Raw genomic sequence first — 115,343 nt, forward strand, 5'->3', positions numbered from 1 at the left:
AGACGGTATTTTGGAGACAAACTCTTTGACAGACTAGTAATTGCGAATATAACAGGTGCATAAACGGATAATCAGATAAGAAAACAATTAGCGAATTACTTTTTTCTTTAAAGTTACATTTTGATACTGATGAAGTGGAAAATTATTACATGGATTATTGTGAACTCATAATCCGAAAATTAAAAAAACTGGTTTACTTAAAAGCAATACTAATTATCAATTAGTGACTGAATATGGAAAATAACGAACTTCTAAATTTATTTATGAAATATCTCAAAAAGATTGATATTTCACTTGACCAAGCCGAATTTAAATTTCAAATTGAGAGCCATCCCGATTATCCATCCTTATTGTCGTATCATGATGCACTAACATTCTTTAAGATTGAGAATCTAGTAGCAAAAATAGAAGTTGATGACATTGATACACTCCCAGACATTTATATTTCTGAGTTTATGAATGAACATCCTTCTGAAAAGCTACTCGCAATCGTGAGCAAAGATGACAGATCATATTCTCTAGAATTTGAAAACGGCTCAAAAGAGACCTTAAACAGGGAAAAATTTATCAGCCGATGGTGTGGATTAGTCTTAATAGCTGAAAAAGAGCAGGGTTACAAAGCTTCAACTCCAAAAAAAAAATTCAGAAGCTTGATAAATATTACAATTTTGATTTTGATTTTGATAATTATAAGTCGATTCTCTTATACAGCTACAGCCCTTTTATTGTTGTGTGCATTGGGAGTTTTTCTATCAATAGAAGCTTTAAAAGAGAGTTTTGATATAAAGTCAAATTTTACTGGGATTTGCAACATGTCAGCTAGCCTTAGTTGCGAATCAGTAATTAAAAAAGGAAATGTATCCATATTAAACGGATTAAAAATGACTGATTTAAGCATAATTTTCTTTACAGGGCAACTCATAATGACCTTTATACTTACAATAGCTGGACTACAAAAATTCATGTTTTCAGCTAACTTAATTATTCTTATCGTCTCCTTCCCTGTCACTATTTTCTCCATGTACTATCAATATAAAATACAAAAGCAATGGTGCCCTATATGCATAAGTATCATAATAACCTTATACCTGCAATTCGCCCTAATTTTAATATGCGAAAGAAATTTAATCCATTCTCACATTGATAATTATTCGATAAGCCTTTTTGTACTATGCTTTATCTTACCATTGTTTTATTGGCCAGATCTCAAAAATGGAATAAAAGGATTCTTTGCAAACAAATTTGAGAATCTCGATCTTATAAAATTTAAACGTAATTATGAACTTTTTCGCTTGGCTATTGAAAATTCTGAGCAGTATAATTATAAAAACTTAAGGTCCCCGATTTTTTTAGGAACCACTGATACAGCATTAAAGATAACATTAAATACAAATTTATTTTGCGGCTATTGTGCGAAAGCCCATCAAGATATAGAAGAAATCATTAATAAGTATCAGTCACAAATCTATATAAATGTGCGTTTTAACTACAATCCGGCACAGTTTGACACTAAAGCAAAAAATTTGTATGGCAGGATGTTGGAGATTTATAATACTGATGGCCAACAAAAGTTTCTTGAATCTCTTGGATATTGGTTCAATCATAAGGATTACGACTTATGGATAAAAAAATACTTTGAACCCAATGATCCTGAAAGTTTTACTCCCGTACTTTCTAGAATGTTTCAACAAAACATGGAAAGTAACTTACTGTTCACTCCAGCAATACTTATTGGTAATTCTATTTTACCAAAGATGTATATGACTGGTGACCTTAAGTATTATATTGCAGATTTGCTGGAAGACAATAAATTTACAAATAAAGAAGATGCTTTAGCAATTTCATAGTCTTTATGGCGGATACCGAAAAGCCATTAAAAGAGTAGGTACAATTAAATGAATTATTATGAAAAAATTTATTAACATTAAAAGTTTACTAAGTAGAGAAGAATTAAGACAGATCAAGGGTGGCAGCGGTTCTTGCTTGATTCAATGCACATACGCATACCAATCGTATGAGTGTCCTAATGGCGGAATGTGTACGCCTTACGTTTGTCCAACCCAACTCGGAAGGAATTTTTGTAAGTATCCAAATACTTAAGAATAATTTTTAATTTATATGGCTATATTTTATGAATATAGCCATATTTTTAATTTCACTACATAACCAATTATATGCGCAAATTTCCAAATTTTTTGCAAACTGAAGAAAAAGATTGTGGTCCGACATGTTTACGAATAATTGCGAAACACTATGGTAGAAGTATAGATATTGGATTATTACGAAATCTAACTGAAACAACCCGTGAAGGCAGTAGTTTGTTAGGCTTGCTTGAAGCTTCTCGAAAAATAGGTTTTGAGGCTGAAGGCATCAAGATTAGCTATTTGCAGCTTATAGAAGATTTTAGCCCATGTATTGTATACTGGAACAAAAACCATTATGTAGTAGTATATAAGATTACTAGTAAACGTGTTTACATATCCGATCCTGCCATTGGATTGATATCATACAAAACCAATGACTTTATACGGAGGTGGGTAGGCGATAATGCTACTGAAACCACACAAGATGGCATTGTCCTAATACTTGAGCCTGATGAAACTTCTAGCTTTAAATTTGAAAATTCAAATTTTAAAGGATTTACCTTTCTACTCAAATATATAAAAAAATATAGAAAATTTGTATTTCAGCTTGTTATCGGGTTAATAATAAGTAATATTTTCCAACTAATCTTACCCTTCCTAACGCAAGGAATTGTAGATGTGGGTATTAAGCAACATAATTTAAATTTTATTTATCTCATTTTAATTGGACAATTGTCTTTAAATATTGGAAGTGCAATATTGGAGATTATTAGAAACTATGTTCTAATTCATTTAGGCGCACGTATCAACATTTCTTTAGTTTCAGATTTCTTTGTCAAATTAATGAATTTACCAATTTCATATTTTGATGTTAAAATGTCTGGCGACCTGCTTCAACGTATAAGTGACCATAAAAGACTGGAACAAATCCTTACCACAACTTCACTAACGACAATTTTTTCTTTTTTTAACCTCATTATCTTCAGTTTTATTTTATATTATTACAATGTTTCTGTTTTTTTAGTTTATCTCATTGGGAGCATAACATATTTCTGTTGGATATTTTTTTTTCTTAGAAAAAGAAAAGAAATTGATTACAAAAGGTTTAATGGGTTAAGTCAAGAGCAAACTAATGTAATAGAGATGATAAATGGCATGCAGGAAATAAAATTAAATAATGCTGAAAAAAAAATGATGTGGAGTTGGGAACAAGTTCAGGTCAGGCTTTTTAAGATTTCAATTGAAAGCTTTACATTGGATCAAACACAGTCAGCTGGCACAAATCTTATAAATCAGATAAAGAACATTCTCATCACTGTGCTTTGTGCAAAATTAGTTATTACAGGTGAAATAACATTTGGTATGATGCTATCGATAACCTATATTGTAGGTCAATTAAGTGCTCCTATAAGCCAAATGATTACGTTCTTTCGGGAACTTCAAGACGCAAGAATTTCTCTGGAAAGATTATCGGAAATCCATGACAAACCAGATGAAGAAATTGAAAAAAAGCAATATATTACAAATATACCGACGAATAGTTCAATTAATTTCAAAAATGTATCATATCAATATATTGGAGCTTACCAATATGTATTAAAAGATATTTCAATTACTATACCCGCAAATCAGACGACAGCCATAGTTGGAACGAGTGGATCAGGAAAAACAACACTTCTCAAATTAATGCTTGGATTTTATGAAATTCAAGAGGGTGAAATCTTCATTGAAAATAACAGCTTTAGTAATATTTCAAAAAAAAATTGGAGGAATCATTGTGGTGTTGTTATGCAGGAAGGATTCATTTTTAATATGACTATCGCAGAAAATATAGCAATTAGCGAGGATGAAATAGATTTTATCAGACTAGATCAAGCAATCAAAATTGCAAATATTTTAGATTACATCGATTCCCTACCATCAAGATATCACACCAAAATAGGACCTGAAGGTATAGGTCTTAGCACAGGTCAAAAACAGCGTATACTACTCGCAAGAGCTGTTTATAAAAACCCGCAATTCCTGTTTCTTGATGAAGCCACATCCGCACTGGACTCGAAAAATGAAAATATAATTAAAGAAAATCTTGAAAACTATCTAAAAGGCAGAACAGCTGTAATCATAGCTCATAGATTAAGTACGGTAAAAAATGCGGATCAGATTATAGTCCTAGAAGCAGGTAAAGTTGTTGAAACAGGAACACATAATGAATTATTGAACAATAAAAAAGCATATTACAGTTTGGTAAAAAACCAGCTTGAATACCAAAATGAAAGTTTATGAAATTAACTAAACAAGATAACAATATTAAAAAAAGCAAAGAGATTCAAGAACTTTTAAATGATGTCCCAGATAAATTTATTAGATATGGCAACACATTTGTTATAGCAATTATGACGGTAATAATATTAGTACTTTATTTACACCTAAAAGATTCCATAATCACCACACATCCTCAAAACATTTGGGAAATTTTGCAAAATTCTACTAAAAAATAAATCTATAATAAAAAGGTGAATTATAAATCAAAAAACTCTAAATACAATAACCAATCAAAATATTATTTCTGAGCCATTCTTTCTTTGATCACATCATAGACTCTATTGGAATCAAATTCATTTGCATTTACCGATGTTTTCTCCAAAATACTATTTACCTCTTCGACACCGGGGAATTCACATGTGATTTTACCAACCTTAAAATAGTCCACAATTTGCTCTATTTCATTTTTGCTACATTCATTCTTTATAAACTTATTAAATATCTCTCTATCCATTTTTCAGTTTTTTATAAACAAATATAACACTCAAATTTAATATATTCATTGAATTAGAGTATTTAATTTAATTTTTCAAAGTGCTAAAAAAGAGGCCTTATAGTATCAATTAAAAAAACTGTAATAGTCAACTAATTTTAATTACGATTCCTTGTATTAAAACATTTATTCATGCCTTCACCAATAAAATTTGTTCTTACTATAATAGCTTCCCAAAGTCCAATATACCTTTACTCGCAACAACAATTAATAGGGCAATGTGTTTTTATCAGTTTTCTCACCACTTGAAGTTTTTTATAAAAGAATCGGTTTAATATCTCTTCATTCATACTGCAAAAGCAAAAATTCTTTAATATATATTAAATTCCTACGCACGGCCTTTTAATGCCTAAAAGCGACCCAAAGCGCCACTTTTAAGCAACGAAAAAGATTATACCATAGCTTAGCTCACAACTTAACAACTAAAAATGAGAGGTGCGATGATGAACAACAATATAAATAAAGATGATTTAAGGCAATTTGGTCTATTGCTTGTAGACCAATTCAAACAAATTATAAAGAACAACCAGAATAAAGACGATGACGACCTAAATCCAGAATGGATTAAAAGCCGTGTTGTCAAGAAACTGATGGATATGTCTGCCGCATCGTTACAGAATCTCCGGATTACTGGAAAAGTGCGCTTCAAAAAAGTTTTAGGATCTTACTATTACAACAAATCAGATTTAATGAATCTGTTCAACGATAAAAAATAATATGAGACTTAAAAAGCTTTTAAAGTACCTTTCCATTTTAGAGGAAGATCACAGACTTAATGTTTGGCACTTTGCACTCTTAAGTGCAATTCTTTGTCTCGCTTATAAGCAAGGACAGACTAGGATCATTAAAGTGAGTCGTAGCAAGATAATGTCACTATCACATATTAGCACAATCCCAACCTATCATAAATACTTTAAGGAGTTGCAGCAAATGGGCTATATCAATTACAGACCATCCTATCATCCAGGATATCGAAGCGAAGTGTCAATAACAATAAAGCCTCACGATTTATCTTAAGTCTTTCTTGCTAATATTAAAATGCTTTTATCATACATTAAAAACCTTACGTAACTTTACCATTTGCAAATCTATATCCAGAAGTTCTTCAGCATTATGTACAATACTGTGCGCACTATCAGCAGTAGCAAATTGCTGCTTCAATTCTTGAATTTCCCTTTCCATTCTTTCGAGAACATAAAGCCCCTCACCTCGGGTAATAATTTTTTCCCTATCCAATCTATTCTTTAATACTTGCATCTCCCTGCCAATTGTCACTTGTTCTGTTAATGCGTATTCCTCAGTCTGCTTAACAGATTGATGACCAAGCATTTCTTTAACTACATGAATCGGCACACCATTGTTCAGCGTAACTGTACTGCCAAAAGTACGTCTCGCTTTATGTGTGTTCAATGTGAAATTGAAACCGCATAAATCACCGATTTCCTTCAAATAGGCATTCATCTTCTGATTTGACAAAACAGGCAAGACAGTACCACGTTTCAGGCATAAAGGATGTTTTTTGTATTTCTCCATAATTTCAACAGCTTTTGGAAGCAATGGAATATTAGTTTCGGAATCCGTTTTCTGCCTCGCGGACATAATCCATTGTCCCCCATCAATACCGATTTTAATATTTGCCAGCTTCAGTTGGAAAACATCTATATAAGCTAATCCCGTATAACATTGGAAAATAAAAACATCTCTAACTACTTCAAGTCTCTCTATGGCAAAATCGCGATCCTCCAATATAAAAAGCTCTTCTGCAGTCATGGGTTTTTTATTCGTTTTGGTCTTTTTACCCTTGAACAGCTTAAAAGGATCAGTTGTAATAATCTCTTTAGCGATGGCTCTGAGCACAATTTTCTTAAAATTAGATATATACTTTAAAGAAGTGTTATTGCTGCATCCTTGTACTGTTTTAAGATAAAACTCGTAATCTTTTATAAATTCATAATTCAGCTCCCTGAATTCAAGATCATCTACGTTATATTTAAACCTTATAAAATCACTAACATGAGATTTGGCTGTTGCATAACGCTCAAGCGTGCCTGGAGCATACTCTTTCGGCACCAACGCTTTGACTTCATCATTATGGTTTTGAAACTCTTCTAAAACTTTTGCTTTTGAAGCAACCTTCCCTTTAACATAATCAATGAGTTTCTGCGCAGTGATTGTCTGATCGTTGTAAAGTAAATCGGTTTTTCTTTTTTTTACTTTTAATTCAAGAGAATTCAAAAATTCATTTAATACCCTTGAATCTTCTTTACTTCCGGTAGCGCGTTCCAGTTTCTGATCCCATCGGGTCACATTCCATGTGTACTTCGTAGATGTTTCTTTAGGAATCCCATCAACCGTAATTCTTAAATAAATAGATCTGACATTAGTTTTTTTTCGCGGACTCTTCAAAAAGAAGGTTAATCCAAAACTGTTCTCTAACATAATTCAACATTTTAAGTTAATAAAGGTCGAACTATAGTACTTTAAAATCAAGTCGTTAACGTTATTTACATGTTGTAAATCAATTAGTTACAACGATTTTATGGCACACTTTTTTTTCAAGTCCCTTGTGCCACGAATGTGCCACAAAAAATAGGAGCATTTTTGAAAATTATGAAGGTACAGGGCATAAAAAAAGAAAACCTGCAAATTCATAACTTGCAGGTTTTTAGCGCTTTAAGGCGTTTTAAGTGAAAAATATCACTTGTTTTCGCAGAGAGAAAGGGATTCGAACCCTCGATACAGTTACCCATATACTAGCTTTCCAGGCTAGCTCCTTCAACCACTCGGACACCTCTCTATTTATTTCGGAGTGCAAATAACATTAAAAAAAACGAATTTCGAAAGTAAAAAAACAATATTATTGCATTTCTCCTCTTAGTGAGGTCTCAAACACGCTCTTAAATTCGCTTCGCGCAACATTCTGCCCCAAAAGATACATTAATTTAGTAATGGCAGCTTCTGTGGTTATATCTTTCCCTGAAATGATTCCTAATTTTTTCATAGTAGTACTGGTTTCATAATGTCCCATGCTTACACTTCCTACAGCACACTGTGTTACATTAACAATATGCAAGCCTTTTGCAATTGCATTCTCCAACAATTCCAGAAACCAATCTTCGGTTGGAGCATTTCCTGCTCCATAGGTTTCTAAAACGACTCCTTTTAAATCGTTTATATTGAAAATTGCCGAAAGCACAGTCTTATTAATCCCTGGAAACATTTTGATTATGGCAACATTATGATCCAAATGAGTTCTTACTTGTAAGACTGCATTTTCATCAGTTTGCAGAAACAGATCGGAATTGATATTTAAATGTACTCCCGACTCGACCAAAAAAGAATAATTTGGAGAAATAAATGCCCTAAAATGTTCTGCATTAATCTTAGTAGTTCTATTGCCTCGATACAATTTATATTCAAAATACAAACAAACTTCTTTAATTAGCGGTTTGCCATTTTCTTGCAAAGAAGCGATCTGAATAGCCGTTATTAAATTTTCTTTGGCATCGGTTCTTAAATCCCCAATGGGTAATTGCGATCCAGTAAAAATTACAGGTTTAGCAAGATTTTCGAACATAAAACTCAATGCCGAAGCCGAATATGACATGGTATCGGAACCGTGCAAAATTACGAATCCATCAAATTGAGTATAATTACTCTCAACCGTTCGAGCCATTTCGGCCCAATGATCGGGATTCATATTGGATGAATCTATCGGGTTTTCGAACGAAAAAGTGGCTATCTCACAATCTAACAATTGTAATTCAGGAATATTTTGAAGGAGTTGGCTAAAATTAAAAGCTTTGAGTGCTCCTGTTTCAAAATCTTTGCTCATACCAATGGTTCCACCAGTATAAATCAAAAGAATTTTGGATCTAGAGTGAGAGTGCGTCAACATATTTTAACTTATTAACCACAGGATTCGCATACATATCCAAAAATCCTTGTTTAGCGATTGGATGTTCGTGGTCTATTCTCATTTCTAACCTTCTTTCAAAAAGTAACTTCTCGTTTTCGGTATATAAATGAGCAAAACTATTTGATTTATTCACAATATCATAAGCAATAAAGTTAGTTGTCCACAATTTATAATGTAGCAAAATAGAATCATCAATTGTTTGTGCCAAAGCCTGAACTTGCTTATTTGAAGAATCGATGTTTTTGACAATTTCATCAATTTCGGTATCGATAACGTCTCCAATATGAATATGAATTCTTTTCTTTTGTCCCAAAATACCACTTAACAATGTTTTAAAATCTTCATCCTTCTCCTTAACATAAATTTCATTATTGGCTTGGGCTAACAATTGAGGCATTTTTAAAGCATCTGTAGGATCATATTCATACGAAATTGAAACAGGAACAATTTTAATTTTCTTAAAATAGTCCATAATATTTGGTTCATCAGAACCCATAGCAATCATTTTCAAAACTCCTGGATTGGTTTCGTCGTTTCCGTCTTTGGTTCTTCCTTCACGTTGTGCTATCCAAACCGAACGGTTTTCATGCAACATTAACTGAGCCATGTATTCGGACAACAATTTAGAACTTCCCAATAACTCTCGTGGAGACAATCCGCGTTGTACCAAAAAATTTCGATTTAGTTTTGCCAGTGTTTTCAAGAAAGACTTTTTTACCAAATTATCACCAATAGCCGATGAAGTCATAGCCAATCCGTGTTCAAACAAAGATACATTCAACAAAGAAGTATCCAAAACAATGTCACGATGATTGGAGATAAACAAATAAGCAGTGTTTTTTTCTAGTTTTTCAAACCCTGATGTTGTCAATCCGTCTGAACTTTTCTCTAGAACTTGTTGTACACCATGGTAAATAAAATTACATTGAAAATCACGAATAGAATGAGTTTTACGAAGTTGCTCTTTCCAAATTTCGTCTTCGACTTTTGGAAAACAAAAATTCATCAAAGCTTTCATCATCGGATGATCTATTACTTTTACAATCGCTTCATTAACTTCGGGATCATAAAAGGATCGGATTGCATCAAATCTATTCATTATAATTTTTATTTTAGTTCGACAAAAGAACAAAAAAAATATTAAAGTTAAAGGATATCGGCATTAAATCCCGAATATTTCAACCGAATTATTAGTGGTTATTTTGGCAATTTCGGCTACTGAAACATTATAAATTTGTGCCAATTTATCTGCTACATTTACCAAATAGCTACTTTCATTTCGTTTACCTCGGTAAGGAATTGGAGCCAAATAAGGAGAATCGGTTTCAAGAACGATATGCTTTAAATCTATTTGATTCAGAAATTGATCTATCTTTCCGTTTTTGAAAGTTACCACTCCCCCAATTCCTAATTTCATATTATAGGATATTGCTTGTAATGCTTGTTCATAAGTACCCGTAAAACAATGGAAAATACCAAATAAGTCTGCTGATTTTTCTTCTTCCAAAATTTCGAAAATTTCATCAAAAGCATCACGGCAATGAATAACAATAGGTAGCTTGTATTGTTTGGCTAATTGAATTTGTTTTCTAAAAGCGTATTGCTGCTCTTTCAAATGGGTTTTGTCCCAATACAGATCAATACCGATTTCGCCAATAGCAACAAATTTTCTTTTGGTCAATTCTTCTTCAACATGCTGCAGTTCTCCGAGATAATTATCTTTCACATAAGTAGGATGCAAGCCCATCATTAAAAATACATTATCAGGATAATCGCGCTCCAAATCGTACATACTTTGTGTTGAAGCCGAATCTATAGCTGGAATAAAAAAACGAGAAACACCATTGTCAATGGCACGTTGCATCATTTCGTTTCGATCCAAATCAAATTCTTCTGAATATAAATGAGTGTGGGTATCGGTAAGAATTACTGTTGTTTCCAAGTGTAAAATTTAATGCAACAAAAATACTCTAAAAACAGTGGGTTACAAAACAAAGAACGTCCTCAAAAAGGAAATTAAACGAAAGATTCATTCTTTATACTAAATTAATAGCAACAGAATCTACTGCATTTTAGGTTTTGTAACTGTAAATGATTTACTTTGAGTTTATATCCAATCCTGAAATGAAAAAATTACAAGAAATTCTGAAGAAAGAAAAATACAAGAAAATAAATTTCAAAGTAACCAAAACCCAACATCTTTTGATTAAAGTTAGAATCAATGGTCTGAAAGGTAATTTTATTTTAGACACAGGAGCTTCTAATAGTTGCATTGGTTTTGAGGGTGTTGATTTCTTTCAGGTCGATGCCCAAGACTCTGCCACCAAAGCTTCAGGAGCAGGAGCTACTGGAATGACAACACAAAAGACATCTGGAAATCTACTCGAAATAGGCCGATGGAAAACCAAAAAACTCGAGCTCGTCATCTTTGATATGTCACATGTAAACGAAGCGCTTACAACTTACAAAGTAAAACCCGTTGACGGCATTATTGGTGCCGATGTTTTATTAAAAGGAAAAGGCATTATTGACTATTACAATCATTGTTTGTATCTCAAATAAAAAAATCCCGTTCCGAAAACCGAAACGAGATTTTAGATATATCAAATTTGGAATATTACAATTCCAATGCTTTTTTAGCATTTCCTCCCATCAATAATTCTAATGGATTTTCTAAAGCTTCTTTCACAGCAACCAAGAAACCTACAGACTCACGTCCGTCGATGATTCTGTGATCATAAGAAAGTGCTACATACATCATTGGGTGAATTTCAACTTTACCGTTTACAGCAATCGGGCGCTCGATGATGTTGTGCATTCCCAATATTCCAGATTGAGGAGGATTGATAATTGGTGTTGACAACATAGATCCGAATACGCCACCATTAGTAATTGTAAAAGTACCTCCTGTCATATCATCAACCGTGATTTGTCCGTCACGAGCTCTAAGAGCCAATCTTTTGATTTCAGCTTCAACTCCACGGAAAGTTAAGTTTTCAGCATTACGAACCACAGGAACCATCAATCCTTTTGGACCAGAAACTGCAATTGAAATATCGCAGAAATCGAAAGCCAATTTGTGATCTCCATCCATCATAGAGTTTACATCTGGATACAATTCAAGAGCTCTAGTAACCGCTTTTGTAAAAAATGACATATATCCTAAACCAAGTCCTCCGTGTTTCGCTTTAAATGCATCTTTAAACTCATTACGAATGTTATTGATCGGCGTCATGTTTACTTCGTTGAAAGTAGTCAACATTGCCGTTTCGTTTTTGGCAGAAACTAATCTTTCCGCTACTTTACGACGCAACATTGATAATTTCACACGCTCAATTCCGCGGCTTCCACCAGTTGGAGTTCCCATTGATGGTACTGCATTTACAGCATCATCTTTAGTGATTCTTCCACCTTTACCCGTTCCAGTAACAGTTGCTGGAGCAATATTTTTTTCGTCTAATATTTTTTTAGCTGCTGGAGATGGAGTCCCTGCTGCATAAGATGCTGCTGGTGCTGGTGTTGGTGTTGCTTTTGGAGCTTCAGCAACTGGCGCAGGTGCTGCTTTAGGTGCTTCGGCTTTTGGAGCCTCAGCAACTGGTGCTGACCCTGATGGTTTAGCTGCTGCTGTATCAATATGGCAAACTACAGCTCCTACAGCTACAGTATCACCTTCTTCTGCTTTTAGCGTGATAACCCCGCTCATTTCAGCTGGTAACTCAAGAGTTGCTTTATCAGAATCAACCTCAGCGATCGCTTGATCTTTTTCTACATAATCTCCATCTTTTACTAACCAAGTTGCAATTTCAACTTCTTTTATTGACTCCCCAGGTGATGGGACTTTCATTTCTAAAATCATCTTTGTTTTGTTTAAGGTTTGGATTGTCTAAGGTTTAATGAGCTCCCTCTTTAAACCTTAAACTTTAAACTAATTTTTATCTAAATAAATCTTTATCAAATACCATTCTGATTGCATCAGCATGACGACGTTTTGCTCTAGTATAACTTCCTGAAGCTGGTGCTGAATACGCTTTTAACGAAGCCAATCTCCATTTCACAAGATCAAAATTCATCAACATAAAGCTATAAGCTCCCATATTTTTTGGTTCTTCTTGTGCCCAAACATAATCATCTGCATTTGGATATTTCGCAATGATTTCTTTGACTTGATCTACTGGGAATGGGAATAATTGCTCGATTCTAACAACCGCAACGTCTTTTCTTCCATTATTTTCTCTTTCAGCAACAATATCGTAATAGAATTTTCCTGTACAGAAAACCAAAGTTTTTACATCTTTCTTATTTACTGTAGTATCATCGATAGTTTCTTGGAAACTTCCTTTTGCTAATTCCTCAACCGTAGAAACACATCTTGGATCACGTAGTAAACTTTTTGGAGAGAAAACCACCAATGGTTTACGGTAATTGGTTTTCATTTGTCTTCTTAACAAGTGGAAGAAGTTTGCAGGTGTTGTACAATCGGCAACATACATATTATGACGCGCACAAAGTTGTAAGTAACGTTCCATTCTTGCAGAAGAGTGTTCTGCTCCTTGTCCTTCATAACCGTGTGGCAACAATAGAACGATACCGTTTTGATTGTTCCATTTGTCTTCTCCACATGAAATATATTGGTCAATCATAATTTGAGCCCCGTTAGAGAAATCCCCAAATTGTGCTTCCCAAATGGTTAATGAATTTGGATTTGCCAATGCATAACCATAATCAAAACCAAGAACACCATACTCTGACAATAATGAGTTGAACACTCCAAAGTTTCCTTTTTTGTTTTCGATAGCATTCAATAAGATTACTTCTTCTTCAGAATCTTCAACTTTAACAACTGCGTGACGGTGAGAGAAAGTACCACGCTCTACGTCTTGTCCTGAAATACGAACATCAAATCCTTCTGTCAAAAGTGAACCGTAAGCCAAAGCCTCTGCAGTTCCCCAATCGATTGTATTGTTATCGTAACCTACTTTTCGATCCGTAACGATTTTATTGATTTTGTTAATGAATTTTTTATCAGTTGGTAATGTCGAAATTGTTTTCAAGATAGAATCCAATTCTTTTTTAGGGAAAGCAGTATTCACTTTCTTCAACATTACATCAGTAGAAACTTGTTCGAAACCTTTCCATTCGTTTTGCATAAATGGAGTAATGATTGTTAAATCTTTTTTACGAGAAGCTTCTAAATTTTGTTCAAGATCAGCTTTATATTCTTTCTCAATAGTGTTTACATAATTTGCATCGATTACCCCTTGAGACAATAATTTTTCAGCATAAATATCTCTTGGATTTTGGTGCTTTGCAATGATTTTGTACAAAACTGGTTGTGTAAAACGAGGCTCATCTCCTTCGTTATGACCGTATTTTCTATATCCTAACAAGTCGATAAACACATCACGACCAAACTCCATTCTGTAGTCTAAAGCAAAAGATACTGCGTGAACTACCGCTTCAGCATCATCAGCATTTACGTGCAATACTGGCGAAAGAGTCACTTTGGCAACATCTGTACAATATGTTGAAGAACGAGCATCTAAATAGTTCGTAGTAAAACCAACTTGGTTGTTGATTACAATGTGAATGGTTCCACCCGTTTTATAACCGTCTAATAATGACATTTGGATAATTTCATAAAGTAATCCCTGACCTGCAATTGCAGCATCACCGTGAACGGCAATTGGTAAAACTTTAGAGAAATCATTTGGAAAGTATTTATCTTGTTTTGCTCTTGTAATTCCTTCGATAACCGCACCCACCGTTTCTAAGTGCGAAGGGTTTGGAGCTAAATTGATATTGATTTTTTTACCCGTTCTGGTAACTTTGTCCGAAGTAAGTCCTAAATGGTATTTTACGTCACCATCAAAATACTCTTGATCGTAATCTTTACCGTCAAATTCTCCGAAGATGTCCTGAGTCGATTTTCCGAATATGTTAGCTAAAACGTTCAAACGACCACGGTGAGCCATACCCATTACAAATTGTTCAACTCCTTTTTCGGCAGCTTGTTCAATCAAAGCATCAAGAGCTGGAATTACAGACTCTCCTCCTTCCAGTGAAAAACGTTTTTGTCCCACATATTTGGTATGAAGGAAATTTTCAAAAGAAACGGCTTGATTTAATTTATTTAAGATGGTTTTCTTTTCTTCAACAGTAAAATTTGGCTGATTATTGTTTACACCTAATTTGTCTTGTACCCATTTTACAACGCCAGGATTACGGATGTACATATACTCTACCCCGATATGTTGGCAATAAATCGCTTTAAGACGTGTAATGATATCTTGCAAAGAAGAAGGTGCAAGTCCGATTGCTTGAGCAGCATCAAAAGTAGTAGATAAATCTGCTGTTGATAAGCCAAAGTTTTCGATATCTAAGGTTGGCGATGATGTTCTGCGTTCACGAACTGGATTTGTTTTGGTAAACAAATGCCCGCGAGTACGATATCCATCAATTAATTTTAAAACTTTAAATTCTTTCTGTAGTTTATCTGAAACCAAACTACAATCAGCACCAGTTTCGACATATTCAACAATTCGTTGAACAGGGTTTTCCTCATTATAACTTGTCATTCCAAAATCGAAACCTTGAAAAAAACTTCTCCAACTAGGTTCTACGCTATCTGGATTTTGTAAATATTGATCATATAATTGAGCAAAAAATTCGGTATGTGCTGCGTTTAAAAATGAAAACCTATCCATAATATTTTATTGAATATACTTTTTGTTAAATAGTTCGGCAAAAATACAATAAAGCAATTTATTTAAATCTATTTTTTTACGTACTTTTACGTAAAAATTTGTTAAAAAAAGGCTATCCTATGAAAAAATCTACATTTTCTTCACTAACTAGAACAAGTTTTATTCTTTTCGGATTGCTATTTTACGAAAACGTAATAGCTCAATACACCCAAATGCCTCAATCGAGAAGTCCTTTTTGGGAAAAAGTACAATTTGGAGGAGGATTAGGATTAAGTTTTGGGAGTGGCTATACCGACATTATGGTTTCGCCAAGTGCAGTTTATAACTTCAATCCGGTGGTAGCTGTAGGAACAAGTTTATTATTCGGTTATGTAAACACTGATACGTATGAATCTATTTACTACGGAGGAAGTTTAATAGGATTGGTAAACCCCATTCCTCAAATACAACTTTCGGCCGAATTGGAACAAACTCGTTTCAATACCGATTATGAATATCTTGGAGGTCATTTTTCTGATGATTATTGGAACACAGCTCTTTACCTAGGTGCAGGATTTAGAACTAGAAATGTCACAATTGGTATTCGTTATGATGTTTTGTATGACGAAAACAAAAGTATCTACTCTGAACCTTATATGCCTTTTGTGAGAGTTTATTTTTAACAACAAATGAATTAGGAATTGTCTTTAATCATTCATTTTCATAGTCATGTTTTGGACAATACCCTAATATCTATTCCTAAACCAGACTTTTTGCCATTCTCTTTTTAGGATTAAAAAAGAAACTTCTTCGGCTAGTATGACCAAATCGGTTCCGTCTAGTTTTTTTATTTCTGTTTCTGGAACATCAATGATGTATAATAAATTAAGATATTCGGCAAATTTGAATTGAATGAGTCGGAAGATTTTTTCGTGCAATTGTATTTTCAATTCATTCGGGCTAAGGCTCAAAGGAAAATCAACCCCTTCATTGGCCAAATTAAAGTCTTTATTTAATTGCTCAATTAATTTGACATATAAAAACTCTTTTTGAGCTTCTTCGAACAACAAATCAGTATTTAACGGCGAAACATACATGGTCTTAAATTTCAAAATTCAATTTCAATAACAATCTCTTAAATTTAACAAGAAAACAATTTAATATGAGTTGGCAATGGATTTTGATTTCCAGTAATCTACAATTTTAGACAAAAGAACATCTCCTCCAGCGTAGAAAAAAACAGCACCCATTGGCGGGTTGGCAGCGTCTATCAAACCAAAAGTTTTGGGCGCCCATTTCCAGCATTGAAAATAAGTTCCCACCAATTCGATAAAAATCACACAAACTGCAATGAAATAATATAGGTTTTGCCATTTCTTTCTTTTGAGAACCCAAAAAAACAAAACGCCAAAAATCAACGAAAAAATATCTTTCAAAAAAATGGCAACCGACAAAAACAACACCAAAAAACCTATTGCAAAATATTTTTTTAAAACAGCATCATTTTTTACAGCCCATTCTGTATGCGCAAAAACATAACCCGAAGCATACACTATTGCATGACCAAACGGCACATAAAGTGGAATAATCGGAGTTCGATAATCATACATTTTAAGCAAATTGCAAAAAATAAGTTCGCCAATGTAGGACAAAAAAACCATTACAAACATTAACTTCCTGAGATTCGTATCAGCAACCCAAAAGAATAAAGTAAAATACAGAATGGCTAAAATATTCGTGATTTGCCTGGCATCAAAATAATAGGTTGCAAACAAAACGCTATCAATTCCTAAAGCTATAATCGTAAAAAAAGGAAAGAAAATCGCAAAATACAGTGGCATTTTGCTATTGATACTTTTGTCACAAAAAAAGACTGAATTGAATATTGTTTCCATCAAAGAATCAAAAAAATTAGACTTGTCTTCCCATCAAATTCTCACCAAACTCCTTTAAGATATTTTTTTTATCATCAGCAATATTCATTTTATCCAAAGTAGCAAAAGCTTTATAGGTATAATCTGCTATGGCTTGTTGAGTTGCATTTGAAGCTCCTGTTTCATCAAAAATAGCCTTAACAGTTTCTATTTTTTGGGTATTATCTTCTAATTTTAAAGCAAATAACTTTTCTAATTCCAAAGTTTTCCTCTCTGAGGAAAACTCTAATGCTTTCAAATACAAATAGGTTTTTTTGTTTTCGATGATATCACCGCCAACTTGTTTCCCAAAAGTTTCAGGATCACCAAACGCGTCTAAATAATCATCTTGCAACTGAAAAGCCAATCCCAAATTTAACCCAAACTCGTAAATTAAATCTGCATCTGCCTCTGAAGTTTCTGCAATTATAGCTCCCATTTTCATTGCTGCTGCAACCAAAACTGCCGTTTTGTATTCAATCATTTTAAGATATTCGGGAATCGTAACATCTTTTCTGGATTCAAAATCAACATCCCATTGTTGTCCTTCGCAAACTTCGAGAGCCGTTTTGCTGAATAATTTGGCTAAATCCCTAAAGATAGCTGGTTCGTATTGTTCGAAATATTGATAAGCCAAGATCAGCATTGCATCGCCTGAAAGAATTCCGGTATTGAGATTCCACTTTTCGTGAACCGTTTGTTTACCTCTGCGCAAAGGAGCATCATCCATAATATCGTCGTGAACCAACGAAAAATTATGAAAAACCTCGACTGCCATTGCCGCTGGAAGTGCCTTTTTATAATCAGCTCCAAAAACTTCAGCTGCCATCAAGGTCAAAACCGGACGCATTCTTTTTCCGCCCAAGCTCAAAATATAATCTATTGGTTCATATAAATTTTGGGGTTCTTTATTGATAACTTGACTTTCTAAATAGGTAATAAAAAATTCTTGATACTGATAAATGGCATGCATAGACTAAGATCTGATTTACTTTTTTCTAAGTGTTCACTTTTGATTTTACGGGTTCAAAGATACAATTCAAATATGAATTTAGACAAGGTAAACCCCCTCAAAAATGGCCTCCTTTTGGGTTTTATTATTTTTATTAAAAAAAACACTGGAAACTTTGTTGGTTTTTAAAGTTTCCTTCATACATTTGCAGCATTGTTGGAAACTTTATTAGTGTTTAAAGTTTCCAGTTGAAATCAAAACATAAAAAAATAATAAAACCAATCCTAATCGCTATGACAACAAAATGGGCTATTGATTCTAATCAATCGGACGTGTTGATTAAGATGAAAAATTCTACTATAACTTACTTGGGTGGAGAAACAAATCATTTTGATGGTTTTGTTTCTATTGACGAAGATCAAATTGAAGATGCCTCTGTCGAATTTTCTTTAGACAGTATTACTTTTCCTGCATTGGCTAAGGAGACAAATAGTACTCTTGAAACCAATAAAAAACCAATTATCCGTTTCAAATCGACTTCTTTTCAGAAAATCAAAAACAACATCAACTTTTTAAAAGGACATCTAACCATAAAGGATGTCACTAAAGTGGTGGAACTCGATGCCGAATTCATAGGCATAAACAACTATAATGGAACTCAAAAAGCAGCATTTGAAATTAAGGGTGATATCAACCGAAAAGATTTTGGATTGGACAACTACTCCAATTATCCTAAAGAATCTTTTGGTTTTGGAAAAGACTTAAAACTAGTTGCCAATTTGGAGTTTTCCATCTGATATTTAGACAAATAGAGACTACTCATAATTAAGGTAAAGATGAAAGATAAAATCATAGAAAAGGCTAGTGAACTCTTCTTGAAAATAGGCTTCAAGAGTGTCACCATGGACGATATTGCCAATGAAATGTGTATTTCGAAAAAAACGATTTATAAATATTTCTGTAATAAGGAACTACTCATAGAGGAGAGTACTGCATTGGTTCACGAAAAGATACATTACGTAATAAACACGATAGTGGCTCAAAATCATAACGCCATCAAAGAGAACTTTGAAATTAGGAAAATGTTCAAAGAGATGTTTAAATCTTCTGATGACTCTCCCGTTTATCAGCTAAAAAAACATTATCCGGATATCTATCATAATGTACTTAAAATAGAAGTTAAAGAATGTAAAACCTGCTTTACAGAGAATATTAACAAAGGAATAAACGAAGGTTTGTATCGAAAAGACATTGACGTAGACTATTACGTTGAGTTCTATTACATCTTAGTTTTTCATATTAACGAAAATACAAGTTCAGAAATTGAGTCCCGTAAAAAAGAATTACAAGCATTAGAATATCATACCCGAGCTATGGCTACTCCGGAGGGTATAGCAGAATTAGAAAAACAATTAGAAAATCATACAATTTAAAGATGAAAAAATTAATCATGCTCCTTTTATGCACATCGGCATTTACTACCCATGCACAAGTGCAAGTTTTAACTTTGAAAGATGCAATCAACTATGCATTGGAAAATAAAGCTGAGGCAAAGAAAGCAAAATTAGAAATTGAAAAAAGTAACTATAAAATTCAAGAAGTACGTTCGCTTGCATTACCTCAAATTTCAGCAAATGGAAGTTTAACTTATAATCCTGTTTTACAAACCAATGTTCTCGATGGTGCTATGTTTGGACAACCAGGTCAATCTGTACAAGTAGCTTTTGGTCAAAAATGGACCTCTACTGCAGGTGTTACTTTAGATCAAGCTATTTTTGATTTGACTGTTTTTACGGGTTTAAAAGCAGCCAAATCTACACGTGAGTTTTACCAAATCAATAACGAATTGACCGAAGAACAAGTAATTGAAAGAGTTGCTAACAATTATTATTCGGTTTATGTACAACGCGAAAGATTAGCTTTATTAGACAGTAACTATGTAAATACGGTAAAAGTTAGAGACATTGTAAAAGGACAATTTGATAATGGACTAGCCAAAAAAACCGACTTAGATCGTATCGTAGTAAAAATGTCTAATATAGACACCGAGCGTCAGCAGGTTAAAAACCAAATTGAATTGCAAGAAAACGCATTGAAATTCTATATCGGAATGCCTATCGAGCAACAATTCTTCATTCCGAAAGAAGAATACGAAATAAACCCTGAACTGTTTACCGAAGTGCCAAACACAGAAAACAGAACGGAGTATTTACTTTTGAAAAAACAAGAAGAGTTGTTAGAATTCAACAAAACAGCTATTCAAGCTCAATTGTATCCAACATTATCATTGGTAGCAGGATACAACTACTTAGGACAAGGTCCAGAAATGCCTTGGTTTGCTAAACCAGATAAAGGGGTATATTGGTCTGATTATTCAGCAATTGGTCTAAATATGAGAGTTCCTATTTTTACAGGATTTGGAACACGTGCCAAAGTGAGACAAGCCGAATCGGATATCAAATTGCTACAAGAGGATATTAAAGACACGAAACTTTCTCTTGATTTGGAATATCGAAATGCAAAAGCACAAATTGAGAACAACTATGTAACCATTACCAACCAAAAGGAAAATATGAAGTTGGCACAAGAAATAATGGCAAACACTAAAAATAATTACCTTCAAGGATTGGCTTCATTAACCGATTTATTAGATGCTCAAAATGCATCGCTTGAAGCCCAAAACAATTATACAAGAGCCATTTTAAATTATAAAATAGCCGAAGTATCATTATTAAAATCAAGAGCTCAACTTAAAACACTTATAAAATAAATAACTATCCAACATGAAAAAGAATATAATATATGGTATTATAGCTGTCGTACTAATTGCTTTGGCAGCTTACAAAATAGGCGGAAACAAAGAAAAACAACTCCAAGAAGTTGCCGAGGTTGCCAAGCAAGTCGATAAGATCAATGTCAATGTAATTACCGTAAACAGACAAGACATTAATACTGACTATGTTGCCAACGGAACCTTCATCCCAAAACAGGAAATGAACCAATCGTCTGAAATTTCAGGACGTATTGTAAGTGTTTTGGTCAAAGAAGGCTCAAGAGTTTCGGCTGGACAAACATTAGCTACCATCAAAAGAGATGCAATTGATGTAGATGTTACCCAAGCACAAAATAATTTACAAAACGCTATTGCAGACAACCAACGTTATGAAAATGCATTCAAAACTGGCGGTGTTACCAAACAACAATTGGACAATTCGAGATTACAATTGAAAAATGCTGAAGCTGCTGTAAAATCGCAAAGCGTAAAAGTAAATGACACCAGAATCAAAGCGGGAATCAGCGGTACAATCAACAAAAGAATGGTAGAACCTGGAGTAGTTGTATCACCAGGAACAGCATTATTCGAAATTGTAAACATCAACACACTTAAACTTTCTGTTTTAGTAGATGAAAGTCAAGTAGGAAAAATTGCTTTAGGACAACATGTTGACATCAAGGTAAATGTTTTACCGAACGATTCTTTTAGCGGTAAAATTACTTTCATTGCCCCAAAAAGTGATGCTTCGTTAAACTTCCCTGTAGAAATCGAAGTGCAAAACAGAGGCAATCTAAAAGCAGGTATGTATGCAACTGCAACCTTTAAAACCAATAGTGGTACTGAAACCAAAAACATGATGACGGTTCCTGCAACCGCATTCGTAAACGGTGTAAGTTCAGGACAATTGTTTGTGGTAAACAATGGTACTGCTAAATTAATTAAAGTACAAACCGGAAAAGTTTACGGCGATAAAGTTCAAATTTTAAGCGGATTGAACGAAGGAGAACAAGTAGTTACTTCTGGACAAATTAACCTTGACAACGGTTCTAAAATCAACATCATAAAGTAATAGCAAAATGAAGTTAGCAGAAATATCGATTAAAAGGCCTTCTCTTGTTATCGTATTGTTTACGATCCTAACATTAGGCGGTTTATTAAGTTACTCCTTAATGGGGTATGAGTTGATTCCAAAGTTTGAAACCAACATGGTAACCATCTCTACGGTGTATCCGGGAGCTTCGCCAAGTGAGGTAGAAACTTCGGTAACCCGAAAAATAGAAGATGCCGTTGGAGCCTTAGAAAACGTAAAAAAAGTAGAAGCATCCTCATACGAAAGTTTGTCGGTTGTAATGGTTCAGTTGAATACTGGTGCCGATGTCAACTACGCCATGAATGATGCCCAAAGAAAAGTGAATGCCATTTTGGGAGATCTTCCAGAAGATGTAGATGCCCCTTCACTTCAAAAATTCTCTATGGATGATCTTCCGATTATGACCATGAGTGTTTCCAGTGATAAACTGAACAATAAAGAATTGTACGACCTTTTAGATAAAAAAATAGAACCTATTTTCTCTCGTGTAAACGGTGTGGCTCAGGTAGATCTTATTGGTGGTCAGGAAAGAGAAATTCAGGTAAGTTTAGACGAGAAAAAAATGCAAGGTTATGGTATTGCTATTAGCGATGTACAACAAGCTATTTTGACCTCAAATCTTGATTTCCCAACGGGAGCTGTAAAAACAAGAACTTCCAGAGCAACGATTCGTTTGTCTGGTAAATATAGAGATGTAGCCGAATTAAATAATTTGGTAGTTTCAAATAAAAATGGCGCTCAAGTTCGTCTTTCGGATATTGCAACCGTATTTGACTCTCAAAAAGATGTTGAAAAAGTAGCACGATTCAATCAGTTGCCCACTATTTTATTACAAGTAAAAAAACAATCTGATGCCAATGCTGTTACAGTTTCGGATTTAGTTAAAAAAACAATTGCTCAGGTTGAAGGTAATTTTAAAACACAAGCCGTAAAAGTTAAAATTGTAGATGATACAACCGACTTTACACTTGCTGCTGCCGATCACGTAATCTTCGATTTATTCTTGGCGATTATTTTGGTGGCTATCGTAATGCTTTTATTCCTTCATAACATTCGAAATGCATTTATCGTAATGGTTTCGATTCCAGTTTCGTTAATTGCAACCGTAATCGGAATGTATTTGATGGGTTACACCTTAAACTTGATGAGTTTATTAGGACTTTCATTAGTGGTAGGTATCTTGGTGGATGATGCGATTGTGGTATTAGAAAACGTATATCGCCATATGGAAATGGGTAAAAGCCGAATCCGTGCTGCTTATGATGGTGCGTCAGAAATTGGATTTACCGTAACAGCGATTACCCTGGTAATTGTGGTGGTGTTCTTGCCAATTGCCATGAGTTCAGGTTTGGTTTCAGACATCTTGGCACAATTCTGTGTGACTGTAGTTATTGCAACGATGTTCTCATTATTGGCTTCGTTTACTATTATTCCGTGGTTATCTTCAAGATACGGTAAATTGGTTCATTTGACAGGTAAAAATGTTTTCGAGCGTTTTATATTAGGTTTCGAAGCACAATTAGACCGTTTTACACACTGGATTTCTGATATTTTAGAATGGTGTTTAAAAACAACAACCCGAAGAATCATGACGGTTATAGTAACTTTTATTACTTTAATAGCTTCGTTTCAATTTGTAGCTTTGGGTTACATTGGAGGTGAATTTTTCCCAAAAATGGATCGTGGTCAATTCTTAGTTCAAATGGAATTACCAAAAGATGCTTCGGTTGAAAAAACCAATCAATTGACATTGGAAGTTGAAAAATACTTACGAAATGACAAAGAAGTTGTGGATTTGATTACAACCGTTGGTCAGCAATCAACTGGTTTTGGTGCTGCTCAGGCAACCTTGTATCAATCGGAAATTCAAGTAATTTTAATAGATAAAGCATTGCGTGATGAAAGTACCGATATCAAATCGGCTAAAATAAAACGTGCCTTAGAAGAAAAATTCACAGGAGTAGAATTTAAAACAGCTCCAATCGGATTAATGGGAGCTGATAATGCTCCAATTGAAATGGTTGTAACTGGTCCAGATAATGCTACGGCCAACAAAGAGGCTAATAGAATTCTAGAATTGTTGAAAAAAGTACCAGGATCTGTAGATGCTGAGTTATCATCAGATTCAGGTAGCCCTGAAGTTCAGGTAAATATTGACAGAGATAAAATGGCTTCGTTGGGATTAAATTTGGCTAGTGTAGGTCAAACCATGCAAACTGCCTTCAGCGGAAATACCGATGGTAAATTTAGAGCTGGTGAATACGAGTACGACATCAACATCCGTTTTGGTGATGCCAACAGACAATCTATTGAAGATGTACGTAACTTAATGTTTACCAATCCACAAGGACAAAAAATACGTTTGAGCCAATTTGCCGAAGTTAAAATGGGTTCAGGACCAAGTTTATTGGAGCGTAGAGACAAGTCGCCTTCTGTAAAAGTAAAAGCAAAAGTAGTGGGGCGTCCTGTAGGAGATGTGGCTAATGAATGGGCTGCACAATTTATGGATAATGAAAAAACAAAACCAGCAGGAGTAGATTACATCTGGAGTGGTGATATGGAAAACCAAACTGAAGGTTTTGGTACATTAGGAATTGCTTTATTAGCGGCAATTATCTTAGTGTACTTAGTAATGGTTTCTTTGTACGACTCGTTTGTGTATCCATTTGTGGTATTGTTCTCCATTCCACTGGCATTAATTGGGGTGATGGTAATTCTTGCACTAACAGGAAATTCATTAAATATCTTTACGATGCTCGGTATGATTATGTTGATTGGTTTGGTGGCGAAAAATGCGATTATGATTGTCGATTTTACCAACATGCGAAAAGCGGAAGGTGAAAATACACATGATGCCTTAATTCAGGCCAACCATGCACGTTTGCGTCCGATCTTGATGACTACCATTGCGATGATCTTCGGTATGATTCCGATTGCAATTGCAAAAGGAGCTGGAGCCGAAATGAACAACGGATTGGCTTGGGTAATTATTGGAGGTTTGACATCGTCATTATTCTTGACTTTGATTATCGTTCCTGTTGTATATTCATTGTTTGATTCTATCTTACGAAGAATGGGGAAAGATGAAAAAGTAGATTACGACGCCGAAATGAAAGCCGATTACGAGCATCTTGAAATAAGTGAAGATGGTTTCACCCCGAAACACAATCATTAATCCTAGATTAGTTTAATAAATTTAGAAGCCTGTTCATTACCGAACAGGCTTTTTTATTAAATATTCATCAAAAAAAACATCTGAATTAACCAAAAAAGCAATTTATTTTTAAAAATAACAGTATAAAATAAACTGCTCTTGTTTTGTATAAAACTTTATATATATTTACACAACCGATTGTTTTGTTTTTTGCAATTCATAATCGGGCTTATTAACCCAATTATAAAAACCAAAGACCTATAAATAAAACCAACAAAATATGAGTATAAATTCGCAGAAACTATCTATAAAAGAAAAAATTGGCTACAGTTTAGGTGACCTAGCTGCAAATCTAGTTTTTCAAACCTTAATGACCTACTTAGCTTATTTTTATACCGACATATATGGATTGTCTGCAAAAGATTCCTCAATAATCATGTTGATTGTAGGTTTGGTGGCAGCTTTTATATTTAATCCAATTATCGGTGCAATCGCCGACAGAACGCAAACCAAATGGGGAAAATTTAGACCTTGGATCTTGTTTACCTCTATACCACTAGGCATCATTTCGTTATTAGCCTTTACCACTCCAAATTTTTCATATCAAGGAAAAGTCCTTTACGCTGTAGTCACTTACACGTTGCTGTTATTCTTTTATGCTAGTAATAATCTACCCTACTCAGCTCTAAGTGGTGTAATTACGGGAGACATGAAAGAGCGAAACAGTTTATCCTCTTATCGATTTGTAGCGGTGATGTTTGCCCAATTTTTTGTGCAAGTTTTCATGCTTGGAATTATAAAAAGTGCAGGCGATGGCGATAAAGCAGTGGGAATCGAAAAAGTGATGACGGCATTATCTATTATTGGAACCGTTATGCTTGTAATTACTTTTTTGACCACTAAAGAAAGAATTATACCAAAACCAGAACAAAAATCAAGTTTAAAAGAAGACTTAAGTGACTTAACTAAAAACCGTCCTTGGATTATTATGCTAAGTTTGACAACATTGGTATTCATCTCATTGGCATTAAAAGGAGGCTCTTATGTTTATTATTTTGAAAATTATGTAAACAAAGAAGAATTGACCAATTTTGTGCAACCGATTTTAGCTTTTTTTAGTTCTATAGGATTTAGCTATTTCGGAAGCGATCCAATTGCAGCAGGCTTTGGTTTATTCAATGCTGGAGGAATCATTTTTATGATTGTTGGGATTACATTTTCTAAGCCATTGGCCGACAAATATGGCAAAAGAGATGTGTTTCGTCTTTTCTTATTTGTAGCCACCCTATTCGTGATAGCATTCAACTTTTTCCCGCCAGAATCTGTTGGACTAATGTTTATATCACAAATTCTTCATGGATTCTTTTATGGTATCACCATCCCTTTATTGTGGGCCATGATTGCAGACGTTGCAGACTACTCAGAATGGAAAAACAACCGTCGTGCCACCGCCATTATTTTCTCAGCTATGATGGTAGGATTAAAGGCTGGTTTAAGCATTGGTGGCTCACTCACAACATTATTTCTAAGTTCCTATAATTATATTCCAAATTCGATACTACAACCCGAAACCGCCATAAAAGGCATCAAACTATTAGTTAGTGTTTTTCCAGCGATTCCTTTCTTAATTGGAGTAGCCTTATTATTCTTTTATCGAATTGATAAAAAAATGGAATTAGAAATTGAAAACGATTTAAAACAAAGAAGAAATTAATTAATAAATATAGCAAACAAAAAGATTATGCCAGAAGATAGCATCGAACATATTGATTTTATCGAGTTGAATAAAAAAGCAATATCGCAACCCTTAGTAACACATATATATACAGCAGACCCATCGGCACATGTTTTTAATGGGAAAATTTATATTTATCCCTCACATGATGTAGAGGCAGGAATTCCTTTTAATGACAATGGTGACCATTTTGGAATGGAAGATTATCATATAATTTCTATGGACAGTCCCGATTCTGAAGCAATAGACAACGGAGTTGCCCTGCACGTTGATAATGTAGCTTGGGCCGAAAAACAAATGTGGGCTCCAGATGCCGCTCATAAAGACGGAAAATATTATTTGTTTTTTCCAGCCAAAGGATATGATGGGATTTTTAAATTAGGAGTTGCCATTAGTGACTCTCCTACTGGGCCATTTACACCAGAACCTCTTCCTATTGAAGGCAGTTACTCTATCGATCCAGCAGTTTTTGAGGATGAAGATGGTAGCTATTATATTTATTTTGGTGGAATTTGGGGCGGCCAATTGCAAAAATTCCGTAACAACATCTACGATTCTAACCATGAAGAGCCAACTGCTGGCGAAGATGCTCTGTGCCCTATTGTAGCCAAATTAAGTCCAGATATGAAACAATTTGCCGAAGACCCAAAAGAAATTCTTATTCTTGATGAGAACGGCAAAAAACTTTTGGCTGGCGACAATGAAAGACGTTTTTTTGAGGCCTCATGGTTGCATAAATACAAAGGAAAATATTATTTCTCCTATTCTACAGGAGATACCCACTATATTTGTTACGCAACTGGCGATAGTCCTTACGGGCCTTTTACCTATCAAGGTCGCATATTGCAACCCGTAATTGGTTGGACATCGCATCACTCAATTTGTGAAATAAACGGAAAATCGTATTTATTTTACCATGATTCGAGTTTGTCAAAAGGAGTTACTCACTTACGCTCGATAAAAGTAACCGAATTGCATTATAACGAAGATGGCACAATTATTCCGATAGAACCCTATTCAAAATAAAACAAAACCGCATAAACTAGAGGCCAAAACAATGAAAACAATTTTAATAAAAACTAAGCTAGGTTTCTTACTAACATTATACATTGTCGGTAATGCTAGTTTATACGGTCAAAAACAAGCTTACAAAAGAGAGCGCATCAGCATCAATAAATCATGGCAATTTATGCGTTACAATGCTAATGCAGATAATTTAATTTATGATGTTCGGCCGAAAATTGAAGATACAAATGATAATAAAGTTGCCGATTCTAAACCAACCGAAGCGGTAAAAACGGAAGCCAAAGTTCCCGTCTTAAAAGATTGGATTTTGCCTACGGCCAATGATTTCATACAAGATCCTAAACAAAAACATATCCGCCCTGAAGGTAATCCGGGTGCGGATTTTGCTTTTGTTCAAGAAAATTTTAAAGATAATGATTGGCAAAAAATAAACCTTCCACATGATTGGGCTATCACACAGCCATTTTATATGGGAGAGCAACCAGAAGTAGGCGGCGGAATGGGAAGACTTCCCAGTCAAGGTGTGGCTTGGTATCGCAAAAAAATAGCAATCGACTCGAATGACAAAGGCAAAGAAATTTACCTTGACATAGATGGCGCCATGTCTTATGCAATGGTTTGGCTCAATGGAAATCTTGTTGGTGGATGGCCTTATGGCTATAATTCATTTCGATTGAACTTGACTCCTTTTGTAAATTTCGGAGGCAATAACCAAATCGCAATTCGAATTGACAATCCAAATCATTCTGCTAGATGGTATCCTGGAGGTGGAATTTATCGCAATGTTTGGTTGGTTAAAACTGGGACTGTACATGTATCACAATGGGGGACCTTTATCAAAACGCCTACTGTTTCTCAAAAAAATGCCACCATCAAATTGGCTTTGCAATTGCAAAACAATTCAAAAACACAACAAATTGTCGAAGCCAAAACACAACTTTTTGAAGCAGATGCTTTAGGCAAAGCCAAAAACAAAATAGTAGCACATTTCCCAACCGAAACCTATCAATTAAAAGCTACTGAAAAACAAAGCAAAGAAATCGAACTTAAATTACAAAACCCAAAACTTTGGGGGGTGTTTCCGTTGCAGAAACAAAACTTGTACATAGCAAGAACACAACTTTTTGTCAATAACATTCAAGTAGATGAATACGACACCCCATTTGGAATTCGAGAAATCGAATGTCATCCGACCAAAGGAGTTTTTGTAAATGGCGAAAAAATAAAAATTCAAGGTGTAAATCAGCATCATGATTTAGGTGCCTTGGGTGCTGCCTTCAATATTCGTGCGGCACAACGTCAGCTAGAAATGCTACGTGAATTGGGTTGCAATGCTATTCGTTTGTCCCATAATCCACCAGCTCCAGAACTATTAGACCTTACAGACCAAATGGGCTTTTTGGTTATAGATGAAGTTTTTGATAGTTGGGAACGCAAAAAAACACCACACGATTTCCATTTAATTTTTCCAGACTGGTATGAAGCAGACACTCGCTCCTTTATTCGTCGAGATCGTAATCATCCATCTGTTTTTGCATGGAGTTTTGGTAATGAAGTAGGAGAACAATATACTGATGTTGATGGTGCAAAAATTGCCAAAAAACTCCATGATATAGTGCATCAAGAAGACCCAACAAGACCAGCATCAGCATCACAAAATTATGCCAAACCCGATATGCCATTCTCAAATGAAATGGATTTTATGAGTCTGAATTACCAAGGCGAAGGAATTAGAGATGCACCCGCTTATGCTCATCTTAATGGGATCAGAACCTCTCCTTTGTACCCTGCCTTTCAAAAGAAATTCCCTGAAAAAATGATTGTGAGTAGCGAAACAGCCTCAGCATTAAGCACTAGAGGATCGTATATTTTTCCGATTACCAAAGAGAATTCCGCTCCTGTAAGCGATACAACTGGTGGTAATCCAAAAACTCAAGAAGTAAGCGCCTATGAATTATATACAGCCCAATTTGGGGCGTCGCCAGATAAAGTTTTTGCTACTCAAGACAAACATCCTTTTGTGGCAGGTGAGTTTGTTTGGAGTGGTTGGGATTATATAGGAGAACCAACCCCCTATTATTCGGCACGCAGTTCTTATTGCGGAATTATCGATTTGGCTGGATTTAAAAAAGATCGATATTATTTGTACCAATCCCGTTGGCGTCCTGAGTTGCCAATAGCACATATTTTGCCACACTGGAATTGGCCAGAAAGAGCAGGACAAATTACCCCAGTACATGTATTTACCTCGGGTGATGAAGCCGAATTATTCTTGAACGGAAAATCTCTTGGTCGAAAGAAAAAAGAACAATTCGAATACAGATTACGCTGGGACGATGTAACATACCAACCAGGAGAATTAAAAGTTATCGTTTATAAAAATGGAAAAAAATGGGCTGAAGACTTGGTAAAGACGACCGAAGAAGCTTCAAAACTTACGGCTATTGTAGATCGTGCAACTATTAAAGCAGATGGCGAAGATTTAGCTTTTGTAACTATAAAAATTACAGATAAGAATGGTTTAATGGTCCCAAATGCGGATAATTTAATTCATTTCAAACTCGAAGGCGAAGGTGAAATTGTAGCCACCGATAATGGAAACCCAGCCGATTTAACTTCATTTGCATCATTAGACAGAAAAGCCTTTAACGGAATGGCACTAGCAATTATTAGAGCCAATAAAGACACTAATGGGACATTAAACCTTATTATTACTTCAGAAGGTTTAGAAACTTATATCCTAAAGATTAATCACAAGAGCTTTTAGTTTTTATCGTTAATCTTTTAAAAATCCTCTTTTAAAAATCTTTCGTTTTTTTTTGATTTAACACTGTTTTTTAGCAATTATAAACAATCGGTTGTTAATTTTAATCAAACCATTGAATCCAAAATAAAAATAAAATATACCCTATTTAACTGAACATATACTAAAAACAGAGTCCAAAAAAAGACAAAAAAACAATTAAGAAAGAAATTATTTGTTAAAATAAACATTACTTGTATAAGTAAACAGTTTAAAAAGTATTTTTTATTGTTTTTTAAACAAAAAAGCAAAAATTATAAATAAACATCAATAATAAATTCAAAAAATATATTTTAAAATATAATTCATAATAAATTACAACTATAAATTTATTATGTATTATTATAAATACCTTTTTTTGCATTATTTTAAAAAAAATAAAAACAACCGATTGTGTGATTTGATTTTATTAATATCTTTGACCAATCACTTTAATTAAGCTGCCAAAAACATCTTAATTAAAGAACTAACAATTAACCATTTTAATTTAAATCAAAAACTATGACTAACTTTTATGTTACAAGTAAAGCAATGCATTGGAAGTGCCTTGCCTTTCTGATTTTAATGTTTGGAATTACACTCAACTCGAGTGCATAAACAACAATAACCGGAATCATATCAGATGCAAATGGGCCAATTCCTGGTGCCAATGTGAATGTAAAGGGAACAAACAATGGGACAACGTCCGATTTTGATGGTAAATATTCCATAAAAGATGTTCCCGCAAATGCTGTTCTACTTTTTACTTTTGTTGGTTACAAAGACAAAGAGGCTACTGTAAACGGAAGAAGTACAATTAATATAACCCTTGAAGAAACTTCAAATACTTTGAACGAAGTAGTAGTAATTGGTTATGGTACGCTACGCAAAGAAGCAGTAACAGGATCTGTATCAACAATTGGAGGTAGAGAATTAAACGAAGTCCCAGCGGCCAACGTAACACAAGCACTTCAAGGAAGATTACCTGGTCTGGAATTAACTCAAACCTCAACCAAACCTGGTGCTAGTATGCAAATTCGTATTCGCGGAACGAGATCACTTACAGGAGACAACAACCCTTTAATTGTACTTGATGGAGTTCCATTTGCTGGATCTATAGGAGATATTAGTCCAACTGACATCAAATCGATTGACGTATTAAAAGATGCTTCAGCTACAGCTATCTATGGTTCGCGTGGAGCTAATGGAGTTATTATGATTACAACCAATAAAGGGCGAAAAGGACAAAAAGCCACTTTTAGTTATAATGGATTTACAGGTCTTAAACAAGTATTTGGTGATTACCCAATGATGGACGGAGCAAAATTAGATGCTCTTAGATCTTATGCAGGATTCTACGTTAAAGATGGCGTTTCTCAATACGGAACAGATGAAGTAGCAGGAAATAATACTGATTGGCAAAAATTATTATACGGTTCCGGAAAAATGATTAACCATGACGTTAATGTAACAGGAGGAACCGAAAGAGGCGCATACAATGCAGGACTTGGTTACTACAAAGAAGAGTCTGTTTTGCCTGGTCAGTCATACGAACGTTTTACCCTTAGAGCAGGTGTAGATCAAGAAATAGGAAAATTATTTCGTATAGGATTTAACACAAATAGTAATTACGCTATTACTAACGGAAACAACATTAGTACAGGAACACCTCTAGGTTCTTCGCCACTTGCTAATCCTTACAATGAGGATGGTACATTAAAAAGAACCGTTAACATGCCTGCTGACGATCAATGGGTTTATACAAGAGAATCAATAAACAATCTTGGAGATAGCTTTGTAAATTTAAATAAAGCTTTTAGTACCTATAATAATGTTTTTGCAGAAATAAAAATCCCAGGAATTGACGGATTAAAGTACAGACTTAATAGTGGGTTAAATTTACGTTTATCTAACAGCGGTTATTATGAAGGATTTGGCGTTTTTGATGTTAACCCTTCAACTATTTCAAACGCAAATATTAGCAATAGTTTAGCAACACAGTGGTTGGTAGAAAATTTGTTGACTTATGATAAAACTTTTGCAGAAAAGCACACTATTAATTTTGTTGGATTATATTCAAACGAGCAATTAACAAGCAACACTTCGCAAATTGCAAGAAACGGTATAACTTCAGATGCTTTCCAATTTTACAATTTAGGACAAAGTGAAGAAGCAGCTGTTATAGATCCTGCTAATCAGGATTATACACAATGGGGATTACGCTCTTATATGGCAAGGTTAATGTATTCTTATGATAATCGTTATTTTATTACTGGTACATTACGTTCAGACGGATCTTCTCGTCTATCTGATGGAAACAAATGGGTAACTTATCCTGCTGTTTCTGGAGGTTGGAACATCTCAAACGAATCATTCATGAAAAACGTTTCATGGGTTAACTCCTTAAAATTACGTGCTGGTTACGGACAAACTTCAAATCAAGCCATTGACCCGTATGCAACATTAGGAGCTATGAGCACAAGACCTTATAACTTTGGATCAACCAATGCTACTGGAGTTTATGTTACCGAATTACCAAATCCAAATTTAGGATGGGAATATTCGACTACTATGAATTACGGAATTGACTTTGGTTTCTTAAACAATCGAATCAGCGGTACAGTTGAATACTACGATACTCAAACCAAAGATTTATTACAAAGAGTTAATTTACCTTCAACATCTGGGGTAAACAGTTATGTTGGTAATGTAGGATCAAGTGAGAACAAAGGATATGAAATCTCTTTAAATGGTGTCATTATAGACAATCCTAATGGAGTAACATGGAGTGTTGGCTTTAACTTATATGCCAACAAAAACAAGATTGTTTCTTTGGCCTCTGGAGCTACTGAAGATAAAACTAACGCATGGTTTGTGGGACATAGTATAAATTCTATTTATGATTACGAAAAAATTGGACTTTGGCAAGAAGGCGATCCTTATATGTCAATATTAGAACCTGGTGTATCCGATATTAATGCTCAAGGAACAACCATTGGATCTATCAAAGTAAAATATACAGGAGATTATAACCCTGATGGTACACCAACACGAAGAATAAATGAAAATGACCGAGTGGTAATGAATGCTGATCCAGATTTTCAAGGTGGTTTTAATACTAATTTAACTTACAAAGGGTTTGATTTTTCGGCAGTAGGAGCCTTCAAAAGCGGAGGAATCTTAATTAGTTCATTATATGGTAGTTCAGGTTATCTTAACTTACTTAACGGACGTAGAAGCAATGTCGATGTAGATTACTGGACACCAACAAATACAGATGCTGAATACCCTAATCCAAGAGGAGTTAGAAATGGAGACAACCCAAGATACATGTCAACTATGAGTTATTTTGACGCTTCTTATCTAAAAATCAGAACTATTACTTTAGGTTACACCTTAAAACAAAATTTTATTTCAGATTTAGGGATAGATAAATTAAGGATTTACATGACCGCTCAAAATCCATTTGTGTTTTTCTCTCCTTATTATGATGAATCAGGAATGGACCCAGAAACCAACTCACTTGGAAATGAAAATCAAGCCGTTACTAATTCATACCAAAGAAGATACTCTATTATTGGTACCAATACACCATCAACTCGCAACTTCTTATTTGGTCTTAATTTAACATTTTAATAAATAGAATTAATTATGAAACGCTATATATACAAAAAAATAATAATCGGTTCAGTTGCTTTGATCTCGATGGCATCTTGCTCAGATATTTTAGAAGAGAAACCACATGATTTTTATGAGCCTTCTTATTTTCAAACAGAACAAGGAGTAGTACAAGGATTAACCTCTCATTACGCTCACTTGCGTTGGATATACGGACAAGCCTATTTTTATAATGCGACCCAAACAGGAACTGATGAGGCTACTTATGCACAAAGTGCCGATGGAAACTTCAAAGACCATGATTTGTCTGGTGTAGGTACTATTACACCAAGTTCTAGCCGCGCCGATGTATTATGGGGGAACTCCTATTATGACATCAATACAGCAAGTGGTATTATCGAAAACGGGGCTTTAGTGGGTGTTTCGCCAAGCCTTATAGCTGAATCTAAATTTTTTAGAGGATTTGACTATTTCTTATTAGTGCAAACTTTTGGTGGAGTTCCATTGGATTTAGGTGCTGGTGAATTAAAATTCAACACTCAACCTTCCAGATATTCCAAACGTAATACAGTACCAGAAGTATATACTAAAGCCATTTTCCCAGATTTAATAGCAGCAGTAAATGAACTTCCTGATGCACCAAGATTAACTGGTACAGCAACAAAAACGTTAGCTCGCTTATTTTTAGCAAAAGCATACTTAACCTATGCATGGTGGTTAGAAAATCCGAATAATATTCCGACCTATCCTGATGCACCAAGAACCGATCCTGATGGGCATAATGCGCAATGGTATCACCAACAAGCGTACAACATAGCAATGGACGGTATTAATAACGCAGGAGCAAATTTTGCTTTACAACCTACTTATTATGATGTCAATTTAGGATCAAATGATCGTAACAAAGAAATGTTGCTATATGCAGACCACACAGAAGCAAGTGAATATTATAATGGAGCCAGTTTAACTTACAGCAATGGAGGATCTCCTGAAAACTTTGCTGTATGGATGGCAACATGGAATTACACAGCCCTTAGAAGTAAAACTGCCGATGGAGCGAACGTGTCTTCTGTTCAAAGAGCTGCTGATCAATTCTTAGGAAGACCATGGACACGTATGGCACCACCAATCGGAGTTTTCACAAATACATTTGCTGACAAAACCAATGATTCTCGTTATGACGGAACATTTGCAGCAGTATATCGAGGCAACTGGAATTTAAGCAATACTGGATTAACCAATATACAAACTTTATACAATGCAAACGGTTTGCCAATTAAAGCTGGCGACCCAGTATTATCCTTTTTAGATGCTGAACCAACAAGTCCAATCGATTATCCTAGCGGAGCTGGAGATAACGGTATTGGTGCAGGAGTTTTGGCTGGTAGAGCAGATTATGTTATAGCTCCAAATGGCATTAGCCGAATTGTATATCCAGGTTTATGGAAACTAGGAACTTATAGAACTGACAATAAAGGAACTTTAGGACAACCAAATGCCGCTATTACAAGGCCGTTCCCTGTAGCTAAATTTTCTGAATTGTATTTTGTAGCTGCCGAAGCAGCAGTAAAAGGAGCAACAGGATCAATGACTGCAAGACAACTTATAAATGTTATTCGTGCTCGTGCTGGTAAATGGCGTTGGAATAATAATGGTAATGTAGCTAAAGTAGCCGACAATAGCGCTGCAATGACAAATGCTACGCCAGCAGTAATTGATATCAATTACATCTTAGCAGAACGTTCACGCGAATTTTACGGCGAAGGTTACCGTTGGTATGATTTAGTAAGAACTCAAAAGTGGAATGAAATAGCAGGTTCTTATCAAATTTGTGGTTCAAATTATGGGCAACATACACCAGAAACTTTTACCAGAACAATTCAACCGTATCATTATTTAAGACCCATTCCTGTTGGTCAAATTGATGGAATGGAAATGTCAGATGCAGAAAAAGCTAGCTATCAAAACCCTGGTTATTAATTAGTATTTTTTCTTGAGGAATATTTTAAAATATTCCCCAAGATAACCAGAAGAAATTTCATACTGCATAGCTAACACATCATTGAATAATATAGTTATAAGTGAAGTTTTTACATAATTCTTTTATAACTTAGTTGAAGTTAGTTTAGTTAGAAGCCGAGGGGAAATAAACTCTCGGCTTTTTTTTTAAGCCAAAAAAAAACATCAATAACTGTTAAGAAAATAGCCAACACAATCTTCTTTTTAAAATTCTCTGGAGCTAATAATTTTCAGATTGAACGAATCAAGAAATTAAAAACTATAATTTTGAATAAACGTAAGTAAAAATCCATCTTAAAAACATACTTCATAAACATTCACAATGAGATATTTTCAAAAAATAATAATAGCCCTTTTAGCTTTTTTCAGTTTTGAGAGTACCAAGGCTGCTGACCCTTTTATTACAACCGAAAAAAATCCGAGTGCAATTACTCTAAAAGAAAAAACAATACATCTTTCATTCTATGTAAATATAGGATTGGACAAAGGTGTTTTAAGATCTGTCACTAATTTGCAAACTGATTTTGAAAAAGTCACGGGTGAAAAGCCAACTCTTTTAAATCAAATTACTAGTACTTCAAATCCCGTTATTATCATTGGAACGATTGGTGACAATTCTATTATTGATGAATTGGTTAAACAGAAAAAAATCAATCCAAATGCTTTAAAAGGAAAGAGTGAAAAATTCATCATTCAAAACATTAATAATCCTAATGATCAAAGCAAAGATGCTATAGTAATCGCTGGAAGCGACAAACGAGGAACCATTTATGGTATTTATGAATTTTCAAAACAAATAGGTATCTCTCCATGGTATTATTGGGCTGATGTTCCTGTTGAGAAAAAAGAAAACCTCTATTTTAAAAAAGGAATTTACACAGATGGTGAACCCGCAGTAAAGTATAGAGGTATTTTTATAAATGATGAAGCGCCTGCTTTGAGTGGTTGGAGCAAAGCAACATTTGGAGGATTTAACAGCCAATTTTACGAAAAAATTTTTGAACTTCTCCTGCGTCTAAAAGCCAATTATATGTGGCCTGCCATGTGGGGTAATGCATTTTATGATGACGATCCCAAAAATGGAGAATTGGCCAATGAAATGGGAATTGTAATGGGAACTTCACACCATGAACCTATGGCTTTGGCACAATCGGATTGGCATCGTTATATTAAAAAATACAATTTGCCTAATGTTTGGGATTACTCCAAAAACAAAACCGTTTTGGATGATTTTTGGAAAAAAGGGATGGAGCGCAGTAAAAACTGGGAAAAACTTGTTACCATAGGAATGCGTGGCGACGGCGACGAAGCCATGAGCGAAGGCACCAATATTAGTCTATTGGAAAACATTGTAAAAAACCAACGTCAGATTATTGAAAAAACAACGGGTCAAAAACCCAAAAAAACACCTCAGATTTGGGCATTATACAAAGAAGTTCAAGACTATTACGACCAAGGAATGCGTGTTCCCGATGATGTGATTTTATTATTCTGTGATGACAATTGGGGGAATGTCCGCAAACTTCCAGACCTATCAAAACCCTTGCATAAAGGTGGTTACGGAATGTACTATCATTTTGATTACGTAGGAGGGCCACGAAATTCTAAATGGATTAATATTAGTCCTATTCAAAGAGTTTGGGAACAAATGAATTTGAGCTACCAACACGGAGTAGATAAGGTTTGGATTGTAAATGTAGGAGATCTTAAACCGATGGAATTCCCAATCAGTTTCTTTCTCGATATGGCTTGGAATCCAAAACAGTTTAATTCTCAAAATCTTTTTGAATACACCCAAAATTGGGCAACTCAACAATTTGGAGCAAAACACTCCAAAGAAATTGCAACTTTACTCAATAGGTATCCAAAATATAACCGTCGAGTAACTCCAGAGATGCTTGATAGTAAAACCTACAGTCTTGAAAATTACAATGAATTTGAAACAGTTGTAAATGATTATAAGAATTTAGCTTTGGAGGCTTACCGCATTTATGCCGAAATCCCAGCTCTCTATAGAGATGCGTATTTTGAACTGGTACTCTATCCTATTGACGCTTGTAGTAACTTATATGAAATGTATTTGGCACAAGCCAAAAACAAAAGATTTGCAGCTGAAAACAATATAATGGCAAACTATTATGCTGACAAAGTAAAAAAGTATTTTGAAAGAGATTCTATTCTACAAAACAAATACAATACTGAAATTGCTGGAGGTAAATGGACTCATATTATGGATCAAATGCGCATTGGCTATAAAAGCTGGCATGATGAACCCAAAAATATTTTACCAGATGTAAATTATGTCACAGAAAATGAAAAAACAGCTGATAAAATTTTTCAAGAAAAAAACGGATTTGTATCTATTGAAGCTGAAAATTTTTCTAGAGTAAATGAATCCAAAAACATTCACTGGGAAATCATTCCTGATTTTGGCAAAACAGTATCAGGAATTACCACATTTCCTCAAAATGCTTATCCAAATAAAGACGAAAATATTTATGTAGAATATGAAATAGAATTTAGCTCTGTTGGTCAATTCAATGTAGAATTACTTCTAGCCCCAACATTAAACTTTAACAACAATAAAAGTTTACGCTATGAAATTTCATTTGATGGAGAAAACCCGCAAACCATCAATTTCAATGGCCATTACAAAGGTGAATTGGGCAAATGGCAGGCAGAACACATTGTTCGTTCGGCAACAAAACTACCGATCTTGAAACCAGGTAAACACAAATTAAGGTTTCGTGTTTTAGAACCTGGAATTGTATTGCAAAAAATTTTGATCGATACTGGAGGCTTAAAACCAACTTATTTAGGAGCTCCGCAAAGCGAAATGAAATAGTTTTGTTTTTCTTATAAAAAAAGACCTAACAGGCTTTAAAAACCTGTTAGGTCTAAATCTCTAATAAACCTTTTTAACGATTCCCTATCCCTAATCTTAGTTTGCATTAGCCTATTTCATCTGAACTTTACTCCACTAAGATCTAACTATTATACCGCTATTTTGCGACTCATAACATCAGGTTATATAAGATACTGTGTTTTTTGGGATGTGCTTTGAAAATTAATTTTTAATTGATTTTTAGATAACATGATGTTATAGGCTTAAAGATATTTTTACGCTCATTAAATAAACGCCCAAATGAAAAACACAAACCTTTTTTTATTGAGCGCACTAGTTGCAGCTACTTTTGCAAGTTGTGATAATGATGACAAGGATAGTCAATCTGAATCAGATAAAACTTTTACAATTGCAGTCATTCCTGATACTCAAAACATGACCGATTTTACACACCAAAAAAGCTTTTTGGTGAAAGATGGTGTAAATTTTCCAATTGATGCTTCGACGCAATTTTATTCGATGATGCAATACATTGCTGATAATGCAGTAACAAATGGTGGTGATATTGTTTTTGCAACTTCGGTTGGCGATATTTGGCAACACCAAACAGAAATTATAGATCAAGAGCATTTAGACAGAGGGTTTTCGCATGATCCAAAAACCATTATTGCAAACTCAGGTGAAGTTTTTCCGACTGTAGAAACTAGCAATTTTGAAATGCCTTTGGCACGTCAAGGTTTTGAACTCATAGCAAAAACAGGAATTCCTTTTGGGGTCGCTCCAGGGAATCATGACTCAGACGCTATCTGGTCTGAAGCTTCTTTTAAATCCGATCCAAGCAGAATTGGAGAAATAGCTACTGTGGGTTTAATTCCTGAAATTGTTGGAATGTTACACATTGGGGGGCACAAGAATTTTAATTCCGTATTTGGTTCTCTATCAACGTTTTTCAAAAACAAATCTTGGTATTTATCCAGTTATAATGGAGGGGCTAACTCTGTACAAAAGTTTACAGCAGCAGGTTACACTTTCTTAAATATCAGTTTAGAAATGCATCCAGGAGATGATGTATTAGCTTGGGCACAAGCTGTTATCGATGCGAATCCTGGCTTACCGACAATGATTACTACCCATGACTTCTTAAAAGAAAACGGAAAGCGTGAAGCAAATCCGATAATTGATTTAGCTAAAATAGATCCTTTGCATCATAATTCGGCAGACCAAGTTTTTGAAAAATTAATCATGCCTAATAACCAGATTTTCTTGGTGTTATGCGGACATCATCATGGTAAGGCTATACGAACAGACAAGAACAATAAAGGAAACCAGGTATATCAGGTTTTGGCCGATTATCAGGATAGAGGGCAAAGTGTCTTAGATGCAAACCCTGATTTTAGAAATGCTCATGGTACTAAATACGGCATTGGAGATGGATGGTTACGATTAATGAATTTTGATTTTACTACCAATACTCCTAAGATTGTAGTAAAAACCTACTCAAGTCATTATAAAAAATTCTCAGACGAGGTTTCGAATTATCCAGCTTGGTATAAAGCTAATGAAAACCCTAAGGTTACTGATAGTGAATTCTTTGCTTTGGATAGTTATACAATAGACTTATCGGATTTTAATAACCGATTCAACAAATAATTAAACTCTTATAAGGAAACTTTTTTTCCTTTGTTTTAAAGCCAAATCGAGATTGATTTGGCTTTTCTTTTTCCAACACAAACTCATGTGTAGGTGGCCCTATCGAACCTAATTATTGTTTTATGATGAAATACTACTATAGCTCTTTCCAAAACGGTTTCCTAGTCCAGATAGAAGTAAAAATCCTTATTACCTGGGGGTTCGGGCAATAAAATTACTTCGTCAATTCGCTATCGCCTGTGTACAACGGATAGCTGGAAAATGCTCCTAAAAACAAAGCAATAGAACTCGATTGAAATTCGGGGCAACAAATCCATTTTTACTGTTGAAAAAGCATTTTTTAAGTCAAAAAAAAACCTTTCGATAAATTGATCGAAAGGTTTTTGTCAACTAACAAAACTTAAACTTATGGTATAATCAAATCTCCTGAGAAATCTTCACTTACATCTTTTCCGGCTAGACCATCGGAAACACCTTTGTAGGCATGCTTACGTTTGTAGCTAGCGTCCCAAATATTTGGTGATTCGTCTGGCAACCAGTTTTCGTGCTCTACTTCGTTATCCGAAACACCCCAAATTGTAATTCCGTATTGTTGTGCTTTTGGGATGTGTTGTTTGTACGAGTCGATAACAAATTGATACATTGCAGACTGATTAGCTAATTGCTCTAAAGTTGGAGATTTAGTTCCTAATCTAACGTCTAATTCAGACACTTTTATCAACTTGCCACTAGCCGCTAATTTTTGAAACATCTGAACAATTTGATCTTTGTTTGTGCTTAACGAAATATGCATTTGGGTACCGATACCATCGACAGTTGCTCCTTGACTTTCGATGTATTTCACGTAGTCGATTAATCCGTCACATTTGGCCAAACTAGATTCTAGGTTGTAGTCGTTGATAAACAATTTGTCGGTTGCATTTCCGTGTTGACGAGCCAATTTGAAGGCTTTTACAGCGTAATCTTTACCTAAATACTTAACCCAATAGAATTCATCTGAAGCTAATTCGGCCACAACTCCATCACGTAAAGATCCACCTTCTTTCATAGGTTCGTTTACCACGTCCCAAGCATGGATATCATTTTTGTAGTGTCCTACCATTTTAGAAATCCAGTTCTCCATAGCGTCGCCAATGATTTGAGCTTTTTCGGCATCTGTTTTTTCAACAATAACTGGGCCTGTACCTCCACCTCCAGCAGCAACAACAGGGGTAATTACAATATCATCTATCATAAATGTAGCAGCCGTAGCACCAAAATCGAAAATAAATTTAGTTTTATCTGCCGTAGATGGTTTTAAGGTTTTTACCACTTGAGTCCAAGTATTGGTAACGTTAATTCCACCATAATAATCACCAGCGTAACTTGCGTTTTGAATTTCGACTTGTAGAGCAGCTGGCACATCGGATTTTACCCAAAACGTACAAGTATATTCTTTGTCTTTTTCTAGAGCAGCACTGAAGGTATAAACTTGTTGTGCGCTATAATTATTGGCTGCAACCGGATTCATTAGAACCATTGCATAACCTTTTCCTCCATAACCTTCGCCATTTGCAGAAATAGCTCTTGTAGAACCATTACCATAACCAGACCAAGGCGAAAGAGAACCCGTTTCGAAATCACCATTACTCACTAGATTTACAACAGTTGGAGTAGCATCTAAATCGACTACAGCAAAACTATCAACATCTATAAAATAAGTAACATCTGGCAAATACCCCATATCCAAATTCATTTTGAAAGTAGTTCCAGTGGCATCGTTTACCTTGATTTTTACTTGTTTCCATTGAGAAGTGGTTTCAAAAGCTTCTGTCCAAGAACCTCCTGTTGCAAACCAATCCTTCCATGGGTAATTGTTCCCTAATCCAGAGAATGAAAGCCTTCCCTTTCCAGGTACATCCGATTTTACGAAAAATGAAATTTCGTATTCATGCCCACTTACAGCTGGTATATCTGGCGATGTCAATTGCAAGCTCCAAGCATTTGCTGATGTTGCGCTAGAGATCAATTTTATTGCTTTAGAAGTACTTGATAAACCAGCGCCATCTACTATTGATATTCCCGCACCTTGATTGTTACGAGCCCAACCCCCACTAAAAGAGCCATCTTTTAGTCCAGCGATATTTAAAGAATTAGCACCACTAGAACCTGGAATAACTGTTGGTGCAATTATACTATTTAAATAGCTTGCATTGTTATTAGAATGCCACACTAAAGTATGTCCGAACACCGAAAGACCTGCTTCTTTCGTTTTGGCTATAAAAGCATCAACTTTATCAAATTTAATATCGCCATTGGCACTTACCATCGGACCATGTTTCATCAAATAACCAACTGTAACTTCATCAAAATTTTCGTTGGCAATACTACGATAAACATCATCACTCATGTACAAATCCAACCCTATACCCACACCGAGTTTGAAATCGGTGTAGGTTTTTAGCGGTTCGTAACGGCTAATTTTTTCAGCTAATTCTAGCGGTAATTCCGATGATGCAACCTCACCGTGATCGGGGTCTTTGCCCCATTCCATCAAATTATCATCGCAAGATGCAAACAATAGGCATGAAAATGCGATTGCTGGAAGTATTTTATTATATCTCATACTATTCATATTTTTAGTTAAACAAACCCTTTGCTATCAAATGATAGCAAAAAGTGTTGTTACATTGTTTTAATTTGGAAAATCGCTATACGTTGGCGTTGCTAGAGAAACAATTCTCCAATTATCTGTATAAACACTTACAGAGGTTGCCGCAGACGGAAACTCTACTTCGCTACTTTGTCCTGTAACATTAGACAATTTGATGTCTGAGTTTTCGAAATAAAAACCGAAGTTTTTGTAAGTCGCAACCTCTCTAAATGCAAGTACATCTTCAAAAGTAAAATCCCCTTCAGAGAAACTGTACAATTTGTTCAAAGGAATAGTAACCGTTTGCCATCCTGTTGTTTGAAAAGGGACTACTTCACCATCGTTAGTTAACCATGGAACATAATTGTAGGTTGCTCCAGCCCATTCTCCTCCATTAAAGTTATTGATAAGACATACTTTTAGGAAACCTGTATTGGCCCAAACATTTGGTACGTAAATATCAAATTGCAAAGCAACTTCGCTAAGGGGTGTAGTTGCTGGTATATAAGGTGTCAATTGACCTCTCCAATCATCTACTCCGTTACCTGCTGTCCAAACTTCAGAACAACGATTTTTAGCAGCTTCAAATGATGCAATACGACTTGGACGATGTGGTACATACTTTCCTTGAGAAACATTATCAATTCCAACAGTAGCCGATTCTAAATCAACATCTTTTATCATACTGGCGGCACTTCCCCAAAAACCGTGAGTACCGTTTCCATCAAAATCAAGAATTACCCCTTTTTTGAAGTTAAAATAAGCTGGAGAATATACTCCACCATTTGCACTTTCTACCAAAAGAGAACCTCCAGTTGTTGCAACACCAGCAGGCATAGCAACTGTAAAAAACTCTCCATCTTCATCTGAAGTAATTCCTGAAGTTACTACAACATTTCCAGGAAAAACAACCTTCTCAACTTCCGTCAAACCTGTACCGTAAACAGTAATCATTTCACCAACTTTTGGCATCGTATTCGAAATAGAAGTAATTACTGGAGCTCCAGAACGAATTTCGAACGGGAATACAACTTCATTTCCGTCATTTACCAAACGAATGGTATTACGAACAAATGGATCAGCATCCATAGTAGGTGTATCGGCAGAAATCGAAATCAACATCGAATTGTTGGTCACATAAACAGTATTAAAATAGGTTTCGAAACCATTTATATATACTTTTTTCAAACCTTCAAACCCTCCTCCTTCAATACGAATTAACTGTCCTAAACGGGCAAATTTGACTTCTCTATCAGGAACAGACGAATTCACATCTTCCAAAAAAACCTTGTAAACAGCTATCGGTCCAGAATTCGAACTATCATCATCGTTACAGGCATTGAACAACAGGGATGCAAACATCACAAGCACCATTGTAATTGCCGTACAATATTTTTTATTTAAACTATATTTTTTCATTTTTTCGAATGTTCTTTTAATTAAATAAATCAGTTATTTTTTCATCTTTGAATTCATAACGAACTGGTGCTTCACTTAATAATGGATTCTGAATTACTTCTGATTCTGGGTAAGGCATCAAAAAGATTGACGTATCTATTGATCCTATGGCTCTAGATGTATTATCTCTAGTAGCATCTACTGAAACTGTATTGGTAGCTGCAGCATAGGTTATTGGCACAATAACTCCTCTGCTTTGTCCTGTTATATAGTTTACTACCTCTTGTTGTTTATAATAAGATCTCCTTACTAAGTCATACCAATATTGTCCTTCCATACATAACTCTACTCGACGCTCATGTCGGATGTCTTCATAGGTTAAAGATGTTTTCTCTGCTAATCCAGCTCTTACTCTTAAAACATTAAAAAGAGTTAAAGCATTTGCATCACTAGTACTAGCATTATTTCCTAAAGTAGCCTCTGCATAATTAAGGCATACCTCAGCCAAACGCAACATATAAGTATTCAAAGCCGAATTTTGTTTGGTTATCTTTGAGTTATCTTTTGTAGAACCAACAACTCCTTTCTTTACGTTTACAAAAGTGTTGGCATGATCTACTGTATAACCTCCATTTGCTACGTTGATTTCTGGATAAAAGTCTTCATCGGCCATCCAAGTTGCATGACGTCTTTTATCTTGGGTTTCATATTCATACAAAATATCGTTAGAAGCTCTTGTCCAATATCCCCAAGCAGCATCATCACCTGTAATATCCGATCCTAATGCAAAATAAGCTTGTTGTGTATTACTCACTCCATAACCCCCATTTGGAACCCATTGTAAAGCAAACATTGATTCAAGGTTGTTATTATTGTCAATTTTAAACAAATCTTCATAATTTGTCATCAACTTATAAGGCCCTTCTGCGATAACTTTTTCAGCTGCTTTTTTGGCCAAATCAAGATAACTTTGGCTTCTGGTACCTGAATTTGGGTTGTCGCTTAAACCAGCCACAGACAAATACAAGCGAGATAACATTCCGAAAGCGCTATACTTTGTCAAACGTCCTGCTTGAGGAGCTGCTTCTGGCAAAAATTTTGCTGCAAATTCCATATCGCGAATTGCAAATTCATATACGTCCTGTACTGGATTCGTATTAACAACTGGATTCTTTACTAGCTCTGCTGGATCTGTACTAATAATAACATTACCCCATAAAGATGCTAAATACCAATAAGCTGTACCTCTCATAAAACGCGCTTCGGCTATGTATTTATTTTTTACAGCTTGATCAACTTCACTAGCTTCAATCCCGATAATAACGTTATTGGATTGTTGCACTACATTGTACAAAGAACCCCAAGCCGATACTAATGGCCCAGTTAATCCAGTTTCAGTCAAATCTGCAAATGGATAGATATAATCAGAATAAGGAGCATATAAATTATAAGCACGACCATCACCTAAACCATAATAGAATTTATCATTAAAATCAAACCAAACTTTATTGTATAAAGGAGCAGTTGCTGCTTTAAAATCATCTTCGCTTTGATAAAAATTCTCTTTGGTAATCAAGTCATTTGGTTCTACCTCAAGAAAGTCATCATTACAACTTGTCACTAAAAAAGATAAAGTAACAAAAAGAAAAATGCGTTTAATATGTCTATTTTTCATTTTATTTTAAGTTTAAAATTTAACATTTACTCCAAGAGTAGTAACACGAGGCGAAGGATAACGTCCGTTATCAATACCAGAATAAAGCGCACTATTATTTAGGGTTCCCACTTCTGGATCGTACCCTGAATATTTAGTAAATGTCATGATATTTTGCATGTTTGAATATACTTTGATACCCGCCACACCAATTTTTGAAACTAGAGAATTAGGCAAGTTATATCCAATAGAAATGTTTTTGATACGTACAAAAGAACCATCCTCTACAAAACGATCACTAAAACGGAAATTAGAAGTTGAAGCTGCAGATGAAGCTGCAATACGAGGCATATAAGGATCTCCTCCTACGATTTGAACATTACGGTAATCGTTTGGTCCGTCAGGATTGATCAAAGCCAATTGAGCATACCCTAAAGCTGTATCTAATAAGTTAGTATTCTCACGAGGATTTTCTAGAAAACGACGTTGGTAGTTCACGACATCGTTACCATAAGAACCATCAATAAAGATACTCATATCAAAACCTTTATATGAAAACGAATTGGTAAGACCAAAAGTAAATTTAGGCAATGGATTCCCAATATATTGCAAATCCTTATCATCGATCACACCATCTTTGTTGGCATCATCAAACATATAATCCCCGATCCAAACTCCATTTTCACCAATTGTCATATCTTTTGGTAAAGCAGTTGGCACTACATTTCCAGAAGCATCTTTGTAATAGAAATCAGTTGCTTTTTCGAATCGTCCTATCACTTTGTATCCATAAAACTGACTGATTGGCTTTCCTACTGCTGTACGAGTAACCACTGTAACATCTGATCCTTGTTGAACAGTTCCGTCATAATGACCTGAATCACTATTCAATGACAGTACTTTATTCTCATTCATTGAGAAAACCAAATTAGAGGTCCAACTGAATTCTTTGTTTTGAATATTTACGGTATTCAAAGCTAGCTCAAAACCTTTATTTTCAAGATCTCCGATGTTATACCATGGAGCAGAAGTTGACCCTTGCCCAGATGTTCCTACATACGCTGGTAATGCCAATCTATTTAACAAATCGTCTGTTCTTCTGTAATAAACATCGGCTACCAACTCAATTCGATTATCAAAAAGACCTAAATCAAAACCAATATTTGAAGAATAGGTTGTTTCCCATTTTAGTTCTGGATTCGCTGTATTAGATGCTAACAAACCAGTTCCCCAAGAGGCCGTTGGGCTTGAAGCATAAGTTGATGTATAAGCGTAATTAGGCACATTTTGATTACCAACTGCTCCCCAACTCATTCTAAGTTTTAGATTATTGATAGTCTTACTATCTTTTAAGAAATTCTCATTAGAAACTTTCCAAGCAAAGGCAGCCGATGGGAACCATCCCCAACGATTTTCTTCGGCAAATTTTGAAGAACCATCACGACGAATCGTAGCTGTCAATAAATATTTATCATCAAAAGAATAAAACAATCTACCAAAATAAGAACTCAATGAATTATTACTACTATGGTTATCTACTCTTGCCGTAGTAGGATCTCCCATACTTAAATCAGTAGAGGTATTGGTCAAATAACCCGAAACAGATCCATATAAATTTTCCCAATGATTTTCTTGTGCTTCTTGACCTAACATCGCATTTATCGAATGATTGCCAAAATCACGAGTATAGTTTAAAACATTATTCCAAATCCAGTTTTTGCTATTACTTTTAGTACGAGTTCCTACTCGATTAACATTTTCAATCGCTCCAAAAGTATAAGAAGGGTCAAATGTATAAGCACTATTAAAACCATAATCTAATGAATATTGAGTTTTAAAAGTTAATCCTTTTGTAATAGTTATGTCAGCATAGGTGTTTGCTCTTAGTCCAAAACCTTCATTGTTATTATCTCTGATTGAAGCCAGTCCAATTGGATTATTTTGAACAAATTGATCAGTATCTGGGCCATCAAAAGAACCATCTGCATTACGTACAGCAACGTTTGGAGTTTGCTTTAAAGCAGTAAGAATTAAAGACCCATCATTAATTGTAGTATTTTGTTTGGTATTGCTTAACGCAAAATTCAGACCTACTTTAAAATAATCTCTAACTTGTGAATCTAAGTTACTCGTCAAGTTAAAACGACTAAAAGAAGATCCCACAGCAATACCTTCTTGATCCATATAACCAACTCCCATAAAATAGGTACTTTTGTCAGAACCTCCCGAAGCTGATAAATTGTAATTTTGAATCAAAGCTTGATTAAACAATTCTTTTTGCCAATCAGTACCTTCACCTAATAAATCAGGACGGATAAAATTTGGATCAGCCTCTACAATACCCATTTCAGAGCGAGTATTTTTGTGAATGGCATATTGTTTTAAATCCAATACATTTAGTTGTTTTGGAATTTCTTGCCATCCAACATTAGAGTCAAAATTTAATGCTAACTCTCCTTTTTTACCTCTCTTGGTTGTAACCATAATAACTCCAGCAGCAGCACGAGAACCATAAATTGCGGTAGCCGAAGCATCTTTTAGGATATCAATAGAAACAATATCCGCAGGGTTAATTGTAGAAATCGGATTTGCATTTACGTTACTATTAGCATTCGGATCAATCACAACTCCATCGATAACATAAATAGGCTGAGTTCCTCCATTGATAGAACTAATCCCACGAATATTAACATTTGAAGAAGCACCTGGCGCTCCACTATTAGCCGATACTTGTACCCCTGCTGCACGTCCTTGCAATATTTGCTCGATTGAAGTAGTCACAGTTTGCGTTACTACTTTGCTAGAAACTGTAGATACAGAACCCGTTAAATCTTTACGTTTCATAGTTCCGTACCCAACGACTACAACCTCGTTAAGCGTATTCAAATCCTCTGCTAATACAACAGTAATTTTTTGTCTTCCGCCTAAAGCTATGTTTTGCGTTTTGTATCCAACATAACTAAAAACAAGTGTTGCCTGATCTGAAACATTCGAAAGCGTAAAAGTTCCGTCAAAATCCGTAGCAACAGCATTCTTTGTTCCCTGAACCAATACACTTACTCCTGGCAAAGGTCCCGTTTGATCCGAAACAGTCCCAGTTACGGTTCTCTGGGCATTCATGTGAGCGTAAAATAAAAACATCAGAATCGTAAATCCTAATTGTTTAAGATGTCCGCTTTTCAATAGTAAAAAGTTAGTCATAAAATGTTAATTTAATTAATTTGTAGTTCGGTTTGGTTAATTTTTTTAATTCATATTCGTATTATCTAAATATTAAACTTGTTTCAGACAAATATATATAAAAACACAATATACACAATCGGTTGTGTATATTTTTTTTTACGATTTGATAAAAAAATCATACTTAAAATTTAATATATAAAATAAATATTCGTAATAAAGTAAATATTTGTCAATTGAAGTTGTAAAAAAAACAAAACCAATAAAACATCTACAACGTTTTAGTAGATTTCTTAAAGAAATCATAAAAACTAAAAATCCCCTATGGGATGTATTTTTGAAAATAAATTTTTATCGCTGAAAAAAAACAACCCTTATTGTAAGAAAAAAAACACTTGTAAATACTGGAAAAGTGCTGAACAAATATCAAAAAAACATTATTTAGGAAAAATTTGAGACAAAATTCATCTGACCTATGCAAAAGCCCTCAAAAGATTGTCTAATGAAATCTGAAATCCTGTTTTTAAATTTCAAAACCAATCAATATGCTTTTAAAAAAAACAACCCATTGCTTTCTATTTTTTTCAAATAAAAAAGCAATGGGTTAATTATCATAAGCCATTGATAAACAAAAAATTTTGCTACAATGTAAACACTTTTGTTTAAAAATTTATAAACTCAAAAACCGATTCGTTTACATATTCTTCATTTGGATTTAGTATTGAAGAAGGAAAATTATCATGATTTGGTGCATCAGGATAATTTTGTGTCTCAAAACAGATAGCAGGAAATGCGGTAAACTTTGCATCATCTGAAAAAGGCAAATCAGCAAATTGTTTTGGTGTATAAACAACAGAAGCTGGTTGATTGGTATAAACATTCATTTTAATTCTCGTTTTTTGAGAAACCAAAGAAGCTTTTACAGTTGCATCTTTTCTTAAAACAAAAGTATCATCAAAACCATCAAAATTATTTTTCCCTATTACGGCATTATTCCTTACGTCAAATTTAGAATCATCTACCGCTATTAATTTTCCAGATGGTAACAATCTATCATCAACATCTAAATAAAAATCACTATTGATTTGAAGTTCGTGATCTAAAATAGAACCTTCACCATCTAAATTGAAATAAGCATGGTTGGTCAAATTTACAACTGTTGGCTTATCAGTTGTAGCCGTATATTTAATCTTCAAACAATTATCCGAAGTTATCAAATAAGTCACTTCGGTTTTTAAATTACCTGGATAACCTTCCTCCTGGTCTTGGCTAAAATAAACTAAAGTAACCTCATCATCAGATTGTTTTTTTACTTTCCAATATTGATGAGAGAACCCTTTTTTTCCACCATGTAAATGCACTCCGTTTTGATGCTCAACAGGATAAGTAGTTCCATTGATTGCAAAAGCTCCACCAGAAATTCTACCAGCATACCTACCTACAGTCGAACCAAGATATAAAGGATTACTTAAGTAAGGTTCTTCGAGATAATTTGAAGCCTCTTTTAAACCAACAACAACATTGGTAAATGATTTTTGCCCATTAGGAACTAATAATTTCAAGACGGTTGCACCATAGTTAGACACTGTAAGCTCCATTCCGTTTTGGTTCTTGATTTTGATTGTTTGGATTTCTTCCATTGATTAGTAAATAGACGTTTTCTTAAATTATTTTCTTTTCAAAACTTTTTTTACTGCTTTGACTATGGCCTCACTATTCAATTCATATTTATCCATCAATTGCGCAGGAGTACCACTTTCTCCAAAAGTATCTTGCGTAGCAACAAATTCTTGTGGGGCTGGATTGTTTACTGCCAAAACTCTAGCAATACTTTCGCCTAACCCACCCATAAAATTGTGCTCTTCGGCAGTTACAATACATCCCGTCTTAGCAACGGATTGTAAGACTGCTATTTCGTCTAAAGGTTTAATGGTATGAATATTTATTACTTCAGCCGAAATTCCCTCAGCTTCTAATGTCGCTGCAGCAACAAGAGCTTCCCAAACCAAGTGACCTGTAGCAACTATCGTTACATCAGTTCCTTCATTTAATAAAATGGCTTTGCCAATTTCAAATGGTTCATCGGCTGGCATAAAATTTGGAACAACTGGACGACCAAAACGTAAATAGGCAGGACCGTGATGAGATGCTAATGCGATAGTGGCTGCTTTGGTTTGGTTATAATCACAGGTATTTATAACAGTCATCCCCGGTAACATTTTCATTAACCCAATATCTTCTAAGATTTGATGCGTTGCACCATCTTCACCCAGAGTTAAACCAGCATGAGAAGCACAGATTTTTACATTTTTATCAGAATAAGCTACAGATTGTCTGATTTGATCGTACACTCTTCCTGTAGAAAAATTGGCAAAAGTTCCTGTAAAAGGGATTTTACCTCCGATAGTTAATCCCGCAGCAATTCCGATCATATTGGCTTCTGCAATTCCGATTTGGAAAAAACGCTCAGGGTTTTCTTTAATGAATTCTTCCATTTTCAAAGAACCTATCAAATCGGCACATAAAGCAACTACATTTGGATTTGTTCTTCCTAGCTCCGCTAATCCCGAACCAAAACCGCTTCGGGTATCTTTACTTCCTGTATTTGTATATTTTTTCATTGTTGTTTTTTGCTATATGCAATACGCTTTAGACAATAAATAAAACTTTATTTCATAAAGCTTAAAGCATTTTTAATAATCCCCTAAAGTTTCTTTGTTTTGAGACAAACCATTTGCCAACTGCTCATCGTTTGGAGCTTTACCATGCCAAGCATGTGTGTGCATCATAAAATCGACACCATTACCCATGACGGTATGCAACAACACACAAACTGGTTTTCCTTTACCTGTCAACCCTTTTGCTCTAGCAAATCCAATCAAAATAGACTCTAGATCATTCCCTTTTTCGATTTCTAAAACATCCCAACCAAAAGCTTCAAATTTAGCTTTCAGATCTCCCATATCCAGAACATCTTTGGTAGAACCATCGATTTGTTGTCCGTTAAGGTCAATAGTTGCAATTAAGTTATCTACTTTTTTGGCAGAAGCATACATAATCGCTTCCCAGTTTTGACCTTCCTGTAGTTCGCCATCTCCGTGAAGGGTGTATATCAAATGGGAATCTCTATTTAATTTTTTGGCTTGTGCCGCACCAAGTGCTACAGACAAACCTTGACCCAATGAACCCGATGCTATGCGAACACCTGGTAAACCTTCATGAGTGGTTGGATGACCTTGTAAGCGGGAATTAAGCAAGCGAAATGTATTTAATTCGGACACTTCAAAATAGCCACATCTAGCCAAAACACTATAAAAAACAGGCGAAATATGTCCGTTAGATAAAAAGAATAAATCCTCTCCCATACCATCCATATCAAAACCAGATTTTCTTTGCATGATATTGTTATACAAAGCCACTAAAAATTCAGTGCATCCTAAAGAACCTCCTGGATGACCCGAATTTACTTTGTGAACCATTCGTAAAATATCTCTACGTGTTTGAGAGACGATATCTTGTAATTGATGTATTTCCATAATTATAAATTCATTTTTTTAGCGTCTTCAACAAATTGGGCCAAACCAATATCGGTTAATGGGTGTTTTAATAATCCTTTGATGGCTGATAAAGGTCCTGTCATTACATCAGATCCAACTTTGGCACAATTGATTATATGCATCGTATGTCGAACAGAAGCTGAAAGGATTTGAGTTTCGAATCCGTAATTGTCATAAATTTCACGAATTTCTTCAATCAAATGCATTCCATCTGTAGAAATATCGTCTAAGCGTCCTAAAAACGGTGAAACATAAGTAGCACCCGCTTTTGCCGCTAAAAGCGCTTGACCCGCTGAGAAAACCAAAGTAACATTGGTTCTTATTCCTTTGCTTGAAAAATATTTACAAGCTTTGATTCCATCTTCGATCATTGGCAGTTTTACAACGATTTGTCCGTGCAAAGCTGCTAATTCCTCCCCTTCTTTTACCATTCCTTCATAATCTGTCGAAATTACTTCGGCCGAAACATCGCCATCTACAATATTGCAGATATCTAAATAATGTTTCAAAATATTTTGTTTTCCTGTGATGCCTTCTTTGGCCATAAGTGATGGATTTGTAGTAACTCCATCTAATACTCCTAAAGCCTGAGCTTGTTTAATGTCTTCTAAATTGGCAGTGTCAATAAAAAATTTCATTTGGTTATTTTTTTGTTTATAATTAATAAATCGAATTGATAAAATTTAGTTCCTGTAAAAAGAATAGGGTTGATACCATTCTCGTATTCAACCCTATTCACTGACTAATAACTAAATTTTAGATATATTGATTGATGATATTCTCAAACAATTCTTGCTTACCGCTTTGTAAGTTCAATTCGCCGTTTTCTTGAGCGATTTTGTATAAAGCTTGTAAGTCTAATTTTCCTTCTTCGAAAGCTTTTCCGTTTCCAGAATCAAATGAGCTGTATCGTTCTTTTCTTAATTTTTTGTAAGGCGAAGAAGTGATAATTTTATCAGCAGTTAGTAATGCTCTTGCAAAAGTATCAGCACCACCGATGTGAGCCAAGAATACATCTTCCATATCTGTTGAGTTTCTTCTGATTTTAGCATCAAAATTAACTCCACCACCTTGTAAACCTCCAGCTTTCAAGAATACCAACATCGCTTCTGTAGTTTCTTGAATGTTGTTAGGAAATTGGTCTGTATCCCATCCATTTTGGTAATCACCACGGTTAGCATCCAAACTTCCTAACATTCCTGCTTTGGCAGCTACTTCTATTTCGTGTTGGAAAGTGTGTTGTGCCAATGTAGCGTGGTTTACCTCGATATTCATTTTGAAATCTTTATCTAAACCATACTCACGTAAGAATCCAATAGCAGTAGCACAGTCAAAATCGTATTGGTGTTTTGATGGCTCCATTGGTTTTGGCTCTATAAAGAAGTTTCCTTTGAACCCTTGAGCACGTGCGTAATCTCTAGCTTGCGCTAAAAATTGTCCCATGTGATCCAATTCTCTTCCCATATCCGTATTTAGCAAACTCATGTATCCTTCACGACCTCCCCAGAATACATAATTTTCACCACCTAAAGCAATAGTAGCATCCAAAGCCAATTTTACTTGACCACCAGCTCTTGCCAAAACGTTGAAATCAGGATTGGTTGCAGCTCCATTCATATAACGTGCGTTCGAAAAACAGTTAGCCGTTCCCCAAAGCACTTTCAATCCAGACTCTTCCTTTTTTTGTTTGATATAATCTGTGATGAAAGCCAAACGCTTTTCAAATTCTCCAAAAGTTGGTCCTTCAGAAATCAAATCTACATCGTGGAAACAGAAATAATCAAATCCCATTTTGCTGATGAATTCAAAAGCAGCATCTGCTTTATCCTTTGCCGCCTGATACGGATCTGATGACTGGTTCCAAGGGAAACTCATGGTATTTACACCAAAAGGATCACTTCCTTGTGCGCAGAAACTATGCCAATAAGCAATAGCGAATTTGAAATGCTCACGCATTGTTTTTCCAGCAACCACTTGGTCTGGGTTGTAATATTTAAATGCCAAAGGGTTATCTGATTCTTTACCTTCAAATTTAATTTGGCCAATACCTTTGTAGTACTCTTTTTCTCCTAAAATTATCATCTTCTTAATTTTTTTTTGTTAATATTATTTCTAGTTCTTTTTTCCATTTTTGATAAGCCTCTAGATAAGGCTCTTTGTTTTGAAGTGGTAAAAACGTCATCACATGGTCATTTTTTGAAATATTCGAACCAAATTTCTCAAAATCCCCATCTGCTAAACCAACAGCTCTTGCTGCTCCTACCGCTCCAGTTGTGTTGTAAATTTCAATTTCATGTCCGATTAAAGTAGCGACTGTATTTGAAAAAATTTCGGAACGGAAAAGATTGTCATTCCCTGCACGAATCACTCCAATTGTTGCGTTATCGTCTTTTAAACATTCCATTCCGTAAACAAACGAAAAAGCAATTGCTTCTAAAGAGGCTCTGTATAAATGAGCGTTGGTATGAATATTGAAATTCAGATTTAAAATATGCGAACCAATGTTTTGATTGTTAAACATTCTTTCTGCTCCATTTCCGAAAGGAATCACAACCACTCCATCCGAACCAATATTTACTTGAGAAGCTTTTTCGTTCATGGCTTCATAAGATTCATTTCCTATGTTGTTACGCATCCAACGATATTGAATTCCAGCTCCGTTGATGTTCAATAATTTTCCAACTCTAGGATTATTTTCTGAATAATTTACATGAACAAAATTATTTACACGAGTACTTTTCCCTGAATTAGTCTCAGTTACTGCATAAAAAACGCCAGAAGTTCCACCTGTTGCTGCCACTTCGCCTGGACGCAAAACATTCAATGCCAAAGCATTGTTGGGTTGATCTCCAGCACGATATACAATAGGAATTCCTGCTCTAAGTCCAGTTTCTGCAGCTCCTTTTTCGTTCAAAACTCCTTGATTGGTAAAATTCTCAACGATTCTTGGTGTAAAAGCAGTATCGATTCCGTAATGTTCCAATAACCAATCCGCTACTTTGTTTTCTTTGTAATCCCAAAGCATCCCTTCCGAAAGACCATTCTTAGTGGTAGTTACCTCTCCAGTTAATTTCAAAGCGATAAAATCGCCAGGCAACATGTATTTGTATATTTTATTATAAACCTCTGGTTCGTTGTCTTTTACCCATTTCAGTTTAGAAGCTGTAAAATTTCCAGGAGAATTTAATAAATGCGTCATGCATTTTTCTTCTCCCAATTCTTCAAAAGCTTTGTTACCGATGGCAACCGCTCTACTGTCACACCAAATAATAGAATTTCGCAACGCTTTTTTGTCTTCGTCAACGATTACTAAACCATGCATTTGGTACGAAATCCCAACTCCGTTTATTTTAGAAGCATCAATATTGGCTTCTTTGATAGCTCTTTTAGTCGCTATACAAATGTAGTTCCACCACATTTCAGGATCTTGTTCAGCCCAATCAGCTTGAAGCGACAAAATATCCATTTCGTTTTGAGGTTCATTCAAAACGATAACTTTTTTTCCAGTTGCTGCTTCTACCAAGGCAACCTTGACAGAGGAACTTCCGATATCATATCCTATATAATACATAACTTATAATGATTCTCTTAATATTAAATGAGTTGGTACATAGTGTTGAATAGGCATTTCGTTGGTTACGAATTCGGCACCTTTTGTTCCCAATTCGTCAAAATCGGTCGATACAACCGAAATACCTTTATATATAAATTTTTTCATTGGGGTTTCGTTATAAGACAAAAAACCAACGTCTTTTCCTGGCTCTAAATTCTTAGAACGACATTGCTCCAAGAACTGCCCCAAAATTCGATCGCTAACACTGATATAAGCAATCCCTTTTTTGATATCGAACGTTTTTGGATTTGTCGAAACTTTATATTTAAAACCAAAATCAGTACAGAATTTTTTAAAATACTCTATCGTTTCTTTGGGGTGATTTGTGTAATCAGGATATACAAATTGAATTTCTTGGTACTTTTCAAAATGACTTTTCCCATCTTGTAAACATTGGTAAAAAGCTTTTCCAAAATCCTGAAAAACATAATTGTTCTTACTTTTGGAATGAATATTCCAATCGATCAATAATAATTTTTCATTGGCAATAACTGATAAAATCGATGGAATTTCTTTGTTATCAAAATTCATTACAACATATTTGTAATACTTCCCAATACTATTATTGATAATAGTTTTAAAGTCGTCAATATTGTAATGATGAAACTGCACATCGGTAATGATATTGTCGGGCAAATTATTGACAAATGAATGATACAAAACTTCTTTGTAAGCTTTAAAAGTATCCAAAACCAAAAGCACTTTTCGGGTTTCGCCCAAAACATAATACCCTTTATTCGGCACTGATTCGATTACTTTTTGTTCTTTTAAAATAGAATAAGCCTTAAATACTGTATCCCTAGACAACTGATTATTGGTACAAATACTATTTACAGACGGCAAGGCATCCCCTTTATTCAAAAGGTGTTCGGCAATAGCATTGTTTATCCCATTAACTATTTGTTGAAATTTTGGAATATCGCTATCATGAATAATCTCTAATGTAAAAACGTCTTGACTCATACAAATTGTACTGTTCTGTTCCGGTATGCTAAATTAGTTTTTTTTTTGAAACAAAAAAGGATTTTCAAAAAATTTAACTTTTTTGCACTAAGAATAATTTTAATATTACATTTTAACTATTTTAGATATCTTTGTTCATACATTTTAATCATTATGGAAGAAAATAAAGACGTTACTATTTATGATATTGCTGAAAAGTTAAATCTTGCAACTTCTACTATTTCTAGAGCCTTACAAGACCACCCAACTATTAGCAAAAAAACCATCAAAAAAGTTAAGGAAATGTCCGAGAAAATGGGATATGTTCCTAATACTTTGGCTGCTGGACTACGTGGTAACAAAACCAAAACCATTGGCGTTTTAATTCCAACTGTTACACAACCTTTTCTTTCATCTTTGATTAGCGGTATCGAAACTACTGCCCAAAAATCTGGTTATAATGTCATCATTATGCAATCTCATGACTCCTATGAAGTCGAAGTGAATTTAGCCAAATCATTATACAGTAATCGTGTTAGTGGCGTTATTAGCTCGTTGGCAATGGAAACCAAAGACACGACACATTTCAACCAATTTACTGCCAATAACATTCCACTCGTTTTTGTAGATAGAGCTCCAAAGGACTACAACACTTTTAGAGTTGTAATTGACAACTTTGCGGCGGGATATAAAGCAACCAAACATCTTATTGAACAAGGCTGTAAACGAATTGCACATATTACAGCAAAAGCAGAATTTGGAAATTTATACAACGAAAGAAAAAGAGGATATCTAGAAGCACTAAAAGATTTTGATTTACCGATAGAAGATGATTTGATAATCAATCTCGACGAGATGACGTATGAAGAAGGGGTAAAAGCAAGTAACAAATTATTTGATATCCATCCAAGACCAGATGGTGTTTTTGCCCCAGGAGATATTATAGCAGTAAGTGTCGTACAAACTGCCAAAAAAAGAAACCTCAGAGTCCCTGAAGACATTGCCGTAATTGGATTTAACAATGACCCTATTTCTCAAATAATAGATCCAAACATTTCGACAGTTACTCACCCAGCTGAAAAAATGGGCAAAGCTTCTGCCGAAATCATTCTAAAAAACATAAAATCACCTAAAAAAGACGAAGTCCGTGAGATTACTTTTTTGAATACCGAAGTATTGGTTCGAGCATCAAGTCAAAGAACTTAAAATCTTATTCTTATTTTCTAACTTCAAAAGGAGTTGCAGGTAAACCTTCAACAGAAAACAAATTAGCATCAGCTGGATTATCGGCCCAAGCATAACGTACAACAGAAGGATTTTTTATTTGGGAATTCCAAACTTTGACTTGATTTCCCATGATTTCGGCTTTTGCCCAAACAAAATGTTTTCCGTCATTCGAAATGGCAAACGATTTTAATTCTCCTCCATTTTTTATGGTTAATCCTTTCCCTATGTCTTTAAAATTGATCGTAACTTGTTGCTCATCAAATTTAAAACTCGAAGGCGATGGACTAGAAGCAGCTAATTTTGTTTCGCCATAGGCTAATTTACGGGCTTGCAATGCCAATCGTTTTCCAACATCTTCTTTATTCAATGGATGAATATCGTTCCACTCCCCTAAATCTGTGATAACCGCCATTCCTGTATTGGGTACTGACAAGGTTTTGTATTGTTCTTGTCGTAAAATTGCCCAATTGCTCTCAACTGGTTCGGTTTTTGTTTCCATAAAATTAGCCAACTGAACGAAAATAAACGGAAAGTTACCTTGTTTCCAATTGGCTCTCCAATCATTAATCATGACTGAAAAAGTATCGTGATACCCCTTTGGTTTTCCTGCATTAGATTCGCCTTGATACCAAATCACCCCTTTTATTTTAAAATTTAAAATTGGGGCGATCATAGCATTATACAATCCCTCAGGTTTCCATCGGATAAATGTAGGTCCTGTCAATTCTGGCATTTCGGTACCCAATTTGTATTTCCAATTTCCTTTTAAGTCGATAGTATCATTATTTACAGCCAAAAAATAGGGTTTGTCCTCAACAAAACCACCCTTTCCAGAACTATTAACAACACGAACTGTTATAGTGTTTTTACCTTCCTTTAAAATATTAGCTTGTACATCATATCGTCTTGGCGGATATTGATACCCAGTGGTTCCCACAAATTCGTCATTGAGATAAACAAAATCCTGATCGACTATTCGACCTAAAAACAACTTGGCTGGTTGACCTGCAAATGATTTCGGAACAACTATTTCTTTTTTAAACCAAACAGCTCCGTTTACATTTCCCAATTCTTCATTAGCCCAATAGCCCGGAATTTTCATTTCTTTCCAATCCGAAATGCTCATATCATTTTGATTCCAAATTGGTTTTCCACTAGACATTCCTTTATCAATCATATTCAATTCGGCATACCAATCGTCATTTCTTTTCGCATCATTTTTGGTGATTTCGGCAATGAGGTCATCATTTTTAAATTTTTGTGCTTCTTGATACGATTCTGGAAAAGATTTCAAAGCCGTATCGCTCATCCATGCCTCGACAGGAGAACCTCCAAGAGCAGAATTAATTAATCCAATTGGCACCTTCTCCTTTTCATAAATATCTTTAGCAAAAAAATAAGCCACAGCCGAGAACTCCAACACTTTTTCGGGAGAACAAACAACCCATGAACCCGAATCAAAATCGGTTTCCTCTTTTTTAAAACTATATTTATCGGGAACTAAAAATTGTCTTATTTTTGAATTGGTTGCATTCCTTATCACATCGCCATATTTTTCTTTGAGTCGCTCCATTGGCAATTCCATATTGGATTGTCCAGAACAAACCCAAACATCGCCAAACAAAACATCGGAAACTGTTATGACATTCTTTCCTTCAAAAACCATTTGGTAAGGTCCTCCTGCTTTTTGCTTCGGCAGTACCAAGCTCCAATTGCCTTCGCTATCTGCTTTGGTTTTATAAACTTTGGAGTTCAATTTCAATTGTACCTCTTCATTTACCGATGCCCAACCCCAAATTTTCAAATCTTCATTGCGTTGTAAAACGACACCATTACTAATTAATCGTGGTAATTTTATTTGTGCACAAACCGAACTGAATTGAAATAACAAAAGTGTCAGTAGAGCTAAAGAAATGTTTTTCATTTTTCTAAAAAATTATAAGCTTAATTATTTAACAGTAATAATTGTTTCCGCCATTTTGGGAGCACCTAACGCAAAACTCTTATTCACAGGACTAGAACCACCGATGTAAATTTTAAATTCACCTGATTCTATAGTTCTTTCTCCATTTTCTTTTACAATTTCAAAAGCATTAGGCGATAATTCAAAGGTTACTTTTTGAGTTTCACCAGCTTTTAAATGAATTCTTTTCATGGCCGAAAGTTGAAAATTAGGCACTTCAACCGAAGCAACTAAATCTGAAACATACAATTGTACAACCTCGTCCGAGTCCATTCCCCCAGAATTCATCACATCGACGACTACTGTAATGGTTTGCTTTTTAGAGATTTTTGAAGCCGAAACTGAAACATTTTTATACTCAAATTTGGTATAACTTAATCCAAAACCAAAAGGATACTGCGGTTCATCCTTCATATATTTATAGGTTCTTCCTTTCATACTATAATCTTCGTAAGCAGGTAATTGCTCGTATGATTTTGGAAAAGTGATTGGTAACTTCCCAGATGGGGAAATATTACCAAACAAAATATCAGCCACTGCATTTCCTCCTTCCTCACCAGGATACCAAATCAATAAAACGGCGTCGGATAATTCTTCTATTTCAGACAAATTCATCGGACTCCCTCCAGTTACTACCGTTACGATAGGCTTGCTCCCGCTTGGATCTTTAGAAGCTGTTTTTCGTAATTTTCTCAAATAATCCAATTGACTTTGAGGGATATTATAATCCAATCGATCCCCAGCAGTCGGTGAAGCCAACGATTCACCTTCTTCACCTTCAATCAAACCTGAAATACCCAAAACAGCTATCGTAACATCACTTTGACCCGCATTGCCACTAGCCCAATCAATCGGATTTATTCCAGCTTGATTAAACATAGCTCCCATTTGATAATGCAATTGACTTGCTTTACTGATTTTTTTGGCAACACCCTCAAGAACCGTAACCATATCAGAACTTATCCCGAAATAATTTCCTAAAAGGACATCGGCATTGGCTGCATTTGGACCCGTTACAAAATATTTTGACAAATCATTACGAAGAGGCAAAACATTATTGTTTTTTAGCAAAACAATTCCCTTTTGCGCCACTTCTCTTGCCAAATCGCGATGTTTTTTACTATCAACAACTTCCAATGAAATGGCATCATAAGGATTACTTCCCGCTGGGTCAAACAAACCCAATTTGAAACGTGTTTGCAACAAAATTGCTAACTCTCTATCAATCTCTTTCTCGGTAATTAACTTTTTCTGAATCGCTTCTGGCAAAGCAGTATAAGTACTTCCACAGTTTAAACTCACCCCACTTTTTATAGCCAGAGCCGCTGCTTCAGCCTGAGTTTGAACCACGCCATGACCGTTTTTCTCTTTTGGTGTAAATAAATCTCTAAGGGCTCCACAATCAGTCAAAACGTGACCTTTAAATTTCCATTTATCTCTAAGAACATCTGTAATCAGATAATTACTAGAACAACACGGCTCTCCATTGGTACTATTATAAGCACACATTACTGCTTCGACTTTGGCTCCTACCAAAGCTTTAAAGGCTGGCAAATAAGTCTCTTCTAAATCTTTTGGAGAAGCAACAGCATTAAATTCATGACGCAATTTTTCTGGTCCACTGTGTACCGCAAAATGCTTTGCGCAAGCGGCTGTTTTTAGATAATTTGGATTATCACCTTGCAAACCTTTTACGAACGAAACCCCAATGGAAGCTGTCAAAAACGGATCCTCTCCGTAGGTTTCTTGACCTCGTCCCCAACGAGGATCTCTAAAAATATTGATATTAGGTGTCCAAAATGTTAGCCCTCCATATTGTTTGAAATACCCTTTAGATTTCGATTCATTGTAAAGTGCACGGGCTTCATCGGATATTGCCGAAGATACTCTATAAGCCAAATCAGCATCAAAAGTCGCTCCCAAAGCAATGGCTTGAGGGAAAACCGTTGCTACCGAAGATCTTCCTACACCGTGCAGCGCTTCATTCCAATAACTATAAGGCAAAATTCCCAATCGTTCTATTGCCGCTGTATTGTGCATCATTTGATTTACTTTTTCATCTAATGTCAACCTCGCAATTAAATCCTCGACACGTTGATCGATTGATAGCTTTGCGTTTTGAAATGGAAAAACTACTTTAGAATTGGATTGCCCATATCCTAAATACGACCCTATCAAAAGGCAACTCAAACAAACGAACAACTTTAAATTATTTCTCATTTTATATAGATTAAAACATTAAATTAGAAAAAAGTTCAAATAAATTTTTTTCTTCAAATACAAAGCTATAGTTTTACACAACCGATTGCAAATATTATGATATTTATTTCAAATAAAATTTATCGAATCGTTTTTTTTAAGATTAAATTTATGAGAAATAACTAATAGTTTATACAAATTACTGCATTATGAGATTTAGGAAAATTAAAACTAGGTGCATTATTTACGCCTTTTTGTTGTGGCCAATACTAATCAATGCGCAAAAAGATTACAATTTGTGGCTACAATATGCGCCTATTCAAAATTCGAAACAAGTTGCTACTTATCAAAAAAACATAAAAGGGATTCGTACATTAGGCAATTCGGCAACCCTGTCAATTGCTACAAAAGAATTGCAAACTGGTTTACAAAAAATGTTTAATTCTAATTTGGATTTATCCGAAAAAAAAGAAAGTAACATTATAATAGGGACTTTTCAGTCATTAGATCAAAACAGTCAAAACCAATTGCAATCGGATTTTGATAAAGTACAAAAGGACGGCTATATCATTAAAAGTATAAATAAAAATACCATTATTACTGCCAAAACAGATATTGGAGTTTTGTATGGGGTTTTTAATTTTTTGCGATTGATCCAAAACAATAAATCTATCAACTCATTAAACATCGTAGATTCTCCTAAAACCGATATTCGAATTCTGAATCACTGGGATAATCTAAACGGAATGGTAGAACGTGGTTATGCCGGTTCATCGTTATGGAATTGGCAAAAATTACCTGGATTTATAGACCAACGCTATATCGATTATGCCCGAGCAAACGCCTCAATTGGTATAAACGGAACCGTATTAAACAATGTAAATGCCAATGCATTAATTCTTACACCACTATATCTTGAAAAAGTTCAAGCACTTGCCGATACTTTTCGCCCTTACGGAATAAAAGTTTATTTGACTGCTCGTTTCTCGGCTCCTATAGAAATTGGTGGATTAAAAACTGCCGATCCAAGCAATATCGAAGTCATTAATTGGTGGAAACAAAAAGCTAAAGAAATCTATACTAGAATTCCTGATTTTGGAGGTTTTTTGGTCAAAGCCAATTCCGAAGGACAACCAGGGCCACAAAATTATGGCAAAAACCATGTTGATGGTGCCAATATGTTAGCCGATGCCGTAGCTCCTTTTGGAGGTGTTATTATGTGGCGCGCCTTTGTATATTCGGAACATGATGCAGATGACCGAGCCAAACAAGCTTACACCGAATTTGTTCCTTATGATGGAAAATTCAAAGAAAATGTAATCGTACAGGTCAAAAACGGAGCCATCGATTTTCAGCCAAGAGAACCTTTTCATCCTATTTTTGGAGCAATGCCCAAAACTCCGCTAATGATGGAATTTCAAATTACACAAGAATATTTAGGATTTAGTTCCCATTTGGTCTTTTTGCCTAAATTATACCAAGAAGTTTTACAATCGGATACTTTTAGCAAAGGCAAAGGCTCTACTGTTGCCAAAATTGTTGATGGCAGTCTAGAGAATCATAAACTTAGCGGAATTGCTGGTGTTGCCAATATAGGAAGCGACTTAAATTGGTGCGGACATCCTTTTGCTCAAGCCAACTGGTATGGTTTTGGAAGGCTGGCATGGAATCCTTATTTGGATGCCGAAACTATTGCCGATGAATGGTTAGGAGCCACTTTTTCGAATGATGACGGTTTTAAAACTTCGATAAAAAAGATGATGCTAACTTCAAGGGAAGCTGTTGTCAATTACATGACACCTCTAGGGTTGCATCATATCATGGCTACCAATCATCATTACGGTCCAGGCCCTTGGGTTAATAATTTATCTAGACCAGAATGGAATCCTGTATATTATCACAAAGCCGATAGTAACGGAATTGGATTTGACCGTTCGCAAACAGGAACAAAGGCCACAGCACAATACTTTACCGAAGCAGCTAAAGAATTTGGTGATATCAAAACTTGTCCAGAAGAATACCTGTTATGGTTTCATCATTTACCTTGGGATTATAAACTAAAAAACGGAAATACTTTATGGGATGGAATTGCCCTAAAATACCAACAAGGTGTAGATGAAGTACAATCGATGCAAAAGACTTGGGATTCTATGGGAAAATATATTGATCAAGAACGCTTCAATGAGGTACAACAATTATTAAAAATTCAGTATCAGGAAGCAAAGTGGTGGCGTGACGCTTGTTTATTATATTTTCAAGAATTTTCAAAAAAACCATTGCCAAACGGAGTGGAAAAACCAACACAAACTCTAGACTATTTTAAATCGTTACAATTTCCTTTTGCACCTGGAATATAATTAGAATCAAAAAACTCTTTTTTATGAAAACAAAAATAATAACCACTCTCATTTTTGCATCAGTAGCTATAACTGGTTGCAATGCCCAAAAACAAAATTCAAATTTAAAAGACACATTCAAGAAAAGTTTTTACATCGGAACAGCCATCAATCAATCTCAAATTGAAGAAAAGAATACTGCCGAAAACAACTTAATTATTTCACAGTTCAACAGTATAACAGCAGAGAACATTATGAAATCAATGTACATGCAACCAGAAAAAGAGACTTACGATTTTGATTTGGCCGATAAATTTGTCGCTTTCGGAGAAAAAAACAAAATGTTCATTCATGGACACACTCTCATTTGGCACAGTCAATTAGCTCCTTGGATGACAAAAATTAAAGACAGTACCGAAATGAGAAACTTTATGAAAGATCATATAACTACCATTGTTTCTCATTATAAAGGCAAAATTGATTCTTGGGATGTTGTAAACGAAGCTATAAATGATGATGGGACTTTACGAAAATCAGTGTTTTCAGAAACCTTAGGGGATGCATTTTTGGCTGAAGCTTTTTTAATAGCCTCCAAAGTAGATCCAAAAGTAGATTTGTATTATAATGATTATAGCATGACTAATCCTGCCAAAAGAGAGGGCGTCATTAAAATGGTCAAAAAAATTCAAAGTAAAGGAATTAAAATTGACGGAATAGGAATGCAAGGTCACTGGCATTTAAACTCTCCAAGTATCGAAGAAATAGAAAAAAGTATTTTAGCGTATTCTAGTCTTGGTGTGAAAGTAGCTATAACCGAACTCGATATTTCGGTATTACCAAGTCCATGGGAATTACAAGGAGCCGAAATCAGTCAGCGATTTGAGAATAGCCCAAAAATGAACCCGTATCCAAATGGTTTACCCGAAGAAATACAAGAGAAACTAGCTAAACGTTATGAAGACATATTTAAATTATTCTTGAAACACAAAGATAAAATTAGCAGAATAACTTTATGGGGAGTACAAGATGGTCAGTCTTGGCTAAACGATTGGCCTATACAAGGCAGAACCAATTATCCATTATTATTTGATAGACAATTGCAACCCAAAATGGCCTACGACGCTGTAATAGAAACTTCGAAATTGAAACCTATCAATTTGAAAAACAAAAAATTGGCTAACTAAAAATCAAACACTGTTCATCTAGAAATAAAAATCGGCTTTTACAGGAATCTATAAAAGCCGATTTCTATTCAGACACATACCTACTTTAAAGCATTTCTGAAATAAGACACTATTTCATTTTGCTTAACAAAATGTTTTTTTATTAAATTGTAGATTTAATACTGCCCACTTTTTTAGGAAAGTGTCCCTTCTATTTTTTATTGAGGTTTTCTCTTTTTTCTGAGTATTCAATGTTTTTATAATATCTGAATAAATGATCGTATATCAACAACTTACACGTTCTTTGTTTTGATGTGTATTGGCGGTTCATCATCATATGAATGTGACTTTTTAGAAAATCAAATAATGGTATTGCTAATTTGTTTTTTATTGATAAAATTACTTTAGTGGTCTGGTTTTCTTTTTCTTGTGTCAACTGATAAATTTCAGAATATTCTTTTAAATCATTTTCGCATAAAAAAAATTTATTCTCGAGAACATTTCTTTATAATGTCTGTTCATTTCTTTCTTGAGTATTTTATCTGTATTAAACTCCTTTTTGAAAGAAACTTGTAATTCATACATTAAAGTTAATTTTTGAATATTTGTTATTGAAAATGAATTCAAAAAATTGTCAATTGAAATAAAACTGAAAATTAACTCCATTTCGTTTTTGATGAAACTAAATCTAAGTGATAGATAATTTAGCATCATTTCACTATCCTGCCAAAATAAAGTTTCGGATTCCTCAATAGTGTTCTCTCCATATCTTTCCAATTCTCTTTGATAGATAATAAATTAAATCAAAATTTAAATTATGAAAATTGAAAAAAAAATAGTTAGCAAAAGCTTTTATATGAAATTAACTCTTTCCGTTATTATTTTATGGGCTTTTTTATATTTTTTTGGGGTTTGTTCTTGGAGAAGCATTTAATAATTTTTCAAATTAAGACTATTGCGGATAATTATTTTTAATCAAAAAAACACATAAAAATTAACTTTAAGCAAATAGTTTTTTTTAAATAATTAAAAAATCTATGAATTTCAGTTCAGACCCCATAAATACACTAGAAAACCTAATTGCTAAAAACAAAACCAAGAGTATTTCTATTTATTTGGTGTGTTAATTAACGTGTTTTGATGAGGAGATAAAAATATTAAGCAATATCAAAATATCACTAAAAGTGGGTATTGATTGTCTTATTTTATTTTAATTAGTTTGTTGTAGGAAAAAAACCAAAAAAACAATCATATTGACATACAGTCTTTTGTAATAAAAAAACTATAAAAATATGAATTTTGCCAAACAGATCGAACGAATTAAAAAAGCCCATCAATTAATCTGTGCAGAAAAAACGGGTAAACCCGAAGTTTTTGCGATTAAGTTGCGCATAAGTCGTAGCCAATTATATAACGATTTGGATTTTTTTAAAAGTTTACAAGCGGTAATAAAATATTCTAAAAAAACAGAAAGTTTTTATTACGCACAGCCGTTTGATTTAGAAATAAACTACAGTGTTAAAATCATAACAGATAAAGAAGAGCAACAAATTTTTGGAGGTTTTCACTTCCGTCCAATTTTGTTGGACGGAAGTATGTTTAATTTGTTTCAACAAAAAAGTTCTCGAGAAACATTCTTTGTTGCAAACAATTAATTAACATTTAAAAATTTAAAATGATGAATTTAGAAAATTTGAATTTAGTAGAGCTTAATGCTCAGGAGCAAGTAGAAATTGAAGGTGGTATTTTGCCTTGGCTATTACTTGCCGCTGCATTGTTATATTCAACAAGTGCTTATTAATATTTTAAAAAATATTAAAATTAAAACTGGTGTTCTTAAAAAAGAATGCTAGTTTTTACTTTTTACAAAATGTATGTTTAAAATACTTTACACATTAATAAGTATACGTTTAAGAAAAATACTTCCTAAAGATGATTACTGGGCTTATTTATTCTTCTTTCTTCTTTATGGCATAATAACATTTTTTTTGAGTACGATCTACTTCAAATTTTCGAAGTACATTCTATTGTTTTCTTTAGAAATTTTACTTTATCATTCTAACAGAAAGGATTTAGAATTGCTCAAATTAAGGAAAAATTATTTGGTAATTATTTTTATAGAATATTTATTCTACAGCTTACCTAGTATCTCAATAATTTTAATTAACAAAGATTTCTTTAATCTATCAATATTTTTAGTATTGTTAGTTTTCTATACAATTCTTCCAAAATATAGTTCGAAAATCATCAAATTTCCATTCAAGTTTTTTGACCCATTTTGGACAATCCTTTTTAGAAAGAACAAACTTTATTTATACATTCCAATTGTTGTTTTTATCAGTATCATGGGAAACAAAAGCAATAATATTAATCTAAATTATTTTAGTTTATTGGCAGTCTCTATTATCGCATCGATTCCATCATTTCAAAGGGAAAGCATTGATCAGATTAAAGTGAGTTGCTATTTAGGTGATTTATACCTAAAAAAGCATTTATTTATTGTTGTTTATAATTCAATTTTTCTAACAGTTCCTTTAATTATACTAATTTTATTTTATAGTAATTGGGAACTAGTTTATTTTTTACCGGCACTTTTTTTATTACCCATCGTAAATGTTTTATTTAAATATACTTTTTTTGATAATGTTTTTTTACACATGATCTTTTTTGCTTTATTTCTAGGCAACATTCAGTACGGGATACCACTTTTATTAATTCCATTTTTATATCATTACGGAGTAAAAAAAATAAAAAACATACAGCATGCTAACTATTAAAATAAATCAAAAATCTTACAAGAACAATGTAGTTTTAGAGAAAATAAGTTTAGATATTACAAAAAATGGTATTTATGGAGTTATTGGTAAAAATGGTGAGGGAAAAACAACCTTTTTTAGGTGCATTTTAGCATTAACGAGTTTTGATGGTGAAATTTTTTTTAAAGATACCCCATTAACATTAAGCGAAATTGCGTGGTGTCCAACAGAACCAACCCTGTATGATGAACTGACTCCTGAAGAGTTTAGTAAATTTTATGCTGAACTATTAAAAATGGAGTACAATAATGACAGGAACTTATTCGATATTCCTAATGATAGATTGATAAAGGAATTTTCAACAGGTATGAAAAAAAAAGCATATCTAAATGCGGTCTTGCAAAAAAAATATTCTATTTACATTTTTGACGAACCTTTTAACGGTTTAGATTTAGAATCAAATTATTTATTAATGAATTATATTAAAATGATAGCCAAAGAGAGCATTGTATTAATATCATCTCATATATTGGAAATTCTGTATAAAGACTGCGATACTATCTTTTTAGTAAAAAATAAAAATATAATGAACTTTGAAAACTACCAATATTCAGATATAGAAAAAGAACTTTTTAGTAATAATGCCAATAAATAAAACACCATGGAAAGAAATCCGGAAATTATACGAAACAAAATAAATCAAATAAAAATTGAGCTTGAGCAAAAGACTTTAAACTATAAGTCAAACAATTCAGATACTGAAATGATTTTACAATATTCCTGTATTTTTGAGCAAATTACATATAGGGGTAGAATACTTGATGATGAATTAATAAAAGAAATAAATCAAGCAATTGTCCAAGCAAAATCAAAGTTTGGTGAAGGCTATGCAAAATCATTAAATGAAATGGGAATTAGATTATAAAGACAACATGCGATTCTCACAAGACCCCATAAACACCCTCGAAAACCTAATTTCCAAGAACAAAACCAAGAGTATATCGATCTACTTGGTGCTGGTTTTAGGTATTTTGGTTTTTCTAGGATTATTGCCCATTATCAAAATAGATATCAGTAGCCAAAGTCGAGGCATGGTTCGTTCTACCACAGATAATGTTCCACTTACGAGTGTAGTGAACGGTAAAGTAACTTTCATAAATCTCAAAAATAATCGTGCGGTTGAAAAAGGAGATACACTTGTACAGCTTACTTTGGATAATCTGGATGCAGAGAAAGCATCCAATCAAACGCTTTCGGCTACTATTCAAAATCAAATTCAGGATTTATCGCTAGTTGTTTTGGGCAAAAGTAACTTACTCAAAACTCCAGAATTGCAACAAGAATGGTTTAGCTATTCCAGCAAACGAGAGGAATTGCTTAGTAAAATAGTTCAGGCTAAAACAGGTTACGACCGCAACAAACAGTTGTATGACAAAGGGGTGATTGCCAAAGCAGAGTTTGAAAAATATAGTTTTGAATATACTTATGCGCAACAGGCATTAACTGGACTAGAGAAAAACCAGCGGTCTGTATGGCAAAACAAGAAAAGAGAACTCGAAGAACAGCTTCAAAATCTAAAAGGAACTCTTCAAAAAATAAATGTTGAAGCCAAAAATTATATTATAACAGCTCCAATATCGGGAACGGTTGAGAATTTTTCCGGAATTCAAGTAGGTTCATTTCTCAATGCTTCGCAGCCTATTGCTACGATTTCGGCAACAGATCAGCTAATTGTTGAAAGTACCGTTGCGCCTGATGATATAGGTCTTATTAAAAAAAATCAAAATGTAAAATTTCAACTTGATGCATTCAATTATAATCAATGGGGATTATTGGAAGGGAAAGTAATTGACATCGATCGTAATATTACAATTCAAGGCGAACAGGCTTTTTTCAAAGTGCGTTGTGATTTGAAAAATACAGTGATGCGATTAAAATCGGGTTATAAAGCCCAAATTTCTAAAGGAATGACACTCACTACTCGTTATATGGTAACCAGAAGAAGTCTTTATGATTTGCTATTTGATAAAGTGGATGATTGGTTAAATCCAAAGCAAATAGCTACAAAATCCTAAGTTGGGAAATTGAACTCAAAACATTATTTTAATCCTGAGGAAGTTTTTTATCCTTCTTCTATTACCTCTTTTAATGGCCTCTATAAAAATAAAACAACATGATATTAAAGATTGTGGCGCTGCTTGTCTCGCTTCTATTGGAAATCATTATCAGGTTAATCTCCCAATAGCAAGAATTCGGCAATATGCCAACACAGATAAGCGTGGTACAAATGTATTAGGAATAATTGAAGCTGCCTATAAAATGGGTTTCACTGCCAAAGGCGTAAAAGGAGGAATGGATGCCATTGACAAAATTCCACTTCCAGCTATTGCACATGTAGTTGTCAAAGAACAATTGCATCATTATATAGTAGTCTATAAAGTTGAAAAGTCAAAAGTCGAAAGCCAATCAAAGATTACAGTTATGGATCCTGCGTATGGCAAAATGGAAATCTATACTTTTGAAGAGTTTCAAAAAATATGGTCGGGCGTTTTGATACTTTTTGCCCAAAAAGAAGATTTCACAACCTGCAATGAAAAAGTTTCTCCCATAAAACGATTTTGGCATTTGGTACAACCACACAAAACCATTTTGATTCAGGCTTTGGTTGGTGCTATTCTTTATACTGTTTTGGGATTGGCGATGTCAATTTATATACAAAAAATAACTGATTATGTTTTAGTCGAAGGTAATAGAAATCTGCTGAATTTACTGAGCGTTTCTATGATTGTGATTATTGCATTTCAGGCCTATATCGGTTCCAAGAAGAGTGTATTTGTAATGAAAACCGGACAATTGATTGATGCCAAATTGATTTTGGGCTACTACAAACATTTATTGCATTTGCCACAACGTTTTTTTGATACGATGCAAATTGGTGAAATTACTTCAAGGATAAATGATGCGGTCAAAATACGGTCTTTTATCAATGAAGTAGCCATAGAGATGATTGTCAATATTTTTATCGTAATTTTTTCATTCACCTTGATGTTTACCTATTACTGGAAGTTGGCTTTGGTGATATTGCTTGTGATTCCGTTTTATGGATTGATTTATTTTGTTTTGAATAAATTCAATAAAAAAGTAGAACGAACCATTATGGAAAATGCTGCTGAACTGCAGACACAATTGGTCGAAAGTGTTACACACGCCCGTACGGTAAAGGAGTTTGGTATTGAAGAATTCTCAAATCTGAAAACAGAGAATAAATTTGTAAAATTGTTGTTTACCACTTACAAATCTGGCATGAATGGGATTTTTGCAGGGACTTCAACACAATTTCTGGCTTCAATATTTACAGTTGTTTTAATGTGGATAGGCTCTGGTTATGTAATCGACAGGTCAATTACCCCTGGAGAATTATTTTCGTTTTATGCTTTAATAGGCTATTTTACTTCGCCGGTTGCATCTTTAATTGGAATGAACAAAACAGCACAGAATGCCTTGATTGCTGCCGATAGACTTTTTGAAATTATGGATTTGGAAAGGGAGGAAACCGAAAATAAAGTTGAATTACAAAGAGAAAGTATTGGAGACATAAAATTCGAAAACGTATCTTTTCGATATGGTTCTCGTACGGAAGTATTTAAAAATTTCAATGCAATATTTAAGAAAAATGAAACTACTGCTATTGTTGGAGAAAGCGGTAGTGGAAAAACCACTTTGATTTCGCTTTTGCAAAATTTATATCCAATAAAAGAAGGTAAAATATACATTGGTGATTATGATACACAGTTTATCCACTACCAAAGTTTGCGCAATTGTATTGGGGTAATTCCCCAACAACTCAATTTGTTTTCAGGGAATATTATCGAGAATATTGCTTTGGGTGATTCCTTTCCAAATATTCAAAGAGTATTGGATTTGTCTAAACAATTGGGGATTACAGAATTTGTAGAAAAATTGCCGAATGGTTTTGAAACCCAAATAGGCGAAAACGGGGCGATGCTTTCAGGAGGGCAGAAGCAACGCATTGCTATTGCTAGAGCTTTATATAAAAATCCAGAGGTGTTGTTAATGGATGAAGCAACTGCATCGCTTGACTCTAAATCAGAACGAATTGTAAAAGATGTTATTGATAATTTTAAAGTACAAGGTAAAACTGTTATTGTTATTGCGCATCGATTGAGTACCATTGCAAGCGCTAATACGATTTTGGTTATGGAAAACGGAATTATTGTAGAATCTGGTAATCATATTGATTTATTAGAACAAAAAGGAAAGTACTTTGATTTGTGGAATAAACAGAGTCTAGTTTGATTTTTTATGTTTCTTAAAATAGAGAGTTTATTCGTTTTTTAGGTAGCTTTATGTTGACCGGCTTACAAATTCCTTATTCTTTGTAATTTTCAATATTGATTGAAAAGTTCAGTACAATAAAATCCAAATCATGAACACAAAAAAAGGAGAAAGCGTTATAGTCTTTCTCCTCTTTTATGATTTAAAATTACTTAGTTCGAAGTTGCAAAAGCATCTTGTCTCCAATTTTTTACTTTGTCTATTTTATTTTGAGAAAAATCGACCTCGCACAAACTGTTTTTATCATTGTTTTGAGACCAGAAAAACCATTTGCCCACTTTTACACCAGCATCATATTCACCTGAAGCAATTTTATCTCCTCCCTCATTATACATAACCCAAATTCCATCAAGTTTTCCATTTACAAAATAGCCTTCTTGCTGTACTTGTCCATTATCATAAAAATAAGTGGCTTTTATTTTTTTTCCAAAAGGCTCTAAAACTGGTTTTGCATCTTGAGCAAAAATCACTCCAGTAAACAACATAGCTATTAGTACTACACACTTTTTCATATCGTTAATTTTTAATTGTTTATCTATTTATTTTATCAAAATTAAAAACAAAATTTACATTAAAAAAACTTTTACTTAACAATTTGGTAACATAGATAAAAACTTAACATTGGAAACAAATAATAACATAGTTATCTTACATAAAAGTTATATTTTGATACATTATTCAATAATTTTTTTTTCAACAGAAAATAAAAGAAAAGAGTGAAATGAAAAAAATGACATAATCAACCTTATATTGATAATTAGTCCTAAATTTGCATTCGCTATAAAAAAGCCGAAAATTAAATTTTATATTATGTACAGAAGTCATAATTGCGGAGAGCTAAACGCCTCACATATCAATACAGAAGTTACACTTGCAGGTTGGGTTCAAAAATCTCGCGATAAAGGTTTTATGAATTGGGTCGATTTACGAGATCGTTACGGAATTACACAATTAATTTTTGATGAAAGTCGTACTGATAAAACTGTTTTTGAATTGGCAAAAACTTTAGGACGCGAATTTGTAATTCAAGTAAAAGGAACTGTTATTGAGCGTGAAGCCAAAAACAAAAATATCCCAACTGGAGAAATCGAGATATTAGTTTCAGAATTAACAATTCTAAACTCAGCTTTAACTCCTCCATTTACCATTGAAGATGAAACAGACGGAGGAGAAGATATCCGAATGAAATATCGTTACCTTGATATTCGTAGAAATCCAGTAAAAAATAGTTTGCTCTTCCGTCATAAAGTCGCAATAGAAGTACGTAAGTATCTTTCTGATTTAGATTTCTGCGAAGTTGAAACACCTTATTTAATAAAATCTACTCCAGAAGGAGCTAGAGATTTCGTCGTTCCATCGAGAATGAACGAAGGACAATTTTATGCTTTGCCGCAATCACCACAAACTTTCAAACAATTATTGATGGTAGGTGGAATGGATAAATACTTCCAAATTGTAAAATGCTTCCGTGACGAAGATTTACGTGCCGATCGCCAGCCAGAGTTTACACAAATCGATTGTGAAATGGCATTTGTAGAGCAAGAAGATATTTTGAACATCTTCGAAGGATTGACTCGTCATTTATTAAAAGAAATAAAAGGTATCGAAGTAGATAAATTCCCAAGAATTACCTACGATTATGCCATGAAAACTTACGGAAATGACAAACCAGACATTCGTTTCGGAATGAAATTCGGTGAATTGAACGAATTTGCACAGCACAAAGAATTCCCAGTTTTTAACGCCGCTGAATTAGTGGTAGGAATAGCAGTGCCAGGAGCTGGAAATTACACGAGAAAAGAAATTGATGCATTAATTGATTGGGTAAAACGTCCTCAAGTTGGTGCGTCAGGAATGGTGTACGTAAAATGTAACGAAGACGGAACGTTCAAATCATCTGTTGACAAATTCTACAATCATGACGATTTAACCAATTGGGCCAAAGTTACAGAAGCAAATCCAGGCGATATGATTTTTGTACTTTCAGGACCTGCCAACAAAACAAGAGCGCAATTAAGTGCTTTAAGAATGGAATTAGCCACACGTTTAGGATTAAGAAACCCAGCTGAATTTGCTCCGCTTTGGGTGGTTGACTTCCCATTGTTAGAATTTGATGAAGAAAGTGGTCGTTATCATGCTATGCACCACCCTTTTACTTCTCCAAAACCAGAAGATATGCATTTATTAGAAACCAATCCTGGTCAAGTTCGTGCCAATGCGTATGATATGGTTTTGAACGGTAATGAAATTGGCGGAGGTTCTATTCGTATTCATGATAAAGAAACACAACAATTAATGTTTAAATATTTAGGCTTTACCGAAGAAGAGGCAAAAGCACAATTCGGATTCTTAATGGATGCCTTTCAATATGGTGCTCCTCCCCACGGAGGATTAGCTTTTGGATTGGATCGTTTGGTTGCAATATTAGGTGGTCAAGAAACAATTCGTGATTTTATTGCCTTTCCAAAAAATAATTCTGGCAGAGATGTAATGATAGATGCGCCTTCAGTTATTGATGAATCACAATTAAAAGAATTACATATTGGATTAAATTTAATCAATTAACCAAAAACATTGAATATCAATAATTTTAGAAAAAAATTAACATAATTATGGTTTTTGTATTGTATTAAAGATTACATTTGCCACATTATAAATTATTATTACTATTACAATGCGTACAGGTACAGTTAAATTTTTCAATGAATCTAAAGGTTACGGATTCATTACAGACGAAGAAACAGGAAAAGACATCTTTGTTCACGCTTCAGGAATCACAGCTGAAGAGTTACGTGAAGGTGACAGAGTTAGCTACGAAGAAGAAGAAGGAAGAAAAGGTAAAGTAGCAGCTAAAGTAGCAGTACTTTAAGCATCAAAAGTTTACTGTTTTATTCTAAAAAAACGTCTAAAAAGCGTTCCGATTGATTTCGGAACGCTTTTTTTTTGGCTCTGTAGCCAAAACCTTTAATTCTTATTTATAATCAATAAAAATTAAGTTTTTATAGAGTTAATGTTTCTACTAAAGCCGCAACAAAACTTGTGTTTTAATAACACTAAACCTATCTTTGTAACAAATTTTAATGCAAAAATTATTAATTATGCAACCTGAGCAAATAAATTACGTCCCGATCTTTATGCAGCTTCTTTTAGCTGTTGGTTTCGTTGTTGGTATGATCATTATTTCTGGCAAATTAGGCCCAAAAAGATTATCGGAAAATAAAGATAAAAATTTTGAGTGCGGTATCGAATCCGTTGGAAATGCCAGAATCCCCTTTTCAGTAAAATACTTCATAGTAGCCATTTTATTTGTACTTTTTGATGTTGAAGTAATTTTTCTATACCCTTGGGCGGTGAATTTCAAAGAGTTAGGAATAGAAGGAATGATCAAAATGCTTATCTTTATGACATTACTTTTGGTTGGTTTCTTCTACGTTATCAAAAAGAAAGCATTAGAATGGGAATAAATATATTTTAAATTATAAATGTTGAATTATAAATTAATTAGAACATTCAAAATTTAAAATTCAACATTCAAAATAAAAAAATTAAAATGAGCGATTCAAAAATAAATATGGTTGCCCCTCCAGAGGGTGTAACTGGGGAAGGTTTCTTCGCTACAAAACTGAATGATGTTGTCGGATTAGCCCGCGCCAATTCTCTTTGGCCTTTACCATTTGCCACTTCTTGTTGCGGAATCGAATTTATGGCAACAATGGCCTCCCACTACGATCTTGCCCGTTTTGGATCAGAAAGGGTAAGTTTTTCTCCTCGCCAAGCCGATATGTTATTGGTAATGGGAACAATTTCAAAAAAAATGGCTCCAATTTTACGTCAAGTTTACGAACAAATGGCCGAACCTAAATGGGTAATAGCCGTAGGTGCTTGTGCTTCATCCGGAGGTGTTTTTGACACCTACTCCGTTTTACAAGGAATCGACAAAGTGATTCCAGTTGACGTTTACGTTCCTGGTTGTCCACCACGTCCTGAGCAAATAGTTGATGGGGTAATGAGACTTCAAGAATTAGTAAAAAACGAATCTGTAAGAAGAAGAAGCTCACCAGAATACAAAGAATTATTGGCATCTTATAACATTCAATAAGAAAATGGCATTAGAGACAACAGAAATTCAAGAGAAATTAGTAGAAGCTTTCGGAATAAAAGTCAAAGATTTTAAACAAGAAAGAGACATTTTTACATTTGAAATCGATTCAGACATCAATACAGCTGTTATCCTTTTTTTAAAAAATGATCCTGTATTACGTTTTCATTTTTTGACAGATTTATGTGCAATTCACTATCCTGATAATGAAGAAAACAGACAGTTTGCCATTGTCTATCATTTGCACAACTGGTACGAAAACAAACGCATTAGAATCAAATCTTATTTAAATGGTTCTAATCCTGAAATCAAAACTGTAACCAATATCTATTTATGTTCTAACTGGATGGAAAGAGAAACATACGATTTCTTTGGGGTAAATTTCATAGGTCACCCTCAACTAAAACGTATCTTAAATATGGACGAAATGGTTTCGTTTCCAATGCGTAAAGAATTCCCAATGGAAGACAGCGGAAGAACAGACAAAGATGATAGGTACTTTGGAAGAACAACGACCAATCAGGAATTAAAAAAATAAATATAATTTTTCAGATTAAATAAATGTCAGAACTATTATTACCACCAGAGCATCGTTATGCTAAAATAATCAAAGAGCGACACAACGAAGACGGAAGCGAACTTTCGATTCTAAATTTGGGACCGACTCACCCAGCTACACACGGTATTTTTCAAAATATTTTGTTGATGGATGGTGAAAGAATTCTTGAAGCAGAACCAACGATTGGATATATTCACAGGGCTTTTGAAAAAATAGCCGAGAATCGTCCTTTTTACCAAATCACTCCTCTTACGGATAGAATGAATTATTGTTCTTCACCAATCAATAATATGGGATGGTGGATGACACTTGAAAAACTTCTCGATATAAAAGTCCCTAAAAGAGTTGAATATCTAAGAGTTATTGTGATGGAGTTAGCTCGTATTACAGATCACTTAATTTGTAACTCTATCCTAGGTGTTGATACAGGAGCTTATACAGGTTTCTTATATGTAATGCAGTTTAGAGAAAAAGTATATGAAATCTACGAAGAAATTTGCGGTGCTCGTCTTACTACAAACATGGGAAGAATTGGCGGTTTTGAAAGAGATTGGTCACCAGAAGCTTTTAAAAAACTAGATGCTTTCCTTGAAGAGTTCCCACCAGTTTGGCAAGAATTTGAAAACTTATTCGTAAGAAACAGAATATTTATAGATAGAACCGTAAATGTCGGGGCTATTTCAGCAGAGAAAGCAATGGCTTACGGATTTACTGGTCCAAATTTGAGAGCTGCAGGTGTCGATTATGACGTTCGTGTTGCCCAACCCTATAGTTCGTACGATGATTTTGATTTTATAGTACCAGTTGGAAAATCGGGAGATACCTATGATCGCTTTTGTGTGCGAAATGCTGAAGTTTGGGAAAGTTTAAGTATTATTCGTCAAGCTTTGGCAAAAATGCCAGAAGGAAATGAATTCCACGCAGATGTTCCTGAATATTACCTGCCTCCAAAAGAAGATGTTTATCACGATATGGAATCTTTAATATACCATTTCAAAATTGTAATGGGAGAAGTTCCAGTACCAGTAGCTGACATCTATCACCCTGTTGAAGGTGCAAATGGAGAAATCGGGTTTTATTTAATTTCAGATGGAAGTAGAACTCCATATAGATTGCATTTCAGAAGACCTTGTTTCATCTACTATCAAGCCTATTCAGAATTGATTAAAGGAGCCATGTTATCTGATGCTATCGTAATTTTATCAAGTTTAAATGTTATCGCTGGAGAGTTAGACGCTTAAAAAATAAATAAATTTTGAATGAAGAATTATAAATGGCACAACATTTAAAATTTAGATTTTAGATTCAAAATAAAACAAAATGGAACGTAAACATTACCACCAAGAAATAAATATGACAGAAACATTGATGAATCGCATCAATGAGTTAATCAGTCATTATCCTGAAGGCAAACAAAAATCAGCTTTATTACCTGTATTGCATGAAGTCCAAGACGCTCACGATAACTGGTTAAGTATTGAATTACAAAATAAAGTTGCCGAAATTTTACAAATCAAACCAATTGAAGTATATGAAGTAGTAACTTTTTATACCATGTTCAACCAAAGACCAATTGGCAAATACATGTTTGAATTTTGCCAAACTTCTCCATGTTGTCTAAACGGTGTTGAGGATTTAATGGATTATACCTGTGAAAAATTAGGCGTACAAGTTGGAGAACCAACTGCTGATGGTCTTTTTGAAGTAAGAGGAGTTGAATGTTTGGGTGCTTGTGGTTATGCTCCGATGATGCAATTAGGTGATTTTTACAAAGAACATCTTACTAAAGAAAAAGTAGATCAGCTAATTGCTGATTGTAGAGATAGTAAAATAATATTACACGATAAATAAGATGTCACAAAAAATATTATTAGATAAAATCAACATTCCTGGAATAAAAAGCTACGAAGTATATCGCCAAAATGGTGGTTACGCTTCGGTTGAAAAAGCTCTAAAAACATTAACACCAGATGAAGTTGTTGAAGAAGTGAAAACTTCTGGATTGAGAGGTCGTGGAGGTGCTGGATTCCCAGCTGGAATGAAATGGAGTTTTATTGATAAAAAATCAGGAAAACCAAGACATTTAGTTTGTAACGCTGACGAATCTGAGCCAGGAACTTTCAAAGATCGCTATTTGATGGAGTACATCCCTCACTTGTTGATCGAAGGAATGATAACTTCTAGTTACGCTCTAGGTGCTAACTTATCGTATATCTACATCCGTGGAGAATATATGTGGGTTTATAAAATCTTAGAACGCGCTATTGTAGAAGCAAAAGCAGCTGGTTGGTTAGGGAAAAACATTTTAGGAACTGGCTACGATTTAGAACTACATGTACAAATTGGTGGTGGAGCTTACATTTGTGGTGAAGAAACTGCTCTAATTGAATCCTTAGAAGGAAAAAGAGGAAATCCTCGTATCAAACCACCTTTCCCTGCTGTTTCAGGACTTTGGGCAAACCCAACCGTGGTAAACAATGTCGAAACCATTGCAACTGTGCCTTGGATCATAAACAATTCTGGTGCTGATTATGCAAAAATTGGTATCGGAAGATCTACGGGAACCAAATTAATATCTGCATCAGGAAACATTAAAAATCCTGGTGTTTATGAAATTGAATTAGGATTAAGTGTTTACGAATTCATGAATTCTGATGAATATTTAGGAGGAATGAGTTCTGATCGACCTCTAAAAGCATTTGTACCAGGTGGAAGTTCTGTTCCAATTTTACCTGCCCATTTAATTTACAAAACAGCCAATAACGAAGACCGCTTGATGACTTATGAATCTCTTGCCGATGGTGGTTTTGCAACTGGGTCAATGTTAGGTTCAGGAGGATTTATCGTGTATGATGATACTGCTTGTATCGTTCGTAACACTTGGAATTTCTCTCGTTTTTACCACCACGAAAGCTGCGGACAATGTACTCCATGTAGAGAAGGAACTGGTTGGATGGAAAAAGTATTGCACAGAATTGAAAACGGTCATGGTCGTGAAGAAGATATAGAATTGCTTTGGAGTGTTCAAAGTAAAATTGAAGGAAACACTATTTGTCCTTTAGGTGACGCAGCAGCTTGGCCAGTGGCAGCAGCAATTCGTCATTTTAGAGATGAATTTGAATATCATATTCGTTTCCCTGAGAAAATTAGAAATAGAGACCACTTTGTTGCAGAGCCATTTGAAAAGGTAAAACACTTAGTAAGCAAACAAACAGTTTAAAAATGTTTAAAGTTTAAAGTCTAAAGTCCCAGCAACTCAAAAACTTTAAACCTGAAACTTTCAAAACAAAAATAATAATGAAAGTAACTATAGACGGTCAAGAAATTGAAGTAGAAGCAGGAACAACTATCTTGCAGGCTGCACGTATGATTGGAGGAGAAGTAGTTCCACCAGCCATGTGCTATTATTCAAAACTAAAAGGAAGCGGTGGAAAATGCCGTTGTTGTTTGGTTGAAGTAAGCAAAGGAAGTGAAGCCGATCCAAGACCAATGCCAAAATTAATGGCTTCTTGTGTAACAGGATGTCAAGACGGAATGGAAGTAAACAGTAAAGCTTCACCTAGAGTTCAAGAAGCTAGAAAAGCAGTAACAGAGTTTTTATTAATCAATCACCCATTAGATTGCCCTATTTGTGACCAAGCAGGTGAATGTGACTTACAAGACTTAAGCTTTGAACACGGAAAACCAGAATCCCGTTTTATCGAAGAAAAAAGAACTTTTGAACCAGAAGATATTGGTCCAAATATTCAATTACATATGAATCGTTGTATTCTTTGTCAAAGATGTGTTCAGGTTGCAGATCAATTGACAGACGAAAGAGTTCACGGAGTATTAGATCGAGGTGATCATGCTAACATTTCAACCTGCATTTCAAAAGCGATTACAAATGAGTTTTCTGGAAATATGATTGATGTATGTCCTGTAGGTGCTTTAACCGATAAAACATTTAGATTTAAATCCAGAGTTTGGTTTAACAAACCTTACAATGCCCATAGAGAATGTACAACTCCTGGATGTTGCGGAAAAACTACTGTTTGGATGTTTGGTGGCGAAATTCAGCGTGTAACAGGTCGCAAAGATGAATTTCACGAAGTAGAAGAATTTATTTGCAATAGCTGTCGTTTTGACCACAAAGATGTAAAGGATTGGGTTATTGAAGGCCCAAGGGAATTTGAAAAAGATTCTGTAATCAATCAAAACAATTATACTCGCCCATTAGAGAAAGTAGAAATCAATACTGAGAAAAATATTCTTATGGGTAGAGATCAAGACCGCAAAAAAATTAGTATGTCTGCAATTCCATTGGACACTAACACTAAAAAATCCTAAAGAATGGAAAGTGCATTTATAATAGAAAAAGGTGTTTTTATAGTAATCATTTTTGCTCTTACTATGTTAATGGCAATGTATTCTACTTGGGCTGAACGTAAAGTTGCAGCTTACCTGCAAGACCGTGTAGGACCAAACCGAGCAGGTTGGGGTGGATTATTGCAACCTCTTGCCGATGGTGGTAAATTATTTGCTAAAGAAGAATTTTTCCCTAATACTCCTAATAAATTTTTATTCATTGTTGGCCCTACGGTTGCAATGAGTACAGCCTTAATGACAAGTGCTGTTATTCCTTGGGGAGATAGATTGCATTTATTTGGTCGAGATATCATATTACAAGCTACCGATGTCAATATTGGTTTATTGTACATTTTTGGAGTAGTTTCTTTGGGGGTTTATGGTATTATGATTGGAGGTTGGGCTTCTAATAATAAATTCTCATTGATGGGAGCTATTAGAGCAGCATCACAAATGGTTTCTTATGAGGTTGCCATGGGATTATCAATTATCGCTTTGACAATGATGACAGGAACTTTAAGCATGAAAGAAATCGCAATGCAACAATCGGAATGGCATTGGAATGTGTTCTATCAACCTTTAACTTTCTTGATTTTCTTGATTTGTTCTTTTGCAGAATTAAACAGAACTCCTTTTGATTTAGCAGAATGTGAATCGGAGTTAATTGGAGGATATCATACTGAATATTCATCTATGAAAATGGGATTCTATTTATTCGCTGAATATGCAAATATGTTTATTTCGGCGACTGTAATGGCTGTGTTGTTTTTTGGCGGATACAATTATCCAGGAATGGCATGGGCAGCAGAAAATTGGGGAGTAAATGTTGCGAACATAATTGGAATAATGGTTTTGTTTGCTAAATTTTGTGGTTTTATTTTCTTTATCATGTGGGTTCGTTGGACGATACCACGATTTAGATACGATCAATTGATGCATTTGGGATGGAGAATTTTAATTCCGCTTGCTATTGTAAACATTATGATAACTGGAGTAGTGATTTTGAGAAGTGATATCGCTGCTTATTTCGGATTTTAATCGATTAAATTCTTTAGAGAACTTCACTAGCCCTGATAGAAGCGGCATCTCCCGATTAACAAAAACTACTGCTAAAAAAGCCTTGTTTTTTTAAATCGGGAATACAGCGGATAGCAGGATTAGCTACAAATAAAAAAAATAAAATGTCAATAGAAACTATATCCTTATCGGGAAGAAAAAAATTGGTCTCTAATAAAGAGATGACTTTTTTAGAACGCTTGTATTTGGTAGCGATTGTAAAAGGTTTGGCCATCACTATAAAACACTTTTTTAGAAAAAAAGCGACCATTCACTATCCTGAACAAGTTAGAGAAATGAGTCCTGTATATCGTGGAAGACACATGTTGAAGCGTGATGATCAAGGTAGAGAGAATTGTACTGCTTGTGGATTATGTGCTTTATCTTGTCCTGCCGAAGCTATTACAATGAAAGCAGCTGAACGTAAAGCAAATGAAAAACATCTTTACAGAGAGGAAAAATATGCTGAAATATACGAAATCAATATGTTGAGATGTATTTTTTGTGGATTATGTGAAGAAGCCTGTCCTAAAGATGCAATTTATCTAACTATATCAAAAGAGTTAGTTCCTGCAAGTTATGACAGAGAGGATTTCATTTTTGGAAAAGACAAACTGGTTATGCCATTAGAAATGGCCTTAAAAAATACTCAACTTAAAAACGCTAACTAATGTCAACAGTACTTATTTTATTTTGTGTATTGTCTGCAATCACATTGCTAACAGCTTTTTTAACTATTTTCAGTAGAAATCCTATACATAGCGCTATCTATTTAGTAATTTGTTTTTTCTCTATTGGTGGACATTATTTGCTTTTAAACTCACAATTTTTAGCCATCGTTCATATTATTGTATATGCGGGTGCTATTATGATTTTATTGCTCTTTACCATTATGTTGATGAATCTTAACGAAGGAGATGAAGTTCACAAACCTAGATTTACAAGATTAGGAGCAGTAGTCTCTTTTTGTTTGGTTTGTTTGGTTTTGATAAAAATATTCATTGACTCAAAACCTATTGTTGAATATGATTATACTGGAGAAGATTATCAATCTATAAAAGTTCTCGGTAAAGCATTATTAAATGAATATATGGTGCCATTTGAATTTGCTTCTGTCTTATTATTGGTAGCAATGATTGGAACAGTATTATTGTCTAAAAAAGAAAAATTAGAAAAATAATGAACAATATTTTAACTCAGATTGGTATAGAGAATTATATTTTCCTATGTGTTGTGCTTTTTTGCATAGGTATTTTTGGAGTTTTGTACAGACGAAATGCTATCATTGTATTTATGTCTATTGAAATTATGCTGAACGCCGTTAACTTATTGTTTGTAGCCTTCTCAACTTACCACCAAGACACACAAGGTCAGGTATTTGTATTTTTCTCAATGGCAGTAGCGGCTGCAGAGGTTGCTGTAGGATTGGCCATATTAGTTTCGATATTTAGAAATATTGGATCAATTAGTATTGATAATTTAAAAAACTTAAAAGGATAAATGGCAATGGATACCAATTTAGCTTTAATCTTACTATTAACTCCTTTATTAGGATTTTTAATTAATATTTTCTTCGGGAAAAGTCTAGGAAAAACGGTTTCTGGAATTGTAGGAACACTTTCTATTGTAGTTTCATTTATTGTTTCTCTTTCATTCTTTTCACAAATTAATCAAACACAACAAGCAATTAACATTGATTTATTCAATTGGATTCAGATTAGTAAATTTAATGTGAGCTTTGGTTTTTTATTGGATCAATTATCAATTTTATGGTTGCTATTTGTAACAGGAATTGGTTCCTTGATTCATTTGTATTCGATAAGCTATATGCACGATGATGAGAATATGCATAAGTTTTTTGCGTATTTGAATCTGTTTATATTCTTCATGATTTCATTGGTAGTAGGTAGTAACTTACTAGTGATGTTTATTGGATGGGAAGGTGTTGGACTTTGCTCTTACTTATTGATTGGGTTTTGGCACAAAAACCAAGATTATAATGATGCTGCCAAAAAAGCTTTCATTATGAATCGTATTGGAGATTTGGGATTACTTATCGGAATCTTCATCCTTGGAAGTTTATTCTCCACTTTAGATTTTGCAACTTTAAAAACGGCGATTGAAGGATCAGCAAATCTTGATACTTATTGGTTAAGTATTGCAGCATTGGCGCTGTTTATAGGAGCTTGCGGTAAATCAGCTCAGATTCCGTTGTACACTTGGTTGCCTGATGCGATGGCAGGACCAACACCTGTTTCGGCTTTAATTCACGCAGCTACAATGGTTACTGCTGGTATTTTTATGGTTACTAGATTACATTTCCTATTTGATTTAAATACAGATGTACAAACAATTATTGCTGTTATTGGAGGTGTTACCTCATTAGTAGCGGCGACTATTGGTTTGGTTCAAAATGATATCAAAAAAGTATTGGCCTATTCTACTGTTTCTCAATTAGGGTTAATGTTTTTAGCATTAGGTTTCGGAGCTTACGAAGTAGCCGTATTCCATGTAATCACGCACGCCTTCTTCAAAGCTTGTTTATTCTTAGGGTCTGGATCTGTTATTCATGGTTTACATGGAGAACAAGATATGCGCAAAATGGGTGGTTTGAAAAAAGCAATGCCAATTACCTATTGGACTATGCTAATTGCTTCATTAGCCATTTCTGGAGTTCCAGTATTTTCTGGATTCTTTTCAAAAGATGAAATTTTGATGACCGCTTTCCACCATAGTATTCCACTTTGGGTTGTTGGATCAGTTGCTTCTATAATGACTGCTTTTTATATGTTTAGATTAATGTTTTTAACTTTCTTCAAAGATTTTAGAGGAACTGAGGAACAAAAACATCATTTACACGAAAGTCCAAGTTTGATAACATTCCCTTTGATAGTATTAGCAATCTTAGCTGCAATTGGTGGTTTAATCAGCCTACCAACCGACAGTTGGTTGAATCATTATTTAGCTCCATTATTCTCTAAAGAAGCTCATGAAGCACATACTTTAGGAACTACAGAATATATTTTGATGGGAATTGCAGTCATAGGAGGTTTTATTGGAATTGGAATTGCTTATGCAAAATACATTTCCAAAAATGAAGTACCTGACGAAGACGATAAGATTACTGGTGTTTCAAAAGTACTTTACAACAAATACTATATCGATGAATTATACGATGCAATTTTTGTAGCTCCTATAAACGGATTATCCAAATTGTTTAGAGATTATGTAGAAACAGGAATTTCAGCTGTTGTCTTTGGATTTGGAAAAGTTGCCAGCGAACTTAGTTTTCAAGGTAAAAAATTACAAAACGGAAGTGTTGGTCTTTATTTATTTGCCTTTGTATTGGGCTTATGTGCCATTATTTCTTATTTATTTTTAGCTCAATAATTATTACTATGAATGTATCTCTAATATTAATTATCCTTTTAGTTGGCGCATTTGCAACTTATTTAGCTGGTGACAAACTTGCTTCAAAAGTGGCTTTGTTTTTCGGTTTGGCCGCAACAGCTTGCTCAATTGTATTATTAAATCATTTTAATTTAGGAGAAAACATTAGCTATAACAGCCAATGGATTACCTTACCTAAAGTTTCATTTGCATTACAAGCAGATGGATTATCGTTGGCTATGATTTTATTAACAACTGCTTTGACAGCTGTTATCATCTTATCTTCATTTGGCAATGATTTCAAAAAATCAAAATCAATTTATGCATTAATTCTATTTATGTCATTTGCCATGACAGGTACCTTCTTGGCTAGTGACGGGCTTTTATACTATATTTTTTGGGAATTATCATTAATCCCAATTTATTTTATCGCTTTAATTTGGGGTAATGGAGATGCTGAGGAACGCAAAAAAGCGGTAGTTAAATTCTTTATTTATACACTTGCTGGTTCATTATTTATGCTCATTGCATTTGTGTATATGTACCAAAAAGCAGGAAGCTTCTTGCTCGAAGATTTATACAACTTAAATTTGAGTATTACAGAACAAAAATGGATTTTTACAGCTTTCTTTTTAGCGTATGCTATCAAGATTCCTTTGATTCCTTTCCACACTTGGCAAGCAAATGTGTATCAAAAAGCACCAACTCTTGGAACAATGCTTTTATCTGGGATAATGCTAAAAATGGGATTGTACAGTCTTATTCGTTGGCAATTGCCTTTGGCTCCATTAGCGGCCAAAGAATACATGGATATCTTTATCGGAATTGGTATTGCTGGAGTAATTTATGGTTCTATTGTTGCTTTGAGACAAAAAGATCTTAAAAAATTGTTGGCTTATTCATCACTTGCCCACGTAGGATTGATTGCTGCTGGTACTTACACCTTAACACTTGATGGTTTTAGAGGAGCCGTTTTACAAATGATAGCGCATGGTTTTGTTGTAGTTGGATTATTCTTTGCAGCCGAAATCATTTTTAGAAGATACGAAACCCGATTAATTGCAGAAATGGGTGGAATTCGCACTCAATCTCCAAAATTTGCTTCAATGTTTTTAATATTGGTAATGGCTTCGGTAGCTTTGCCAACAACTTTTAATTTCATCGGAGAATTTACCGTTTTATACAGCCTTTTTCAAATAAATGTTTGGTTTGCAATCTTAGGAGGAACAACCATTATTTTGGGAGCGTATTATATGCTAAAAATGTTTCAACACTCGATGTTAGGAGAAACCAATAATAAATTATTTAACGATGTGACCTTCGCTGAAGGTCTAACAATGGTAATAATTATTGCAGTATTGTTTTTCTTTGGTATTTATCCAAAACCTATCAATGATTTAATAACACCAAGTCTTGAAATTATTTTAAAAGCAATTAACAGAGCTTAAAATTTGATTGTTTAAAATTGAATCCAATAAAATATAATAAAATAAATTAGGTAAAAAAGAATTGGCAGAGTTACTATTTATCAATGATAAAGCCTAAATCAAAAAATAAAAAATGACAACATTAATAGCTATAATAGGATTAGGTATTTTAAGCCTTATATTAGAAATCTTTGATTTTAGAAAAGCAATTATTCCAATAACATTACTTGGATTATTAGCCATTCTAGGACTGACTGTTTCCGAATTTGATTCGCCTGCGAGCTACTACAACAATATGATTGTAGTCAATAAATTTTCTGTAGCCTTTTCAAGTCTATTTATACTTTTGACGTCATTTTTGGTTGCGATGAGCCACAATTTCTATGAAAATCATAAATCAAAACTTTCTGATTTCATTGCCATAAAAATATTTCTTTTGGCTGGAGCAGTCGCAATGGTATCTTTTGGAAATCTTGCTATGTTCTTTTTAGGTATAGAAATTTTATCAATTTCTCTTTATATACTTGCTGCTAGTAATCGTACCAAAATTAAAAGTAATGAAGCAGGAATGAAATACTTCTTGATGGGGTCTTTTGCATCTGGAATTATCTTATTTGGTATCTGTATGATTTATGGGGCAATGGGCTCATTTGACATCGTTGAAATTAGTGGTATGTCACAATCTGCCGAATTACCAATTTGGTTCCCAATCGGAATTGTTTTAGTTACTATCGGAATGTTATTTAAGATTGCTGCGGTTCCATTTCATTTTTGGGCACCCGATGTTTACGAAGGCTCTCCATCACTAACAACTGCTTTAATGAGTACTTTGGCTAAAGTTGTTGCTGTAGCAACTCTTTATAAATTATTATCTGGAATGAATGCTGATATCAATTACTCGTTCCAATTAGTGGTGGTAATTATTTCGATTTTGTCAATGTCTGTTGGTAATATTATGGCATTACGACAAGTGAATGTAAAACGTATGTTAGCTTTCTCAGGAGTTTCTCATGCTGGATTTATGTTAATGACACTATTGAGTTTATCTAATTCAGATGGAAGTTTATTATACTACACAGCGGCATACTCGTTTGCGGGTATTGCTGCTTTTAGCGTTATTTTGTACGTATGCAAAAACAGAGAAAACGAAGATATTGTAAACTTTCACGGATTAGGGAAAACAAATCCATTATTGGCTGCGATCTTAACCGCTTCTCTACTTTCTATGGCAGGTATTCCTATCTTCGCAGGTTTCTTCGCTAAATTGGTTTTGTTTAGTCAAACTATCGAATCTGGGTATCTAGTAGTGGTTATATTTGCTGTAATCAACTCTATTATAAGTGTGGGTTATTATTTTAAATTAATCTTAGTGATGTACAATAAAGAACCTAATGAAGCTAGAGCAGGAAAATCTTTTATATACTATGCAGTTGCTATAATAGCGATCACATTAAATATTATTATAGGTTTATTCCCATCATTAGTACTCGATTTATTAGCTTAAAGTACTTCTTCAAAATAATTCTAAAACCAGCTATTAATTAGCTGGTTTTTTGTTTTCAAAAAATTAAGCACTTAATAACCTTAAAAAAAAGTTATCATAGTACTATATATCAATTATAATCGCTAAATTACGATGTAATAAAAAGCAAGCATTATGGGAACTACAAAACAGTTAAATTTTGACTTAGAAACAAATGCTATTGCAGAAATTTGTAAAGCATTGGGACATCCGACACGAATGCAAATTATGACGCTTTTATGGAATAAAAACAATAGAACCTGCGGCGAAATTGTCACTTTAATTCCATTAGCACAATCAACTATTTCCAAACATTTATTAGAATTAAAAAAAGCAAATTTATTGCAGGTGAAAAATGTTGGCAAAAAAACAATCTATTCTATTGAAGTTGAAAAAATACAAATACTAAAAAAATACTTAACCGATTATTTATCCAACAAACTATTATTTAAAGAAGCTGAGGCGGTAATATTACCTCCAACCCCAAAACCCAAAAAAGCAAACAAACTACATTTAAAACAGTTTAATTATCAATTCCCAGACAAAAAAGGCGGAACTGATTCGATACACGAAACTGATGAGGACAAGAATTAAAAACAAAATCTAGAGAATGCTATTCATTACTTTTGTTACAAAATCATTTGGCCATGCCAATAAAATAAAATCAAAATGAAAAATCAATTGAAAGTACAAATCTGGTCCGATGTAATGTGTCCGTTTTGCTATATAGGAAAAAGAAAAATTGAAGAAGCTCTTTCTCAATTTGAAAATAAAGATGCAGTTGAAATCGAATGGAAGAGTTTTCAATTAGACCCAGCTTTTGTGGCTACTCCAGGCGAAAGCATCGTTGAACATCTGGCTGACAAATATGGAAGAAATACAGATTGGGCACAATCAATGATTGACAACATGACTCAAAACGCCAAAAATTCTGGACTTGATTTTCATTTTGAAAAATCAATTTTAGCCAATTCTTTAAACGCACATCGATTAATGCATTTGGCAAAAAATCACCACAAAGCAGATGAAGTCAAAGAATTTCTATTCAAAGCGTATTTGACAGAAGGTAAGAATGTAAACGATTGGGATACACTTAAAGAAATTAGTCAAAAAGTTGGATTACCAATAAATGAGGTAGAGTCACTGATTGATTCCAACATTTACACCAAAGAAGTTCAACAAGACCAACAAGAAGCACAATCATTGGGAGTAACTGGAGTTCCTTTTTTTGTATTTGACAATAAATATGCCGTTTCAGGTGCACAGCCAACTGATGTATTCTTAAAAACACTTGAAAAAACTTGGGAAGAAGGTAATTTTGATAGTCTAATTCAATCTCAAACCTCATCAAACACTAATAGTTGCGGTATTGATGGTTGCGAATAAATTTGAAAATATGACTGAAAAAAATAAAACTATACGCTGGGGCATTATCGGGTGTGGCAATGTAACCGAAGTTAAAAGTGGTCCCGCCTATCAAAAAACTGCAGGTTTTAGCATTACTGCGGTAATGAGAAGAGACGCCGAAAAAGTTGCTGATTACGCCAAAAGACATGGTATCAATAAATTTTATACAGATGCTGATGCTTTAATAAATGATCCCGAAGTCGATGCTGTTTATATTGCAACTCCACCTGATACTCACAAATTGTATGGATTAAAAGTGGCCGAAGCAGGAAAACCTTGTTGCATCGAAAAACCATTGGCTCCCAACCATGATGAAGCACTAGCAATCGCTGATGCTTTTGATAAAAAAAATATTCCTTTGTTTGTTGCCTATTACAGACGAACTCTCCCTCGATTCGAACAAATAAAAAATTGGATTGATTCCAAAACTATTGGAGAAATAAGACACGTTCGCTGGCATTTGAGTAAAACAGCAAGTGATCAAGATCGCTCGGGCGAATACAACTGGAGAACCGATGCCAAAATCGCTCCTGCTGGCTATTTTGATGATTTAGCAAGCCACGGATTGGATTTGTTTGCACATTATTTTGGGAATATAAAAGAAGTGACAGGACTTAGCCTGAATCAGCAGGGGTTATATACTGCAAAAGATGCTTGTGTAGCGCATTGGATTCACGAATCGGGAGTTACAGGAAGCGGAAGCTGGAATTTTGGAAGTTTTGAACGAGAAGACGTAGTTGAAATTTATGGAAGTAAAGGTAAAATCACTTTCTCTATTTTTGAAAACGACCCACTGATTCTGAAAACACCAGAAGGTGAATCTAAACACGAAATACATCATCCAGAAAACATACAATTGTATCATGTAGAGCAAATACGCGAACATTTACTAGGAAACTCAAATCATCCGTGTAGTGGGTTTGCTGGGGCACATGCCAACTGGGTGATGGATCAGATTATTGGTAAATAATTTTTTTTTATCATAAAACAAAACCTAACAGGTTTTTAAAACCTGTTAGGTTTAATCTATTAGAATTTTATTTCTCTTTTCTCTCCTTTTTTCAAATTGACTTCTTGCTTTTTATTGCCAAAAATCAAAGTGGTTTTCCCTCCTTTTTTAGAAGAAATAAATACTTTATTGAGCTTTTTATTGTTCCAGGTCATTTCAATTTCAAAACCCCCTCTGGCACAAATCCCTTTTACAGAACCACTTTCCCAGGCATCGGGTAAAGCCGGCAATAATCGGATTTCGTTTTCATCTGATTGAACTAGCATTTCTGTCACGGCAGCAGCACCGCCAAAATTCCCATCAATTTGAAACGGCGGATGCGCATCAAATAAATTCGGGTACGTTCCTCCTCCTCTTCTCGGTTTTTCGGTTTTTTTTCCGTCAGGATCTACGTAACGAAGCAGCTCACGATACATTTTATAAGCGCGATTTCCGTCCCAAAGTCTTGCCCAAAGATTGATACGCCAACCTTTTGACCAACCTGTGGTTTCATCGCCTTTAATTTCTAAAGTTTTCTTTGAAGCTTCGGCCAAATTAGGAGTTTTTAAAGGTGTAATATGATCGCCAGGAAACAATCCGAATAATTGTGACTGATGACGGTGTTTTGGATCTTTATCTTCCCAATCAAAATACCATTCTTGCAAATTTCCTTTTTTTCCAATTTGATACGGATGCAATTTGGCCAAATTAACTTCCAACTTCTTTACAAAATCGGCATCAACATTAAGAATCTTAGCCGCTTTGATTGTTTTATCAAAACATTCGCGAATCATCGCCAAATCGGCTGTTCCTCCATACAAAGTTGCGCCCACAAAACCATCAGCCAACTTGTATTGATTTTCTGGTGAAGTGGATGGAGCTGTAATTAAATTTCCGTTTTTATCTTCTATGAGCCAACCCAAACAGAATTCGGCTGCTCCTTTCATCAAAGGATATCCTTCTTCTTTTAAATATTTTTTATCCTGAGTAAATACATAATGTTCCCAAATATGCGTACTCAGCCAAGCTCCTGCCATTGGCCAACATGCCCACATGGGATCTTCTTTTCCAAATTGACCAACGGGATTAGACATTGCCCAAATATCCGAATTGTGCGCTGCTGTCCAGCCTTTATTAACACCATAAAAAGTCTCGGCCGTAACTTTCCCTGTAACCGAAAGGTTTTTGATAAAGCCCAAAAGAGGTTGATGCATTTCGGAAAGATTCGTGTTTTCGGCCAACCAGTAATTTTCTTCCAAATTGATATTCATCGTATAATTACTGCTCCACGGTGCAAAAAGATGCGGATTCCATAATCCTTGTAAATTAGCCGGAACTCCCATTGTTCTTGAAGAACTAATCAACAAATAACGTCCGAAATTAAAATACAGAATTTCCAAATTTTTATCTTCTTTACCATCAGCGTAACGTAGCAGACGTTCGTCTGTAGGCAAATCCGGAGCAGTTGTTTTCCCTAAATCCAAAAGTACTCGATTGTAGAATTTTTGATAATCAGCAAGGTGAGTTTCTTTAAGTTTATCAAATGATTTTGAGAAAGCTTTTTCAACATTCTTTTTCGCAATTGGTTCTGCTACTCCATCAATTGAAGGGTTTACATCGAAACCTTTGAAACTAGTGGCTACCGAAACATAAATAATGGCTTCTGTTGCGTTTTTTACTCCTAAACTTTTATTCGAATTAATGATTTCTCCATCTGTATTTTTAATTTTTAATACCGAAGCAAAACGGGTTCCTCTCTCTTTTATCTCCAAAAATTTAGGCAAAACCGTATAACCAGAATTCTCATGTATTGGCGCAATCCCATCCATTGTCAAAACATTGTCTTTGACTTCAACACTTGATTGCAATAAACTACTAGAGTTAATTTCAAAACTCAAAGCTCCTTTCTTGTTACTAGTCAGTTTAACCACCATAATCTGATCTGGGGCTGAAACAAAATATTCACGAGTATATTTTACTCCATCTATTTCATAACTAACTTTTGATACAGCCGCTGAAAGATCTAATTCTCTTCTATAATTAGAAACTTTTCCATCGTTAAAATGTTTTATTTCCAATGTTCCCAATGGTAAATATCTTTCCGAATTTTTCCCCTGTAATTTTTTATTTAATTCTTCAGCCAATTTGTAATCTTCATTTTTCAATGCTTCACGAATAGCTGGAATATTTTTATAAGCTTCGGGACTCATATTGGCATTTACGGGTTCCCCCGACCAAAGCGTGATATCATTCAGATGAATTTTATCGGTATTGACTCCACCAAAAACGGTAGCGCCCATTTTCCCGTTTCCTAAAACGAGACTTTCTTCAAAAAATTCCGCTGGTTGATTGTACCATAAAATATGGCTGGATTGTGCGGAAATTTTCCCAGCGAAAATCCAAAAAAGGATAATGGCAATTATATGTAATTTTTTCATATTCTGATTTAATAAATTATTGATTATACAGATGCATTTCGTACAGCTGGTTTGGTACAGACGGGTTTCAAACCCGTCTCTACATTTTCGCCCTACGTACAGACGGGTTTCAAACCCGTCTCTACACATCCCTATTAAAAAAACAATCCTCATTCCATTTTTTTGGATTATTTATAATGTAATCTTCTATTCTATAATACTCAGATTCATTTCTGATTATGTGATCGTGAAATCGCTCTTGCCAATTTGATACTCCTTTTGTACCTCTTTTTTCATTAATCCTTCTGGATGAAAATGATTTTAATGCCCGGATAAATTCGAATACTCCGTGTGCCTTTTTTAAATTATCATCCGTACAGATGGGTTCAGTACAGACGGGTTTCAAACCCGTCTCTACCACAGCATCAATCATTTTTGAATTATCAACACCTACAATACAATGAATATGATTGGGCATTATCTGAAATGCTCCCAAAACGATATTTGTATAATGATTCGGCAAATCAAACCAGCAATCGGAAACAATTTTTCCATATTGATTCAAAATCATTTCACCATCTTTTACATAACCAAACAAATGTTCATTGTTCTTGGTACAAATCGTAATAAAATAACTTCCTTCACTATTATAATCCCACCATTTTGCTCTCGCAGTTTCTATACGGAATTTCCCTTGGAATTTTTGCATGTATCCTTTTATTTAGGAAGATACACAAAATTTTTAAAAGTAACCTGACCATCTCCTACTGCTGAAAGTCCCAATTTGAGGCTCATAAAACCACTTAAAGCATTGTGATTGAATGAGGAAACTTCGGCAGAATTTTCAATTTTTAGCCAATCTTTTCCATCAATGCTATAAAACATGTTTACCACTTGCTCTTTCTTTTCCAGGCGTAAAAACAAGTGTCTTTTATTCACATCTTTTACGGTAGGGAACTGCCATACTCTAAGAATTGCCATGATATTATCTTTATCAAAAGCGATTCCCGTAAATAACTTGGTATCATAAAAAAGCACCAATCCAGCCGATGCGTTTCCTTCAATTTCTACCTCAACATCGGCAGTATAAGAATGGTCTGAAGGGGTACACAACAAAGGCGAACTTTGACCAATGCCTGTTCCTTTTCCTTTAATCTTTATTCCATTTGAAGTGAATGTGGTTCTTTGCGCATCATACTCATCAAAAAACTGCCATTGTGGTTGAAGTTTTGTTCCAGAAAAACTATCCGAAAGTGCGAAATTGCTTTTCACGAATTGTCCTGCCGGTTTCTTCGTAATAGCTTCGGTTTTTGTGTTTTCTTTCATTTTGTACCAACCATCTTTTGTCCATTCTACAGCCTGTAAAAGTGTTTGGCGTCCCATATTGTAATACCCATTTTCATAACCGTGAAAAACCATCCACCAATTTCCTTTTACATCATCGATTATTGTGGCGTGTCCTTTTGACCACCATTTTTCAGAACTATCATTAGTTCTTAGTATTGGATTATGAGGTGAATTTTCCCAAGGTCCAAGTGGCGATTTTGATCGAGCCGAAATCACCATGTGACTTGTTGCAGGCCCAGCAGTTCCTCCTTCGGCAACTGTAAGATAATAATAGTCTCCCCTTTTGAAAACTTTTGGGCCTTCCATACAAAAACATTCGATTGACCAGTCAATTGGAATTTTCCAACCATCGTAACTATGTTTCAATTCACCTGTAACCGATAAACCGTCTTTAGAAAGCGGCACGTAACCCCCATTGCTAAAATACAAATAACGTTTCCCTTTTTCGTCAACAAAATGCCCAGGATCTATATTGCCAACTTTCAAATCGATTGGATCGCTCCAAGGTCCGTCTATTTTATCTGCCCAAACCACGTAATTGGTTTCATTGGCAGGAAAATAGATATAGAATTTGTTATTGAGTTTTACCAAATCTGGTGCCCAGACAGAGCCTACACTTTTCTTTAGTGCATGGGTAACTGGACTCCAATTGATTAAATCTTTGGATGTCCAAATCAACAATCCCGGATAATAATTGAACGAAGAATGCACTATATAATAATCTTCACCATCACGAATGATTGATGGATCTGGGTAATCACCGGCGAAAATTGGATTGGTATAATTACCACTATTGTCTTTTTGTTGTTGGGCTTTTACTATTAATGATAGAAAAAGCATAATCAACCAAAATTTTGATTTTAGGAATTTCATAATCAATTGGATTTTTTGCTTTACTGATGAATTTCGTACAGACGGGTTTCAGTACAGACGGATTTCAGTACAGACGGGTTTCAGTACAGACGGATTTCAGTACAGACGGGTTTCGTACAGACGGGTTTGAAACCCGTCTCTACATTCCTAATTTATTTTATATTTTTCATTCTCGGTAATCATTTCCCAATTATCGGTACGGAATGGCGATGCCGGGAATTTTTCCTTATTGAAAAGATTGATTTCGGTATCATCATCGGCCCAACCGTAATGAACGGCAACTGGATTTTGGACTTTGTCACTCGAAACAATTACTTTATTGTCTTTGATTATCGCTTTGGCCGGATGAAAAACTTTATCAGCACCTGCTATTTCAAAACCTTTGAGTTCTGAATTTCCTGAAGCCAATAATCCGCTACCAATGTTATCAAAAGTCAAAATGATTTGGTTTCCTTTAATTTCTTGTGATTTGTACATTGGCCCTGAACAAACTTGCTTTTTCCCATACAAATTATTCAACGCAATAGCTGCAAAACGCAACCCAATATCCTGTTTATTGGTTGGGTGAATGTCTTTGGCGTTCCCAATATCAGTCGTTACCACCATTCCTGTGTTTGGAACTTTAAGCGTTTCGGTTTGCGCTTCGCGAAGTTCTGCCCAACGGCTTCCTTTGGCACTATTTCCTCCGGACTCATCAAAGGTGGATAATTGTACAAAATAGAAAGGAAAATCGCCTTGTTTGAACTTAGTTCTCCAATCCTGAATCATCAAAGGAAAAGCCTTTTTGTATTGTTTTGCTCTCCAAACATTGGCTTCTCCTTGATACCACAAAGCGCCTTGAATGGCATACGGAACTAACGGATTGACCATAGCATTGTACAATAACGATGGATAACTGTTGGGAGAAATTTCGATTCGTACTTTTACCACATTAAATTTCCAAAGACCATCGAGTGGGACATTCGAATCTTTACAATCGATTTTAAGATCGGATGCTTCTCCGTAAATCCCACCTCCTCCGCTGTAATCGGTGATTCTTACTGCGATTACGTTTGTTCCTTCTTTTAAAACTCCAGTAGGAATATTGTAAACTCTTAATTTGTCCCAAAGATTATGAGTCCCAACTTGAACACCATTTACATAGGTCACATCTTCATCATCGACTTTTGCTAAGTGCAAAACAGCTTCTTTTTTGGCTTGTTCAGCAGTCAAAACAATTGTTTTACGCATCCAAACGATTCCATCAATATTACCAATTTGTTGGTTTTCCCAAAGTGAAGGTGCTTTAATTTCTGGCCAATTTGCATCTTGAAATTCAGGGTTTTTAAACTGACTTTCGTTATCCATTGAAGCGTCAAAACCTTGAATTTTTTTTATATTTTCTAATGTTGCTTTTCTATAATTTTCAAGAACTTCATCCATGTTTAGCGAAGGAACCTGGGCAATCATTTCTTTAAATTCGGAACTATTTTCGAAGGCTTCTTTGCTTGTCCAAGTTTCTACGCAAGTCCCTCCCCACGAAGTATGCAATAACCCTATTGGAATGTTTAACTCTTTGTATAATTTTCGAGCAAAATAGAATCCAGCAGCTGTAAAATCGCCAACCGTTTGTTCGTTACTACTGCTCCATTTAGCCGATTTGAAATCCTCTTTCGGAGTCGAACTCATATCTTTTTGAACCAAAAACTGACGAATTTGAGGATAGTTGGCGTCTTTCATTTCGATTTCAAAATCTTTGGCTTGTTTCACGGTAAATTCCATATTCGATTGTCCGCTGCAAATCCAGACTTCTCCAACCAAAACATCTTTTATGATAATTTTATTTTTACCAGAAATTACTAATTCGAAAGGTCCTCCGGCTTTTTCAGCATTTAGATTCAACATCCATTTGCCATTCTTGTCGGCTACAATGGTTTTTACTTGTTTGTTAAAGTGAACCTCTACTTTTTCATTGGCATCCGCCCAACCCCAAACCGGAATTGGTTTATTGCGTTGCAAAACCATCCCATCGGCAAATAACAACGGCATTCTAACATTGGCATTAGCCATTAAACTAACGACACAAAAAAGAAATACGAAATATTTTTTCATTTTTTTAATTTTTTAAAAAGATATTAAACCAACAAGATTCTAAGATTCTCAGTTACATTAAAAACTTAGAATCTTAGAATCTCAGCTACTTGAAAGTGCTCTATATTATTTTAGTCCATCTAACAAAGCGGTTAAGGCTTGTTGATCGTAAACTGTATTTGTTTTTCTATCGAACAGAGACATAGTGTTGGTTCCTAAATTCCCTGCATCCCAATAAAACGGAATTAAACCGTTTACTTTGGACTGTTTTACAACATATTTTAGAAAAGCAGCTCTTGATTTTAGATGTAAAGCCAATGCATCACCAGTCAAATCACGTCTGATAGCTCCAAATTCTCCCAAGATTACAGGGATTCCTTTATCAACAAACTTGGTTTTCATAGATAGGAAAACTTGATCTACGAAAGCTTCTTCTCCCCAAGTTGGGTTTCTATCAGTATCTGTTGTAGAATGATTTCCTTCTCCCCAATAGTAAAACATTTTTCCCCAATCAGCATCTTTATCCATAAGGGTAAATTGGTACGGATAAAAGTGAACTTCAGCCATCATTCTATTGGCAACTTTGTCTGTTGGCATAGTAGTCATCAGTTGAGCTGTTTTTTCAATATCAGTAGCTGGTCCTTGAACAATCAAATTACGATAAGCGTTTTTCCCTCCTGTTGAACGTACCGCATCAACAAATGTTTGATGGTAGGAAGTTAACACTGCCATTTCAGTAGCATTATCAACATGAGGTTCATTTGCGCTAGCAAAAAGTAAGTGTTCATCAAAATCACGCAAATGAGTTGCAATTTGCTCCCAAAATGCTTTTTGTTTCGCATTGTTTGCTTCTTTTTTGGCTTCCGTACAGTTTTCTTCTAACCATCCTCCGTCCCAGTGGATGTTTACAATTACGTACATATCATTGTCTGTACAGTATTGTACCACTTCTTTTACGCGGGCTAACCAAGCATCTGTTATTTTTGCTGTTGTCCCATTAGCATTTTGATTCCAAGAGCAAGGGATTCGGATCGCATTGAATCCATTAGCTTTAACTAAATCTATTAATGCTTTGGTCACTTTTGGATTACCCCAAGCTGTCTCTGAACCAATTGCTTCCATAGTATTTCCGATATTCCAGCCCAGTTTCATTTTAGCGGCTAATTGTACTGCTGTGCTACTCATACCAGTAGCATCAGCTGGAATTGGATTAGTGTTATAATTAGGATATAATCCTTCTACAACTGCAGACCCGGCTGCCTGAGAAACAGCAATTTGTACAGAAACTGTTCCGTTTGAGCTAATGGTAACGGTACCCGTTCTGGCAACTGTTGTCGTGTTTTGCTGAGCTGTAACGTTTAACAAGCTTGTTCCGTTTGTACCCGAAGTTTTGCTCAATTGAATCCAAGTATCGCTGGAAACAATACTAAATGTTTTAGCATTGGTTGTAATGGTGACACTGCTTGCGCTTCCTTTAGCATCAAAATCTAACGTCTTTTTATCTATAGATAGTGATATTGTTTCTGGCGTTGTTTCGTCAGGCTTTGAATCGTCTGAACTACAGGCCAAAATATTAAAAGCAATTAGGCAGAAAAATATACCTATTGAATATTTTGCAATTTTGTTTCTCATAATTATGAATGGTTTTGGTTAGTTGTTAGTGGTTTTAGAAATTTATTTAATAGAAATTTCGATTTTGTTTTGAATGTCACGAGATGAATTACCTACATTCAAAGTATATTTTCCTGGTTCTACAACCCAGTTTTTAGATTGCACATCGTAATAGGCCAGTTCTTTTACAGGAATTTGAATTGTAATGGTTTCGGTTTTTCCTGCTCCTACATTCACTTTATGGAAACCTTTTAGTTCCTGAGCGGCACGTTCTACTTTTGAATCTGATTTCGTAACATAAACTTGAACAACTTCTTTTCCTTCTACTTTAGCGGTGTTTTTTACCGTTACCGAAACCGAGATGGTATCATTATTCGAGTAGTCTTTTTTGTCCGATTTAACCTCAACAAAATTAAAAGTTGAATACGACAATCCGAATCCAAAAGGATAGAGTGGAGTTACATTTTTGGTATCAAACCATCTGTATCCAACCAAAATTCCTTCTTTATACTCTACCGCTTTATCTCCAGGGAAGCTGTTGGTTGCATGAGCAGGAGAATCCATAATATTTTTTGGCATTGTCCAAGGTAATTTTCCAGAAGGGTTTACTTTTCCAAGCAAAACATCGGCTAGGGCATTACCTCCTTCAGAACCATTGAACCAGCTCCAAACCAATGCTTTTGTTTTTTGGCTTACATCTTCAATTTCAAAAGGAGCACCAGCAATCATCACAACGATTGTTTTTGGGTTTACTTCTAGTACTTTCTTAATCAATTCTTCTTGACCAAATGGCAAACTTAAATCTCTTCTATCAGAAGCTTCGGTTTCATAGTCTCGATTAGAACCTGCGAAAACAATAGCAACATCAGATTTTTTTGCAGCATCTAAAGCTTCTTGTAATTTAGCAGGGTCTAATTGATCTATCGTAACTGGGCCTTTCATCGTAATATCTCCCAAATTCCCTTTATTCGCTACATCATAACGTTCTAAGTATCCTTCGGCATAATTGATGGTAACCGAAGAAGGCAATCTGTTTTTTAAACCATCCAATGGAGTAATTTCTCTTTTGGTTTTTACTCCTGCACCAAAACCTCTTAAGGCATTTACTTTGGTGGCATTGTTACCAATTACAGCAATTGATTTTACCCCATCTAGTTTAAGTGGTAAAAGATTTGTATCATTTTTTAATAATACTACAGCCTCAGATGCAATTTTGTAAGCATCCTGATAATGCTCTTCGGTAGCAATACTACCAGTTGCTCTTTTTTCGCCACCCATTGCTTTCACTTGGAATAACATATGTAAAATACGTTTTACATGTATATCGATTTCTTTTTCGGAAACTTCACCATTTTTAACGGCAGCAATTAATTTATCAGCAAGAAAAAATTCATTAAAAGGTTTTGGTGTTCCCATTTCGATATCCAAACCGCTTTGTAGAGATTTTGCAGTAGAATGTACTGCTGCCCAATCGGATACTACAATTCCTTTGAAACCCCATTCGTCACGAAGAATCTTATTCAACATATAATCATTCTCACACAAATATTCACCTCTAAACTTATTGTAAGCCCCCATAATACTGTATGCCTTAGCCTCTTTAACCGAGGCTTCAAAAGCAGGTAAATAGATTTCACGAAGCGTACGCTCATCAATTTGTACATCTACAAAATCGCGATTTGTCTCTTGATTATTAGCTGCATAATGCTTTACACAAGCCATAACATCATTGTCTTGTAAACCTACAATTAATGGAACGGCTATTTTTTTATTCAAAAATGGATCTTCGGTTTGATACTCGTAGGTGCGCCCTCCTAATGGCGTTCTAATAATATTAATTGCAGGAGCCAATAACATGTCTTTGCCTCTGGCTCGCATTTCTTGTCCTACACTGTTCCCGAACAAGTAGGCCATATCTGGATTCCAAGTAGCAGCCAACGCTCCGGCAGCTGGATAGTAGGTGGCAAAATCGTTTGTCCATCCTGCCGGAGCCCAATTGTCTCTCGAAATTTCCTCACGAACTCCCAATGGTCCATCGGCCATTTTTAATTCAGGAATTCCTAAACGTGCTACCCCTGCATTAGCAAACATACTATTACCATGTAACATTCCAATTTTTTCCTCAAGTGTCATTTGAGAGATCAATTTGTCTATTTTAGTATCGAACTTGGTTGTAATTTCTTTTCCCACATAGGCTTTTTGTCCCTTTTTCGACTTGATAGACTGTGCATTACCCTCAATCAACGAGAGAATTGAAACAGTCAAGGCAATGTATTTTAGCGTTTTTTTCATTACTTGAAATTGTTATAATTATTTATATATTCTTCTCCAGCTATTGCTTTACAAAATTGAACAAGACCACATCGTTTTCATTAATCTTATACTTTTTGCTAAAAGTTCCCGAAGCGTCAATAGCTATTTTTTCTGTTGTTATAGGTGCTCCATTATTTTTTTGTTTGATTTGTTTTACCTGATTAATACTCAATTGATTGGGTCTTCCCATGGCAAAATAATCGGTGTAAGCATCATTATTTTTATATCCTACTTTGTAAATTTCTAAAGTATAATTTCCCTTTTTCAGACCACCAACTTCAATTTGGACTTCTCCTTTTGGTTTTGATGGCAAATCTTTACTGTAATACTCCTGATTGTTTATCTTTTCTGGAAGTGTATAAGTGTAATCCCAAAACAAAAGTTGTACATCTCCTTTGGCATTTTTGGTTACCCACGAATCTTTGTCGGTATTTTTCAATTCTGTTTCGCCTAATTTATTCAGGAAAGCGTAGGAGAAATACGCTGGTTTTTTAATTCCCTGGGTATTCAAGAGTCCAAATCCTCCGTGAAAAGGTGTAAATCTAGGACCAGCCTCTTCAAAAATATCGGTAAAAACCCAATACGACATTGAGTTTGCTGCATCTCCAACTTGTTTTATTTTTTGCAAAATATAAGCAGCAGAGTGATAACTGTCGTGAATAGCATCTGCTGGCGTGTACGAGGTACTCCATTCTGTATAATGTAGTTCTAAATTAGGTTTGACCGAATTGGCTATCTGCTTACGCGAATTGATAACCTCGCCACTTACACTATTTTCGTCTTTATTTAGAACCGTTCCTGTAGTTCCAAATTCGTCTAAAAAACCTTGACTTACCCCATAAGCATGTGTTGAAATGAAATCAATTGGCGTATTGTTTTTGGTACAAAATTCGATCGTTTCCGGAACCCACGCTGCACCAGCCGTTGCTGGACCTCCTACTTTGTAATCCTTGTTTACACTCTTGATAACTCTTGCAGTATGATCATACAATTTGAAATATTCTTCCTGTGTACTTGACCAAAAACCAGGAGACAAATTCGGCTCGTTCCAAACTTCGAAATACCAAGTTTTAACCTCTTCGGCACCATAACGATCTGTAAAATGTTGGGTTAGATTACGAATTAAATCATCCCATTTTTTATAGTCTTTAGGTGGAGTAACATTTCCTTTCCACCAAAAAATAGTTTCCTTTCCACTAGCCAAAGCATTAGGCATAAATCCCAATTCTACAAACGGTTTTATATTGATACTCAAAAGAAAATCATACAAAGCATCTATGTATTGAAAATTGTATTCCGGATTTCCTTTTGAGTCTTCGCGATACACTCCCATATCATCCGTAAGCAAACCGTGCATACGGATATACTTGAAGTCACATTCTTTTTTTACCATTACCAATTGTTGTTGCCAATCGGCACGTAATCCTTCGTTGGCTCTACCAGCACCAATAGATTCTTTGAACATGGTATTCATCTTTCCTTGCTCTTTGCTGTAATCGACTTTTATAATTCTGTTTTCAGAATTACTATTTTGTCCAAACAATGAAATATTGTTCAGTGCCAATAAAAGAACCAATAGCAATACATTTTTTTTCATCTGAAAATGAGTTATAAATAATATTTTGTGTTGTAGAGACGGGTTTAAAACCCGTCTGTACGACAATTCATTATTATAATTTTTTGAATCGGATGGCGGTTCCTCCCGCTCCTCCTAATTTCAATTTCAATACATCCGAAGCTTTCACGATTTTCTTGGAAATAGCCACTGCTGATGGATTGTGAGTTTCGTCAGTACCTTCTGCATCAGCATAAATCTGAGCTTCATAAGTTGCTTTTGAATCTAAGAATGACAACGAAACTGTTAATTCTCTCGCTTTTTCATTAGTCATACTTCCTAAATACCAATCTTCGCTGTTTTGATCTTTACGAACAGTGGTCAAATATTCACCAATTTCTGCATTTAAAACTTTGGTATCAGACCAATCGGCTGGTACATCTTTTAAGAATTGATAAGCTGGAACGTTATAATTTTCAGGCAAATCGGCCAACATTTGAATTGGCGAATAAAAGCAAACATACATCGCCAACTGTTGAGCCGTTGTACCGTGTACTCTTCTACCTGGATAGCCTTGTTTGATTTCTACATCCAGAACTCCCGGAGTATATTCCATTGGTCCAGACAACATTCTGGTAAATGGTAAAATCACCACATGACTTGGTGGATTTCCGTCGCTCCAAGCGTTGTACTCTTGACCACGTGCCGCTTCTCTTGCTAACATATTAGGATACGTTCTACGTTCTCCCGTGTCTTTTATGGGTTCGTGATAGAAAACGGCCAAATCATACTGAGCTGCTTTTTCTAAAACGTATCTGAAATAATTGACCCCAAATTGTCCGTGATGCCATTCTTTCATATTTAATTTTGAACCAACGTGACCAATTTTTACGGTGTGGATTCCCAGTTTTTTATACAATGCAAAACCTTCGTCAATTTGTTTTAAATAGTTGGTTAAGTTAGACCCTGTTTCATGGTAACCAATCAATTCAACTCCTTTTTCTTTTCCGTATTCAACCACTTTTTCTAAATCGAAATTATCCGCAGATTGTGTGAAACTAAACATGTGCATACGGTTTTCATACCAAGCTGGTGTCCAACCTTTGTTCCAACCTTCAATCAATAAATGGTGCAAACCTTCTTTGGCAGTAAAATCGATATATTCTTTGGCATGAGCAGTAGTTGCTCCTTGCTTTTCTCCTTCCCAAAATGTATATTTCCCAATGTGCATGGCCCACCAGATTCCAAAATATTTATACGGTTGGACATAGGGAGTTTTTCCTAATTTGTTAGGTTCATTTAAATTTAAAACCAAATACGAATCGATCAAATCGCCCGATTTTTCAGCTATTTGAATCGTTCTCCAAGAAGAAGTAAAAGCGTCTTTTACCCTTACTTTTACGCCATCAGCCCAAGGCACTAAATTCGATTTTAGCTGTGTCCCTTCTGTTTGTTCCAAAGTCATACTCGCAAAATCAATTAAATTGGCTTCGTGAAAACTTAACTTTAAACCGCTTTTACTTTCTATTGTTAAAGGTGTATGAACCGTATCTAAAGTGGTGACTGGCGACGCAGTATATAAATACTCATAACGTTCTGGTTTGTAAGCAGGAATCCACCACGCTTTTCCATCTTCTTTTAGATTGAAAGTTGTTTTTTCATCCATGATAAAAATACTGTCTTTAGAAACCTGTTTTGGATATACATATCTAAAGGCAATTCCGTCATCATAAGCACGAAACTGAATTTGAAGTTTACGTTTATTCCCTGTTTTTTGCTGTAAATCAACAACCAATTGATTATAATGGTTTCTAATTTTTTTCTTTTCACCCCAAACTTGTTCCCACGTTTCGTCGAAAGAAGATTTTTTTACATCTACAACTTCAAAATTAGTACTAAAGTCTTCATTGTTTTTTAGAACAAACCCCATATCAGATGGTGTAAGGACTTGAGTTTTTTTGTGTGACACCTCATACTTAGGAGCCGTTTTGTCTAGATTGAATTTGATTGTATTAATTCCTCCTGGAGAAACCAGTTCATAGGACTTGCTTTTCTGAGCATGAGTTGTACCAACAATTGCTAATGCACCAATAAATGCTGGAATGATGATTTTCTTAAACATGATATTCATTTCTTAATAATTGTACTTTTTTTTAAAAACCGGGGCAATCCCACAGCGCCCCGATTTTCATTCTAAACCAAATTCAACTTAATTATTTTATCCATTCAATTTTGAATGTTGTTTTTCCAGATAGTGGATTTTGATTCACATCAAAACCTGAACCTTTTTGTGTCAATGTAATCGTTTGAACAGTATCTGTATCAGGTAAAAACACTTTTGCTTCTGCCGAAGTGGTTGTGTCCGTTGCATAAACTTTAAGGGTTAGCTTGCTCCAATCCATATCTTTGGTAGATTGTGCCAAGGCAATATGTGGCAATGCAGTTCCCTCTTTTACTAATACGACAATCGGCACCTCACCCGCTTTGATTTTGTGCCAGCCGCTTTTGTACACTTTTTTGGTTTGGTAATCAATCCAAGTTCCTTCGGGAAGATAAACATCTCTTTCGGTAACATCTTCAAAAAGAGGTGCAACTAGCATACTTGATCCAAACAAATACTCATTATCTACCAACCACGCACCTGGATCATTAGGATATTCTACAAACAATGCACGCATCATTGGCAATCCTTTTTGAGAACTTTCTTTGGCCTGAGCATAGATATATGGCATTAATTCGTAACGCATATTGTCCGATTTTCTAAAGCTTTCCAATAAATCTTTGCTATACAACCAAGGCTCACGAGGTGGTTCGCCGTGACTTCTTACATGTGAGGTAAACATCCCGAACGGAGCCCATCTTTTGTATAAATTCTCTGGTGACTTGGTTACGAATCCGCCTACATCATGACTCCAAAAACTGAATCCGCATAATCCTAATGACAAACCTCCTCTTAATTCGGCCGACATTGCTCCGTTAGTGGTTTCGGCATCACCTCCCCAGTGCAATGGGTAACGTTGTGATCCAGCCCATGTACTTCTAGCCCAGATTAAAGTATATCCTTTTTCCTTTTGAGTAATTTCGGCAACGGCTTTATTGTAACGCAATGGGAACAAATTATGCTCATAGAAACCTGTTCGTCCCGAATGATAAATTCCTTCTGGTGGTGCGGCTTCACCAAAATCTACTTTGAAAACAGAAACCCCTTGATCGAATAATTTTTTCAATTTTCCTTGGTACCAAGTTACGGTCTCAGGATTCGAAAAATCCAGTACAGCATCTTCATACGGTAAATTTCCTTTTCTATCTCTCACTGCTAAATTTTTATCCATAATTTCATTGAACAATGTATTCTTTGGAGTGAAATAAGGCAATTGCCATAAACATACTTGAAAACCGTCTTTTTTCAAATCTGACATCATTTTTTGGGCATCAGGGAAACGAGATTTGGCAAACTCATAATTGTTTCGCCAATCTACATCAAACCAACCAGTATCATAGTGAATCACATCGGTTGGGATTTTATATTTGCGTAAATCTCTGGCAACGTCGCGTCCTTCTTTTTCAGTAAAATACGTAATACGGCTCATCCAAAAACCAAATGACCAAAGTGGTGGCATAGCTGCTTTACCTGTTAGATTGGTGTATTCGTCTAAAATCTCTTTTGGTTCACCAATAAAGAAAAACAAATCGGCTTCATCGTCACCAATATACATTTCGTTGGCGCTGCCATAATATTTACCAAAATCGACCGTAATTGGCGTAGAATGGTGCATGAAAACACCATAACCACGGCTACTCATGTAAAACGGAATCGGTTTGTACATGGTTTCGTTTTGAATACCATTAGCATCATCTGTCCATAAAACTACTTTTTGGCCACGCTTATTAAATTGTGTAAATGATTCTCCGCAACCAAATATTTTTTCGTCGGGCTCTAAGCTAAAAGCCGCTCCCATACTTCTAGAATAATCACTATTTCTACGCACATACGAAAATGGAAGTGATGGAGTGTAACTATTAGCAAAGTCGGAATTATGTAATGTACTCGTTAATAATTTTCCTTTTTCGTCATAGATTTTTACATGCCATGGTTTGATCAAAATTTCAACAGAACCATGTTTACTCGTGTATTTGTATCCACCATCAATTTTAGAAGATTTCCATAATTCAGGATGATTGGGCGCCACGCCATCCACCAACATTAGTGATGTAGCTTGAGGGCGAAATTGAGGTCCCGAAGTCGTTTTTATTCGGATAGCACGATCCGAAACAAACTGAATTTGAAATGGTAGTACAGGCGAAACTTCATATTCTGTTGTTGGAAATTCATTGGCCGCAATCGTATCCGGTTTCATCAGCATATTATTGAAAGCCTGACGTGTTTGATACGTATAACGCAAATATTTGATAGTTCCTTTACCAGTTGCTGGATCAAAACTAGCTAATTCATCAGCGAAATAAAAAGTATTCAAATAATTCTCAAAATCTTTGCTTACATCGATCGGTGCATTCAAAATATCTGCATTCTGAATTTGAGCTGTTACTTTTGGAGAAAGTAACAAACCCACAAACAAGGATAATGAAGCTATCTGTATTTTTTTCATTGTGAAGTTATATTAGTCTGTTAATAGTTTTATTCTGTTGTAATTACAATAGTCGATTCTTTCAAACCGTTTGCTTTTGCGGTTAACTCTAATTTTTCTGATTTTTCAGAAGACTGAACAATCACTAAACATTTCCCTGCCAAAGCGGTATGTTTGGTACCTTTGAAAGGTTCGTGACTCACTGGATCTCCGCTACAAACACCCACTATTTTTCCGTTACCTTTTACAGAGAAATGAATTTCATTATTGGCAGTTGGAACAAAAGTTCCGTTTGCATCTAAAATATCTACTGTCACAAAAGACAGATCATTGCCATCTGCTTTGATGGTACTTCGGTCGGCAGTAAGTTTCAATTGTGCTGCATTTCCAGCTGTTTTGATTTCTTTTTCTAAAACCACTTTTCCATTTTTACGAGAAACAGCTTTTAAAGCTCCAGCCTCAAAAGAAACTCTCCACATCACATGTAAATCGTCTCCTTTTTTAGCTCTTTTTCCAACTGATTTTCCGTTTACAAAAAGTTCTACCTCATCAGCATTATTGTAGTAAGCCCAAACATCAACGGTTTGACCAGCTTTCCAATTCCAATGCGGAAAAATGTGCAACACTGTTTTGGTTGTCCATTCACTTTGGTACATATAATAAACATCTTTCGGAAAACCAGCCAAATCTACAATCCCAAAATACGAACTAACCGACGGCCATTCGTAAGGAGTCGGTTCTCCGATATAATCGAAACCTGTCCAAACATACATTCCAGAAAGGAAATCGTATTTTTTAATAATTTTCCAAGTTGCTTCATGTGTAGAGCCCCAAGGTGTTTGCACCTGATCGTAGGCCGAAACGGTATTTCCTGGGTTTCCTTCTGTGAATTTAAGATCCCATCGTACTGGCCATTTCTTTATCGTATCAGAAACGGCATCATAATATCCTCTTGTTTGTAAACCAGAAGTCGTTTCGGTTGCAATGAAAGGTGTATCAGGGAAATTCTTTGGATGAAACGGATACGTTTGATGCGCATAATTGTATCCTATCAAATCTAGAACTCCCGATTTTGCAATAGCATTAAAATACGTTTTGGCCTTATCAAATTGCAAAGTTACCTCATCAATATTCATGTTTACTGGTGGATTCATTGCCACTGTAAGCGGACGAGTTTTATCGTATTGTCTGGTAATTGTTGCTAATTCTTTTGCAATTACAACACCTGTATCACTCCATTGTTCTGGAATTTCATTTCCGATACTCCAAACAAAAATACTAGGATGATTTCGATCTCTAAGCAATTGATCTATTAAATCCTGCTTGTGCCATTTGTCCCAATCGTTTCCGTAATCGTATTTTGTTTTGGTTTGTTTCCACATGTCAAATGCTTCGTTCATCACGATAAAACCCATTTTATCGCATAAGTCTAACAGTTCTGGAGCAGGAGGATTATGAGAAGTTCTGATTCCGTTTACACCCATTTCTTTCATAATTTCTAACTGGCGTTCGATAGCACGAGTATTAATTGCTGATCCTAGTGCACCTAAATCATGATGTAAACAAACTCCTTTTATTTTAACCTGCTTTCCATTTAAGATAAAACCTTTCTTTAAATCAAATTTGAAATCTCTGATTCCAAAATTGGTTTTGTATTGATCGACTAATTTATCATCAACCGAAATTTCGGTAACGGCAGTATATAATTCAGGATTTTCTACAGACCATAAAACTGGGGATTCTACTTGTGCTTCTTGCTTAATCACTTGATTCGCATTAGCAGCTATAGCTATATTTTGAGTAACAGATGTTACTTTGGTTTCTTCTTTAAAAATAGTAGTTGTAACTACAGCATTTTTAGAAACGGAATATTGATTCTCAATGGTAGTTTCTAAATTAACCGAAGCTTTCTCGGCAGTAATTTTTAGGGTTGTAATATAGGTTCCCCATTGTCCTACATGTAATTTATCGGTGGTTTCTATCCAAACATTTCTAAAAATTCCTGAACCTGAATACCAGCGTGAATTGGGTTGTTTTGAATTGTCAACCTTAACAATTATTTCGTTGTTTTTGTCTCCATAATTTAAATACGGCGACATATCATATTGAAAACCTACATATCCATTTGGGCGTTTTCCTAAATAATGCCCGTTTATCCAGACTTGACTGTCTTTATACACTCCATCAAAAATGATCGAAGTGACTTTTGAGCTATCGGCTGCTGCAACTTTGAATGTTTTTTTGTACCAACCTAAGCCACCAGTTAATGATCCTCCTCCATGACCGGCAGGACTTTTTTCGTCAAAATTCCCTTCAATACTCCAATCGTGAGGTACATTTAGAGTGCGCCATTGGGTAGCCACACCAATAGTATCCTTATCAACAAGACTATCATTGAGATGAAAACTCCAATCTGAATTAAAAGACACTTTTCTGTTTTTTAAATCCGATGCTTTATTGTTACATGCAACTACAAAAATTGTAATTCCAATTAGAGTTAACTTTTGCAAAAAAACACTTAACTGTTTCATTTTCATATTTATAATATTGGTTTTTATAATAATGTATTGATAAGTAACCAATAAGCTACTTATCAATACATTAAAAGTAAACTAAAAAATTTTACTTTTTTTAGTTGCTAAGAACAAAATGGAAAACCATGTATTCGCTCTTATTTGGATCTCTCTTACCAAACCAAATATCGGTAACCACATTTCCTGTTTTTGCTGTTTTTACAATTTTCCATTCATTTTCTGCAGTTGTAGAAACAGTTGCCCATGAACTTCCTATTGGGAATGATGGTGTGATACCCGCAAAACTTATAACATTAGTTCCATCTGTACTAGTTGTATAAGTTCCTGAAGCAGTTACTCCGTTACTATCTATAGTAGTTACTGTACCGTTGTCTGAGAAACTTATTTTGTTTTTCACAACATTTACTTGATCTGCAGAAACATAACCAGGCCATCCCGCAGCTTCATAATCAGCAACTGAATTCCAATTGTTTAGGAATGCACCATTCAAATCAGTCCAGTTAAAAGGTGTATCTGGGCTTAAATGCCATGTTTTTGTAGTTGTTGTAGTTGTTGACAATAAGTCATCTACTGATCCGCCATCTAAATCTATACTTGGGTTTGGATCGGCAACATTTGTAGGTACCCAATTATCACTATACTCTTTTGAGATGAAATTAAAAACCAATGTTGAGGGATTTGAGTCACAACTAGTTTTTCTTTCAACACCAACTTGTAAGGTGTTCTCGGTTAAAGACATGATTTTCATTGATTTCCAATCAACAACACAATTCTCATATTCATTAGTATGTAAAATTGTAGCATTTGTAGTAGTCAATGTTTTGGCGTCGGCATCTAAAAAGTAAGTTCCTGATTCTTGACCATAACTTGGCATCATCAAATGATTAGTAGTCAAAAATGGTCCTCCATCCAAACTAAAAGTCATAGAACCGTAATCACCTTGAGAAGCTATCCAAGTATTTCCTTTCCATTCTGGATTCCAGTTCCAGCAATCTTTCTCAGGATTATCGCTGTAACATCCGTTGTTACCACCCTCAAACCATCCACTATAAGGACCATAAAAATACATTGGCCCCATAAAATATTTAGAGACACCATTGGCATCCAAATCTAAAAGCCAAGTTTTAGAATTTCCAACACCACCAGAAAGTAAATTCCAAAGAGGATCATTCACATAATTTAAGTTATCATCAGTAACAGTAATGGTTACAGGATCTAACTCTACAAGACCTCCACCAGTAACGGCAGTGATTTTGATGGTATAATCACCTTTGAAAGCGTATTTTACAGTTTCAACTGCTTTGTTAGATTTTCCTGTACCATAATCCCAATTTAACACAACACCAGGAGTATTGTTTTTTAATATAACTGTATTTCCGCCTGGATCTACTGTTAAATCTTGACTAATATCGAAATGGATATCGGATTTATCAGTTGCACCATCCAAAGAATAGGTCTCTGGTGAACAAGATGGCACTAAAAACAGTACCATAGCCATCAAAAGTGATGTAATTAATATTTTAGTCTTTTTCATTTTTTTTACTTTTTAGTTAAAATTACCAACCAGCATTTTGTTTTAAAACTCCTCCTGACAATGTAATTTGTGTATTAGGAATTTGTGACAACCCTTTTGTAGCTTGAATTTTGGCTGCTGAGATAGTTTTAGTTCCAGCAACTCCTCCGCTAAGTAAACTAGTTGTTTCTGCAATAGTTGTCGATGCAGTTCCTATTCCTTGACGTAATAAATCCCAGTATCTAATTCCTTCAAGAGCAAACTCTAAATGTCTTTCTTTAAGAATATTTTCTTTATTTACAGGCATAGAAACAAAACTAGCTTTGTAAGCTCTTTGTCTAACTTGATCGAAATAAGACTGAGCACTTCCACTTCCTAGCTCGGCAGCCATTAATAGAACATCTGCATAACGCAATGCAACATAGTCTTGAAATTGACTAATATCCCAGAATGAACTACCCATGATAATTGGAAGTTCAACTATTTCGCCTTTTTCGTTCAGACCAACCATTGGAGAATACTTTTTGTTATAATATCCTGTGTATTCACGTTGGCTGTTTATTTTGTCAAAAGCAATGTCTTCTTCCTCAATACCAATCATAGTAGCCGTACGTCTTGTATCGTTTGCATTATAGGCATCCCATAATTTAGAATTTACAGTCACACCCCAACCATGACCATAAGGCAAAGAAGTAAACTCTCTCATCCCAAACATAATCATCCAAGCATTACCGTCAGTATTTCCGTTATAATCACTTGTGTAGGTATATTTTATAGCAAAAACCGTTTCTTTATTACCTTCTCCAGCATATTCCTCAAGCGAAGGCGAAGACGCAGGCCATAACTTAGCAAAATCATCAACTAAACCATGTCCGCTAGAAGCAATAACATCTTCTAGATGTCCTAATGCTTGTGATTTAGATACTACACCAGCTAAATCAGTTTTCCCATAATATCCTGTGTAGTATAAAAATACACGTCCTAATAGTGACTTCGCAGCCCATTTAGTCGCATGCCCTTCCTCTGCAGCTGTATATCCAACATTTGGCAGATTATTAGCTGCAAAAACTAAATCTTCAGCAATTAATTTATAAACGTCATCAGGATTTGCTTGCGCAACATTTTCAGATGTAGGAATTGTTATTAATGGTATGTTTCCCCATAGGCGTACCATTTCGAAATAAATGTAAGCACGGATAAATTTAGTTTCCGATTCAATTTTATTTCTCAAAGCGGTATCCCCTTTCCAATCAATTTGATCCATTTTAGTCAAGAACGTATTACAACGATAAAGTGCTTTGTAATAAGCAATCCAGTTATCATTATACATATCAACCTCTGCAGGTGCACGGCTAATATCAAACTCATCTATTGCAGCATAATCATATTTATCAGAAGCACCAGTCCCTCCAAAACAGTCATCCGACATAATTTCGGTTATTACTGGAATTCCTTTTCCAGATGCTCCAGTTGCTACCTGTAATCCATCATAACACCCAACCAATGCAGAATTTGCATCGTCGATAGTTTTATAAAAATTTGTATCTGTTTGTTGTACTAGAGGTTCTGTCTCTAAACTACAAGAACCAAGTGACAATAAACTCAAACAGAAAATATATAGATATGTATTTTTCATTATTTTATTTATTAAAGTTTAATATTTAATCCCATCATAAATGTTCTAGGTCTTGG

At 34.8% G+C, this 115,343-nt stretch carries 86 protein-coding genes and 1 tRNA gene (1 of these 87 running past the window's edge); 47 read left to right on the plus strand and 40 right to left on the minus strand.

The genetic code is table 11. The features are described 5' to 3' along the window. The first annotated feature begins 233 nt into the window (after positions 1-233). From ABEB18_RS04745 to ABEB18_RS04755, 3 genes are all read left to right on the plus strand, one after another. Positions 234-1,847: a vitamin K epoxide reductase family protein gene (locus ABEB18_RS04745; protein WP_348797969.1), complete on the plus strand. Its 1,614-nt coding sequence runs from the start codon at positions 234-236 to the stop codon at positions 1,845-1,847. A 327-nt stretch (positions 1,848-2,174) separates the two neighbouring features. Further along, complete coding sequence (locus ABEB18_RS04750; protein ID WP_348797971.1) at positions 2,175-4,367, plus strand: peptidase domain-containing ABC transporter; 2,193 nt, start codon at positions 2,175-2,177, stop codon at positions 4,365-4,367. After that, entirely contained in the window at positions 4,364-4,582 is a 219-nt protein-coding gene (locus tag ABEB18_RS04755; protein WP_348797973.1) for a hypothetical protein, read from the plus strand. The genes ABEB18_RS04750 and ABEB18_RS04755 overlap by 4 nt, the downstream gene beginning before the upstream one ends. A 62-nt stretch (positions 4,583-4,644) precedes the next feature. Here the strand turns inward: ABEB18_RS04755 and ABEB18_RS04760 are convergent, their stop codons facing one another. Next, positions 4,645-4,860 (minus strand): hypothetical protein, encoded by a 216-nt coding sequence (locus ABEB18_RS04760; RefSeq protein WP_348797974.1) that lies wholly within the window; start codon positions 4,858-4,860, stop codon positions 4,645-4,647. A gap of 479 nt (positions 4,861-5,339) precedes the next feature. Here ABEB18_RS04760 and ABEB18_RS04765 point away from each other — a divergent pair, with 479 nt between their 5' ends. Next, positions 5,340-5,615, plus strand: coding sequence for a DNA-binding protein (locus tag ABEB18_RS04765; protein ID WP_348797975.1), 276 nt, complete (start codon positions 5,340-5,342; stop codon positions 5,613-5,615). Positions 5,616-5,766: 151 nt separating this feature from the next. Continuing rightward, positions 5,767-5,916 (plus strand): hypothetical protein, encoded by a 150-nt coding sequence (locus ABEB18_RS04770; protein WP_348797977.1) that lies wholly within the window; start codon positions 5,767-5,769, stop codon positions 5,914-5,916. 30 nt (positions 5,917-5,946) lie between these two features. Here the strand turns inward: ABEB18_RS04770 and ABEB18_RS04775 are convergent, their stop codons facing one another. From ABEB18_RS04775 to ABEB18_RS04795, 5 genes are all read right to left on the minus strand, one after another. Further along, complete coding sequence (locus tag ABEB18_RS04775; protein WP_348797978.1) at positions 5,947-7,338, minus strand: site-specific integrase; 1,392 nt, start codon at positions 7,336-7,338, stop codon at positions 5,947-5,949. 271 nt (positions 7,339-7,609) lie between these two features. Beyond that, positions 7,610-7,696 (minus strand) — tRNA-Ser (locus ABEB18_RS04780). Positions 7,697-7,756: 60 nt separating this feature from the next. Continuing rightward, the gene (locus tag ABEB18_RS04785) at positions 7,757-8,797 is read right to left on the minus strand and encodes an asparaginase (protein ID WP_348797980.1); all 1,041 of its coding nucleotides are present in this window, start codon (positions 8,795-8,797) and stop codon (positions 7,757-7,759) included. Next, a complete protein-coding gene (locus ABEB18_RS04790; protein ID WP_348797982.1) occupies positions 8,775-9,917 on the minus strand; it encodes a 1-acyl-sn-glycerol-3-phosphate acyltransferase in 1,143 nt (380 codons plus the stop codon). The genes ABEB18_RS04785 and ABEB18_RS04790 overlap by 23 nt, the downstream gene beginning before the upstream one ends. Before the next feature lie 63 nt (positions 9,918-9,980). Then, complete coding sequence (locus ABEB18_RS04795) at positions 9,981-10,760, minus strand: TatD family hydrolase (protein WP_348797983.1); 780 nt, start codon at positions 10,758-10,760, stop codon at positions 9,981-9,983. Between the two features lie 182 nt (positions 10,761-10,942). Between ABEB18_RS04795 and ABEB18_RS04800 the strand changes: the two genes are divergently transcribed. After that, a complete protein-coding gene (locus tag ABEB18_RS04800) occupies positions 10,943-11,380 on the plus strand; it encodes a retropepsin-like aspartic protease (protein WP_348797985.1) in 438 nt (145 codons plus the stop codon). A gap of 55 nt (positions 11,381-11,435) precedes the next feature. Here the strand turns inward: ABEB18_RS04800 and odhB are convergent, their stop codons facing one another. Both odhB and ABEB18_RS04810 read right to left on the minus strand, forming a co-directional pair. Then, positions 11,436-12,674: a 2-oxoglutarate dehydrogenase complex dihydrolipoyllysine-residue succinyltransferase gene (gene odhB, locus ABEB18_RS04805; RefSeq protein ID WP_348797987.1), complete on the minus strand. Its 1,239-nt coding sequence runs from the start codon at positions 12,672-12,674 to the stop codon at positions 11,436-11,438. Between the two features lie 76 nt (positions 12,675-12,750). Next, entirely contained in the window at positions 12,751-15,522 is a 2,772-nt protein-coding gene (locus ABEB18_RS04810; protein WP_348797988.1) for a 2-oxoglutarate dehydrogenase E1 component, read from the minus strand. Between the two features lie 119 nt (positions 15,523-15,641). On the opposite strand from ABEB18_RS04810, the gene ABEB18_RS04815 reads away from it, so the two are divergent. After that, entirely contained in the window at positions 15,642-16,184 is a 543-nt protein-coding gene (locus ABEB18_RS04815) for a hypothetical protein (protein ID WP_348797990.1), read from the plus strand. Between the two features lie 63 nt (positions 16,185-16,247). On the opposite strand, the gene ABEB18_RS04820 is transcribed toward ABEB18_RS04815, so the two are convergent. The 3 genes from ABEB18_RS04820 to ABEB18_RS04830 form a co-directional block, all read right to left on the minus strand. Further along, a complete protein-coding gene (locus ABEB18_RS04820) occupies positions 16,248-16,598 on the minus strand; it encodes a hypothetical protein (protein WP_348798324.1) in 351 nt (116 codons plus the stop codon). 60 nt (positions 16,599-16,658) lie between these two features. After that, complete coding sequence (locus ABEB18_RS04825) at positions 16,659-17,342, minus strand: hypothetical protein (protein ID WP_348797991.1); 684 nt, start codon at positions 17,340-17,342, stop codon at positions 16,659-16,661. Positions 17,343-17,412: 70 nt separating this feature from the next. Further along, entirely contained in the window at positions 17,413-18,387 is a 975-nt protein-coding gene (locus ABEB18_RS04830; RefSeq protein ID WP_348797993.1) for a polyprenyl synthetase family protein, read from the minus strand. 272 nt (positions 18,388-18,659) lie between these two features. Here ABEB18_RS04830 and ABEB18_RS04835 point away from each other — a divergent pair, with 272 nt between their 5' ends. The 12 genes from ABEB18_RS04835 to ABEB18_RS04890 all read left to right on the plus strand — a co-directional run bounded on the left by ABEB18_RS04835 (position 18,660) and on the right by ABEB18_RS04890 (position 41,061). Beyond that, positions 18,660-19,163: a YceI family protein gene (locus ABEB18_RS04835; RefSeq protein WP_348797995.1), complete on the plus strand. Its 504-nt coding sequence runs from the start codon at positions 18,660-18,662 to the stop codon at positions 19,161-19,163. Positions 19,164-19,202: 39 nt separating this feature from the next. Continuing rightward, positions 19,203-19,799 carry a TetR/AcrR family transcriptional regulator gene (locus ABEB18_RS04840; RefSeq protein ID WP_348797996.1) on the plus strand — a complete coding sequence of 199 codons (597 nt, stop codon included), beginning with the start codon at positions 19,203-19,205 and terminating at the stop codon, positions 19,797-19,799. A 2-nt stretch (positions 19,800-19,801) separates the two neighbouring features. Next, positions 19,802-21,136: a TolC family protein gene (locus ABEB18_RS04845; RefSeq protein WP_348797998.1), complete on the plus strand. Its 1,335-nt coding sequence runs from the start codon at positions 19,802-19,804 to the stop codon at positions 21,134-21,136. A gap of 13 nt (positions 21,137-21,149) precedes the next feature. Beyond that, the gene (locus ABEB18_RS04850; RefSeq protein ID WP_348797999.1) at positions 21,150-22,211 is read left to right on the plus strand and encodes an efflux RND transporter periplasmic adaptor subunit; all 1,062 of its coding nucleotides are present in this window, start codon (positions 21,150-21,152) and stop codon (positions 22,209-22,211) included. Positions 22,212-22,218: 7 nt separating this feature from the next. Beyond that, positions 22,219-25,407, plus strand: coding sequence for an efflux RND transporter permease subunit (locus ABEB18_RS04855; protein ID WP_348798000.1), 3,189 nt, complete (start codon positions 22,219-22,221; stop codon positions 25,405-25,407). 259 nt (positions 25,408-25,666) lie between these two features. After that, a complete protein-coding gene (locus ABEB18_RS04860) occupies positions 25,667-27,100 on the plus strand; it encodes an MFS transporter (protein ID WP_348798001.1) in 1,434 nt (477 codons plus the stop codon). A gap of 27 nt (positions 27,101-27,127) precedes the next feature. Continuing rightward, positions 27,128-28,147, plus strand: coding sequence for a glycoside hydrolase family 43 protein (locus tag ABEB18_RS04865; RefSeq protein WP_348798002.1), 1,020 nt, complete (start codon positions 27,128-27,130; stop codon positions 28,145-28,147). Positions 28,148-28,178: 31 nt separating this feature from the next. After that, positions 28,179-30,914, plus strand: coding sequence for a beta-galactosidase GalB (galB, locus tag ABEB18_RS04870; RefSeq protein WP_348798003.1), 2,736 nt, complete (start codon positions 28,179-28,181; stop codon positions 30,912-30,914). Between the two features lie 648 nt (positions 30,915-31,562). Then, positions 31,563-34,565 (plus strand): SusC/RagA family TonB-linked outer membrane protein, encoded by a 3,003-nt coding sequence (locus ABEB18_RS04875; protein ID WP_348798325.1) that lies wholly within the window; start codon positions 31,563-31,565, stop codon positions 34,563-34,565. A 15-nt stretch (positions 34,566-34,580) separates the two neighbouring features. After that, entirely contained in the window at positions 34,581-36,527 is a 1,947-nt protein-coding gene (locus tag ABEB18_RS04880) for a RagB/SusD family nutrient uptake outer membrane protein (RefSeq protein ID WP_348798004.1), read from the plus strand. A gap of 361 nt (positions 36,528-36,888) precedes the next feature. Beyond that, positions 36,889-39,411: a glycosyl hydrolase 115 family protein gene (locus ABEB18_RS04885; RefSeq protein ID WP_348798005.1), complete on the plus strand. Its 2,523-nt coding sequence runs from the start codon at positions 36,889-36,891 to the stop codon at positions 39,409-39,411. A gap of 300 nt (positions 39,412-39,711) precedes the next feature. Continuing rightward, positions 39,712-41,061: a metallophosphoesterase family protein gene (locus ABEB18_RS04890; protein WP_348798006.1), complete on the plus strand. Its 1,350-nt coding sequence runs from the start codon at positions 39,712-39,714 to the stop codon at positions 41,059-41,061. A gap of 406 nt (positions 41,062-41,467) precedes the next feature. On the opposite strand, the gene ABEB18_RS04895 is transcribed toward ABEB18_RS04890, so the two are convergent. From ABEB18_RS04895 to ABEB18_RS04945, 11 genes are all read right to left on the minus strand, one after another. After that, complete coding sequence (locus ABEB18_RS04895) at positions 41,468-43,666, minus strand: endo-1,4-beta-xylanase (protein ID WP_348798007.1); 2,199 nt, start codon at positions 43,664-43,666, stop codon at positions 41,468-41,470. Positions 43,667-43,735: 69 nt separating this feature from the next. After that, entirely contained in the window at positions 43,736-45,112 is a 1,377-nt protein-coding gene (locus ABEB18_RS04900; protein ID WP_348798009.1) for a glycan-binding surface protein, read from the minus strand. Positions 45,113-45,128: 16 nt separating this feature from the next. Then, complete coding sequence (locus ABEB18_RS04905) at positions 45,129-46,766, minus strand: RagB/SusD family nutrient uptake outer membrane protein (protein WP_348798010.1); 1,638 nt, start codon at positions 46,764-46,766, stop codon at positions 45,129-45,131. A gap of 12 nt (positions 46,767-46,778) precedes the next feature. Continuing rightward, positions 46,779-49,946, minus strand: a complete 3,168-nt coding sequence (locus ABEB18_RS04910; RefSeq protein WP_348798011.1) for a SusC/RagA family TonB-linked outer membrane protein — start codon at positions 49,944-49,946, stop codon at positions 46,779-46,781. 641 nt (positions 49,947-50,587) lie between these two features. Then, entirely contained in the window at positions 50,588-51,565 is a 978-nt protein-coding gene (locus ABEB18_RS04915) for an aldose epimerase family protein (RefSeq protein ID WP_348798012.1), read from the minus strand. Positions 51,566-51,592: 27 nt separating this feature from the next. Continuing rightward, positions 51,593-52,546, minus strand: a complete 954-nt coding sequence (locus ABEB18_RS04920) for a transketolase family protein (protein WP_348798013.1) — start codon at positions 52,544-52,546, stop codon at positions 51,593-51,595. A gap of 72 nt (positions 52,547-52,618) precedes the next feature. Beyond that, the gene (locus tag ABEB18_RS04925; protein ID WP_348798014.1) at positions 52,619-53,461 is read right to left on the minus strand and encodes a transketolase; all 843 of its coding nucleotides are present in this window, start codon (positions 53,459-53,461) and stop codon (positions 52,619-52,621) included. Positions 53,462-53,463: 2 nt separating this feature from the next. After that, positions 53,464-54,120, minus strand: coding sequence for a fructose-6-phosphate aldolase (gene fsa / locus ABEB18_RS04930; protein WP_348798015.1), 657 nt, complete (start codon positions 54,118-54,120; stop codon positions 53,464-53,466). Between the two features lie 118 nt (positions 54,121-54,238). Further along, positions 54,239-55,564 carry a xylose isomerase gene (gene xylA, locus ABEB18_RS04935; RefSeq protein ID WP_348798017.1) on the minus strand — a complete coding sequence of 442 codons (1,326 nt, stop codon included), beginning with the start codon at positions 55,562-55,564 and terminating at the stop codon, positions 54,239-54,241. Positions 55,565-55,568: 4 nt separating this feature from the next. Next, complete coding sequence (locus ABEB18_RS04940) at positions 55,569-57,053, minus strand: xylulokinase (RefSeq protein ID WP_348798018.1); 1,485 nt, start codon at positions 57,051-57,053, stop codon at positions 55,569-55,571. Between the two features lie 3 nt (positions 57,054-57,056). Continuing rightward, positions 57,057-58,058 (minus strand): GntR family transcriptional regulator, encoded by a 1,002-nt coding sequence (locus tag ABEB18_RS04945; protein ID WP_348798019.1) that lies wholly within the window; start codon positions 58,056-58,058, stop codon positions 57,057-57,059. A gap of 153 nt (positions 58,059-58,211) precedes the next feature. Here ABEB18_RS04945 and ABEB18_RS04950 point away from each other — a divergent pair, with 153 nt between their 5' ends. After that, the gene (locus ABEB18_RS04950) at positions 58,212-59,243 is read left to right on the plus strand and encodes a LacI family DNA-binding transcriptional regulator (RefSeq protein WP_348798021.1); all 1,032 of its coding nucleotides are present in this window, start codon (positions 58,212-58,214) and stop codon (positions 59,241-59,243) included. Between the two features lie 10 nt (positions 59,244-59,253). On the opposite strand, the gene ABEB18_RS04955 is transcribed toward ABEB18_RS04950, so the two are convergent. Together ABEB18_RS04955 and ABEB18_RS04960 are read right to left on the minus strand one after the other, a co-directional pair. Beyond that, the gene (locus ABEB18_RS04955) at positions 59,254-61,188 is read right to left on the minus strand and encodes a sialate O-acetylesterase (protein ID WP_348798022.1); all 1,935 of its coding nucleotides are present in this window, start codon (positions 61,186-61,188) and stop codon (positions 59,254-59,256) included. Between the two features lie 24 nt (positions 61,189-61,212). Further along, positions 61,213-63,447 carry a glycoside hydrolase family 3 C-terminal domain-containing protein gene (locus ABEB18_RS04960; protein ID WP_348798023.1) on the minus strand — a complete coding sequence of 745 codons (2,235 nt, stop codon included), beginning with the start codon at positions 63,445-63,447 and terminating at the stop codon, positions 61,213-61,215. A gap of 188 nt (positions 63,448-63,635) precedes the next feature. Between ABEB18_RS04960 and ABEB18_RS04965 the strand changes: the two genes are divergently transcribed. Both ABEB18_RS04965 and ABEB18_RS04970 read left to right on the plus strand, forming a co-directional pair. Further along, positions 63,636-65,783, plus strand: a complete 2,148-nt coding sequence (locus ABEB18_RS04965) for an alpha-glucuronidase family glycosyl hydrolase (protein ID WP_348798024.1) — start codon at positions 63,636-63,638, stop codon at positions 65,781-65,783. A 23-nt stretch (positions 65,784-65,806) separates the two neighbouring features. After that, positions 65,807-66,946 carry an endo-1,4-beta-xylanase gene (locus tag ABEB18_RS04970; protein WP_348798025.1) on the plus strand — a complete coding sequence of 380 codons (1,140 nt, stop codon included), beginning with the start codon at positions 65,807-65,809 and terminating at the stop codon, positions 66,944-66,946. Between the two features lie 190 nt (positions 66,947-67,136). Here the strand turns inward: ABEB18_RS04970 and ABEB18_RS17460 are convergent, their stop codons facing one another. Beyond that, complete coding sequence (locus ABEB18_RS17460; RefSeq protein ID WP_369077087.1) at positions 67,137-67,361, minus strand: lantibiotic dehydratase C-terminal domain-containing protein; 225 nt, start codon at positions 67,359-67,361, stop codon at positions 67,137-67,139. 23 nt (positions 67,362-67,384) lie between these two features. After that, entirely contained in the window at positions 67,385-67,720 is a 336-nt protein-coding gene (locus ABEB18_RS17465) for a thiopeptide-type bacteriocin biosynthesis protein (protein WP_369077088.1), read from the minus strand. Positions 67,721-68,217: 497 nt separating this feature from the next. On the opposite strand from ABEB18_RS17465, the gene ABEB18_RS04975 reads away from it, so the two are divergent. From ABEB18_RS04975 to ABEB18_RS05000, 6 genes are all read left to right on the plus strand, one after another. After that, the gene (locus ABEB18_RS04975; protein WP_348798026.1) at positions 68,218-68,580 is read left to right on the plus strand and encodes a hypothetical protein; all 363 of its coding nucleotides are present in this window, start codon (positions 68,218-68,220) and stop codon (positions 68,578-68,580) included. Between the two features lie 20 nt (positions 68,581-68,600). Beyond that, complete coding sequence (locus tag ABEB18_RS04980; protein WP_348798027.1) at positions 68,601-68,726, plus strand: class IIb bacteriocin, lactobin A/cerein 7B family; 126 nt, start codon at positions 68,601-68,603, stop codon at positions 68,724-68,726. Between the two features lie 962 nt (positions 68,727-69,688). Then, positions 69,689-70,336: an ATP-binding cassette domain-containing protein gene (locus ABEB18_RS04985; RefSeq protein ID WP_348798028.1), complete on the plus strand. Its 648-nt coding sequence runs from the start codon at positions 69,689-69,691 to the stop codon at positions 70,334-70,336. Positions 70,337-70,342: 6 nt separating this feature from the next. Continuing rightward, a complete protein-coding gene (locus ABEB18_RS04990) occupies positions 70,343-70,606 on the plus strand; it encodes a hypothetical protein (protein ID WP_348798029.1) in 264 nt (87 codons plus the stop codon). After that, complete coding sequence (locus ABEB18_RS04995; RefSeq protein WP_348798031.1) at positions 70,584-71,756, plus strand: HlyD family secretion protein; 1,173 nt, start codon at positions 70,584-70,586, stop codon at positions 71,754-71,756. The genes ABEB18_RS04990 and ABEB18_RS04995 overlap by 23 nt, the downstream gene beginning before the upstream one ends. 73 nt (positions 71,757-71,829) lie before the next feature. After that, positions 71,830-73,998, plus strand: coding sequence for a peptidase domain-containing ABC transporter (locus ABEB18_RS05000; RefSeq protein ID WP_348798032.1), 2,169 nt, complete (start codon positions 71,830-71,832; stop codon positions 73,996-73,998). Positions 73,999-74,189: 191 nt separating this feature from the next. Here the strand turns inward: ABEB18_RS05000 and ABEB18_RS05005 are convergent, their stop codons facing one another. Next, a complete protein-coding gene (locus ABEB18_RS05005; RefSeq protein ID WP_348798033.1) occupies positions 74,190-74,549 on the minus strand; it encodes a toxin-antitoxin system YwqK family antitoxin in 360 nt (119 codons plus the stop codon). A gap of 298 nt (positions 74,550-74,847) precedes the next feature. Between ABEB18_RS05005 and aspS the strand changes: the two genes are divergently transcribed. The 19 genes from aspS to ABEB18_RS05100 all read left to right on the plus strand — a co-directional run bounded on the left by aspS (position 74,848) and on the right by ABEB18_RS05100 (position 92,814). After that, on the plus strand, positions 74,848-76,602 hold the full coding sequence (gene aspS / locus ABEB18_RS05010) for an aspartate--tRNA ligase (RefSeq protein WP_348798034.1): 1,755 nt from the start codon (positions 74,848-74,850) through the stop codon (positions 76,600-76,602). Positions 76,603-76,711: 109 nt separating this feature from the next. Then, positions 76,712-76,906: a cold-shock protein gene (locus ABEB18_RS05015; protein WP_348798035.1), complete on the plus strand. Its 195-nt coding sequence runs from the start codon at positions 76,712-76,714 to the stop codon at positions 76,904-76,906. A 229-nt stretch (positions 76,907-77,135) separates the two neighbouring features. Next, the gene (locus ABEB18_RS05020; RefSeq protein ID WP_348798326.1) at positions 77,136-77,501 is read left to right on the plus strand and encodes an NADH-quinone oxidoreductase subunit A; all 366 of its coding nucleotides are present in this window, start codon (positions 77,136-77,138) and stop codon (positions 77,499-77,501) included. 86 nt (positions 77,502-77,587) lie between these two features. Then, entirely contained in the window at positions 77,588-78,136 is a 549-nt protein-coding gene (locus tag ABEB18_RS05025) for an NADH-quinone oxidoreductase subunit B (RefSeq protein ID WP_348798036.1), read from the plus strand. 4 nt (positions 78,137-78,140) lie between these two features. Beyond that, a complete protein-coding gene (locus tag ABEB18_RS05030; protein ID WP_348798037.1) occupies positions 78,141-78,674 on the plus strand; it encodes an NADH-quinone oxidoreductase subunit C in 534 nt (177 codons plus the stop codon). A gap of 23 nt (positions 78,675-78,697) precedes the next feature. Then, entirely contained in the window at positions 78,698-79,936 is a 1,239-nt protein-coding gene (locus tag ABEB18_RS05035; RefSeq protein ID WP_348798038.1) for an NADH-quinone oxidoreductase subunit D, read from the plus strand. Between the two features lie 79 nt (positions 79,937-80,015). Beyond that, positions 80,016-80,546 (plus strand): complex I 24 kDa subunit family protein, encoded by a 531-nt coding sequence (locus ABEB18_RS05040; protein WP_348798039.1) that lies wholly within the window; start codon positions 80,016-80,018, stop codon positions 80,544-80,546. Between the two features lies 1 nt (position 80,547). Beyond that, on the plus strand, positions 80,548-81,915 hold the full coding sequence (nuoF, locus tag ABEB18_RS05045; protein ID WP_348798041.1) for an NADH-quinone oxidoreductase subunit NuoF: 1,368 nt from the start codon (positions 80,548-80,550) through the stop codon (positions 81,913-81,915). A 77-nt stretch (positions 81,916-81,992) separates the two neighbouring features. After that, a complete protein-coding gene (locus ABEB18_RS05050) occupies positions 81,993-83,024 on the plus strand; it encodes an NADH-quinone oxidoreductase subunit G (protein WP_348798042.1) in 1,032 nt (343 codons plus the stop codon). 3 nt (positions 83,025-83,027) lie between these two features. Next, positions 83,028-84,080, plus strand: a complete 1,053-nt coding sequence (gene nuoH / locus ABEB18_RS05055; RefSeq protein WP_348798043.1) for an NADH-quinone oxidoreductase subunit NuoH — start codon at positions 83,028-83,030, stop codon at positions 84,078-84,080. 143 nt (positions 84,081-84,223) lie between these two features. Beyond that, positions 84,224-84,769: a NuoI/complex I 23 kDa subunit family protein gene (locus ABEB18_RS05060; RefSeq protein WP_348798045.1), complete on the plus strand. Its 546-nt coding sequence runs from the start codon at positions 84,224-84,226 to the stop codon at positions 84,767-84,769. Then, a complete protein-coding gene (locus ABEB18_RS05065; RefSeq protein ID WP_348798046.1) occupies positions 84,769-85,278 on the plus strand; it encodes an NADH-quinone oxidoreductase subunit J family protein in 510 nt (169 codons plus the stop codon). Before ABEB18_RS05060 ends, ABEB18_RS05065 begins: the two co-directional genes overlap by 1 nt. After that, positions 85,278-85,598 carry an NADH-quinone oxidoreductase subunit NuoK gene (nuoK, locus tag ABEB18_RS05070; protein ID WP_348798047.1) on the plus strand — a complete coding sequence of 107 codons (321 nt, stop codon included), beginning with the start codon at positions 85,278-85,280 and terminating at the stop codon, positions 85,596-85,598. The genes ABEB18_RS05065 and nuoK overlap by 1 nt, the downstream gene beginning before the upstream one ends. Positions 85,599-85,604: 6 nt before the next feature. Further along, positions 85,605-87,488: an NADH-quinone oxidoreductase subunit L gene (nuoL, locus tag ABEB18_RS05075; protein ID WP_348798048.1), complete on the plus strand. Its 1,884-nt coding sequence runs from the start codon at positions 85,605-85,607 to the stop codon at positions 87,486-87,488. An 8-nt stretch (positions 87,489-87,496) separates the two neighbouring features. Beyond that, positions 87,497-88,936 (plus strand): complex I subunit 4 family protein, encoded by a 1,440-nt coding sequence (locus ABEB18_RS05080; RefSeq protein ID WP_348798049.1) that lies wholly within the window; start codon positions 87,497-87,499, stop codon positions 88,934-88,936. A gap of 112 nt (positions 88,937-89,048) precedes the next feature. After that, positions 89,049-90,419: an NADH-quinone oxidoreductase subunit N gene (locus tag ABEB18_RS05085; RefSeq protein ID WP_348798050.1), complete on the plus strand. Its 1,371-nt coding sequence runs from the start codon at positions 89,049-89,051 to the stop codon at positions 90,417-90,419. 153 nt (positions 90,420-90,572) lie between these two features. Next, entirely contained in the window at positions 90,573-91,031 is a 459-nt protein-coding gene (locus ABEB18_RS05090; RefSeq protein WP_348798051.1) for an ArsR/SmtB family transcription factor, read from the plus strand. 75 nt (positions 91,032-91,106) lie between these two features. Continuing rightward, the gene (locus ABEB18_RS05095) at positions 91,107-91,823 is read left to right on the plus strand and encodes a DsbA family oxidoreductase (protein WP_348798052.1); all 717 of its coding nucleotides are present in this window, start codon (positions 91,107-91,109) and stop codon (positions 91,821-91,823) included. A gap of 10 nt (positions 91,824-91,833) precedes the next feature. Continuing rightward, on the plus strand, positions 91,834-92,814 hold the full coding sequence (locus ABEB18_RS05100; protein ID WP_348798053.1) for a Gfo/Idh/MocA family protein: 981 nt from the start codon (positions 91,834-91,836) through the stop codon (positions 92,812-92,814). Between the two features lie 59 nt (positions 92,815-92,873). Here the strand turns inward: ABEB18_RS05100 and ABEB18_RS05105 are convergent, their stop codons facing one another. From ABEB18_RS05105 to ABEB18_RS05165, 13 genes are all read right to left on the minus strand, one after another. Further along, on the minus strand, positions 92,874-95,270 hold the full coding sequence (locus tag ABEB18_RS05105; RefSeq protein ID WP_348798054.1) for a glycoside hydrolase family 95 protein: 2,397 nt from the start codon (positions 95,268-95,270) through the stop codon (positions 92,874-92,876). 121 nt (positions 95,271-95,391) lie between these two features. Then, positions 95,392-95,958, minus strand: a complete 567-nt coding sequence (locus tag ABEB18_RS05110) for a transposase (RefSeq protein WP_348798055.1) — start codon at positions 95,956-95,958, stop codon at positions 95,392-95,394. A gap of 8 nt (positions 95,959-95,966) precedes the next feature. Continuing rightward, positions 95,967-97,469, minus strand: a complete 1,503-nt coding sequence (locus ABEB18_RS05115; RefSeq protein WP_348798056.1) for a family 43 glycosylhydrolase — start codon at positions 97,467-97,469, stop codon at positions 95,967-95,969. A gap of 147 nt (positions 97,470-97,616) precedes the next feature. Beyond that, positions 97,617-99,560 (minus strand): sialate O-acetylesterase, encoded by a 1,944-nt coding sequence (locus ABEB18_RS05120; protein WP_348798057.1) that lies wholly within the window; start codon positions 99,558-99,560, stop codon positions 97,617-97,619. A gap of 105 nt (positions 99,561-99,665) precedes the next feature. Continuing rightward, a complete protein-coding gene (locus ABEB18_RS05125) occupies positions 99,666-101,171 on the minus strand; it encodes a cellulase family glycosylhydrolase (RefSeq protein WP_348798058.1) in 1,506 nt (501 codons plus the stop codon). A gap of 42 nt (positions 101,172-101,213) precedes the next feature. Beyond that, on the minus strand, positions 101,214-103,442 hold the full coding sequence (locus tag ABEB18_RS05130) for a glycoside hydrolase family 3 C-terminal domain-containing protein (RefSeq protein WP_348798059.1): 2,229 nt from the start codon (positions 103,440-103,442) through the stop codon (positions 101,214-101,216). Between the two features lie 40 nt (positions 103,443-103,482). Next, entirely contained in the window at positions 103,483-105,060 is a 1,578-nt protein-coding gene (locus ABEB18_RS05135; protein WP_348798060.1) for a GH39 family glycosyl hydrolase, read from the minus strand. Positions 105,061-105,133: 73 nt separating this feature from the next. Beyond that, positions 105,134-107,140, minus strand: coding sequence for a glycoside hydrolase family 97 protein (locus ABEB18_RS05140; RefSeq protein ID WP_348798061.1), 2,007 nt, complete (start codon positions 107,138-107,140; stop codon positions 105,134-105,136). A gap of 91 nt (positions 107,141-107,231) precedes the next feature. Beyond that, complete coding sequence (locus ABEB18_RS05145; protein WP_348798062.1) at positions 107,232-109,625, minus strand: glycoside hydrolase family 31 protein; 2,394 nt, start codon at positions 109,623-109,625, stop codon at positions 107,232-107,234. Between the two features lie 29 nt (positions 109,626-109,654). After that, complete coding sequence (locus tag ABEB18_RS05150; protein ID WP_348798063.1) at positions 109,655-112,135, minus strand: glycoside hydrolase family 2 TIM barrel-domain containing protein; 2,481 nt, start codon at positions 112,133-112,135, stop codon at positions 109,655-109,657. Positions 112,136-112,235: 100 nt separating this feature from the next. Further along, positions 112,236-113,672, minus strand: a complete 1,437-nt coding sequence (locus ABEB18_RS05155; RefSeq protein ID WP_348798064.1) for a hypothetical protein — start codon at positions 113,670-113,672, stop codon at positions 112,236-112,238. Positions 113,673-113,694: 22 nt separating this feature from the next. Next, a complete protein-coding gene (locus tag ABEB18_RS05160; RefSeq protein ID WP_348798065.1) occupies positions 113,695-115,287 on the minus strand; it encodes a RagB/SusD family nutrient uptake outer membrane protein in 1,593 nt (530 codons plus the stop codon). Between the two features lie 11 nt (positions 115,288-115,298). Then, positions 115,299-115,343: the final stretch of a SusC/RagA family TonB-linked outer membrane protein gene (locus ABEB18_RS05165; RefSeq protein ID WP_348798067.1), read on the minus strand. The gene runs 3,096 nt beyond the window's last position; only the last 45 of its 3,141 coding nucleotides appear in the window; its start codon lies beyond the right edge, outside the window; its stop codon occupies positions 115,299-115,301.

Source organism: Flavobacterium adhaerens, assembly GCF_040045115.1.
In the GTDB taxonomy this organism is placed as follows: Bacteria; Bacteroidota; Bacteroidia; order Flavobacteriales; family Flavobacteriaceae; genus Flavobacterium; species Flavobacterium adhaerens.

Excerpts from the sequence above, each read along its gene's own strand:
- ABEB18_RS04745 (WP_348797969.1), top strand. The coding sequence starts at position 234 with ATGGAAAATAACGAACTTCTAAATTTATTTATGAAATATCTCAAAAAG.
- ABEB18_RS04750 (WP_348797971.1), top strand. The coding sequence starts at position 2,175 with ATGCGCAAATTTCCAAATTTTTTGCAAACTGAAGAAAAAGATTGTGGT.
- ABEB18_RS04755 (WP_348797973.1), top strand. The coding sequence starts at position 4,364 with ATGAAATTAACTAAACAAGATAACAATATTAAAAAAAGCAAAGAGATT.
- ABEB18_RS04760 (WP_348797974.1), bottom strand. The coding sequence starts at position 4,860 with ATGGATAGAGAGATATTTAATAAGTTTATAAAGAATGAATGTAGCAAA.
- ABEB18_RS04765 (WP_348797975.1), top strand. The coding sequence starts at position 5,340 with ATGATGAACAACAATATAAATAAAGATGATTTAAGGCAATTTGGTCTA.
- ABEB18_RS04770 (WP_348797977.1), top strand. The coding sequence starts at position 5,767 with ATGTCACTATCACATATTAGCACAATCCCAACCTATCATAAATACTTT.
- ABEB18_RS04775 (WP_348797978.1), bottom strand. The coding sequence starts at position 7,338 with ATGTTAGAGAACAGTTTTGGATTAACCTTCTTTTTGAAGAGTCCGCGA.
- ABEB18_RS04785 (WP_348797980.1), bottom strand. The coding sequence starts at position 8,797 with ATGTTGACGCACTCTCACTCTAGATCCAAAATTCTTTTGATTTATACT.
- ABEB18_RS04790 (WP_348797982.1), bottom strand. The coding sequence starts at position 9,917 with ATGAATAGATTTGATGCAATCCGATCCTTTTATGATCCCGAAGTTAAT.
- ABEB18_RS04800 (WP_348797985.1), top strand. The coding sequence starts at position 10,943 with ATGAAAAAATTACAAGAAATTCTGAAGAAAGAAAAATACAAGAAAATA.
- odhB (WP_348797987.1), bottom strand. The coding sequence starts at position 12,674 with ATGATTTTAGAAATGAAAGTCCCATCACCTGGGGAGTCAATAAAAGAA.
- ABEB18_RS04810 (WP_348797988.1), bottom strand. The coding sequence starts at position 15,522 with ATGGATAGGTTTTCATTTTTAAACGCAGCACATACCGAATTTTTTGCT.
- ABEB18_RS04815 (WP_348797990.1), top strand. The coding sequence starts at position 15,642 with ATGAAAAAATCTACATTTTCTTCACTAACTAGAACAAGTTTTATTCTT.
- ABEB18_RS04820 (WP_348798324.1), bottom strand. The coding sequence starts at position 16,598 with ATGTATGTTTCGCCGTTAAATACTGATTTGTTGTTCGAAGAAGCTCAA.
- ABEB18_RS04825 (WP_348797991.1), bottom strand. The coding sequence starts at position 17,342 with ATGCCACTGTATTTTGCGATTTTCTTTCCTTTTTTTACGATTATAGCT.
- ABEB18_RS04830 (WP_348797993.1), bottom strand. The coding sequence starts at position 18,387 with ATGCATGCCATTTATCAGTATCAAGAATTTTTTATTACCTATTTAGAA.
- ABEB18_RS04835 (WP_348797995.1), top strand. The coding sequence starts at position 18,660 with ATGACAACAAAATGGGCTATTGATTCTAATCAATCGGACGTGTTGATT.
- ABEB18_RS04840 (WP_348797996.1), top strand. The coding sequence starts at position 19,203 with ATGAAAGATAAAATCATAGAAAAGGCTAGTGAACTCTTCTTGAAAATA.
- ABEB18_RS04845 (WP_348797998.1), top strand. The coding sequence starts at position 19,802 with ATGAAAAAATTAATCATGCTCCTTTTATGCACATCGGCATTTACTACC.
- ABEB18_RS04850 (WP_348797999.1), top strand. The coding sequence starts at position 21,150 with ATGAAAAAGAATATAATATATGGTATTATAGCTGTCGTACTAATTGCT.
- ABEB18_RS04855 (WP_348798000.1), top strand. The coding sequence starts at position 22,219 with ATGAAGTTAGCAGAAATATCGATTAAAAGGCCTTCTCTTGTTATCGTA.
- ABEB18_RS04860 (WP_348798001.1), top strand. The coding sequence starts at position 25,667 with ATGAGTATAAATTCGCAGAAACTATCTATAAAAGAAAAAATTGGCTAC.
- ABEB18_RS04865 (WP_348798002.1), top strand. The coding sequence starts at position 27,128 with ATGCCAGAAGATAGCATCGAACATATTGATTTTATCGAGTTGAATAAA.
- galB (WP_348798003.1), top strand. The coding sequence starts at position 28,179 with ATGAAAACAATTTTAATAAAAACTAAGCTAGGTTTCTTACTAACATTA.
- ABEB18_RS04880 (WP_348798004.1), top strand. The coding sequence starts at position 34,581 with ATGAAACGCTATATATACAAAAAAATAATAATCGGTTCAGTTGCTTTG.
- ABEB18_RS04885 (WP_348798005.1), top strand. The coding sequence starts at position 36,889 with ATGAGATATTTTCAAAAAATAATAATAGCCCTTTTAGCTTTTTTCAGT.
- ABEB18_RS04890 (WP_348798006.1), top strand. The coding sequence starts at position 39,712 with ATGAAAAACACAAACCTTTTTTTATTGAGCGCACTAGTTGCAGCTACT.
- ABEB18_RS04895 (WP_348798007.1), bottom strand. The coding sequence starts at position 43,666 with ATGAGATATAATAAAATACTTCCAGCAATCGCATTTTCATGCCTATTG.
- ABEB18_RS04900 (WP_348798009.1), bottom strand. The coding sequence starts at position 45,112 with ATGAAAAAATATAGTTTAAATAAAAAATATTGTACGGCAATTACAATG.
- ABEB18_RS04905 (WP_348798010.1), bottom strand. The coding sequence starts at position 46,766 with ATGAAAAATAGACATATTAAACGCATTTTTCTTTTTGTTACTTTATCT.
- ABEB18_RS04910 (WP_348798011.1), bottom strand. The coding sequence starts at position 49,946 with ATGACTAACTTTTTACTATTGAAAAGCGGACATCTTAAACAATTAGGA.
- ABEB18_RS04915 (WP_348798012.1), bottom strand. The coding sequence starts at position 51,565 with ATGGAAGAAATCCAAACAATCAAAATCAAGAACCAAAACGGAATGGAG.
- ABEB18_RS04920 (WP_348798013.1), bottom strand. The coding sequence starts at position 52,546 with ATGAAAAAATATACAAATACAGGAAGTAAAGATACCCGAAGCGGTTTT.
- ABEB18_RS04925 (WP_348798014.1), bottom strand. The coding sequence starts at position 53,461 with ATGGAAATACATCAATTACAAGATATCGTCTCTCAAACACGTAGAGAT.
- fsa (WP_348798015.1), bottom strand. The coding sequence starts at position 54,120 with ATGAAATTTTTTATTGACACTGCCAATTTAGAAGACATTAAACAAGCT.
- xylA (WP_348798017.1), bottom strand. The coding sequence starts at position 55,564 with ATGATAATTTTAGGAGAAAAAGAGTACTACAAAGGTATTGGCCAAATT.
- ABEB18_RS04940 (WP_348798018.1), bottom strand. The coding sequence starts at position 57,053 with ATGTATTATATAGGATATGATATCGGAAGTTCCTCTGTCAAGGTTGCC.
- ABEB18_RS04945 (WP_348798019.1), bottom strand. The coding sequence starts at position 58,058 with ATGAGTCAAGACGTTTTTACATTAGAGATTATTCATGATAGCGATATT.
- ABEB18_RS04950 (WP_348798021.1), top strand. The coding sequence starts at position 58,212 with ATGGAAGAAAATAAAGACGTTACTATTTATGATATTGCTGAAAAGTTA.
- ABEB18_RS04955 (WP_348798022.1), bottom strand. The coding sequence starts at position 61,188 with ATGAAAAACATTTCTTTAGCTCTACTGACACTTTTGTTATTTCAATTC.
- ABEB18_RS04960 (WP_348798023.1), bottom strand. The coding sequence starts at position 63,447 with ATGAGAAATAATTTAAAGTTGTTCGTTTGTTTGAGTTGCCTTTTGATA.
- ABEB18_RS04965 (WP_348798024.1), top strand. The coding sequence starts at position 63,636 with ATGAGATTTAGGAAAATTAAAACTAGGTGCATTATTTACGCCTTTTTG.
- ABEB18_RS04970 (WP_348798025.1), top strand. The coding sequence starts at position 65,807 with ATGAAAACAAAAATAATAACCACTCTCATTTTTGCATCAGTAGCTATA.
- ABEB18_RS04975 (WP_348798026.1), top strand. The coding sequence starts at position 68,218 with ATGAATTTTGCCAAACAGATCGAACGAATTAAAAAAGCCCATCAATTA.
- ABEB18_RS04980 (WP_348798027.1), top strand. The coding sequence starts at position 68,601 with ATGATGAATTTAGAAAATTTGAATTTAGTAGAGCTTAATGCTCAGGAG.
- ABEB18_RS04985 (WP_348798028.1), top strand. The coding sequence starts at position 69,689 with ATGCTAACTATTAAAATAAATCAAAAATCTTACAAGAACAATGTAGTT.
- ABEB18_RS04990 (WP_348798029.1), top strand. The coding sequence starts at position 70,343 with ATGGAAAGAAATCCGGAAATTATACGAAACAAAATAAATCAAATAAAA.
- ABEB18_RS04995 (WP_348798031.1), top strand. The coding sequence starts at position 70,584 with ATGAAATGGGAATTAGATTATAAAGACAACATGCGATTCTCACAAGAC.
- ABEB18_RS05000 (WP_348798032.1), top strand. The coding sequence starts at position 71,830 with ATGGCCTCTATAAAAATAAAACAACATGATATTAAAGATTGTGGCGCT.
- ABEB18_RS05005 (WP_348798033.1), bottom strand. The coding sequence starts at position 74,549 with ATGAAAAAGTGTGTAGTACTAATAGCTATGTTGTTTACTGGAGTGATT.
- aspS (WP_348798034.1), top strand. The coding sequence starts at position 74,848 with ATGTACAGAAGTCATAATTGCGGAGAGCTAAACGCCTCACATATCAAT.
- ABEB18_RS05015 (WP_348798035.1), top strand. The coding sequence starts at position 76,712 with ATGCGTACAGGTACAGTTAAATTTTTCAATGAATCTAAAGGTTACGGA.
- ABEB18_RS05020 (WP_348798326.1), top strand. The coding sequence starts at position 77,136 with ATGCAACCTGAGCAAATAAATTACGTCCCGATCTTTATGCAGCTTCTT.
- ABEB18_RS05025 (WP_348798036.1), top strand. The coding sequence starts at position 77,588 with ATGAGCGATTCAAAAATAAATATGGTTGCCCCTCCAGAGGGTGTAACT.
- ABEB18_RS05030 (WP_348798037.1), top strand. The coding sequence starts at position 78,141 with ATGGCATTAGAGACAACAGAAATTCAAGAGAAATTAGTAGAAGCTTTC.
- ABEB18_RS05035 (WP_348798038.1), top strand. The coding sequence starts at position 78,698 with ATGTCAGAACTATTATTACCACCAGAGCATCGTTATGCTAAAATAATC.
- ABEB18_RS05040 (WP_348798039.1), top strand. The coding sequence starts at position 80,016 with ATGGAACGTAAACATTACCACCAAGAAATAAATATGACAGAAACATTG.
- nuoF (WP_348798041.1), top strand. The coding sequence starts at position 80,548 with ATGTCACAAAAAATATTATTAGATAAAATCAACATTCCTGGAATAAAA.
- ABEB18_RS05050 (WP_348798042.1), top strand. The coding sequence starts at position 81,993 with ATGAAAGTAACTATAGACGGTCAAGAAATTGAAGTAGAAGCAGGAACA.
- nuoH (WP_348798043.1), top strand. The coding sequence starts at position 83,028 with ATGGAAAGTGCATTTATAATAGAAAAAGGTGTTTTTATAGTAATCATT.
- ABEB18_RS05060 (WP_348798045.1), top strand. The coding sequence starts at position 84,224 with ATGTCAATAGAAACTATATCCTTATCGGGAAGAAAAAAATTGGTCTCT.
- ABEB18_RS05065 (WP_348798046.1), top strand. The coding sequence starts at position 84,769 with ATGTCAACAGTACTTATTTTATTTTGTGTATTGTCTGCAATCACATTG.
- nuoK (WP_348798047.1), top strand. The coding sequence starts at position 85,278 with ATGAACAATATTTTAACTCAGATTGGTATAGAGAATTATATTTTCCTA.
- nuoL (WP_348798048.1), top strand. The coding sequence starts at position 85,605 with ATGGATACCAATTTAGCTTTAATCTTACTATTAACTCCTTTATTAGGA.
- ABEB18_RS05080 (WP_348798049.1), top strand. The coding sequence starts at position 87,497 with ATGAATGTATCTCTAATATTAATTATCCTTTTAGTTGGCGCATTTGCA.
- ABEB18_RS05085 (WP_348798050.1), top strand. The coding sequence starts at position 89,049 with ATGACAACATTAATAGCTATAATAGGATTAGGTATTTTAAGCCTTATA.
- ABEB18_RS05090 (WP_348798051.1), top strand. The coding sequence starts at position 90,573 with ATGGGAACTACAAAACAGTTAAATTTTGACTTAGAAACAAATGCTATT.
- ABEB18_RS05095 (WP_348798052.1), top strand. The coding sequence starts at position 91,107 with ATGAAAAATCAATTGAAAGTACAAATCTGGTCCGATGTAATGTGTCCG.
- ABEB18_RS05100 (WP_348798053.1), top strand. The coding sequence starts at position 91,834 with ATGACTGAAAAAAATAAAACTATACGCTGGGGCATTATCGGGTGTGGC.
- ABEB18_RS05105 (WP_348798054.1), bottom strand. The coding sequence starts at position 95,270 with ATGAAAAAATTACATATAATTGCCATTATCCTTTTTTGGATTTTCGCT.
- ABEB18_RS05110 (WP_348798055.1), bottom strand. The coding sequence starts at position 95,958 with ATGCAAAAATTCCAAGGGAAATTCCGTATAGAAACTGCGAGAGCAAAA.
- ABEB18_RS05115 (WP_348798056.1), bottom strand. The coding sequence starts at position 97,469 with ATGAAATTCCTAAAATCAAAATTTTGGTTGATTATGCTTTTTCTATCA.
- ABEB18_RS05120 (WP_348798057.1), bottom strand. The coding sequence starts at position 99,560 with ATGAAAAAATATTTCGTATTTCTTTTTTGTGTCGTTAGTTTAATGGCT.
- ABEB18_RS05125 (WP_348798058.1), bottom strand. The coding sequence starts at position 101,171 with ATGAGAAACAAAATTGCAAAATATTCAATAGGTATATTTTTCTGCCTA.
- ABEB18_RS05130 (WP_348798059.1), bottom strand. The coding sequence starts at position 103,442 with ATGAAAAAAACGCTAAAATACATTGCCTTGACTGTTTCAATTCTCTCG.
- ABEB18_RS05135 (WP_348798060.1), bottom strand. The coding sequence starts at position 105,060 with ATGAAAAAAAATGTATTGCTATTGGTTCTTTTATTGGCACTGAACAAT.
- ABEB18_RS05140 (WP_348798061.1), bottom strand. The coding sequence starts at position 107,140 with ATGTTTAAGAAAATCATCATTCCAGCATTTATTGGTGCATTAGCAATT.
- ABEB18_RS05145 (WP_348798062.1), bottom strand. The coding sequence starts at position 109,625 with ATGAAAAAAATACAGATAGCTTCATTATCCTTGTTTGTGGGTTTGTTA.
- ABEB18_RS05150 (WP_348798063.1), bottom strand. The coding sequence starts at position 112,135 with ATGAAACAGTTAAGTGTTTTTTTGCAAAAGTTAACTCTAATTGGAATT.
- ABEB18_RS05155 (WP_348798064.1), bottom strand. The coding sequence starts at position 113,672 with ATGAAAAAGACTAAAATATTAATTACATCACTTTTGATGGCTATGGTA.
- ABEB18_RS05160 (WP_348798065.1), bottom strand. The coding sequence starts at position 115,287 with ATGAAAAATACATATCTATATATTTTCTGTTTGAGTTTATTGTCACTT.